This window comes from Bacillus sp. JZ39, from assembly GCF_053903145.1.
The window spans coordinates 1079934-1195276 of record NZ_CP096389.1 but is presented as its reverse complement, the minus strand read 5'-3'; the positions used below and the strand labels follow the sequence as shown (position 1 = coordinate 1195276).

General features: G+C 45.1%; 114 protein-coding genes, 3 pseudogenes, 1 riboswitch and 1 other annotated feature (2 of these 119 cut by a window edge). Of the genes and pseudogenes, 53 read left to right on the top strand and 64 right to left on the bottom strand.

Translation table 11 applies throughout. The features are described from left to right. The 5 genes from oppF to oppA form a co-directional block, all read right to left on the bottom strand. A protein-coding gene (oppF, locus tag M1D65_RS06180; RefSeq protein ID WP_003239287.1) for an oligopeptide ABC transporter ATP-binding protein OppF crosses the window boundary here: on the bottom strand, window positions 1-303 show its 5' portion. It extends 615 nt beyond the left edge of the window; 303 of the gene's 918 nt are visible here — the first part of the coding sequence; its start codon is at window positions 301-303; its stop codon lies off the left edge, out of view. 1 nt (window position 304) lies between these two features. Beyond that, on the bottom strand, window positions 305-1381 hold the full coding sequence (oppD, locus tag M1D65_RS06175; protein WP_014906294.1) for an oligopeptide ABC transporter ATP-binding protein OppD: 1077 nt from the start codon (window positions 1379-1381) through the stop codon (window positions 305-307). 4 nt (window positions 1382-1385) lie between these two features. Beyond that, complete coding sequence (oppC, locus tag M1D65_RS06170; RefSeq protein ID WP_003232954.1) at window positions 1386-2303, bottom strand: oligopeptide ABC transporter permease OppC; 918 nt, start codon at window positions 2301-2303, stop codon at window positions 1386-1388. A 3-nt stretch (window positions 2304-2306) separates the two neighbouring features. Further along, window positions 2307-3242: an oligopeptide ABC transporter permease OppB gene (gene oppB / locus M1D65_RS06165; protein ID WP_003245554.1), complete on the bottom strand. Its 936-nt coding sequence runs from the start codon at window positions 3240-3242 to the stop codon at window positions 2307-2309. 107 nt (window positions 3243-3349) lie between these two features. Further along, on the bottom strand, window positions 3350-4987 hold the full coding sequence (gene oppA / locus M1D65_RS06160; protein WP_015252360.1) for an oligopeptide ABC transporter substrate-binding protein OppA: 1638 nt from the start codon (window positions 4985-4987) through the stop codon (window positions 3350-3352). Window positions 4988-5457: 470 nt separating this feature from the next. Then, window positions 5458-5672 (top strand) — a binding site (T-box leader). A 58-nt stretch (window positions 5673-5730) separates the two neighbouring features. On the opposite strand from oppA, the gene trpS reads away from it, so the two are divergent. Further along, entirely contained in the window at window positions 5731-6723 is a 993-nt protein-coding gene (trpS, locus tag M1D65_RS06155; protein ID WP_032725758.1) for a tryptophan--tRNA ligase, read from the top strand. A 33-nt stretch (window positions 6724-6756) separates the two neighbouring features. Here the strand turns inward: trpS and M1D65_RS06150 are convergent, their stop codons facing one another. The 9 genes from M1D65_RS06150 to fabH form a co-directional block, all read right to left on the bottom strand. Then, window positions 6757-7509: a YjbA family protein gene (locus tag M1D65_RS06150; RefSeq protein WP_003239298.1), complete on the bottom strand. Its 753-nt coding sequence runs from the start codon at window positions 7507-7509 to the stop codon at window positions 6757-6759. Window positions 7510-7714: 205 nt separating this feature from the next. Beyond that, a complete protein-coding gene (gene appC / locus M1D65_RS06145) occupies window positions 7715-8626 on the bottom strand; it encodes an oligopeptide ABC transporter permease AppC (RefSeq protein ID WP_003232961.1) in 912 nt (303 codons plus the stop codon). Window positions 8627-8642: 16 nt separating this feature from the next. Continuing rightward, a complete protein-coding gene (locus M1D65_RS06140) occupies window positions 8643-9593 on the bottom strand; it encodes an ABC transporter permease (RefSeq protein ID WP_032725395.1) in 951 nt (316 codons plus the stop codon). Window positions 9594-9667: 74 nt separating this feature from the next. After that, complete coding sequence (locus M1D65_RS06135) at window positions 9668-11299, bottom strand: peptide-binding protein (RefSeq protein ID WP_032725394.1); 1632 nt, start codon at window positions 11297-11299, stop codon at window positions 9668-9670. Between the two features lie 87 nt (window positions 11300-11386). Further along, window positions 11387-12376, bottom strand: coding sequence for an oligopeptide ABC transporter ATP-binding protein AppF (appF, locus tag M1D65_RS06130; RefSeq protein ID WP_041056494.1), 990 nt, complete (start codon window positions 12374-12376; stop codon window positions 11387-11389). Next, window positions 12373-13359, bottom strand: a complete 987-nt coding sequence (gene appD / locus M1D65_RS06125; protein WP_186453417.1) for an oligopeptide ABC transporter ATP-binding protein AppD — start codon at window positions 13357-13359, stop codon at window positions 12373-12375. Before appD ends, appF begins: the two co-directional genes overlap by 4 nt. A gap of 191 nt (window positions 13360-13550) precedes the next feature. After that, complete coding sequence (locus M1D65_RS06120; RefSeq protein WP_049140720.1) at window positions 13551-14336, bottom strand: DUF2268 domain-containing protein; 786 nt, start codon at window positions 14334-14336, stop codon at window positions 13551-13553. A gap of 75 nt (window positions 14337-14411) precedes the next feature. Continuing rightward, complete coding sequence (fabF, locus tag M1D65_RS06115; protein WP_003244890.1) at window positions 14412-15653, bottom strand: beta-ketoacyl-ACP synthase II; 1242 nt, start codon at window positions 15651-15653, stop codon at window positions 14412-14414. A gap of 22 nt (window positions 15654-15675) precedes the next feature. Further along, complete coding sequence (gene fabH, locus M1D65_RS06110) at window positions 15676-16614, bottom strand: beta-ketoacyl-ACP synthase III (protein ID WP_003232971.1); 939 nt, start codon at window positions 16612-16614, stop codon at window positions 15676-15678. Between the two features lie 164 nt (window positions 16615-16778). Here fabH and yjzB point away from each other — a divergent pair, with 164 nt between their 5' ends. Next, the gene (yjzB, locus tag M1D65_RS06105; RefSeq protein ID WP_015383342.1) at window positions 16779-17015 is read left to right on the top strand and encodes a spore coat protein YjzB; all 237 of its coding nucleotides are present in this window, start codon (window positions 16779-16781) and stop codon (window positions 17013-17015) included. A 29-nt stretch (window positions 17016-17044) separates the two neighbouring features. Here yjzB and comZ read toward each other — a convergent pair whose 3' ends face one another. From comZ to M1D65_RS06085, 4 genes are all read right to left on the bottom strand, one after another. Further along, window positions 17045-17236, bottom strand: coding sequence for a ComG operon transcriptional repressor ComZ (comZ, locus tag M1D65_RS06100; protein WP_003224559.1), 192 nt, complete (start codon window positions 17234-17236; stop codon window positions 17045-17047). Window positions 17237-17250: 14 nt separating this feature from the next. Next, entirely contained in the window at window positions 17251-18204 is a 954-nt protein-coding gene (gene med, locus M1D65_RS06095; RefSeq protein WP_014476425.1) for a transcriptional regulator Med, read from the bottom strand. Window positions 18205-18294: 90 nt separating this feature from the next. Further along, complete coding sequence (locus tag M1D65_RS06090) at window positions 18295-18852, bottom strand: hypothetical protein (protein ID WP_029317608.1); 558 nt, start codon at window positions 18850-18852, stop codon at window positions 18295-18297. Between the two features lie 81 nt (window positions 18853-18933). Beyond that, the gene (locus M1D65_RS06085) at window positions 18934-19668 is read right to left on the bottom strand and encodes a hypothetical protein (RefSeq protein ID WP_049140719.1); all 735 of its coding nucleotides are present in this window, start codon (window positions 19666-19668) and stop codon (window positions 18934-18936) included. 249 nt (window positions 19669-19917) lie between these two features. On the opposite strand from M1D65_RS06085, the gene M1D65_RS06080 reads away from it, so the two are divergent. Beyond that, the gene (locus tag M1D65_RS06080) at window positions 19918-20103 is read left to right on the top strand and encodes a YjzD family protein (RefSeq protein WP_003245236.1); all 186 of its coding nucleotides are present in this window, start codon (window positions 19918-19920) and stop codon (window positions 20101-20103) included. Window positions 20104-20148: 45 nt separating this feature from the next. On the opposite strand, the gene M1D65_RS06075 is transcribed toward M1D65_RS06080, so the two are convergent. The 13 genes from M1D65_RS06075 to M1D65_RS06015 all read right to left on the bottom strand — a co-directional run bounded on the left by M1D65_RS06075 (window position 20149) and on the right by M1D65_RS06015 (window position 33411). Next, window positions 20149-20328, bottom strand: a complete 180-nt coding sequence (locus M1D65_RS06075; protein WP_003245356.1) for a YjzC family protein — start codon at window positions 20326-20328, stop codon at window positions 20149-20151. A gap of 85 nt (window positions 20329-20413) precedes the next feature. Then, window positions 20414-21373 carry an ornithine carbamoyltransferase gene (argF, locus tag M1D65_RS06070; protein ID WP_134982186.1) on the bottom strand — a complete coding sequence of 320 codons (960 nt, stop codon included), beginning with the start codon at window positions 21371-21373 and terminating at the stop codon, window positions 20414-20416. Then, window positions 21361-24453: a carbamoyl phosphate synthase large subunit gene (locus M1D65_RS06065; protein ID WP_072173826.1), complete on the bottom strand. Its 3093-nt coding sequence runs from the start codon at window positions 24451-24453 to the stop codon at window positions 21361-21363. Before M1D65_RS06065 ends, argF begins: the two co-directional genes overlap by 13 nt. Next, window positions 24446-25507, bottom strand: a complete 1062-nt coding sequence (locus M1D65_RS06060; protein WP_014476419.1) for a carbamoyl phosphate synthase small subunit — start codon at window positions 25505-25507, stop codon at window positions 24446-24448. Before M1D65_RS06060 ends, M1D65_RS06065 begins: the two co-directional genes overlap by 8 nt. A 70-nt stretch (window positions 25508-25577) precedes the next feature. Beyond that, window positions 25578-26735 carry an acetylornithine transaminase gene (locus M1D65_RS06055; RefSeq protein WP_064671232.1) on the bottom strand — a complete coding sequence of 386 codons (1158 nt, stop codon included), beginning with the start codon at window positions 26733-26735 and terminating at the stop codon, window positions 25578-25580. After that, entirely contained in the window at window positions 26732-27508 is a 777-nt protein-coding gene (gene argB, locus M1D65_RS06050) for an acetylglutamate kinase (RefSeq protein WP_014476417.1), read from the bottom strand. The genes M1D65_RS06055 and argB overlap by 4 nt, the downstream gene beginning before the upstream one ends. Before the next feature lie 14 nt (window positions 27509-27522). After that, complete coding sequence (argJ, locus tag M1D65_RS06045; RefSeq protein WP_449237290.1) at window positions 27523-28743, bottom strand: bifunctional ornithine acetyltransferase/N-acetylglutamate synthase; 1221 nt, start codon at window positions 28741-28743, stop codon at window positions 27523-27525. 19 nt (window positions 28744-28762) lie between these two features. Next, window positions 28763-29800: an N-acetyl-gamma-glutamyl-phosphate reductase gene (gene argC, locus M1D65_RS06040; RefSeq protein ID WP_029317601.1), complete on the bottom strand. Its 1038-nt coding sequence runs from the start codon at window positions 29798-29800 to the stop codon at window positions 28763-28765. Between the two features lie 205 nt (window positions 29801-30005). Beyond that, window positions 30006-30500: an MFS transporter gene (locus tag M1D65_RS06035; protein ID WP_010886476.1), complete on the bottom strand. Its 495-nt coding sequence runs from the start codon at window positions 30498-30500 to the stop codon at window positions 30006-30008. A gap of 44 nt (window positions 30501-30544) precedes the next feature. Then, window positions 30545-31975: an FAD-binding oxidoreductase gene (locus tag M1D65_RS06030; RefSeq protein ID WP_456270271.1), complete on the bottom strand. Its 1431-nt coding sequence runs from the start codon at window positions 31973-31975 to the stop codon at window positions 30545-30547. 61 nt (window positions 31976-32036) lie between these two features. Then, on the bottom strand, window positions 32037-32207 hold the full coding sequence (locus M1D65_RS06025) for a YqaE/Pmp3 family membrane protein (protein ID WP_003232996.1): 171 nt from the start codon (window positions 32205-32207) through the stop codon (window positions 32037-32039). Window positions 32208-32271: 64 nt separating this feature from the next. Beyond that, complete coding sequence (locus tag M1D65_RS06020; protein WP_014479422.1) at window positions 32272-32580, bottom strand: metal-sulfur cluster assembly factor; 309 nt, start codon at window positions 32578-32580, stop codon at window positions 32272-32274. A 63-nt stretch (window positions 32581-32643) separates the two neighbouring features. After that, on the bottom strand, window positions 32644-33411 hold the full coding sequence (locus M1D65_RS06015) for a prolyl oligopeptidase family serine peptidase (RefSeq protein WP_003233006.1): 768 nt from the start codon (window positions 33409-33411) through the stop codon (window positions 32644-32646). A 120-nt stretch (window positions 33412-33531) separates the two neighbouring features. On the opposite strand from M1D65_RS06015, the gene yitU reads away from it, so the two are divergent. From yitU to M1D65_RS06000, 3 genes are all read left to right on the top strand, one after another. Further along, window positions 33532-34344 (top strand): 5-amino-6-(5-phospho-D-ribitylamino)uracil phosphatase YitU, encoded by an 813-nt coding sequence (yitU, locus tag M1D65_RS06010; RefSeq protein WP_021479570.1) that lies wholly within the window; start codon window positions 33532-33534, stop codon window positions 34342-34344. A 103-nt stretch (window positions 34345-34447) separates the two neighbouring features. Beyond that, the gene (locus M1D65_RS06005; protein ID WP_003245103.1) at window positions 34448-34600 is read left to right on the top strand and encodes a hypothetical protein; all 153 of its coding nucleotides are present in this window, start codon (window positions 34448-34450) and stop codon (window positions 34598-34600) included. Beyond that, complete coding sequence (locus M1D65_RS06000; protein ID WP_003245613.1) at window positions 34601-34798, top strand: DUF3813 domain-containing protein; 198 nt, start codon at window positions 34601-34603, stop codon at window positions 34796-34798. It abuts the gene before it with no gap. 30 nt (window positions 34799-34828) lie between these two features. Here the strand turns inward: M1D65_RS06000 and M1D65_RS05995 are convergent, their stop codons facing one another. Both M1D65_RS05995 and M1D65_RS05990 read right to left on the bottom strand, forming a co-directional pair. Further along, the gene (locus tag M1D65_RS05995) at window positions 34829-35284 is read right to left on the bottom strand and encodes a BsuPI-related putative proteinase inhibitor (protein ID WP_069322520.1); all 456 of its coding nucleotides are present in this window, start codon (window positions 35282-35284) and stop codon (window positions 34829-34831) included. A gap of 18 nt (window positions 35285-35302) precedes the next feature. Continuing rightward, window positions 35303-36145: a YitT family protein gene (locus M1D65_RS05990; protein ID WP_003245017.1), complete on the bottom strand. Its 843-nt coding sequence runs from the start codon at window positions 36143-36145 to the stop codon at window positions 35303-35305. 137 nt (window positions 36146-36282) lie between these two features. Here M1D65_RS05990 and M1D65_RS05985 point away from each other — a divergent pair, with 137 nt between their 5' ends. Continuing rightward, entirely contained in the window at window positions 36283-37134 is an 852-nt protein-coding gene (locus M1D65_RS05985; protein ID WP_456270811.1) for a DegV family protein, read from the top strand. Between the two features lie 46 nt (window positions 37135-37180). Here the strand turns inward: M1D65_RS05985 and nprB are convergent, their stop codons facing one another. The 4 genes from nprB to M1D65_RS05965 form a co-directional block, all read right to left on the bottom strand. After that, window positions 37181-38797 carry a neutral protease NprB gene (nprB, locus tag M1D65_RS05980; RefSeq protein WP_326154079.1) on the bottom strand — a complete coding sequence of 539 codons (1617 nt, stop codon included), beginning with the start codon at window positions 38795-38797 and terminating at the stop codon, window positions 37181-37183. Between the two features lie 135 nt (window positions 38798-38932). Further along, window positions 38933-39226 (bottom strand): DUF3784 domain-containing protein, encoded by a 294-nt coding sequence (locus M1D65_RS05975; RefSeq protein ID WP_003233021.1) that lies wholly within the window; start codon window positions 39224-39226, stop codon window positions 38933-38935. A gap of 19 nt (window positions 39227-39245) precedes the next feature. After that, window positions 39246-39833: an HAAS signaling domain-containing protein gene (locus tag M1D65_RS05970; protein ID WP_038829206.1), complete on the bottom strand. Its 588-nt coding sequence runs from the start codon at window positions 39831-39833 to the stop codon at window positions 39246-39248. Beyond that, window positions 39830-40177, bottom strand: a complete 348-nt coding sequence (locus M1D65_RS05965) for a PadR family transcriptional regulator (protein ID WP_003245674.1) — start codon at window positions 40175-40177, stop codon at window positions 39830-39832. Before M1D65_RS05965 ends, M1D65_RS05970 begins: the two co-directional genes overlap by 4 nt. Window positions 40178-40354: 177 nt before the next feature. Here M1D65_RS05965 and M1D65_RS05960 point away from each other — a divergent pair, with 177 nt between their 5' ends. The 3 genes from M1D65_RS05960 to M1D65_RS05950 are packed head-to-tail and all read left to right on the top strand — an operon-like array spanning window position 40355 to window position 42386. Further along, window positions 40355-40891 carry an SdpA family antimicrobial peptide system protein gene (locus tag M1D65_RS05960; RefSeq protein ID WP_003245405.1) on the top strand — a complete coding sequence of 179 codons (537 nt, stop codon included), beginning with the start codon at window positions 40355-40357 and terminating at the stop codon, window positions 40889-40891. Next, complete coding sequence (locus tag M1D65_RS05955) at window positions 40876-41805, top strand: sporulation-delaying protein SdpB family protein (protein WP_326154080.1); 930 nt, start codon at window positions 40876-40878, stop codon at window positions 41803-41805. Before M1D65_RS05960 ends, M1D65_RS05955 begins: the two co-directional genes overlap by 16 nt. Continuing rightward, on the top strand, window positions 41802-42386 hold the full coding sequence (locus tag M1D65_RS05950) for a sporulation delaying protein family toxin (RefSeq protein ID WP_003244950.1): 585 nt from the start codon (window positions 41802-41804) through the stop codon (window positions 42384-42386). Before M1D65_RS05955 ends, M1D65_RS05950 begins: the two co-directional genes overlap by 4 nt. A 52-nt stretch (window positions 42387-42438) precedes the next feature. Here M1D65_RS05950 and M1D65_RS05945 read toward each other — a convergent pair whose 3' ends face one another. Then, window positions 42439-43335, bottom strand: a complete 897-nt coding sequence (locus M1D65_RS05945; RefSeq protein ID WP_326154083.1) for a CvfB family protein — start codon at window positions 43333-43335, stop codon at window positions 42439-42441. Between the two features lie 98 nt (window positions 43336-43433). Between M1D65_RS05945 and M1D65_RS05940 the strand changes: the two genes are divergently transcribed. From M1D65_RS05940 to M1D65_RS05910, 7 genes are all read left to right on the top strand, one after another. Beyond that, a complete protein-coding gene (locus M1D65_RS05940; protein ID WP_015715659.1) occupies window positions 43434-43925 on the top strand; it encodes a YajQ family cyclic di-GMP-binding protein in 492 nt (163 codons plus the stop codon). A 106-nt stretch (window positions 43926-44031) separates the two neighbouring features. After that, a riboswitch (SAM riboswitch) is annotated at window positions 44032-44149 on the top strand. A gap of 89 nt (window positions 44150-44238) precedes the next feature. Continuing rightward, window positions 44239-46077, top strand: coding sequence for a bifunctional homocysteine S-methyltransferase/methylenetetrahydrofolate reductase (locus M1D65_RS05935; protein ID WP_029317597.1), 1839 nt, complete (start codon window positions 44239-44241; stop codon window positions 46075-46077). 90 nt (window positions 46078-46167) lie between these two features. Further along, entirely contained in the window at window positions 46168-46617 is a 450-nt protein-coding gene (locus M1D65_RS05930) for a GNAT family N-acetyltransferase (RefSeq protein ID WP_041850997.1), read from the top strand. A 4-nt stretch (window positions 46618-46621) separates the two neighbouring features. Then, the gene (locus tag M1D65_RS05925; RefSeq protein WP_069964097.1) at window positions 46622-47470 is read left to right on the top strand and encodes a GNAT family N-acetyltransferase; all 849 of its coding nucleotides are present in this window, start codon (window positions 46622-46624) and stop codon (window positions 47468-47470) included. A gap of 111 nt (window positions 47471-47581) precedes the next feature. Beyond that, the gene (locus M1D65_RS05920) at window positions 47582-48850 is read left to right on the top strand and encodes an MFS transporter (protein WP_273797408.1); all 1269 of its coding nucleotides are present in this window, start codon (window positions 47582-47584) and stop codon (window positions 48848-48850) included. Between the two features lie 8 nt (window positions 48851-48858). After that, window positions 48859-49974: a mandelate racemase/muconate lactonizing enzyme family protein gene (locus M1D65_RS05915; protein WP_003245056.1), complete on the top strand. Its 1116-nt coding sequence runs from the start codon at window positions 48859-48861 to the stop codon at window positions 49972-49974. 95 nt (window positions 49975-50069) lie between these two features. Next, window positions 50070-50699, top strand: a complete 630-nt coding sequence (locus M1D65_RS05910; RefSeq protein ID WP_009966972.1) for a YitT family protein — start codon at window positions 50070-50072, stop codon at window positions 50697-50699. 44 nt (window positions 50700-50743) lie between these two features. Here the strand turns inward: M1D65_RS05910 and M1D65_RS05905 are convergent, their stop codons facing one another. Continuing rightward, window positions 50744-51502 (bottom strand): phosphosulfolactate synthase, encoded by a 759-nt coding sequence (locus tag M1D65_RS05905; RefSeq protein WP_021479581.1) that lies wholly within the window; start codon window positions 51500-51502, stop codon window positions 50744-50746. After that, the gene (locus M1D65_RS05900; RefSeq protein ID WP_456270810.1) at window positions 51499-52185 is read right to left on the bottom strand and encodes a 2-phosphosulfolactate phosphatase; all 687 of its coding nucleotides are present in this window, start codon (window positions 52183-52185) and stop codon (window positions 51499-51501) included. Before M1D65_RS05900 ends, M1D65_RS05905 begins: the two co-directional genes overlap by 4 nt. A gap of 186 nt (window positions 52186-52371) precedes the next feature. On the opposite strand from M1D65_RS05900, the gene M1D65_RS05895 reads away from it, so the two are divergent. The 3 genes from M1D65_RS05895 (at window position 52372) to cysC (ending at window position 54960) form a co-directional block, all read left to right on the top strand. Then, a complete protein-coding gene (locus tag M1D65_RS05895) occupies window positions 52372-53082 on the top strand; it encodes a phosphoadenylyl-sulfate reductase (RefSeq protein WP_124048294.1) in 711 nt (236 codons plus the stop codon). Between the two features lie 112 nt (window positions 53083-53194). Continuing rightward, window positions 53195-54364 (top strand): sulfate adenylyltransferase, encoded by a 1170-nt coding sequence (gene sat / locus M1D65_RS05890; protein WP_456270809.1) that lies wholly within the window; start codon window positions 53195-53197, stop codon window positions 54362-54364. After that, on the top strand, window positions 54361-54960 hold the full coding sequence (gene cysC / locus M1D65_RS05885; RefSeq protein WP_003245829.1) for an adenylyl-sulfate kinase: 600 nt from the start codon (window positions 54361-54363) through the stop codon (window positions 54958-54960). The genes sat and cysC overlap by 4 nt, the downstream gene beginning before the upstream one ends. A 27-nt stretch (window positions 54961-54987) precedes the next feature. Here cysC and M1D65_RS05880 read toward each other — a convergent pair whose 3' ends face one another. After that, on the bottom strand, window positions 54988-55794 hold the full coding sequence (locus M1D65_RS05880) for an alpha/beta fold hydrolase (RefSeq protein ID WP_064671221.1): 807 nt from the start codon (window positions 55792-55794) through the stop codon (window positions 54988-54990). A 205-nt stretch (window positions 55795-55999) separates the two neighbouring features. Between M1D65_RS05880 and M1D65_RS05875 the strand changes: the two genes are divergently transcribed. After that, window positions 56000-56638, top strand: coding sequence for a pentapeptide repeat-containing protein (locus M1D65_RS05875; RefSeq protein WP_456270808.1), 639 nt, complete (start codon window positions 56000-56002; stop codon window positions 56636-56638). Between the two features lie 7 nt (window positions 56639-56645). On the opposite strand, the gene M1D65_RS05870 is transcribed toward M1D65_RS05875, so the two are convergent. Further along, the gene (locus M1D65_RS05870) at window positions 56646-58100 is read right to left on the bottom strand and encodes an aminotransferase-like domain-containing protein (protein WP_125121299.1); all 1455 of its coding nucleotides are present in this window, start codon (window positions 58098-58100) and stop codon (window positions 56646-56648) included. Between the two features lie 66 nt (window positions 58101-58166). On the opposite strand from M1D65_RS05870, the pseudogene M1D65_RS05865 reads away from it, so the two are divergent. Both M1D65_RS05865 and M1D65_RS05860 read left to right on the top strand, forming a co-directional pair. Further along, window positions 58167-58828 (top strand): annotated as a pseudogene (locus tag M1D65_RS05865) (LysE family transporter). Window positions 58829-58877: 49 nt separating this feature from the next. Beyond that, window positions 58878-59387 carry a DinB family protein gene (locus M1D65_RS05860; RefSeq protein ID WP_124073119.1) on the top strand — a complete coding sequence of 170 codons (510 nt, stop codon included), beginning with the start codon at window positions 58878-58880 and terminating at the stop codon, window positions 59385-59387. Window positions 59388-59438: 51 nt separating this feature from the next. On the opposite strand, the gene iolX is transcribed toward M1D65_RS05860, so the two are convergent. The 3 genes from iolX to M1D65_RS05845 form a co-directional block, all read right to left on the bottom strand. Further along, a complete protein-coding gene (gene iolX / locus M1D65_RS05855; RefSeq protein WP_153256674.1) occupies window positions 59439-60467 on the bottom strand; it encodes a scyllo-inositol 2-dehydrogenase in 1029 nt (342 codons plus the stop codon). 208 nt (window positions 60468-60675) lie between these two features. Further along, the gene (gene degA / locus M1D65_RS05850) at window positions 60676-61689 is read right to left on the bottom strand and encodes a transcriptional regulator DegA (protein ID WP_106073798.1); all 1014 of its coding nucleotides are present in this window, start codon (window positions 61687-61689) and stop codon (window positions 60676-60678) included. Between the two features lie 17 nt (window positions 61690-61706). Beyond that, window positions 61707-62570 (bottom strand): AraC family transcriptional regulator, encoded by an 864-nt coding sequence (locus M1D65_RS05845; RefSeq protein ID WP_003245539.1) that lies wholly within the window; start codon window positions 62568-62570, stop codon window positions 61707-61709. Window positions 62571-62693: 123 nt separating this feature from the next. Here M1D65_RS05845 and M1D65_RS05840 point away from each other — a divergent pair, with 123 nt between their 5' ends. Continuing rightward, window positions 62694-64061: an MATE family efflux transporter gene (locus M1D65_RS05840; protein WP_014476390.1), complete on the top strand. Its 1368-nt coding sequence runs from the start codon at window positions 62694-62696 to the stop codon at window positions 64059-64061. 29 nt (window positions 64062-64090) lie between these two features. Here the strand turns inward: M1D65_RS05840 and farP are convergent. After that, window positions 64091-64916 (bottom strand): annotated as a pseudogene (gene farP / locus M1D65_RS05835) (farnesyl diphosphate phosphatase). A 231-nt stretch (window positions 64917-65147) separates the two neighbouring features. Here farP and M1D65_RS05830 point away from each other — a divergent pair. Beyond that, on the top strand, window positions 65148-65627 hold the full coding sequence (locus tag M1D65_RS05830; RefSeq protein WP_080351446.1) for a DinB family protein: 480 nt from the start codon (window positions 65148-65150) through the stop codon (window positions 65625-65627). Between the two features lie 128 nt (window positions 65628-65755). Here M1D65_RS05830 and asnB read toward each other — a convergent pair whose 3' ends face one another. After that, window positions 65756-67600 carry an asparagine synthase (glutamine-hydrolyzing) gene (gene asnB / locus M1D65_RS05825; protein ID WP_029726288.1) on the bottom strand — a complete coding sequence of 615 codons (1845 nt, stop codon included), beginning with the start codon at window positions 67598-67600 and terminating at the stop codon, window positions 65756-65758. A gap of 145 nt (window positions 67601-67745) precedes the next feature. Here asnB and M1D65_RS05820 point away from each other — a divergent pair, with 145 nt between their 5' ends. Then, window positions 67746-68327 carry a DUF2777 domain-containing protein gene (locus M1D65_RS05820; protein ID WP_128747014.1) on the top strand — a complete coding sequence of 194 codons (582 nt, stop codon included), beginning with the start codon at window positions 67746-67748 and terminating at the stop codon, window positions 68325-68327. Window positions 68328-68357: 30 nt separating this feature from the next. Here the strand turns inward: M1D65_RS05820 and wprA are convergent, their stop codons facing one another. From wprA to M1D65_RS05805, 3 genes are all read right to left on the bottom strand, one after another. Beyond that, window positions 68358-71042 carry a S8 family peptidase gene (gene wprA, locus M1D65_RS05815; protein ID WP_213419330.1) on the bottom strand — a complete coding sequence of 895 codons (2685 nt, stop codon included), beginning with the start codon at window positions 71040-71042 and terminating at the stop codon, window positions 68358-68360. A 167-nt stretch (window positions 71043-71209) separates the two neighbouring features. After that, complete coding sequence (locus M1D65_RS05810) at window positions 71210-71566, bottom strand: YisL family protein (protein ID WP_003244937.1); 357 nt, start codon at window positions 71564-71566, stop codon at window positions 71210-71212. 115 nt (window positions 71567-71681) lie between these two features. Then, window positions 71682-72587, bottom strand: a complete 906-nt coding sequence (locus M1D65_RS05805; RefSeq protein ID WP_003245441.1) for a fumarylacetoacetate hydrolase family protein — start codon at window positions 72585-72587, stop codon at window positions 71682-71684. A gap of 154 nt (window positions 72588-72741) precedes the next feature. Here M1D65_RS05805 and M1D65_RS05800 point away from each other — a divergent pair, with 154 nt between their 5' ends. From M1D65_RS05800 to M1D65_RS05765, 8 genes are all read left to right on the top strand, one after another. Further along, a complete protein-coding gene (locus M1D65_RS05800) occupies window positions 72742-73665 on the top strand; it encodes a CotH kinase family protein (protein ID WP_029726290.1) in 924 nt (307 codons plus the stop codon). Window positions 73666-73810: 145 nt separating this feature from the next. Next, window positions 73811-73981 carry an aspartyl-phosphate phosphatase YisI gene (yisI, locus tag M1D65_RS05795; RefSeq protein WP_003233086.1) on the top strand — a complete coding sequence of 57 codons (171 nt, stop codon included), beginning with the start codon at window positions 73811-73813 and terminating at the stop codon, window positions 73979-73981. 421 nt (window positions 73982-74402) lie between these two features. Beyond that, entirely contained in the window at window positions 74403-74624 is a 222-nt protein-coding gene (locus tag M1D65_RS05790; protein WP_003233088.1) for a spore germination protein, read from the top strand. A gap of 14 nt (window positions 74625-74638) precedes the next feature. Next, window positions 74639-74872, top strand: coding sequence for a spore germination protein GerPB (gene gerPB, locus M1D65_RS05785; protein WP_003233090.1), 234 nt, complete (start codon window positions 74639-74641; stop codon window positions 74870-74872). Between the two features lie 23 nt (window positions 74873-74895). Further along, window positions 74896-75513: a spore germination protein GerPC gene (gerPC, locus tag M1D65_RS05780; protein ID WP_014476381.1), complete on the top strand. Its 618-nt coding sequence runs from the start codon at window positions 74896-74898 to the stop codon at window positions 75511-75513. Further along, window positions 75510-75686 carry a spore germination protein GerPD gene (gerPD, locus tag M1D65_RS05775; RefSeq protein ID WP_014476380.1) on the top strand — a complete coding sequence of 59 codons (177 nt, stop codon included), beginning with the start codon at window positions 75510-75512 and terminating at the stop codon, window positions 75684-75686. The genes gerPC and gerPD overlap by 4 nt, the downstream gene beginning before the upstream one ends. Next, on the top strand, window positions 75686-76087 hold the full coding sequence (locus tag M1D65_RS05770; protein ID WP_049140698.1) for a spore germination protein GerPE: 402 nt from the start codon (window positions 75686-75688) through the stop codon (window positions 76085-76087). Before gerPD ends, M1D65_RS05770 begins: the two co-directional genes overlap by 1 nt. Window positions 76088-76118: 31 nt before the next feature. Next, window positions 76119-76337 carry a spore germination protein gene (locus M1D65_RS05765; protein WP_003233096.1) on the top strand — a complete coding sequence of 73 codons (219 nt, stop codon included), beginning with the start codon at window positions 76119-76121 and terminating at the stop codon, window positions 76335-76337. A 36-nt stretch (window positions 76338-76373) separates the two neighbouring features. On the opposite strand, the gene hlpB is transcribed toward M1D65_RS05765, so the two are convergent. From hlpB to addB, 5 genes are all read right to left on the bottom strand, one after another. Next, window positions 76374-76676: an HNH nuclease-like protein HlpB gene (gene hlpB / locus M1D65_RS05760; protein ID WP_015252406.1), complete on the bottom strand. Its 303-nt coding sequence runs from the start codon at window positions 76674-76676 to the stop codon at window positions 76374-76376. Window positions 76677-76689: 13 nt separating this feature from the next. Next, window positions 76690-80082: an exonuclease subunit SbcC gene (gene sbcC, locus M1D65_RS05755; protein WP_456270807.1), complete on the bottom strand. Its 3393-nt coding sequence runs from the start codon at window positions 80080-80082 to the stop codon at window positions 76690-76692. Beyond that, a complete protein-coding gene (gene sbcD, locus M1D65_RS05750) occupies window positions 80079-81254 on the bottom strand; it encodes an exonuclease subunit SbcD (protein WP_072175670.1) in 1176 nt (391 codons plus the stop codon). The genes sbcC and sbcD overlap by 4 nt, the downstream gene beginning before the upstream one ends. A 71-nt stretch (window positions 81255-81325) precedes the next feature. Then, a complete protein-coding gene (gene addA / locus M1D65_RS05745; RefSeq protein WP_124073113.1) occupies window positions 81326-85024 on the bottom strand; it encodes a helicase-exonuclease AddAB subunit AddA in 3699 nt (1232 codons plus the stop codon). Then, window positions 85011-88511 carry a helicase-exonuclease AddAB subunit AddB gene (addB, locus tag M1D65_RS05740; protein ID WP_249849643.1) on the bottom strand — a complete coding sequence of 1167 codons (3501 nt, stop codon included), beginning with the start codon at window positions 88509-88511 and terminating at the stop codon, window positions 85011-85013. Before addB ends, addA begins: the two co-directional genes overlap by 14 nt. Before the next feature lie 183 nt (window positions 88512-88694). Between addB and M1D65_RS05735 the strand changes: the two genes are divergently transcribed. Together M1D65_RS05735 and M1D65_RS05730 are read left to right on the top strand one after the other, a co-directional pair. After that, entirely contained in the window at window positions 88695-89132 is a 438-nt protein-coding gene (locus M1D65_RS05735; protein WP_249849642.1) for a ferritin family protein, read from the top strand. A gap of 117 nt (window positions 89133-89249) precedes the next feature. Next, window positions 89250-89576, top strand: a complete 327-nt coding sequence (locus M1D65_RS05730; RefSeq protein ID WP_033880479.1) for a four-helix bundle copper-binding protein — start codon at window positions 89250-89252, stop codon at window positions 89574-89576. Between the two features lie 29 nt (window positions 89577-89605). On the opposite strand, the gene M1D65_RS05725 is transcribed toward M1D65_RS05730, so the two are convergent. Further along, window positions 89606-91333, bottom strand: coding sequence for an ABC transporter substrate-binding protein (locus M1D65_RS05725; protein WP_456270806.1), 1728 nt, complete (start codon window positions 91331-91333; stop codon window positions 89606-89608). Between the two features lie 113 nt (window positions 91334-91446). On the opposite strand from M1D65_RS05725, the gene M1D65_RS05720 reads away from it, so the two are divergent. Further along, window positions 91447-92652, top strand: a complete 1206-nt coding sequence (locus M1D65_RS05720) for an MDR family MFS transporter (protein WP_101501968.1) — start codon at window positions 91447-91449, stop codon at window positions 92650-92652. A gap of 106 nt (window positions 92653-92758) precedes the next feature. Further along, the gene (locus M1D65_RS05715; protein WP_101501967.1) at window positions 92759-93913 is read left to right on the top strand and encodes an AbrB family transcriptional regulator; all 1155 of its coding nucleotides are present in this window, start codon (window positions 92759-92761) and stop codon (window positions 93911-93913) included. A gap of 212 nt (window positions 93914-94125) precedes the next feature. Here the strand turns inward: M1D65_RS05715 and ntdR are convergent, their stop codons facing one another. Further along, window positions 94126-95115: an NTD biosynthesis operon transcriptional regulator NtdR gene (gene ntdR / locus M1D65_RS05710; protein WP_014479382.1), complete on the bottom strand. Its 990-nt coding sequence runs from the start codon at window positions 95113-95115 to the stop codon at window positions 94126-94128. Between the two features lie 103 nt (window positions 95116-95218). Between ntdR and ntdA the strand changes: the two genes are divergently transcribed. The 4 genes from ntdA (at window position 95219) to glcP (ending at window position 99707) form a co-directional block, all read left to right on the top strand. Then, the gene (gene ntdA / locus M1D65_RS05705; RefSeq protein WP_163117573.1) at window positions 95219-96544 is read left to right on the top strand and encodes a 3-dehydro-glucose-6-phosphate--glutamate transaminase; all 1326 of its coding nucleotides are present in this window, start codon (window positions 95219-95221) and stop codon (window positions 96542-96544) included. After that, complete coding sequence (gene ntdB / locus M1D65_RS05700; RefSeq protein ID WP_017696578.1) at window positions 96516-97364, top strand: kanosamine-6-phosphate phosphatase; 849 nt, start codon at window positions 96516-96518, stop codon at window positions 97362-97364. Before ntdA ends, ntdB begins: the two co-directional genes overlap by 29 nt. A gap of 13 nt (window positions 97365-97377) precedes the next feature. Beyond that, the gene (gene ntdC / locus M1D65_RS05695; RefSeq protein ID WP_456270805.1) at window positions 97378-98430 is read left to right on the top strand and encodes a glucose-6-phosphate 3-dehydrogenase NdtC; all 1053 of its coding nucleotides are present in this window, start codon (window positions 97378-97380) and stop codon (window positions 98428-98430) included. Between the two features lie 71 nt (window positions 98431-98501). Continuing rightward, window positions 98502-99707, top strand: a complete 1206-nt coding sequence (gene glcP, locus M1D65_RS05690; protein WP_131227289.1) for a glucose/mannose transporter GlcP — start codon at window positions 98502-98504, stop codon at window positions 99705-99707. Between the two features lie 156 nt (window positions 99708-99863). Here the strand turns inward: glcP and M1D65_RS05685 are convergent, their stop codons facing one another. The 4 genes from M1D65_RS05685 to M1D65_RS05670 all read right to left on the bottom strand — a co-directional run bounded on the left by M1D65_RS05685 (window position 99864) and on the right by M1D65_RS05670 (window position 103278). Then, window positions 99864-100391 (bottom strand): MarR family transcriptional regulator, encoded by a 528-nt coding sequence (locus M1D65_RS05685; protein ID WP_003245853.1) that lies wholly within the window; start codon window positions 100389-100391, stop codon window positions 99864-99866. A 76-nt stretch (window positions 100392-100467) separates the two neighbouring features. Next, a complete protein-coding gene (locus M1D65_RS05680) occupies window positions 100468-101967 on the bottom strand; it encodes a monooxygenase (RefSeq protein WP_456270804.1) in 1500 nt (499 codons plus the stop codon). A 179-nt stretch (window positions 101968-102146) separates the two neighbouring features. Then, window positions 102147-102653 (bottom strand): signal peptidase I, encoded by a 507-nt coding sequence (gene lepB, locus M1D65_RS05675; RefSeq protein WP_003233128.1) that lies wholly within the window; start codon window positions 102651-102653, stop codon window positions 102147-102149. Between the two features lies 1 nt (window position 102654). Further along, on the bottom strand, window positions 102655-103278 hold the full coding sequence (locus M1D65_RS05670) for a TVP38/TMEM64 family protein (RefSeq protein ID WP_010886465.1): 624 nt from the start codon (window positions 103276-103278) through the stop codon (window positions 102655-102657). 151 nt (window positions 103279-103429) lie between these two features. On the opposite strand from M1D65_RS05670, the gene M1D65_RS05665 reads away from it, so the two are divergent. The 3 genes from M1D65_RS05665 (at window position 103430) to M1D65_RS05655 (ending at window position 105666) form a co-directional block, all read left to right on the top strand. Next, entirely contained in the window at window positions 103430-103801 is a 372-nt protein-coding gene (locus M1D65_RS05665; protein ID WP_064671203.1) for a hypothetical protein, read from the top strand. Between the two features lie 198 nt (window positions 103802-103999). Continuing rightward, window positions 104000-104200 carry a DUF3311 domain-containing protein gene (locus M1D65_RS05660; RefSeq protein WP_064671202.1) on the top strand — a complete coding sequence of 67 codons (201 nt, stop codon included), beginning with the start codon at window positions 104000-104002 and terminating at the stop codon, window positions 104198-104200. Next, a complete protein-coding gene (locus M1D65_RS05655) occupies window positions 104197-105666 on the top strand; it encodes a sodium:solute symporter family protein (protein ID WP_249852619.1) in 1470 nt (489 codons plus the stop codon). Before M1D65_RS05660 ends, M1D65_RS05655 begins: the two co-directional genes overlap by 4 nt. Before the next feature lie 43 nt (window positions 105667-105709). On the opposite strand, the gene M1D65_RS05650 is transcribed toward M1D65_RS05655, so the two are convergent. Further along, window positions 105710-105979 carry an excalibur calcium-binding domain-containing protein gene (locus M1D65_RS05650; RefSeq protein ID WP_038829151.1) on the bottom strand — a complete coding sequence of 90 codons (270 nt, stop codon included), beginning with the start codon at window positions 105977-105979 and terminating at the stop codon, window positions 105710-105712. 216 nt (window positions 105980-106195) lie between these two features. Between M1D65_RS05650 and M1D65_RS05645 the strand changes: the two genes are divergently transcribed. Beyond that, window positions 106196-107095, top strand: coding sequence for an SDR family oxidoreductase (locus M1D65_RS05645; protein ID WP_041851019.1), 900 nt, complete (start codon window positions 106196-106198; stop codon window positions 107093-107095). Between the two features lie 46 nt (window positions 107096-107141). On the opposite strand, the gene comK is transcribed toward M1D65_RS05645, so the two are convergent. Then, window positions 107142-107720 (bottom strand): competence transcription factor ComK, encoded by a 579-nt coding sequence (gene comK, locus M1D65_RS05640; RefSeq protein ID WP_029317573.1) that lies wholly within the window; start codon window positions 107718-107720, stop codon window positions 107142-107144. A gap of 292 nt (window positions 107721-108012) precedes the next feature. On the opposite strand from comK, the gene M1D65_RS05635 reads away from it, so the two are divergent. Then, a complete protein-coding gene (locus M1D65_RS05635) occupies window positions 108013-108246 on the top strand; it encodes an IDEAL domain-containing protein (RefSeq protein WP_003233142.1) in 234 nt (77 codons plus the stop codon). Between the two features lie 27 nt (window positions 108247-108273). On the opposite strand, the gene M1D65_RS05630 is transcribed toward M1D65_RS05635, so the two are convergent. Further along, on the bottom strand, window positions 108274-109131 hold the full coding sequence (locus M1D65_RS05630) for an SDR family oxidoreductase (protein ID WP_021479616.1): 858 nt from the start codon (window positions 109129-109131) through the stop codon (window positions 108274-108276). 111 nt (window positions 109132-109242) lie between these two features. Between M1D65_RS05630 and M1D65_RS05625 the strand changes: the two genes are divergently transcribed. The 6 genes and pseudogenes from M1D65_RS05625 to M1D65_RS05600 all read left to right on the top strand — a co-directional run. Further along, on the top strand, window positions 109243-110772 hold the full coding sequence (locus tag M1D65_RS05625) for an FAD-dependent oxidoreductase (protein ID WP_064671201.1): 1530 nt from the start codon (window positions 109243-109245) through the stop codon (window positions 110770-110772). A gap of 54 nt (window positions 110773-110826) precedes the next feature. Next, window positions 110827-111405 (top strand): annotated as a pseudogene (locus tag M1D65_RS05620) (protoglobin domain-containing protein); the annotation flags it as partial. Between the two features lie 288 nt (window positions 111406-111693). Continuing rightward, complete coding sequence (locus tag M1D65_RS05615; protein ID WP_326255844.1) at window positions 111694-112209, top strand: methyl-accepting chemotaxis protein; 516 nt, start codon at window positions 111694-111696, stop codon at window positions 112207-112209. A gap of 134 nt (window positions 112210-112343) precedes the next feature. Continuing rightward, window positions 112344-112904: a biotin transporter BioY gene (locus tag M1D65_RS05610; protein WP_003233151.1), complete on the top strand. Its 561-nt coding sequence runs from the start codon at window positions 112344-112346 to the stop codon at window positions 112902-112904. Between the two features lie 6 nt (window positions 112905-112910). Continuing rightward, the gene (locus M1D65_RS05605; protein ID WP_064671200.1) at window positions 112911-114350 is read left to right on the top strand and encodes an acyl-CoA synthetase; all 1440 of its coding nucleotides are present in this window, start codon (window positions 112911-112913) and stop codon (window positions 114348-114350) included. Next, window positions 114347-115343, top strand: the 5' portion of a protein-coding gene (locus M1D65_RS05600) for an acetyl-CoA C-acyltransferase (protein WP_064671199.1). 98 nt of this gene lie beyond the right edge of the window; 997 of the gene's 1095 nt are visible here — the first part of the coding sequence; its start codon is at window positions 114347-114349; the stop codon falls past the right edge of the window. The genes M1D65_RS05605 and M1D65_RS05600 overlap by 4 nt, the downstream gene beginning before the upstream one ends.

Sequence of the window (115343 nt, the reverse complement as noted above, 5' to 3'; positions counted from 1 at the left end):
ATTCAGGGATGCATATGGGTCTTGGAAAATCATCTGCATTTTGCGGTTGAATTCCAGCAGCTTTTTCCGCGATTTTTTCCCGTGCACATTTTCACCGTTAAACAGCACCTCACCATCGGTTGCTTCGTACAGCCTGATAATGCTTCGGCCTGTTGTCGATTTACCGCAGCCAGATTCACCAACCAGCCCTAATGTTTCACCTTTATAGATATCAAATGATAAATCATCTACAGCCTTAACCGTTCCCCTCGGCGTGACAAAGTGCTGTTTTAAATGTTTGATTTCTAATAGTTTTTCAGTCAATTTATTCACCTTCTCTCACTAAGACAGGTTTTTCAAACGTGTTTGCCAGTTTACGCATTTTCGCTTTTACCGCTTCAGGCGGCTCTACCTTTGGCGCGTCAGGATGAAGCAGCCACGATTTGACATAATGAGTATCGGATACCTTAAACATTGGCGGCTCCTGTTCAAAATCGATTTTCATCGCGTAAGAGCTCCGCAGGGCAAAAGCATCTCCTTTTGGCGGGTTTGTCAAATCAGGCGGCGTGCCCGGAATGGCAGTCAGCTCTTCCTCTCCTGAACTTTCCAGTGTCGGCATGGATGCAAGAAGCCCCCAAGTGTACGGATGTCTCGGATCGTAGAAGATTTCGTCTACCGTACCGGTTTCTACAATCTGTCCCGCGTACATGACAGCGACCCGGTCAGCAACGTTAGCCACAACACCAAGATCGTGTGTGATAAAGATGATGGACGTGTCAATTTTCTTTTGCAAATCCTTCATTAATTCCAAAATTTGCGCTTGAATCGTTACATCAAGAGCAGTTGTCGGCTCATCGGCGATCAGAAGCTTCGGATTCGCTGCAAGCGCCATGGCAATGACAACCCGCTGCCTCATCCCGCCTGAAAATTCGTGCGGAAATTGGTTCACCCGCTTTTCCGGCATTGGGATACCGACTAATTCCAGCAGTTCAACCGCGCGTTTTTTAGCCGCTTCCTTTGAGATCTTTTCGTGTTTAAAAAGCACTTCCGTAATTTGTTTACCGACCTTCATCGTTGGATTTAAAGAGGTCATCGGATCTTGGAATATCATGCCGATCTCTTTTCCCCGGACATTTTGCATTTCTTTTTCGGACAGCGGCACCAGATCCTTTCCTTCAAACAGGATCTCACCGCGTTTGAAATAACCCGGAGGCATTGGAATCAGCTTCATAATCGCTTGAGAGGTTACACTTTTTCCGGAACCTGATTCTCCAACAATGGCCAGCGTCTCCCCTTTATCCAGATGGAAATTCACTCCGCGGATCGCCTGGACCTCTCCGCCATATGTTTTAAATGAAATTGCTAAATCTTTTACTTCTAATAGGCGTGTCACCCGTATCACTCCCTTATTTACGTAACTTAGGATCCAATGCGTCTCTTAATCCGTCGCCGACAACGTTGAAACCAAACATTGTAATGCAGATAAATCCGGCAGGGAAGAATAAACGCCACGGATAATAGGTCAATGCAGGCAATCCGTCAGAAGCCATCGTTCCCCAGCTTGCCAGCGGAGCCGGAACACCAAGTCCCAAATAGCTTAAAAAGGCTTCTGTGAAAATTGCAGTAGGAACTGTCAGTGTCATCGTGACCAAAATAGAACCCATTGCGTTTGGCACGATATGTTTAAACAGAAGACGGGATGTTTTTGCACCCAGTGTCTGTGAAGCAAGCACATACTCCTGATTCTTCAGCTGCAGCACTTGTCCGCGCACGATTCTGGCCATATTAATCCAGCCTGTAATCGTCATGGCAATAATAATCGTAAATAGACCTTTCGGAAGAACAACCATCAGTAAGATAACCATTAATAATGAAGGAACTGCCCAAAGGATATCAGCGATACGCATCATGATTTCGTCCGTTCTGCCTCCGCGGAAGCCTGAAATGCTCCCCCAAATGACACCGATCAGCAAATCAAGAACAGCGGCTGCAACACCGATAAAGATTGAGATTCGCGCCCCTACCCATGTACGGACGAAAATGTCCCGTCCAAGATCATCTGTTCCGAACCAGTGATCTTTTGAAGGCGGCTTATCCGCATTTAAGAGATTAGTAGTTGAATAATCATACCTTGAGAACATCGGCGCAAAAATTGCCATAAGGATAATAAGTACGATAATGATAAGCCCGACCATTGCAAGCTTATTGCTGCGGAAGCGAAGCATCGCATCTTTCCAGAGGGAAAGGCTCTTTTTACTTATTTTTTCTGCATCGCCGGCATTCGCTGCGGCTGGTTCAAACATGTTTTTTGGAATGTTCTGCATGGCCTAGGCTCCTTTCTTTGCTTTGGAAAGCTTGATTCTTGGATCAATAATGCCGTATAACACATCTACGATTAATACACACAATAGCAGGATGACACTGAAGAACACCGTTACACCCATAATGACCGTATAATCACGGTTTGTAATACTGTTGACGAAGTGTGCACCAAGCCCCGGAATCCCAAAAATGGTTTCAATAATGAAGCTCCCCGTTAAGACCTGTGCGGCCATCGGGCCCATATATGTAACAACCGGCAAAAGCGCGTTTCGAATGGCGTGCCGCACTGTAACCGCTGGGCGGGACAGCCCTTTCGCTTTCGCTGTGCGGATATAATCACTGTTTAACACTTCGATCATGCTTGAACGGGAAAGTCTGGCAATAAACGCCATCGGCATGGAAGCAAGTGCGATTGAAGGCAAAAAGGTGTATGCCCAGGAATCCCACCCCGCGACCGGAAACAGCCCAAGCTTCATGGAGAACACATATTGCAGAACAGCCGCCATGATAAAGCTCGGAACCGAAATACCAAATATTGTTAAAATCGCGACGGTATAATCCTGCCACTTATTATGGTAAAGGGCTGCAATGACCCCAAACAATACACCTAACGCTAAAGCGAGGAGAATAGCTTCTGCTCCAAGAGTAAATGAAACGGGGAAACCTGAACTGATCAGGTCGTTAACACTCTGACCTTTATATTTAAATGACGGTCCGAAATCCCACATTGCAACTGATTTCAAATAACTGACATATTGTACAAACAGCGGCTTGTCCAAGCCATAATGCGCATTTAAATTTGCTTCAATTTCAGGCGGAAGCTTTTTCTCACCTGAAAATGGCCCGCCCGGTGCTGCTTGCATTAAGAAGAATGTCACAGTTACAATCACAAATAGTGTGATAATCATATAGACTAAGCGTCTTCCGATATATTTTAGCAAGGGGGAACACCTCCATGGTTTTTACATTTTTATACTCCATCAGTAAGAAAGGTATATGGGGCTTTTCTCCCCATATACCTTGAGGTCTTTTATTTTCAGACGTAGCCTTATTTAAAATATGCGTTTCTGAAATAAACCTCACCAGTACCTGGCATGATAACACCTTTTAGGTTTTCATCCTGTACCCAAGTATCAGTATAGAAATAGATTGGGGCAACCGGCATTTCATCAATGAAAATACCTTCTGCTTTTTTCAGCAGCTCTGCACGTTTTGTTTTATCTGTTTCAGTTTGTGACTGATTCAGAAGCTTTTTGAATTCCGGATTTTCCCAGCCTGTATCGTTATTTCCTCCGTTTTTGTCACGGAACAATTCAAGGAAGTTGATGGGATCATTGAAGTCGCCGAGCCAGCCCATACGGCCGATTTGATAATCTTGGCTGTGGAGCTTATCAATATAGACATTCCACTCTGAGTTATCAAGCTCAACATCAACGCCTAAATTTTTCTTCCACATTTCTTGTACTGCTTGAGCGATTTTCGCGTGTGCGTCATCAGTGTTGTAAGACAATTTGATTTTTGGCAAATCAGATGCCTTGCTTAAGCCCATTTCTTTTAGGCCTTTATCAAGGTATTCTTTTGCTGTTTTGACATCATTGTCTTTGAAGTAGCCTTCTTTGTTATCCTCAAATCCCTTCATTGTAGGCGGCACTGCAGCCATTGCCGGAATTTGCTCTCCTTGCGTAACGTTTTTAACAATCGACTGACGGTCAAGCGAATATGTTAAAGCTTTACGGATATTTACGTTGTCTAATGGCTTAGCTTCAGTGTTGAATTTGTACCAATACACACCTGCAATCGGCTCAACATGTAAAGAACCGTCTTTTTTCAGGGTCGGCAGGGATTCTGTCGGAAGCTGTCCGAGCGGCATACCGGCCCAATCAAGTTCGCCAGCTTGGAATTTTTTTAGTTCCGTATTGTTATTGTTGATCATAACCATATCGATTTTCTTCAGTTTGACTTTGTCTTTATCCCAATACTGGTCATTTTTTTCGAGAGTAATAGAACCGCTGTGTTTCCATGCCGTCATTTTGAACGGCCCGTTTGATACATAATCATCTCCGGCATTTGTATTCCACTTTTTATTTTTCTCTGCAATTTTCTTATTGATCGGCATATACGTATAGAACGCAGTTAATTCAGTGAAATATGGAGTCGGGTTATTTAATTCAACCTTCAGCGTTTTGTCATTCACAGCTTTTACTGCCACATCGTCTAGGCTGCCTTTGCCGGTATTCGCCGCTTCAGCACCTTTTATGTAGTAGAGCTGGTAAGCGTATTGTGATTCGTTATTAGGGTCAAGCGCCCATTTCCAAGCATATTCAAAATCTTGTGCAGTTACAGGGTCTCCATTAGACCATTTCACACCATCACGAATGGTAAATGTATATGTCTTTCCGTCCTTGCTCGTTTCAATTTTAGAAGCCATGCCTTCTTCAGGCTCACCATCTGCATTGATACGTGTCAATCCTTCAAAAGTCTGACGGATAACACCGCCTGATACTGAATCATTTGCCAATCCCGGATGTAAGGAGAACGGCTCAGTTTTAATATTAATGTTAAGTGTCGTCTTTCCTTTACTGTCCTTTTTCCCTTCACCGTTTGATCCGCTGCCGCCAAAGCCGCACGCGCTCAGCACGAGAGTGAAAATGAGCATCAACGTGACAATCGACCAACGTTTTTTCATATTCGCAAACCCCCTAATAATAATTTTCAGCTCCTTACGGCTAAATCCTCAGAAATATCAGACAAATGAACCTGAGTTTCCACAACTTTTATTCTGTTCCGTCTTTTCTGATTATTTTTGTAAAAAAGCTGTAACAATAGAGTGAACAAGTTCATTATAATGAAACAAATAATTTATTGCAATATTATTTTATCAATTTAAAATATTTAAACTTCGTTAGTTTTTCTTCCATGAACATAATATCCTTCTACCATTTAAAGCATAAATTGATTAAAAACTTTTTCATGTGTTTTCTGCCCATATTGCTTTTTACATATAATATCTGTCTGTTTTTACGCTGATAGCAGTTATCATTTAAGGATTTTACGGCACCCGTGTTATTTATATTATTACAATTTTACTGGAAAAAAGAATGTTTTTTCATGATGACAATTGGTTATAATTGATTTATAATGAAGCAATCAAAAGAAAAGCTTGCTATGAAAAAGAGTAGTACACATTTCACCTGTTTGAAGAGAGTCTGCGGTGCTGGGAGCAGATAACGGGCAATGTGGAATGGACTTTGGAGCAGCTGACCGAACTGGAAAAAAGTAGGCTCAGCCGGAGCAGTCTCCGTTACAAACGTCAGAGTGATTTCATTTTAATGGAATAATCAGGGTGGTACCACGGTTCATTCGTCCCTTTTTTACAGGGGAAGAATGAGCCTTTTTTATTATGTTTTAAGAAATGAGGTTGATGTTTTCATGAAACAAACGATTTTTTCAGGCATTCAGCCAAGCGGCTCAGTGACGCTCGGCAACTATATCGGTGCAATGAAGCAGTTTGTCGAACTGCAGCATGATTATAACAGCTATTTTTGCATCGTCGATCAGCATGCGATAACTGTTCCTCAAGACCGGCTTGAGCTTAGAAAGAATATCCGCAATCTCGCAGCGCTTTACTTAGCTGTCGGACTTGATCCAGAAAAAGCAACATTGTTTATTCAATCAGAGGTCCCCGCGCATGCGCAGGCCGGATGGATGATGCAGTGTGTCGCATATATCGGCGAGCTTGAGCGGATGACTCAATTTAAGGACAAATCCAAAGGCAATGAAGCTGTCGTCTCCGGCCTGTTAACATATCCGCCGCTGATGGCCGCTGATATTCTGCTGTACGGAACGGATCTTGTGCCTGTCGGTGAGGATCAAAAGCAGCACCTTGAGCTGACGCGGAATCTCGCAGAACGCTTCAACAAAAAATACAACGACATCTTCACGATTCCGGAAGTGAAAATTCCAAAAGTCGGTGCACGCATCATGTCTCTGAATGATCCGCTGAAGAAGATGAGCAAATCTGATCCGAACCAGAAAGCTTATATTACCCTGCTGGATGAGCCGAAGCAGCTTGAAAAGAAAATCAAAAGCGCTGTAACGGATTCTGAAGGCATTGTTAAATTTGATAAGGAAAACAAACCGGGCGTTTCCAACCTTCTTACAATTTATTCAATCCTCGGCAATACGACCATTGAAGAGCTTGAAGCAAAGTACAAAGGAAAAGGCTACGGCGAGTTTAAAGGTGATTTGGCAGAAGTCGTGGTGAACGCATTAAAACCGATCCAGGACCGCTATTATGAGCTGATAGAATCTGAAGAATTAGACCGGATTCTTGATGAAGGCGCGGAACGAGCGAACCGGACAGCAAACAAAATGCTGAAAAAAATGGAGAATGCCATGGGTCTTGGAAGAAAAAGACGCTAATCAAAAAACCGCTCTTTGCATAGAGCGGTTTTTTTAGTTGACCTTTGATTCGTTTTCCATTTCCCAAAGCTTTTCGAAAAAAGGCTGTCCTTTTATTAGGTTTTCGCAAAAAGCTAGGTGCTTGTCCGACCAGCCTTCAATTGTTTCGTTATACAGCATGTCCCAAATCTCTTCAAAGCTCATCCTTTTGATTTGTTCATACATATGCGGATTCCACTCTGTGTACCAGTAGCCAATTTCCGCTCGGTTTTTCAGCCCTTTTAATTGGTCAAGCGCCATAAACATCAGCTGCTTAATTTGCCGTTCTTTTCTTGTAAGTCCTCTGACATGTTCTGGTGCTAATGATAAGATGTGATATTCCTTGGAGGATTCCAGCTTCTTTGGCTCAAATTCATATGTTTCAGGCTCTACATCTTTTACCATTTCATAAACGAGCTGCTCCTGTCTTGGGATCAGACGGCTTTTTCTGACAGGGATCGTGTAGCCGATCGTGTCGACAGCTAAAATGCCGATTCCGTCTGTTACGACAAAACAATACTCAAGCTTTGTCCGCTCATGATTTTTCCGAATGTACGATTTCTGATGTACGTCTTCAAGCAAACCTTTCGGAAGCTCTGACAAATCGTTTTCTATGTAATGAAACAGTACTGACGGCACCCTTAACAGCGGCACCTGATCCAAAAGCTCAACCGTATCTTCCTTGCGCCATTCGTGAAAGTGGCATACATTGTACCCATTTTCTTCCCCTTCAAACCAATTGACCCACACATCATGAAGAAATAACATCTCTAACCCCTCACTTTTATAAAAACTGTTGTCCACAGTATAGGCAAGGGATAGAGAAATTATTCCAAAGAGATTGAGGAAATCTGGAATCACTGGTTTTATGCAAGAATCACAAAAAGCAGATCTCTTTGTATATTTTCTGACAAAAGGAGACCTGCTTTTTTTCTGATTTGGTGATATTTTATAACAGATATGATATTCATTTTTATTTAATATTTTTCGGGTCAAGCGCATCCCGCAGGCCATCACCGACAAAGTTGAAGCATAAAACGGTCATTAAAATAAATAGCCCGGGAAATAACGGGTACCACCATGCTTGAATCATTACTGTGAAATTCTGTGCGTCTTGAAGCATGTTCCCCCAGCTAGCGATTGGCGGCTGGATTCCAAAGCCTAAGTAGCTTAGCGCCGATTCAGCTAGAATAACAGACCCTACTTTCAGCGTAGCTGACACAATAATCGGTCCTAACGCATTGGGGAGGATATGAGAAAAAATAATTTTGTGCGTTTTTGTTCCAATTGTTTTAGCAGCAAGAACATATTCCCTTGAACGGAGCGACAAGAATTCTCCCCTTACTAATCGTGCTGTTGTGGTCCATCCTGTGAGACAGAAAATTAAAATCAGTTTGTCCACACCCGGCTTGAAAATGGTGACCAGCGTGATCAACAAGAAAATATCAGGAATGGATAACACAATGTCAACTACACGCATAATGACAGCATCCACTATTCCTCTGAAATATCCGGCTAATGCTCCTAAAACCGTTCCGATCAAAATCGAACCGACTACGGACGCAAATCCAACCAATAAAGAGACACGCGCTCCATATAGGATCCGGCTGAAAATATCACGTCCAAATTTATCCGTTCCCATCAGATGTTCAAGGCCCGGCGCCTTATATTTATCAAGCAGGCTTTGCTGCTCTTGGGGATAAGGTGCAATTAAAGGGGCGAAAACAGCCGACATAATAATGATAAAAAGAATAACGGCACCTAAAATGGCCAGTTTGTTTTTCGAGAATTTTTCCCAGAAAATCTTTGTCATTGTTTCTGGCTTTTTCGAAATATTTTCTTTCAGCCTGATCTCCGGCGAGGGAGTTGTTTGCAGCTCTGACATCTCTGTTTCCCTCCTTTTAATATTCGATCCGCGGATCAACAATCGCGTAAAGGATGTCTGCAATGAGGTTTCCGACAACGACAAGAACCGCCGAGATCACAGTCATTGCCATGATAACCGGATAATCGCGCTGGAATGCTGAATCGACAAACAGCTTTCCTAATCCCGGCCAAGTGAAAATCTGCTCTACGACAACCGCTCCGCCAATAAAGGAAGGAATCATTAAGCCGAAAATCGTAATAACAGGCAATAGTGCATTCCGCAAGCCGTGCTTAAATAATACTCGATTCTCTTTGAAACCTTTTGACCTGGCAGTCCGGATATAATCTTGATTTAAAACATCAAGCATATTGGATCTTGTATATCTCGTTAAGCCTGCCATATCAGCTGTCGCCAGCACAAAAGCGGGTAAAAGCAAATGATGAATCCGGTCTACTATACTGAAATCTGAGTTCAGGGTGGCGACTCCCCCGGTTGGAAACCAGCCGAGATTCACGGCAAACACCATGATTAAAATCAAACCGAACCAAAAATTCGGGATTGCCAAACCGATAAATGAAGTAAATGTAATGCCGTAGTCCAGCTTCGAATAAGGTTTTTTTGCAGAAATTACCCCGAATGGGATGGAAATGATCAGCGCCAAAATTGTTGACACCAGCATCAAGAGGAGTGTGTTGGGCAGCCGTGCTAAAATCAGTTCTGAAACAGGCGTCCCTTTTCTGATGATGGATGTGCCGAAATCACCTTGAATCATATTGCCTAGCCATTTTAAATATTGAACATACTCAGGGTCATTGAGACCGTACTTTTCAATAAACTGAGCCCTGTCTGCCTGGCTGATCGTAGGATCCATCATAAGTGTCATCGGGTCCCCTGGAGCGGCTTTCATAATAATGAAAGACAAAATTGTAATTCCCAAAAGAATAGGAATCGAAGATAACGTTCTTCGAATAATATATGTAACCATATTCTTGTCCCCTTCGTTGTTCTTTTTCAAATTCAAAGGGGAAGGAAACTCACTCCCTCCCCTGCAAGGGAAAATTATTGGGCAAGCCACCATTTTTCAATTTGGTACAACTCGCGTTTTGGATGATACACATAACCCTCTAAGTTAGCCGGCATCGCCATATGGTTGTTCGGATAGTAAAGGAAGGTATACGGCTGATCTTCAGCAAGTTTTTGGTAAATCTTTTCGTAAGCTTTTGAGTATTCGTTGCGGTCACTGATTGATTTTGCATCTTTGAGAAGCTTATCAACTTCAGGGTTTTTGTACCACATGTTATTTAAGCCTTTTTCAGACTGGCTAGAATGGAAGATATCGTAATGGTCTGGGAACGTTGATAAACTCCATCCTAAAACCATTGCGTCATAGTCCCAATTAGGTGGATTTGTCTGTTCTACTAATGCACTCCACTCAACGATTTGCGGCGTTACCTTAATCCCGACTTTCTTCAATTGTTCTTGAACAACAACTGCAATGTCTTCACGAACTTTATTTCCTTGATTCGTTTTCAGTGTAAACTCGAATTTTTTACCGTCTTTATCGAGGATGCCGTCACCGTCAGTATCTTCCCAGCCGGCTTCTTTCAGCATCTTCTTAGCTTTTTTGACGTTGTATTCAAATTTAGGAACCTCTATATCTTTCGGATAGTTCCATGAAACCGGACTTTCAGGGATATAAGCGACCTTCCCGTCCCCATCTAATACGGTTTGCACCATTGTTTCACGGTCTAAAGCTGTCGTAAGCGCCTGGCGCACTTTTTTGTCTTTAAACAGCTCATTTTTCTCATTCCAGCCGATATACGTATAGCTTAACGCTAAATCTGTTACGACTTTGACATTATTAAACGATTCAGCTGTCTTATAGTCAGTTGACGGCACGTTAAAGAAATCAATATCTCCGGCCTGAAGCTGGGCAACTGCTGCATTGGCGTCAGGAATGATTTTATACGTGACACTGTCTAAATACGGACGGCCGTCATAGTAATCATCATTGGCAACAAGCTTCACGTATTGTCCGTCTTTCCATTCTTTAAATTTGAAAGGCCCTGAGCCGATTGGATTTTTTCTATTAAATTCGTTATCTTCAAGCTCTGCAACCGGTACATCTTTTAAAATGTGCTCAGGCAGAATCCCGTAGCTGTCTAACGTATTGTTATAGAAGTTAGGGTCTTTGTATTTCAGCGTAAATAAAACCTCATAATCGCCCTTTTTCTCTACTGATTTCAGCATTTCAAAGTTAGAGCCGCGCTCTCCTTTGTAATCCTTATTAAGCGGAATGCTGTACGTAAAGACGACATCATCGGCAGTAAGCTCTTCTCCGTCATGGAACTTAACGCCTTTTTTGATTTTTACGTCATATTTCAATCCGCCATCCAGCTCTTTCACACTTTCCGCCAGTGACATTTTGACATTTAAGTTTTCATCGGTTTTCGTTAAAAAGCTGTAAATCATTTGTTCAATATCTGTACTTGATTCATCTGTTGAATATAATGAGTTGAAAAGTGTTGGCGCTCCGATTGAACCAACAACCAAATCCCCGCCTTGCTGCGGTTTGCCTGCTGATTTTTTCGCGCTGCTGTTGCTTGATTTTGATCCCGAGCAGGCTGATAAAAAGATGGCCAGAACCATCAATACACTTAGCATCATCAGTGCGGTTTTCCGTCTTTTCATTAGATATTCCCCCTCTTGAAATGTTCGTTCTTCTCAGCTGTTGTTTATGTAGTGTGCATACCCCCTCTCAAAGCTGTGCGGGCAACATTAGCTATAAAGGTGACAAGCCACAAAGTGGCTGGGAGCAGCTTCTTTAAATTCTGGTATTTGTTCCTTGCATATCGATTTTGCAACAGGACATCTTGTGTGGAATACGCAGCCTTTTGGCGGGTTGGCCGGACTAGGCAGTTCTCCCTTCAGGACAATGCGTTCACGTTTGACAGATCCTCTTTTTCTTGTAACCGGAACGGAGGATAAAAGCGCTTGGGTATATGGGTGAAGCGGGTTGTCATAAAGCTCATGCTTGCCGGTCAGTTCCATCATTTTGCCAAGATACATTACTCCGACTCTGTCGCTGATATGGCGTACGACACTCAGATCATGAGAGATAAATAGATACGTAAGATTAAATTCTTCCTGTAATTCCTCCATCAAGTTAATCACTTGGGCCTGAATGGATACATCAAGTGCGGAAACCGGCTCATCTGCAATGATCAGCTCTGGATTCAAAGTGAGTGCTCTGGCAATGCCGATCCGCTGGCGCTGGCCGCCGGAAAATTCATGGGGATAACGGCTGGCAAACGACGGGTGAAGCCCTACTCTTGCAAGCAGCTCTTCAACTTTTTCGTTTCGTTCACGCATGGTATACATGTTGTGCGTATTAAACGGCTCCTTTATGATGGAACGCAGGGTCTTTCTCGGGTTTAACGAAGCAAATGGATCTTGGAAAACCATTTGAATATTTTTGCGGACACTCTTCCGCAGCTTCTCCTCTGAGAGATTGGAAATATCCTGCCCTTTAAAAAGAATTTGGCCCTCTGTCGGTTTGTACAGTCTGATCATCGTTCTGCCGGCAGTCGATTTTCCGCAGCCCGACTCTCCAACGATTCCGAGTGTTTCTCCTTTTTTTAACGAAAATGAAACACCATCCACCGCTTTTACATCACCGACTTTTCTTTGAAAAAGGCCTGACCGGATCGGAAAGTATTTTTTTACGTCACGAAGCTCTAAGATTGTTTCTTGATTAGCTGCTGTCATGATTGTTCGGCACCCTCTTCCTCATATAAAAAGCATCTCACCGTTCTTCCGCTTTTGTGTGTCAAAAGCGAAGGCTGATTTGTCCAGCACTTATCCATAGCTTTCGGGCACCTTGGGGCAAAACGGCATCCCGGCGGCAGATTATCCGGTGTAGGCACACTGCCTTTAATCGCATTTAATTTATCAATCTCTCCATCTATAACAGGAATTGACGTAAGCAGGCCTTCTGTATACGGATGAAGCGGTTCTAAAAATAAGTCATCAACGGTAGCGTTTTCTACGACTTGTCCGCAGTACATGACAATTACTCTATCGGCAGCCTCAGACACGACACCTAAGTCGTGTGTGATCAGAAGAATCGATGTATTGAACTTCTGACAGAGATCTTTCATGAGCTCCAGCACTTGGGCTTGTATTGTCACGTCCAGCGCTGTCGTTGGTTCATCAGCAATGAGCAGTTTAGGATTACAGCTCAGTGCGATGGCAATCATCACCCTCTGTCTCATACCGCCGGACAGCCGATGCGGGTACTCTTTCATAATTTGCTCCGCCCGGGAAAAACCGACCATCTGCAAGAGTTCAACAGCTCGTTGACGGGCTTCTTTTTTATTCATGTTTTTATGGTAAATCAGCACTTCGGTAATTTGTTCTCCGATTGTTAACACCGGATTAAGGGAGGTCATTGGTTCCTGAAAGATCATGGATACTTCGTTACCGCGGATTTTGCAATAATCGTTTTCAGTGAATGAGGTGAGGTCTTTGTCTTCGAGTTTAATAGAGCCGTCCATGATTTTTCCGCCTGAGCTTTGGACGAGGCCCATAATTGATAAAGAAGTAATGCTTTTTCCGGAGCCCGATTCACCTACAAGCGCGACGGTTTCGCCTTTGCTGATGTGAAAATCGACTCCGTCAACCGCAGGGATCGGCTCCTTTTTCCTGAAAAAATAAGTCTTTAAATTATTCACTTCTAAAAGTGTGCTCATGCTAGCTCCCCTTTCCCCCCTCTTGTTGTCAAACGTTTTCAAGAGAAAGCAATCCCTTTATTCAGAAATAATAAATAATATTGAATTATCGAAAAATTTTATAGTTGTATATTATTACAATCATTTTGCAAAATCAAGAATTTTTTAGGATAAATGTAATATTATTAATGAAATTCCATTATTTTATCCTTTTAAAGCATTGCATCCAAAAAGGTCTCAGCAGGAATGGACAGCCCGTCTGCGGCGCTTGCCTTGCTGGCGGTTAAATATTTTTTTACAATATTGAATCCAACTGCGTATCCAAGCATTTTTGGCTGATATCCTTTGCCGAATAACAGCTGGGGAAATAATCGATTATCCCGTTTGATATCCCGATGGGGCGCAATCTTTTTTTCATATAAAGCCTGAAGCTGCTCCGGTGTATACCAAGTCGTCCATTCAGCCGTTTGACTTCGGCCGAACCTCTCATAAACAGCATATTCCGCCAGCCCTTCCATGATGATTGTATCAAGTAATGTGACATCCTTTTCCTCTTTTGTCAGATGACCTAACCGGCAAACGTGATGATACTCATGCGTCATAAGGGCAGATACTGACCCAAAATCTAAATCTGACGAAAGAAAAAGGAACATTTTGTCTTGAAAGGCGAGTCCTGATTTTGATCCGAACTCTAAACGGATTCTCCTGTTTCGTTCATCAACCGGCAGCGTGACAATTGGTACATCAGGACCTTGCCATTTGTTTTTGAGGTACTGTTCTTCCTTTTGGATATGTCCGTAAAAACCTTTTTCCTTCAGCTTAGAAACAGTCTGAATACCCTCTTTTATGTTTTTAAACATCCCATGATGCTGAAGGTGTCCCAGAATGCCCTTCCAGTTCTTTTTCTCCGCACCTGAAAAAAGCGGGATAATGTAATGCGCCAAATCATCTATTGAATCAGCCTTCCTGAGCCAGCTATATGTTTGTTCTACACTCATGTGATCGCCTCCTCTTTTAATCCTATGCACACAAAAAAAACCGGCTACCCTTTAAGGGCAGCCGGTTTGGCTTGATTATGATTGATATTTCTTAAAGATTAATGTTGCGTTGTGTCCGCCGAATCCTAATGAGTTACTGAGAACATAATTAAGTTCCTGTCTGCGGGCTTCATCAGGCACATAATCCAAATCACATTCTTCGTCAGGTGTTTGAATATTGATTGTCGGCGGAATCACGCCTTCTTTAATGGCCAGGATAGAGAAAATGGCTTCAATACCGCCGGCTGCTCCTAAGAGGTGGCCTGTCATCGATTTTGTAGAGCTTACCGCAAGTTTATGCGCATGCTCGCCAAAAACAGTCTTAATCGCCATTGTTTCGTATTTGTCGTTGTAATACGTGCTTGTTCCGTGAGCATTGATGTAATCAATTTCCTCAGGTGCAATGCCTGCATCTTTAATGGCTTCTTGCATCGCTCTCGCTCCGCCTTCACCGTCTTGGGCCGGCGCTGTGATATGATAAGCGTCTCCGGTTGATCCGTAGCCGACAATTTCTCCGTAAATTTTAGCGCCGCGGGCCAGGGCATGCTCAAGTTCTTCAAGAACGATAATCCCTGCACCTTCCCCCATGACAAAGCCATCACGGTTTTTATCAAACGGGCGGCTCGCTGTTTTCGGATCTGGATTAGTAGACAGCGCTTTGTTGGCACTAAAGCCGGCGAATGACATTCTTGTCAGCGGCGCTTCTGTTCCGCCTGTGACCATCACGTCTGCATCGCCGCGCTGAATAACCTTAAACGCGTCACCGATGGAGTTCGTTCCTGTAGCACATGCTGTAACCGTACAAGAGTTCACCCCTTTTGCTCCTAATGCAATAGAAATCTGGCCTGTCGCCATGTCAGGAATCATCATTGGCACGAAAAACGGGCTTACCCGTCTTGGGCCTTTTGTTAAGAAGATTTCAAATTGAGACTCTAGTGTTTCAAGTCCGCCGATACCGGAGCCTACCCAAACACCGACTCTCGGTGCGATCTCATCGGTAATGTTAAGATCTGCATCTTCAACCGCCATTTTCGCAGCCACAACCGCATATTGTGTAAAGCGGTCCATTTTTCTGGCTTCTTTTTTATCCATATAATCTTCAACATTAAAATCTTTTAATTCAGCGGCAACTTTTGCCGGATATTCTTCAGCGTCAACACGAGTGATCGGACCGATTCCAGACACACCGTTGATTGCGTTATTCCAACTTGTATCGACGTCGTTGCCAAGTGGAGATAATGCTCCAAGTCCTGTAACAACTACTCTTTTTTTAGTCATCTTGTGTGCACCTCACCTTTTTTTATCGGCCCCAGCGGATTGCAATGGCGCCCCATGTTAGTCCTCCGCCGAACCCTACCATAACGACCACATCGCCGTCTTTGATTTTACCGGCTTCCAATTCTTCTACAAGAGAGATCGGAATCGATGCGGCAGAAGTATTTCCATATTTATGAACGGTTTTAGACATCTTTTCGACAGGAAGCTCTAAACGCTCGCGAGCAGCTTCCATGATGCGGATGTTCGCCTGATGCGGAATCAAAAAGTCGACATCCTCTTTTGAAAGTCCGGCTTTTTCAATGACATTTACGCATGATTCTCCCATTTGGCGGACTGCAAATTTGAAAACTTCTCGTCCATTCATGATTGTATGTCGTTTTTCATTCAGATACAAGTGCTGACCGCCTGTGCCGTCGGCTCCTAGTTCAAATGAAAGGATTCCTCTGTCATCACTGACTGGCCCGACTACCGCAGCGCCTGCTCCGTCTCCAAACAGAACGGCTGTATTGCGGTCTTCCCAGTCGGTAATGCTTGAGAGCTTCTCTACACCGACAACTAGAACATGCTTGTAGGTTCCGGATTCAATAAATTGTTTACCGGTTACAACCCCGTACATGAAGCCCGCACAAGCCGCGCTGATATCCATAGCACACGCTTTCTTCGCGCCGAGCTGTTCTTGAATCATACAAGAGACCGTAGGAAATGACTGATCAGGTGTAACAGTTGCAACTAAGATCATATCCAGATCCTCAGCAGCCACTTCAGCTTGTTCCAGCGCATTTTTCGCTGCTGCAACAGCCATATGTGATGAAAACACATCATCTGCTGCGATTCTTCTTTCTTCTATTCCTGTTCTTGTACGAATCCACTCGTCAGAAGTTTCAACCATTTTTTCAAGATCATGATTTGTTAAAACCTTCTCAGGAATGTAACGTCCAACACCAAGTATTCCAGCTTTCATAAGGGAAGACTCCTTTATATCTTAAATTTAGAAGATCAATCAGGTTGTGATCAATTATTAGTATCAGGTACTAATTCTATCCTATTTTTTTTCACATGGCAATATATTCGTCTAAACTATCAGTTCATCTTACTCATAGAGTATGGTATATGGAAAGGAGGCGTATGCAGTTGGATGTGTTTTCAAGAATGATGTTCGGCGATGCAGCAAAACCAACAGAAGAGAAGGAGGAACAGCAAGAGGAGGTTTCTCAGGTTTCTCAGACAAACGACGAAGAGACGATTAATTACATGCATATTATGGACCAAATCGGTTCAATTATGAACTCTCTTGATCAAATCAAGCCCGCTTTAAAGGAGCTTGCGCCCATGCTCTCCGCTATTAAAAAGAAAATCATGTGAAAAGCCACTTTCAAAAAAGTGGCTTCTTCTTATTCTGTTTCAGATTTAGCGTCAGACTTGCCAAGCTCATAAGCTTCCGCCATTACCGTTGTAAATAGATTCATAAACGGCTGGATGGCCTCCATTGAGAGCTCAATGCCTGATTTCTCAAGCTGTTCTTTCGCTTCAGGGAGATATTTCATGGCAATTTGCAAGAATTCAAGTGATTTTTCGTGCTGCATGTGACGTCACTCCATTACTCGTTTTTTGGCAGCTCGCCTGTTTTGTTGTATGTTTTGATCAGCTTGGCGATTCTTTGCTGAAAGTCTTTGTCGACGAGCGGGCTGAATGTTCCCATCTCAACGACTCCCGTATTCAGGTCGTAGTAATGATCGCCGCCCTCAAGGGTGCCTTTATTAAATTGTTCAGCAATGATTTCATAGGCCTTGTCCACATTTTGCACCGTGCTGGTTAATACGGTATTCTCGCCCAGATCCGATTGATCTGTGACGTAGCCAATGGCATAAAGACCGTCTTTTTTGATTTGCTGAATAACAGGAACATTATACCCGTCTCCGGCGGGATACACAACATCCGCGCCTTCGTTCTTCATTTTCTGATAAAGCTTTACTGCTGTTGTATCATCATCCCAATGATCCGTATATTTCGTATTTACCTCTATATCCGGATTTTCATACTTGGCCCCTTTGATAAAACCGTCAACCTCAGGCTGCCACGTAAAGGAAGCAATTACACCGACCTGATTCGTTTTCGACATATGGGCAGCAGTCATTCCTCCAAAAAAGCCCATTGCTTCCCCGCTAAAATGGACACTCGTTACATTATCAGCTTTCGCTTTCGCATTGGAAATGACGAATTCCATATCTGGATAATCTTCGCCGACCAAGTTAAACACCTCAGCATATTCACTCCCATGGCCGTAGAGCAGATTGACACCCCTCTTATGAAAATCCTCAATCGCATTTATGATATCTTCTTCTGTTTTAACGCCTTCTTTATAATAGACGTCCACATTGTATTTGGATTGTATATTCAGTAATCCTTTATACCCTTTTGTGCCCCATACGAGGTCATTAATCGTATCAGGAAAGAGCATGCCGACCTTCTCAATTTTTCCTTTGAACGGAGTTTGTCCACATCCACTCAATAAAAGGAGGACAGAAAAGATCATGACAAGCCTTGTGATCAAGTCATGTTCAACTCCTTTTGACAAGCTATAACATGTATTATTTTTATACGTTTATTGTATCTAGAAAACTCGAAACATGGAAGGTTTTTCTTAATATTTGTCGAAAATTGATGAAAATTGTCTTTTCCACTCGATAATTTTTGTTTTTGCTTCTTCTTTTGAGGTTTTTTCTGTGACTTGCAATTCAAAAAGCTGATCTTTGCTATGACGGCTTGGTTCTAACAGGAATCTCAGCAACTCGTCAGCCACGTCGTTTGTGTAATAGCCTTTTTCCTCTGTTTCTTCTTTCCATGGCCCATACATTTTCGGCAGGATCACGGTTTTTTCCGAGCCTGTTTTTTCACGTTTTTCCCATTCTTTTCGGTCTTCTTCATATACTAAAATATAAGGAGAATCACATTGGTCTAAAGGCAAAAAACTTCCGAACTGGATACAAATTGTATCATAATTTTGGTCTCCAATGTGTTCAAGCTGGCGAAAGAGTTCATTTCTCCCAAGCCACATGAGTCTTTCTTCTAAGTACATTTGTCTCATTTTATCTTCTGTTTCCGCCAGAACAACGTCAACATGTATGCCTTCATCCATCATTCGCTCACATAATGAAAGGCCGAAAAATTCGTCCGCACCTACAATCAGCGTTGATTCCATTGCATCTGCCGCCCTTCCGGTTTTTCATTTCCCAAAACAAAACAGCCTCCGCAAAAGAGAAGGCTGCTGTCATTATATTCTCTATAATTCTTTTTCATGACTATGAAAGAATTTGCAAATTGATGCATAAATTCTGCTTGGATGCTCAAATAAATGAAATGTCATGTCGACCGGTGAGCCTTGCTTTTGCTGTTTTTCCTTGAAAACTTCCGCATGTACACTGTAGGGATATGGAGCTCCGGTCATACGCTGCCATATATGAACCGGTACGCCGCTCGGGTAGCTTTGAATTGTTTTATAACGAAGCGCTTCCGCTTCTTTTTCAGAAATTCCGTAGCTTTTCGATACTTCTTTCAAAAATTGCTTATAGAAAAATTTATTTTCTTTTTCCGATTCATAATGTGCCTGAAGATCGAGACAAGGATTCAACATTGCGGCTGAGCGGATATGATCCGGGGAAAAACGAAGCAGTTCATCGGCCACGAGAGCACCCATGCCTTCTGCTAAAATATGAATCTTCGGATTGAGGATTTCCTGCTTCAGCACAGAATGTATCAGCTGTTTGGCATAGGTGACTGCTTTTTCCGCCCCCCAATGCCTTCCGAACAGATTGCTGTTAAAAAGAGTGTATCCTTCATTGATCAACATGCTCAGAAGCTGATTTCTGCCATAATGCTGCTGCCAAAAGCTTGAATCATGTCCGACAAAGTGGGTTCTGTCTCCCAAGATAAAGATACCGAAGCCGTTCGGGCGATAGGGCAGATGAATGACATTATGCTCCGTTCCCAGTTGAAAGTATCTTTCCGTTATTCCCATCGCTTGCCCGCCTCCTTTCACACTTCATCTCACGCTATCTTATGTAAATAGAAAAGAAACGAATAAGGTAAAGTCCTAGCCTTTTACATTTTTGGCTATTATAATGATTGACGTTTTTATATTTTACCATTAAAGTGTGACGAATCAGACTCTTTTGTCACCTCACTTTCTGCTAAAATTGGATTCCCCCTTCGCTTTTTGTATGGTATGATAACTTTTAGAATAGAATGAGAAGGACGAGGTGGAAACGTGCGATATATTATTGCCTTTATTTGGACGTTCCTTTTATCACATATGGCATGCTACTTGGTTGCAAGCATGAACAGCGTTACGTATAATTTCAAAACATCATCTGTCATTGCTGTTGTACTGTATGTCTTAATCATGGTTTTAGCAGAAATCATGCCTATGAACAAAAATGCAAGCCAGCATTAAAAAGCAAAAAACCCAAAACATTTATTGTTTTGGGTTTTTTAGTGGTCACGGCTTTCTTTTGTAGGTCCACAGCCGGTTGTGGTTTGATGTTTCGGGAAACATTTCCCCTGCTGACAGATGGACCTTTTGAGGGTTTTTAACCATGCTCCCTGTCTCGCCGATTTCTACGTAGACACCGTTATTAGGCGCTTTCTGTCCGGGCCGGAATTGGTGCTGCTGTCCCACTGTTTTTCCTCCTTTTCCTTTTTGCTGTAGTATGCGCCTAAGCGGCTGTGAATATGTTGCCATCAAAAAAACTGCTGAGTTTGGCTCAGCAGTTTTTTGATGATTCCCCTTTGTATAAAATGGCCTTCAGCAGTGCTTTTTGCACATGAAGACGGTTTTCCGCCTGCTGGAACACTGCAGAGTTCGGCCCGTCAATAATCTCCGCAGTCACTTCTTCCTCACGATGCGCAGGGAGACAATGTAAAAATGTATAGTCAGGCTTGGCATGGCTGACAAGCGCCGCATTCACCTGATAAGGCGCAAAGACAGCAAGACGTTCTTGCTCTTCCGCTTCCTGCCCCATGCTTGTAAACACATCAGAATAAATCACGTCTGCGTCTTTTACAGCTTCAATCGGATCATCTGTCAGCGTGATAGAAGAGCCGGATTGAAGTGCATATGTTTTTGCCGCTTCAGCTGCTTCATCTAACACTTCATATCCCTTTGGCGAAGCGATCGAGATATCACAGCCCATTTTCGCGCAACCGATCATCAAGGAGTGCGCCACGTTATTTCCGTCACCGATGTATGAGACTTTTACGCCTTTAAGCTTCCCTTTTATCTCCTTAATCGTCAAGAGATCCGCCAACGCCTGGCATGGGTGGTATTTATCGGTAAGTCCATTGATCACCGGAATGTCAGCTTCTTTGGCAAGTTCCTCCACCTTTTCATGTTCAAAGGTCCGGATCATGATGGCATCCACATAGCCTGACAGCACTTTTGCCGTATCAGCGACAGTCTCACCGCGCCCCAGCTGCAGATCTTTCTGGCTTAGAAAGAGGGCGTTCCCGCCAAGCTGCGCCATGCCCGCTTCAAAAGAAACACGTGTCCGCGTTGATGATTTTTCAAAAATCATCGCCAAGGTTTTGCCATGGAATATAGGCTGAATTTTGTTTTGTTTCAGCTCACCGGCCTCTGCGAGCAAGGCGCTTATATCCTCTTCACTAAGGTCCTTTAACGTTAATAAATCTTTTCCGTATAAACTGGTTTGCGTCACTGTGTGCATGATGCCACTTCCTTTTTATAGAGGTCTTTGAGAGATACAGGCTGCGGATGGCCTGAACCGCTTTGTAAAAACGCCCGCACAGTTTCTTCTTCTGTAAAGACGGGGATGCCGTGCGTCATGGCTTCCAAACGTTCTTTGCGTGCTTCTTCAGAACCGCTCAGATTAATGTGGAGCGATTTTCCTTCCTGTTCCATCCATGAGGCAAATGTTCCTTCATGTATTGTAAAACCTGCGTTTTCTGCTAACTCCTTCACATCTTCCGGAACGTTTTGCAAATAAATGCTGCCTTTTTGACTCCAGACTCTTGTATAGATTTTTTTCAAGGCACTGTTAGCATCATATGCGACACACATGCCTTCTCCCGTTGATTTCATTTCCGGCCCAAGCTTGACATCCACATCTTGGATCGCATGAGAAGAAAAAACAGGGAACTTCACGGCAACTCCATGATGATTTTGAACTGCCGGATTTAGATCTTTTAAGGACGCTCCCGCCAGCAGTCGTGTGGCGAGCGGAATCATCGGAACGCCCATTACTTTGCTGACGACAGGAACCGTGCGGCTCGCTCTCGGATTCACTTCAAGAACGAGTATGTTTCCATTGTCGATCACAAATTGAATGTTCATGATGCCTTTAAATGAAAGTTTCCGGGCAATTTTTTGTGCCGCATCTTTCATGCCCTGCTGCAGCCCGCTCGTGATGGACGGTCCCGGAAGAATGGCAAAGCTGTCCCCCGAATGGACACCCGCCCGTTCAATATGCTCGGTATATGTCGGGATAAAGACATCCTCGCCGTCGGAAATCATATCAATTTCGACTTCCTTTCCAGACACATACTGATCAATCAAAATCGGGTATGGCATGCTGTCCTCATCATTCAGCAGCTGAGAAAGCTGGGCTTGCGAGTCAACAATGATCATGCCCATTCCGCCGATAACATAAGATGGGCGGATTAACACCGGATAGCCGATCTCACTCGCTTTTGAAGCGGCTTCTTCTTTTGTATAGGCAATTTCTCCTTTTGCATGCTTCAATCCCAGCTCATCAAGAAGCTGATAGAATTGATCCCGATCCTCTAACACATCGAGCGTTTCAAACGAAGTGCCGAGAAGGGTAATGCCGGCTTTTTCGAGTGCTTCAGCAGCATTGATTGCAGTTTGGCCGCCGAATTGCACGATTGCAAAATCAATATTCTCCTGCTCCGCCACGTTTACAATATGCTCCGTTGTCATCGGTTCAAAATACAGGCGATCCGCAATTTCATAATCGGTGCTGACCGTTTCCGGGTTATTGTTAATCATGATGGTTTCGAACCCAAGCTCTTGCAGTGTCAGCACACCGTGAACAGCACTGTAATCAAATTCAACGCCTTGGCCGATCCGAATCGGGCCTGATCCGATAATGAGCGCGCGTTTTTTCTCTTTGCGGCTGATGTCTCCATCGGTCTCTCCGAAATATGTGGAGTAAAAATAGTTTGTTTTCGCATCAAACTCTGCCGCGCATGTATCTACGATTTTAAAGGAAGGCGTAATGCCCATCTCCTTGCGAAGCGCGCGCACCTCTTCTTCTGTTTTGCCGATCAGCGAGGCAATGGTTGTGTCTGAGAATCCCTTTTCCTTTGCTTTCTTCAATAATTCAAAAGAGAGATCGCTCCCTGCTTCCATCAGGCGGTTTTCCAATTTGATGATGTTGTCAAAGGTATGAAGGAAAAACGGATCAATTTTTGTTTTTTCATGAATGTCATCAATCGAGACGCTGCGGCTCAACAGCTCCATGACAACGAAAAATCTGCGGTCATCCGGAGTGATTGCCAAATCCCATAGCGTATCAATTGAGAAGCCGCTGAGCTCTGGAAGGTGTGTCCCGATATTTTTTAATTCAAGCGACGCGGCTGCCTTTTGTATTGCCGCTTCTAAATTCCGTTCAATCGCCATCACTTCACCGGTGGCTTTCATTTTTGTGCCAAGCTTGCGGTCTGCATTTTTGAATTTATCAAACGGCCAGCGCGGAAATTTGACGATCACATAGTCCAGTGCCGGTTCAAAGCTTGCGTAAGTCGACCCTGTGAGCGGATTTTTCAGCTCGTCAAGGGTGTATCCGACTGCCAGTTTCGCAGCCATCTTCGCAATCGGATAACCGGTCGCTTTAGATGCGAGAGCCGATGACCGGCTTACACGCGGATTCACTTCAATGACGTAATATTGCTTGCTGAATGGATCAAGCGCGAATTGAATGTTGCAGCCGCCTACAACATCAAGTGCTGAGATGATCGTCAGACTTGCTGTCCGCAGCATTTGATAGTCTTCGTCTGTCAATGTTTGTGACGGCGCCACAACGATAGAGTCACCTGTATGCACGCCGACCGGATCGATATTTTCCATATTGCAGACGGTAATGCATGTGTTATTGCTGTCACGCATGACTTCATATTCAATTTCTTTAAAACCGGCAATGCTTTTTTCGACAAGGCATTGATTGATCGGGCTTGCTAATAGCGCCTGTTTAATCATAGCTGTAAAGGCTTCTTTATCAGGGGCGATTCCTCCGCCCTTTCCGCCTAATGTGTAAGCCGGTCTGATAATAACAGGAAAACCGATGGATTCCGCAAAATGGAGGGCATCAGCCTCGTTATCAACAATTTCACTCTCCGGCACGGGCTGTTTTAATTCATTCATTAACGAACGGAATTTTTCCCGGTCCTCTCCTTTTTGTATCGTTTCAACGGATGTGCCGAGGAGTTTGACGCCGTGCTCTTTTAAAACACCCGTTTCGTCAAGCTCCACCGCTAAATTCAACGCGGTCTGACCGCCTAAATTGGCAAGAAGCCCATCAGGCCGTTCTTTCTTAATGATGGCTGTCAGGCTTTCTGCTGTCAGAGGCTCAAAATAAATTTCATCAGCGAAGGCTTCATCAGTCATAATTGTCGCCGGATTGCTGTTGACGAGAATGACCCGGTAGCCCTCCTCCTTCAGCGCGATGCACCCTTGAGTGCCTGAATAATCAAATTCTGCCGCCTGCCCGATGATGATCGGGCCTGAGCCGATTACTAATATGCTTGAAATACTGGTGTCTTTAGGCATGCGCGATTTCTCTCCTTGCTGGTATCACATTCTTTAGATAATCATCAAAAATCCATTCGCTTTCCGCAGGTCCGGGATGGGCTTCCGGGTGGAATTGAACACTCATGACAGGCAGTTTTTTATGGGCAAGCCCTTCAACTGACGTATCATTGACATGATGAAACCTGATGGTGAGCTCTTCTTCATTAATCGACTGTTCATCAACCACATAGCTGTGGTTTTGGCTTGTCATAAAGACCCGTTTCGTCTTACGGTCGATGACCGGATGATTAGCTCCCCTATGCCCGAATGGCAGCTTAAAAGTATTCCCTCCAAACGCGAGCGCGATCAGCTGATGTCCGAGACAAATGCCTAGAGTCGGAAAGCGGCTGATGATGCTTTTGATCTTTCCTAAATATGGATGGATTGCTTTCGGATCTCCAGGTCCGTTCGATAGCACAATGCCATCGGGTTTGATGTTGTATACGGCCTCCATTTGCTGGTATGGCACCACGGTAACCTTGCAGCCTCGTTTGACAAGTGATGATGCGATTGACTTTTTATAGCCAAAATCAATGAGAGCGATATGTTTATTCCCGTCGCCAAATGTGCTGATTTCCTGGGCGGAAGCCTGCTCTGCCACATTCTCTGGTTGAAGGGCAATCTCAGCTCCTTCTTTAGAGGCTGTGACTGTCGCACCCATCGTCCCGTTTGCCCGGATTTTCTTCACGACAGCCCTCGTATCAACATGGGTTAACAGCGGAATGTTCCATTTCTGTAGATACTCCTTGAGGCTGTATACCGCTTCATAATGAGAAAAGTGATCACACGCCTCATAGACAACCGCGGCTTTTACTTGCGGTTTCTTGCTTTCAAAATCCTTTTCATTTATGCCGTAGTTGCCAATCAGCGGGTAGGTAAATACAATAATCTGTCCCTTATATGATGGATCTGTCAGCACTTCCTGGTAGCCTGTCATTCCTGTGAAAAAAACAGCTTCTCCCGTGCAGTTTTCATGACCGTCCAGCTCGCCGCTGAACGATGTCCCATCTTCTAACACTAAATAACCTTCCATCTAACAGCCCACCTCTTGATGAATAATTAATTATAAAAATGAATTTTTATGCCTTTGTATCGAAAAAAAATCACTGGTTTACAGCGGAATGATGAGCGATTGCCTGTTTCAGCTTGCTGACAGCTTCTGCTATTTCATCCTTAGTCACGGTGAGCGGCGGCAGCAGCCGAATCACGTTCGGGCCGGCCGGCAATACAAGCAAGCCTAATGTCTGCAATTCAGCAATAATGTCAGCAACCGGGCCATCACACTCAATTCCAAGCATTAATCCTTTACCGCGGATTTGTTTAACAAAAGGGCTCTTTAGCTCTGCCTCAAGCTGTTCTTTTAAAAACGCCCCTTTGTCAGCAGTCTCTTGCAGAAAGTCAGGCTGGAATACAATTTGCAATGTGGCATTCACAGCAGCCATCGCCAGCATGTTTCCTCCGAAAGTCGTTCCGTGAGAACCAGGGGTAAACGCTTCTCCAAGCTGTTTTTTTCCGATGACAGCGCCGACCGGAAAGCCGTTTCCCAATCCTTTGGCGACTGTGATGATATCCGGTGAGAGTCCGAAGTGCTCATATGCGAAGCCTTTTCCCGTCCGTCCGATGCCGGTCTGGATTTCATCAATGATAAGAAGGACTTGCTTTTCCTTGCAAAACGACTGTACGGCTGATAAAAATTCAGCACTCGCCGGATTGACTCCTCCTTCTCCCTGCACTGTTTCAAGCATCACCGCGGCAATATCGCCTTCCTCCCCAAGAGCTTTAAAAGCAGAAGGATCATTGTATGGCAGGTAGTGAAAGCCTTCAAGCATCGGGCCGAAGCCTGTTTTGATTTTATCCTGTCCGGTCGCAGCCATCCCTGCATACGTGCGGCCATGGAACGACTGAAGAAAAGTGATGATTTTTGTTTTTCCAGTTGCTTTTCTGGCAAGCTTTATCGCACCTTCATTCGCCTCCGCGCCGCTGTTGCAGAAAAAGACAAGATCTCCCGCACTATGCGTTGCCAGCTTCTGCGCCGCTTGCTCTTGGAGACTGTTTTGAAACAGGTTGGATACGTGCCATACGCTGTCAAGCTGTTTTTTGACTGCCTCTGTCACCGCTTCATGGCAGTGTCCTAGATTTGATACCGCAATCCCCTGAATGAAATCAAGGTACGTTTTGCCGTTTTGATCCTCAACGTACGTTCCCTTTGCTTTTTTGATGTCAATATCCCAACGGCCGTAGGTTTGAAACAAGCTGCTCATGAAACAGCCTCCTTTGCTTTGACGATTTTTGTCCCTTGAAAGGTTTGTTCTGCGAAGAATGATCCTTTTCCGTTTACGATCATGACTTCAGACACCTGATCTGATAAAGCTGACAAGGCTGAATTGACCTTCGGGATCATCCCTCCTGTGATCACTTCCTGCTTGATCAGCATCTGAATCTCCTTAGGGGTCAGGACGTCCAGACGCTGCTTTTCCTTCATGATTCCATCGACATCCGTTACGAACATCAGCTTATCGGCTTCAAGCGCTCCGGCGACTGCTGAAGCAGCCAGATCAGCATTTACATTCAGCGTTTTGCAGTCGCTTGTCATAGACAGCGGCGCAATAACGGGGATGATGCCATTTTCCATCAGCGCGTTCACCATGGACGCATCGACTTTTTTGATTTCTCCCACTTCTCCGTATGTTTCCGGATCTAGATAATCAGCCTCCAAAAGACCTCCATCCTTACCAGAAATGCCTGCGGCTCGCAGTCCGTGTTTGGCAAGCTCAGCAACGAAAAATTTATTGACAGAACCGGATAAAACCATTTCCGCCACTTCCAGCACCGGCTTCGTTGTTTTCCTCTGTCCGCCCGAAAACTCTGTCTTGATATTTAACCGTTTCAGCATATTCGTGATTTCCGGTCCCCCGCCATGTACGATCGCCAGCTTCCAGCCTGACGCCATCAGCTCTTTCAGATTTTGAAAAAATTCCTCCGACAGCTCACGGATGACGCTTCCCCCGCATTTAAAAACGATTGTTTTCTTCATTTCGCTCCCCTTTATTACGTGCGATAGCTCGCGTTAATTTTGATATAGTCATAGGTCAGGTCACAGCCCCACGCTCTCCCGTTTCCGTCCCCTTCATCCATCTTGATGACAATGGTGATTTCATCTCCTTCAAGGTATTCCTTGGCGAGAGATTCAGAGAATGGCTGAGGCTCGTTATTCTTAAACAGGCATTGGCCGCCAAGATAAACCTCTACTTCTTCTGCCGTCACTTGAGCTGCGGAGTGTCCAATGGCTCCGATGATCCGCCCCCAGTTGGCATCTGTTCCGTATACTGCCGTTTTCACGAGACTTGAGCCGACAATCTTTTTGGCAATGACGTTTGCATCAAGATTGTTTTTCGCTCCCTGTACTTGCGCTTCAATTAGTTTTGTCGCGCCTTCTCCGTCTCTGGCAATCTCTTTAGCCAGATCCTCACAAGTGAGCAAGAGCGCTTTTTTAAAGACCGGCCAGTCTGGATGGTCTTCTGTCAGGCACTCGTTTTCGGCGCAGCCATTCGCCATAACTAATACCATGTCGTTCGTGGATGTTTCTCCGTCAACTGTGATTTGGTTAAATGAAACGTCAGTGATTTCCCGAAGCGCCTTTTGCAGCGCTTTTTCTTCGATTGCCGCGTCAGTTGTCACAAATCCCAGCATCGTGGCCATGTTCGGGTGTATCATCCCTGAGCCTTTGGCCGCTCCGCCGATCGTGACTGTTTTGCCGCCGATTGCCAGCTCATAGCACGTCTGCTTGATCACCGTATCAGTTGTTAAAATCGCTTCCTCAAAATCGCCTGATCCCGCAGGTGTTTCTTTCAGCAGCTCGATCCCCGCGCGGATTTTTTCCATGTCTAAATGCTCGCCGATGACGCCCGTTGATGAAACAGCAACAAGCTCCGGCTCAATGCCAAGCTGTGAAGCAAAGCTCTCCCGCATTGTGTATGCGTCCTTTAGGCCCTGTTCTCCCGTGCAGGCATTGGCAATGGCACTGTTGACGATAACGGCTTTCAGTGTCGGTCCGTGCTTTAAGCTGTCTTGTGTCACTTTGATCGGAGCAGCCTGAAAGTGGCTTTGGGTATAAACTGCTGCGCTCACAGCCGGTGTCTCGCTGATAATGACGCCGAGGTCTTTTTTCGAGTAGCGCAGCCCGCAATGCACACCCTTTGCCTGAAACCCTTTTGGCGAGGATACATCACCTGTTACTTTTACAATTTGATCTTCACTTAACTGAATCATGGTTCGATTCTCTCCCGTTCTATGGATAAATTGGCGTGATGGTGAGTCCAGTTTCTTCATTCCAGCCATTCATCAAATTAAAGTTTTGCACTGCCTGACCGGCGGCACCCTTCATTAAATTATCGATTACCGAGACGATCGTGACTCTGTTCGTTCTCTCATCGAGGGTCACGGCGATATCACAGAAATTGCTGCCGTACACTTCTTTCGTTTGCGGGTACTGACCTTTTGGCCTCACTCTCACAAAATATGAATCTTGGTAAAATTCCGAATATAAATCATGCAGGTCATCTGCGGATAGGTCACAGGTTAATCTGGTATACATCGTCGCCATGATGCCCCTTGTCATCGGAACCAAGTGAGCCGAAAATGTAATGGGCCCGAGGCCTGGCTGCCATTCATTCAGCGCCTGCTCAATTTCCGGCGTGTGCTGATGTTCATTGACTTTATAAATTTTAAAATTGTCGTTCAGCTCAGAAAAATGGGTTCCCATGGATGCTTTTCTTCCCGCTCCGGAAACACCGGTCTTCGCGTCAACGATAACAAAAGATTCATCGAGCAGTTTCTTTTGAGCCAATGGTGCGAGGCCAAGCAAAACAGCTGTTGGAAAACAGCCTGGATTGGCAATGAGTTTCGCCTGTTGAATTTGCTGTTGATTCAGTTCTGCCAGACCGTATACCGCCTCTTGAATCACCGCCTTCGGTGCCGCTGTACGTTTATACCATTTTTCATATTCAGCCGGTTCTTGTATCCTCAGATCACCTGACAGATCAATAACCGGAATTCCCGCATCTGCCAGCTTTGGAGTCAATTCACTTGAAACTCCGGGCGGCGCAGCGAGAAACATGATATCTATTTCGTGTTTGATCGTATTCATATCAATCGGCTTCAGCTGCTGATCCGCTAAGCCGGTAAGATGAGGATAACCCTCGCTATAGACATTCCCTTCTCCGCTGGATGAATAAAGTATGCATTCCTCTGCATGAGGATGATGCGAGAGAATCCTGACAAGTTCGGTGCCTCCATATCCTGTAGCACCTACAATTCCTATTTTCAAAACAAGTTCACCCTCTTGGTCTTTGTGAAATTATTTAACATTATAACATGAATAAAAATTAATTCAATCGTATATTTAATATTTTTATTCATTTATAAATTTTCTGTTCAATGGAAATTCCGCTCAAAAAAATCAGCACGACTCCAGCACAAAAACGTTGATGTGGTGCCACATTTCAGCCGCATAAAAAAACAGGCTGACCGCGTCAGCCTGTTTTCATCATCATCAATCCACTCAAAAAATATAGAATAGAGCTTGCATAAAAAATCATTTGCACTGTGAAAAAGTCAGCGAGAAAGCCCCCAAGCATAATGGCTGCTGCTGAAAAGACAGCTGTCCAAAAATGGTAATTCCCAATCTTCTTTCCACGCTCTCCGCTGTCTGTAAAATTAGCGATCAGCACTTTTTCTCCATGCTTTTGCATCGCTCCAAAGAGCCCTAACAGCACTTGGACGATATACACTTGAACGACGCTTCCGATATGCGGGACATATAAAAGCAGAACAGCCATCCCCCACGAGTTCAGAAGCAGAAAATAACGGCTGTCAAACCTTTCAGACAGCCGTCCGAGTAGCGGGTAAATGAGCGCTCCGCTCAACCCGAACAATCCGTAGGAAAAACCGAACTGTGTGTAGCTTGAGCCGATATTTTTCACAAACAGAATATAAAACGGAAAGATTAAGCTGCTGGCGAAAAACACGCTGCTTTGTGATAATGTCAGCCATTTTAATTTGTTTTTCCCCATTATTTATACCTCTGATAAAAGTAATTCATAAAGCGCTCATCCGGGTCATAGGTTCGTTTTTTCTGAAAAAACGCTTCACTTTCCGGATATGCCTGTCTCATTTGCGCTTTTGTCTGGTAGGTCATATAAGGCAGATAATAGCTGCCGCCGTGCTTGATGGCAACGTCTGTCATGCGCCTGATGATTCGGGCAGTATCTGCCTGGTCTTCTTTTGAAAAGCCCTCGTTTATTAATAGCACGAGCGAAAACATATCGTCCTTCGCATAGGAAAGGTCGGCCTTTTCATTTTTCTGCACGTAGCGGATCGTAATGTTCAGCAGGTTCAGATCTTCGTCCGACAGCGTTTGTCTCAGATCATCAATATAGGACCCATACTCCTTCACGGGCACAAAGTATTCTTGCAAAACATCTGTGTTGTCATTGTTTTCATACTCAAGAAACTTTGATTCGGACCGCATGACGTTATTGCGTGAAATCTCTGTGCCGTTTTGGCTCAGGAAATAGGATTGCTGTGTGTCCCACAGCCAATTCCTGCCCCATTCATACCGTCTTGACAAACCGAGTGCAAACTTTGTGGCTCCCGTATACTCATCTTCTTTGAGATCGCTGTATGATGGCAGTTGATTCTGATGATCAGCCAATACGTAATTTGTGACATACATGTCTTTCAGAAATCCTTTTTTCGCTGTTGAAATTCGCGCAAGATGCATTCGGACATCTGGATTTCCTTTTACATGCTTTGAAAAATAGTCTGAGTATGTGCTGTAATTCATTTTTTCTGTCTTCATGACATACAGCTCATCATCTGTCAGCTCAAGCGTTACATCAAGAATCACGCCAAAAAGGCCGTACCCTCCGATGACCGCCGTAAACAAATCATCTTTTGGAGTGACAGTGATAATCGTCCCGTCAGCTTTTAAAAGCCGAAATGATTTGACTGTATCAATCAGCGAGCCGTAGCGAATATCACGTCCGTGTGCATTTGCGCTGAGAGATCCGCCGATTGTAAAAATGTTTTGTGACTGCATGACTTTTACCGCGAGTCCGTATGGATTCACGTATTTCTGGATATCATTCCACGTTGCACCGCTTTGCACCCTGATGGTTTTCTTCTCTTGATCGAGTGACAGGATTTTGTTGTAGCCCCTCATGTCGAGAACGATGCCGTCCTCATAATATGTATGGCCGCCCATGGAGTGCTGGGCCCCGGCGATTGAAATTTTTATGTTTTTTCGATTTGCCTCTTTGACTGTGTCAATGAGCGTTTCCTCTTCCTGCCCTTTCACTGTCTGCTTTATTTTTACAGGCATCAGGCGGCTGACATCCGTCATCTCGCTTGTGTCTGTTTTTTGCTCTGGGTTCACAGAGTACGCAAACAGTGCCGCATACGCGCCAGTACAAAGCGCGAATGCAAGCAATTTCTTTTTCATAGTGCTCTCCCTGCTGTTTTTTATGACTATTATACCATGACTGCGTCCTCATTTTTCCAAATTATCTTCTTGCCCGTTTTTCGGCACGGCGGTCGGCGACGATAAAGCAGGCGTGAATCGCGCCCGGCAGCCAAAAGATACAGGTCAATATGAGATTCAGCAAGGCCTGAAACGGTTTTCCCGAAAACAAAACAGCAAGCGGCGGGCATAAAACTGCCAGCAGGTACATCATTTCCTTTCACTCCTTTCAGCTGTAAAAAAGGACAGCCTCACATATCAGGCTGTCCTCTTTTGTTTTATTGAATGCCAAGCGCAATTTTTGCGTATCTGGACATTTTATCCCTAGTCCAAGGCGGATTCCATACAATGTGAACCTCTGTGTCTTTCACCTCAGGAAGGTCCGCTAATGCTTTTTTCACCTCATCCACGATAATCGGCGCTAAAGGGCATCCCATTGATGTCAGTGTCATCGTCACGTGCGTTAAGCCGTCTTCATCCATGTCAACGTCGTATACCAAACCAAGGTTCACGATATCAACGCCAAGCTCAGGATCGACAACCTGTTCCAGGGCGCCCATGATGTTTTCTTTTAATGCTTCTTCCACGTTCCCTCACTCCTTTTTTCTACAGTATAACGTAAATTCAGCTCTTGTTAATAACTTCGTGCTTTATAAGTACGTTTCAAACCATTCAATCGTTTTTAACACAGCTGCCCGCGGGACTTTATGGTCAGCGTTTTCATCTCCGATAAATTGCAGGCGTTCCGGCTGCTCGCTGTAATGGGATTTGATCGTGTCATAAAATTTCCGGGTCGGCGCGTAAGGCACGACCTTATCTTTTGCACCATGCCAAAATAAAAGCGGGCGCTGTTGCAGTTTCTCCGGCTGAAGGCTGAGATCCCGCAATTCGAGACGTTTCATCAGCTGCTGTACCTTCTCTTCCGGCACATCGATTTCAATGCCCTGAGATTGAATATGGTCAATCTGCTGCTGAAACAGCTCCACGTAATTGGGGCTTCCCATCAGGCTGACGCCGGCTTTTATCCAATCATACGCAGTCAAAGCGCCAAGCGTTGTGATGCCGCCCATTGACGTGCCTGCGAGACCGATGCGGCCGCCGTCTATCAGGCCCTCTTTTTCAAAATGGTTTTTAAGTACGCCGATCTCTTCAATCTCGTTTAGGACGATATCCCAAAAATGCCCCGCCAGCTCTTCGACAGCCATTTCTTCTCCCCGTTCCCCATGGTGCAAAGCCTCCGGCAGAACGGCTCTAAAACCCTTCTCCGCAAGCAGATAAGCAATATGAAGGTTGTGTTCCTTCGCGCTTGTAAAACCATGGATAAAGATCACAAGAGGAACAGCGCGGTGCCTGTTCTCTTCCTTTACAATATGTAAAAACGGAATACCGGAAACGGTTTGATTCTCAATTTGTATCACAATGTGCCCCTCCTTAGGATAACCATAATCATAAGTGTAACATGTAGACAATAAAGATGGTAAAAAGCTACACTGTAAGTAAGGCAAAACAAGCAAAATCTAAGGTTAAAGGAGCTTTTCATGGAGACAAAACCCTATTTAATCGCATTAGATTTAGATGGAACATTATTAAAGGATGATAAAACCATATCTGAAAACACCCTTCAGACGATACAGCGCCTAAAAGATGACGGGCATCATGTCTGCATCTCAACAGGCCGTCCGTATCGTTCAAGTTCCATGTACTACCAGCAGATGGAGCTGACAACGCCAATTGTCAATTTTAACGGAGCATTTGTCCATCATCCGCAAGACGACAGCTGGGGACGGTATCATACGTCGCTGCCGCTTGATGTTGTCAAACAGCTCGTGGATATCAGCGAGAGCTACAACGTACATAACGTGCTTGCTGAAGTCATTGATGACGTATACTTTCATTACCATGATGAGCACCTGATTGATGCCTTTAACATGAACACAACAAATGTAACGGTCGGAGACTTGCGGGAAAATCTCGGTGAAGATGTGACGTCCGTACTCATACATGCAAAGGAAGAGGATGTGCCGGCAATACGCTCATATTTATCGGATGTGCATGCCGAGGTGATCGACCATAGAAGATGGGCCGCTCCGTGGCATGTCATTGAAATTATCAAAAGCGGCATGAATAAAGCGGTCGGCCTGCAGAAAATCAGCGATTATTACGGCGTGCCTAGGGAGCGGATCATTGCTTTTGGAGATGAGGATAACGATTTGGAAATGCTTGAATTTGCAGGCTGCGGCGTTGCAATGGGAAATGGAATTGACGCGGTCAAGCAGATTGCCAACCGAACTACGGCCACAAATGAAGAGGACGGCGTGGCAAGGTTTTTGAAAGAATATTTCTCACTTTAAAGAAGGTCCGTATTAATTTTTCCCACTCATAAACCTTACTTTACCCCACCATACTATTGAAGACGACTCATCTCGTCAAAGTATGGAAGGGGGCAGTCTCAAAATGGGTAAACGAAGCAAATCCAGAAGGTTTATTCAGCAGGGTAAAGACTCCATCGGGCTACACGCCGCAAGATTTCCATATCGGTCTACTTTAGAAGAAGCTCACCAGCATGCCGCGGCACGAGACTCGGCTGAAAGGCAGTATGAATATTAAATGAGAAATGAACTATTTCAGCAGGCAAAATCATTTGTTCAACAGGCGGTCATGGTGACAAACGGCTTTGAGGAAGGCGATCAGGAGCAAGCGATTCTGAGAGCCAAAAATGCTGTATCTTCTGCGTATGCCAATTCGACAGATGCGGAACGTCAACAGTTGCATCAATTTCAAAATCAGCTGGACAAACTGCAATAAAAAAAGGCTATGGCGACTCGCCATAGCCTCTTATTTGACTTCAAACTGCTGAACAGCCTGAACCTGCTTGAGATTTTCCGCCCTGCCCTTAAATGTCACCTTGACCTCATAGGTTCCGGGCTCAGGGACTTCCTTCCACACATCAGAGAAATCATATGTTTCTCCAGATTCAAGCGTCAGGTTTTGAAAAGCCTGCGTAAACATTTTGTCTTTCGAATAACGGTATCTTTCTTTGTGCTCAGAATCATACACGACAAGTTCAAATTTTTGCCCTGTGCTGAATTGAAACTCGACAGCACGTTCGCTTTGGTTCTTCAGCGACATGTTAAACTTGATTTGTTCAGGCTCCTGAATTGCGTCAATAGATAAAACAACCTCTTGATTCTCCATTCCGCCTGATACCTCCTTATCGGGTTCTGTCTGCTCATCTTTCCCGCAGCCTATCAAAAGCAGCACGGGGAGAAGCATCACAAGCAGCCGTTTCACGACTTCCACCTGCTTTCGTCAGTCTTTTCTAAAGAAACCAAAAATCCCTGTCGTTTGAACGATGTTCGTAAATGCTTTCGGATCAACTTCTTTGACGATCTTTTCTAAATCGTACAGTTCATACCTCGTGATGACGATAATCATCATTTCTTTCTGTTCGTTCGTAAAAGCTCCTTTTGCCGGAACAGTTGTGATGCCGCGCACCATTTTTCCGTAAATGGCTTCCTTGATTTCGTCCGCTTTTTTCGTCACAATCATTGCCGTAAGCTTCATGTGGCGAGTGTGAATGGCGTCGATCACCCTCGTTGTCACATATAGTGTAACCAGGGTATATAATGCTTTCTCCCAACCTTGCAATAATCCTGCCGTCAAGATGATAATCCCGTTCAGAATGAAGAAATACGTGCCGACGGGTTTATCCTTCCACTTTGCAAGTACCATGGCGACGATATCAAGCCCGCCTGTCGAAGCTCCGTATTTTAATGTTAAGCCGATACCGACTGCGGAAATGACGCCGCCGAACACCGCGTTCAGCAAAATGTCATGTGACAGGCTTGTTTCCGGCAGGATCCCCATAAACAGAGTAGTGAGTGCGACACTTAAAATGCTGTACACTGTAAACGATTTGCCGACCTTCAGCCATCCTAAAATACCGACCGGAATGTTTAAGAGGAACAAGAGCGTTCCCGTCGATATGTAAAAGGGGGCATATTGATCAACGACGCTTGATAAAAGCTGGGCAACACCTGTAAATCCGCTGGCATATACATCTGCAGGTATCAAAAATAAGTTCAGCCCGGCAGCATTGAGTAAAGCGCCGATGATGACGATGAGTAATTTTTTTGTTTGATCTAGTACCATGGCATGTTCCTCCGCTCTTTCTTCTTTATTATGTTTTCCCTTAAAACAAATATTTGAACACGATTTTGGCAAATTAATATGATATAGTTGGCTTAACTCTCATGATAACGAGCGATAACGGAAAGAAGGGAAGCAATATGACAGTTCATCTCATCGCTGACAGCGCTACTGATTTGCCTCGTTCTTATTTTGAAGAAAAAGGCATTGGCTTTATTCCGCTCAGGGTTTCTCTCGGCGATAAAGAATTCGAAGATGCAGTCACAATTCATGCGGATCAAATATTTGAAGCGATGCAAAATGGAGAAACGCCTAAGACGTCCCAAGCCTCACCGCAAACGATTAAAAATGTGTTTTTGCAATATGCCGAAACAGGTGATCCCGCTCTTTACATTGCCTTTTCCTCAGGTCTCTCCGGCACGTATCAGACAGCTGTAATGATCGCCAATGAAGTGAAGGAGGAATTCTCCGATTTCGATTTGCGGGTCATTGATTCCAAATGCGCTTCATTAGGATACGGTCTGGCTGTCCGGCATGCTGCCGATCTCTGTATCAACGGGAATACAATACAAGAAATTGAAACGTCTGTAAAGAACTTTTGCAGCCAGCTTGAACACATTTTTACCGTTGATGATTTAACATATCTCGCGAGGGGCGGCCGGATATCCAAAACGTCCGCTTTTGTCGGCGGCCTGTTGAATATTAAACCGCTGCTTCAGATGGAGGACGGCAAGCTTGTGCCTCTGGAAAAAATCCGCGGACAGAAGAAACTTTTCAAACGGATCATCGAGCTTATGAAAGAGCGCGGGGATGATTGGAGCGATCAAACCGTCGGGATCAGCTATGCCGCGAACAAAGAAAAAGCCACGGACATGAAACACCTGATTGAGGAAGCGTTCAAGCCGAAAGAAATCATTATGCATCCAATCAGTTCAGCAATCGGCTCGCATGCCGGCCCAGGTACATTGGCGATATTCTTTTTAAGAAAATGAGCAAACAAAAACAGTCAGACTCTGTGTCCTGACTGTTTTTGTTTGCTTATAGAATTCCGACAGCCTCATACGCCTTTTCGACTGAAGCTGATTGCTTCGAGCCTTCACCGTATAAATCATTGGCAGCTTCAATCGCCGCTTGCTTCATCATGCTGAAATCTGTAGATGCCGTTACATAATATGTTAAAGCCCGATAGTAAATTTGTTCACTTGCTTCACGCCCAATCCCTTCAACCTGTACACCGTGGTGCACGCCTCCTTCTGCAAGAAGATAAGCTGCTTTATTGTGAATGGACGAATTGATATGGACTCCGCCATAATCCTCTGTTCCTGTGTAGCGGTTCGAGTAATGATCTGGATTTCCCTCCTTAGATGGGTCCTCCAATGACCGCAATGAATCTCCTGCAATACCAGGAGTATAGACATCTTCGCCGATCTCCCAATCATCACGGTCAGCCATCGCGCCCATAATGTCAGAAATGGACTCATTTAATGCACCGGGTTCTCCTTGATATAAAAGACCGGCGGAATACTGTGTGACTGCGTGTGTGATTTCATGCGCGACAATGTCGAGCGATCCAGACAGCGGCTTAAATTTCGAACCGTCTCCATCCCCGTATACCATCTGGACACCGTTCCACGCAGCATTGTTCCATTGTTTGCCGACATGCACGGTAGACGTAATTCTTGCTCCGTTTCGATTAAAAGAATCACGGCCAAATGTCTTGCTGTAATAATCGTAAACGGCTTGCGCATTTGCGTGTGCGTCTACAGCCGCAGGTTCATTAAATACGGACGTGCCGCTGACTATTTCTTTGCCCGTATACCCGATCAGTTGAGACAAAAGCGTAAACAAGGTTTCGTTCAGGTTCTTCGCGTCAAATGTATTGATCCCTTTTCCCCTTGTTTCGTCAGCCAAATAAAAGCGCCCATTTTGTTCTGTGACGTCAAAGCTTTTTTCATCACCTGATACGCCGATTCCTGTACCTGCCGCTTCATGAATGGCATTAAAGGACTCAATGACCTTTCCGTTTTTGGCATCGATGAAATAATGCCAATAGCCAGGATCAGGTTCAGATGTCGAGAGTCTCACAAGGTAGGCGAGATCATATTCACCGTCGTGTGGATAGATATATAATTCGCCTTTTGGTTCCCCATCAAGATATTCGATTTTTCCAATGGAAGCCTCGAGCTCACGCCTTGCTGTATGTATTGCTTTTTTCTCGGAAATAGACGGTGTGATGGAGACGTCCTTGATTTGCGGATGCACCTTTCCAAAGAAACTTTTCACTTGTTTGTTTTCCTTCATCGCGACCGCTTGTTCAAAGCCGTAAATCGGAATTCCTTTGTAAACCTCCGTTAATTTAAAAAACGTTTGTTTTGTTTTTGGATCCTTTATGGTTTTCGAAATGCGAAAATGACTGTTCGCATTCCCTTTGAGCTTAAACTGCGTTTGATGCTTGTCAAGATAGGAAAATAGCGATTCTTTCTGGATTGTGTTTTGTACCGGCTTCTGCGATGACTTTTCGATGATGTATGAAGGGGTTTGATACGTATGGTCGTATTTGATGCTTTGATCAGCTGAGGCATGTGTTACAAAAACCATTTGGGCCGCCGTACATAAGCCGGCCAGTAATAGAGATGTCTTGGTCAGGTTGCGCAAAACACCACATCCTTCCTATTTTGGAATCTACCATTTTTCTTCATCCTATCAAAAATACAAAAACTTGTATGTGGTGCTTCGTTCTTATTTTCCCAAAAAAGAAGGGCGGAGATACTTCGCTCTGCCCTTCTTTTTCTACTCTACTAATTTTTTATTGACATAAATAATAACCCCTGCTCCATATGCCAGTATAAGCGGAGGTATGAGCTGCTCCTGACCTTGAAATGAGATAAAACTATTCAGCAAAATGAACAAACCGGAATTCAAGAAAAAGTAGCCTGCTATTCTGGCCAGCCGGTCTTTATCCCGTATACGCGCCTCGTTAAACCCAGCCAGCATCCAGGTTTGTTTTTTGATTCCGACAAAATAGGCAACCACAAAGAATAAAAGCGCGATGACAATTAATAGATAATTGATGCTGATTTCCATCTTACAGCCTCCTACAAGATTACTTGATGTTAAGAAAAAGAAAAAAAGCGGCGCAGCTTACTGCAATCAGCAGCAGGACGACAAGCGCATTGAGGAACGGGCTCAAAAGAAGCAGCACTGCTAAAAACAGCAGATAAACCGCACCGACTCGCGAAATCGTAACAATCTCCTTTTGAGAGCGCATTTTGTTTTTTCTGACACCTGCAAACATCATCAATTTTTTCCGCTTCCATACATATCCGGCGAGCACCATTAAATAAACAGCCAGCGGCAGATGTCTGAAGTCGGACGGCAGCAGCGGCAGGGCGATAATCGTGACAATGAGAAGGACCGAAAGCCAGCTTTTGCCCAATAAAGACCTCCTCCTTTTCGTCTCTCCCCCATCACCCATCATCAATTCGGCAAGCTCCTTCGGATGAGAAAATTCAGATTCAACAGCTTTCTGCAGTTCCTCTTCACTAAGGCCGGCTTTGATTCTGTCTTGAACGAAAGCGGTGATATGCCCCTTTAATTCGTCGATAGCGTTTTCTCTCTCTACATCAGGCATATTCGCCAGCTCTGCATTTAGTTCCTCCATGTATCGGTCAATGATAAGCTGTCCATTCATAGCAAATCCCCCGATAAAGACAGTAAGGCTTGATGGGTTTCCAGGTATTTCTCCAGCCGTTCTTTTAACATTTCTTCTCCTTTTTGTGTCATTTTGTAATACTTTCTTTTCGGGCCGTCCAGTGAATCTTCCCAAAAAAATTCGATCCATCCCTTCTCGGTCATACGTTTCAAAATCGGATAAATCGCTCCCTCTGAAATAGCCAGCGCCGAGGTGGTTTTTAAGGATGATGTCAGCTCATAACCGTACATCGGTTTAGAACGCAGAAGGGATAGGATGGCCAGCTCGAAAATCCCTTTTCGAAATTGAACAATCCAGCGGTCATTAACTTGATTCGTTTTCATGGTTTAAATATATCGAAAAAACCACTATATATCAATCACATATAGCAGTGTAAAATGTCCTGTTTTTCCTTTTAACAAAAATGGAATTTCTCATACTTCTTAACCTTTTTATTACATAAATGTTTTTATATTATGAAAAGTGTAAAAACGATTCTTCAGGTTAAAAGGAGCAGTCGAATGCAGAAATCGATATCATTTTTTGTCATTTTTTCAATCCTTTGGGGTTCGCTATTTCTGTTTTCTATTATTGGCAGCTTAGGGACAACCCCGATCCCGCTGACAAAGGACTCCAAATTTCTCATGTCCAGCATCCTCCCTCAGGGCTGGGGCTTTTTTAGCAAAAATCCGCGTGATACTGCAATCGGCTTATATGAGGCTGAAAATGCCAGCGCCAAGGTCAGATGGCCCAATATGAGGGCTGACAACCTATTCGGCCTTTATCGGTATGGGCGGTCACAAGGCGTTGAAATGGGCGTGATCTACAGCCAAGTCGGCAAGGAACAGTGGACAGCATGTAAAGAAAAGGACCTCGGCGCATGCAAAAGCAAAGCCAAAACCGTGCAATTAAAAACACCCGCTCCCCGCCCGCTGCTTTGTGGCAGCTACTATTTGACGAAAGAGGATATTGTTCCTTGGAGCTATTCTAAATACACCCCTTCGTCTTATCAGGTAAAAAGCATAGTCAAGGTTGTGATTTCATGCTCGAAAACATAAAACAGACCATCACCAGATGGGACGAAAGAAACCCGTGGACAAATGTATACGGCCTCGCGCGAAGCATCATTGCGCTATCCAGCCTGCTGACGCTGCTCATCAATCACCCGAGCCTCATTATGAAGCCAGCCAGCGGTATCAGCAGCTATCCAGCTTGTAAAATGAATCTCAGTCTCTTTTGCCTTGGTGAAAATAACTATATGATGTTAAATCTTTTCAGATGGGTCTGCATTGCCATTCTGGTGCTTGTTGTCATTGGCTGGCGCCCCAGAATCACCGGGGTTCTGCATTGGTATGTCAGTTACAGCCTGCAGTCATCGCTGATCGTCATCGACGGAGGCGAGCAGGCAGCAGCCGTCATAACCTTTTTATTGCTTCCCATCACGCTGACCGATCCGAGAAAATCGCATTGGAGTACGAGACCTATAGAGGGCAAAAGAACACTTAGAAAAATAACAGCTTTTATTTCTTATTTTGTGATCAGAATCCAAGTGGCGGTGCTTTATTTTCACTCTACCGTCGCTAAGCTGTCTCAGCAGGAATGGGTGGACGGAACGGCCGTCTATTATTTTGCCCAGGAAAAAACCATTGGCTTCAACGGCTTTTTTCAGGCGTTAACGAAGCCAATTGTAACAAGTCCGTTCGTGGTGATTCCGACATGGGGGACGCTGCTGGTTCAAATTGTCATCTTCGCGGCGCTGTTTGCGCCGAAGAAGCATTGGAGATTGATTTTGATCATCGCTGTTTTTATGCATGAGATTTTTGCAGTCATGCTGGGCCTCATCAGTTTTTCCATTATCATGGCCGGCATTTTGATATTGTATCTCACTCCTATCGATTCCACGATTCAATTTACATATATTCGCAGACTGTTGTGGAATAAAAAACACAAGAAGGGAGAGGTTTCAGTTTGAAGAAGGCGTTTCTAGTATTTTTGTCGGTTGTATTGGTGACGACTGTGTTTTTGGTGAAGCAGCAAGAAAGTGTGGCACAGGCAAAGCAGCTTGAGTATTCAGGTGAGGAAATTTTTAAAGGCTTTGTGTTTGCCCAAGGGGAAGTTGGCAAACAGCTTCCAGAGGTCTTTAATAAAGCGATGACAGACAAACTCAACACAAAACAGGCAAAGGCTTTTGCCAATCAGGTTGTCGCTGATATTAAAAAAGAGGATGCTGACTTTTTTGATAACCTGAAGAAAGCTGTTTACAGCAAAGATGCATTGAAAGTGGATGAACTGCTGAAAAAAGCAGGTCAAATCGTTGAAGAAAAAGTAGAAGCTGCAAAGGAAATCGCCGCTTCCAAGGATGATACATCCAGAGTTCAGGCCGAGCTTGTCAACACTGTTGATACCGCTAACTATTTCTATTATGTTTCTTATGTTGCTGCAGCAGGTGCCCTGATTCTGATCATTCTCGCCATTGATATTACGCCGATTGCGATTTCAGACAATGTGGATCGCGAAATGGCAATCAGAACGCTGGTTGATGAATTAAACTAGACATAAAAAAACGGCTCGCTCCGCAGTCTGCTGCAGGCGAGCCGTTTTCATGCTATTTTTTCTCGTATGTCCATCCATTTTCCTGATACACTTTTCCGTTTTTCATCAAATGGCCCAGCGCGCGTTTAAAGGCGGCTTTGCTCATATTAAAACGTTCTCTGATATCATCAGGCTGGCTTTTGTCACTGTACGGCATGGCACCGTTTCTCGTTCTCATATACGTTAGAATGCACTCAGCATCAACTGACATTGCATCCTGTTTTCTTGGAAGCAGCGACAAGTTGACTGAACCGTCTTCTTTCACTTGAATCACCCGGCCTGTGACTCTTGAACCGAGTCTTGGCTCCTCTTTTCTTTCTGACGGGTGAATAAAACAGCGGATACCGTCATCCGTGATCACGAATGAACCCGATGCGATCAGCCTGTACACCGTACCTGTCAGCTCTTTATTCATCAGATCTTCTGAAGCGTCGGTAAACAGTTCGCTGATGATATCTTCCGGCGCTGGTTTCGCAAACATGCGCCCCCGGTTCGTCACCTTCAGCATACAGTAAAGTTTGTCCCCTTTTTGCGGCCAGACATCTTCGTACGGCGGCAAATGCTCAGTTGCGACTAGTGCGTCCTTCGATAAACCGACATCAACGAAAACGCCCATATCTTCCACTTTATCCACCACTTCAACCCAGCCATATTCATCCGCGCTGATGACCGGAATTTTCATCGTGGCCGCAAGCCTTTCCTGCTGGTCTACGTATATAAAGACTTCTACTTCGTCTCTGTCCTCGATATCCTCAGTCATTTCACTGTTATGTAAGAGAACCGTATCTTCCCCATCGGTTAAAAAGTAACCGAAGTCGGTTTGGTGATCTATACTCAAGGTTAATTGCTGCCCTGGTCTCATGCTATCGTCCTTCCTGTTCCGCTTATTCTCTGCGGATTTTGTTAACATTTTTTCCAATCATCACAAATTGATTCTTTGTTCTATTGGAAGTTTCTCTTTATTCTACTATAATCAACACATAAGTTAAATGTTATGGAGGTTTTCATATGGCAAAAGAAAGCTCATTTGATATTGTATCCAAGGTAGAATTGCCTGAAGTGCAAAACGCAATCCAAATCGCACTGAAGGAAATCAGTACCCGATATGACTTTAAAGGCAGCAAAAGCGACATTTCTTTAGATAAAGAGGAGCTGGTCCTCGTTTCTGATGACGACTTCAAATTAAGCCAGCTGAAAGATGTGCTCGTCAGCAAATTGATTAAACGAAACGTACCGACAAAAAACATTGAGTACGGCAAGGTTGAAAACGCGTCAGGCGGAACGGTACGCCAGCGTGCAAAGCTTGTTCAAGGCATTGACAAGGACAACGCAAAAAAAATCAATACGATCATCAAAAACTCCGGACTGAAAGTAAAGTCTCAGGTGCAGGATGATCAAGTGCGTGTCACCGGAAAAAACAAAGATGACCTGCAGCAGATTATCTCAGCTGTGCGGGGAGCAGACCTGCCAATTGACGTTCAATTTATAAATTTCAGATAAATTTTCTGATTCCTATTGATTATTGTCTTTATTTTCGGTAAATTTGGAGAAAGGGAAAAACGCCAGGTATCTTTTGGCACTTCCTGACACGAAAATTTCATATCCGTTCTTATCAAGAGAAGCAGAGGGACTGGCCCGACGAAGCTTCAGCAACCGGTGTAATGGCGATCAGCCATGACCAAGGTGCTAAATCCAGCAAGCTCGAACAGCTTGGAAGATAAGAAGAGACAAAATCACTGACAAAGTCTTCTTCTTAAGAGGACTTTTTTTATTTCTCTTTTTTCCTTGCTGACGTGAATAAAGGAGGCAGACAATGGGACTTTTAGAAGATTTGCAAAGACAGGTGTTAATCGGTGACGGCGCCATGGGGACACTCCTCTACTCCTATGGCATTGACAGGTGTTTTGAGGAGCTCAATATTTCAAAGCCGGAGGAAATTCAGCGCATACATAAAGCGTATGTTGAAGCGGGAGCCAACATTATTCAAACGAATACGTACGGGGCCAACTATATTAAATTATCCAGACACGGTCTTGAGGATGACATCAAAAAAATGAATCAGGAGGCCGTAAAGATTGCGCGGGCTTCAGCAGGCGATGCATACGTGCTTGGAACGATGGGCGGCATACGGACATTTAATAAAAACGCGTACAGTCTTGACGAAATTAAGCGCAGCTTCCGCGAGCAGTTGTATCTGCTGCTGCATGAAGAGCCGGATGGCTTGCTGTTAGAAACATATTATGATTTGGAAGAAGCCCGTGAAGTGCTGAAAATCGCGCGCAAAGAGACTGATCTTCCGATTATGCTCAATGTCTCCATGCACGAGCAAGGCGTATTGCAGGACGGAACGCCGCTTTCTGACGCATTGCGCTCGATTGCGGATCTCGGAGCTGATATCGTCGGCATTAACTGCCGCCTCGGCCCTTATCACATGATTGAAGCGCTCAGCGAAGTGCCGATTTTTGATGACGTATTCTTATCCGTTTATCCGAACAGCAGTCTCCCTTCGCTTGAAGAGGGACGGCTCGTCTATGAAACAGACGACACGTATTTTCAAAACAGCGCGTCAGAATTCCGTAAGCAAGGCGCGCGGATTATCGGCGGCTGCTGCGGCACAACGCCGAATCACATTAGGGCGATGGCGGAAGCAGTTGGCGGGCTGGCTCCGATTACGGAAAAAGAAGTCAAAACCCGGGCCAAAGAATTCATTTCTGTTCATCACGAGCGAACCGAGCCCGGCCTGGATGAGATCGCAGCGAAAAAACGCTCTATTATCGTAGAGCTGGATCCGCCGAAAAAACTGAGCTTTGACAAATTTCTGTCCGCTGCTGCCGAATTAAAAGAAGCGGGAATCGATGCCCTGACACTCGCTGACAATTCTCTGGCGACCCCGCGGATCAGCAATGTTGCCTGCGGCGCTCTCATCAAGCAACAGCTCGATATGCGTTCCCTTGTCCATATTACGTGCCGTGACCGTAACATTATCGGCTTACAGTCACATTTAATGGGCCTTGATACGTTAGGGCTGAATGACGTGCTTGCGATTACAGGTGACCCTTCTAAAATCGGGGATTTTCCTGGTGCGACGTCTGTATATGATTTAACATCTTTTGATTTAATCAGGCTGATCAAACAATTCAATGAAGGTCTGTCTCTGTCTGGAAAACCGCTCGGCAAGAAAACGAATTTCTCAGTTGCCGCCGCATTTAATCCTAACGTCCGCCATCTGGATAAAGCGGTAAAACGGCTTGAGAAAAAAATAGATTGCGGCGCAGATTATTTTGTTTCTCAGCCTGTCTATTCCGAGCAGCAGCTTGTCGATATCCATAACGAAACAAAACATCTGAAGACGCCGATCTATATCGGCATCATGCCGCTGACAAGCAGCCGGAATGCCGAATTCATCCATAATGAAATTCCCGGCATTAAGCTGTCTGATACGATTCGCGAAAAAATGGCCCATGCCGGTGAAGATAAAGAAAAGCAAAAGGCGGAAGGCCTTGCAATTGCACGCTCCCTGCTGGATACGGCATGCGAGCTGTTTAACGGCATCTACTTGATAACGCCTTTCCTCAGATCTGACTTAACCGCCGAGCTCACTTCCTATATTCAGCAAAAAGATGAGCAGCGCCAAAATATCTTTTTGCATTAATCCCTTAAAAGACTGTCTGATCCAATCGGGCGGTCTTTTTCAACGGGATTCGTGTTACGATATAGAAAAACAGTCATGAGGAGGAACATTATGCTCGAAGTCAAAACCATTTCCGCGGAAGATACATATGAAATCCGGCACCGCATTCTGCGTCCCCATCAATCCATTGAACAATGCAAATATGAAGAGGATCATGCAAAAGGCTCCTTTCATCTCGGCGCGTTTTTTGAAGGAAAGCTGATCAGCATCGCTTCTTTTTCCCCGCAAAATCAGCCATTAATAACAGAATCCCCAGCATATCGGCTGAGAGGCATGGCAACGCTTGAAGGATATCGCGATCAAAAAGGCGGGAGCACGCTGATCAAACACGCGGAAGAGAAACTGGCAAAGAACGGCGTTCAGGCAGTCTGGTGCAATGCCAGAAGCCATGTGAAAGGCTACTATTCAAAGCTTGGGTGGGAAGTACTCGGCGAACCGTTTGAGATTCCCGGCATAGGCACTCATATTGTCATGTACAAAACACTAGGAACAAGCAGGTGATCTTATGGATTTAGTGGATGAGCTGATTGAGCTTCATGAAGAACATGTTTCCGGCTTATTACGGCTTTGCAGGCAAGCCGGGTGGCCGGATTACGGCGAACAAGAGCTGGCACTGCTTGTCCAGCAAGGACGCTTTTTCGGCTATCAAAATGTCAGCGGTGATATTATTTCCTGCATCGGCTTGTTTTTGTTTGGCCGGCTTGCTTCTATCGGCCTCGTGATCGTGGACAAAGAATATCAACGGCTCGGTCTCGGCCGGCGTATGGTAAACGCCTGTATCCCCCAAGCGGGTGAAAACACCGCCATCAGGCTTTGCGCCACAAAAGAAGGTTTGCCGCTTTATGAAAAAGCAGGTTTTCATACGGCAGGTTCAGTGCGAAAGTACAGCTGTCACAGTTTTCAACCTTATACAAAAAAGCTTGATGCTGAACTGACATCCTTTAGAGAACAAGACTTTCACGACTTAACCGCGGCGGATCTGGAAGCCTTTGGCGGAGATCGATCAAATCTTTTGCAGCAGCTTATTTCTGCTTCATGCGAATGTATCATCGCCAGAAATCATGACGGACAGCTAATTGGCTACGGACTTTCTGTACAGACACCGGCCAATTTGAAATTCGGCCCTATCATCGCTCCATCATCAGATGTTGCAGCACAAATAATTAACAGGCTGGCGGCCGGCAAACAAGGGCCGATGCGAATCGATATACCGAGTGAACACACGTCTCTGCATGACAGCCTGATAGAAATGGGATTTCGTAAAGATGATGAACCTCCGCTTTTGTTTTATCAGAAAAAAGCGCCTATTCAAAATGGACACTTATATGCTTTGATTTCACAGGCTCTCGGTTAACCCTCTTTTTTCCCGAACAGGTATCTTCTGTTCGGTTTTTTGCTGTCTGATCGCTGAATAAACGAAGCCATCAGGGACATTCTAAGCAGAAGAAAAGGAGTGTGCTCTGAGATGGAATCATCAAAACAAAATAACGGAATGACGGTTGTAGCAATCGGTTCAATCCCTTTAATATTAACCCTAGGAAACTCGATGCTTATTCCGATTTTGCCAAAAATGAAATCTGAACTTCATTTATCACAATTTCAAGTCAGTCTCGTGATCACAGTATTTTCCTTGATTGCAGCTTTTGCGATTCCGATTGTCGGTTATCTCGCAGACCGATTCTCAAGGAAAGTCATCATTATTCCCTGCTTAATTTTGTATGGTGCCGGCGGTTTGTTAGCCGGGTTTGCGGCAGGTTTTTTTGACAATGCCTACCCTTGGGTCATGGCAGGACGAGCGTTACAGGGAATCGGGGCAGCCGGAACCGGCCCAATTGCCATGGCACTGACGGGAGATCTGTTTAAAGGCGCCCAGGAGAGCAAGGTGCTCGGCCTTGTTGAAGCTTCAAACGGCATGGGGAAAGTGCTATCGCCGATCATTGGCTCGCTGATCGCCCTGCTTGTCTGGTATGGCGCGTTTTTTGCCTTTCCTGTGTTTTGTATCATTTCGATCGTACTGACTTGGATTTTTATTAAAGAAAAGAAAAAGGAAAAAGAACCGCCACCAATCGGAAAATATGCAAAAGGGCTGTTAAGTGTCTTTAAACATGAAGGCAGATGGCTGTTTACCGCTTATTTAGCAGGTGCGACCTGTTTGTTTACTTTATTCGGCATCCTGTTTTATCTCTCAGATGTTCTTGAAAAAACATACGACACCGACGGCGTGAAGAAAGGCTTGATTTTAGCGATCCCGCTTTTGGTTATGTGTGTGACGTCCTATACAACAGGAAGCAAAATCGGGCAAAAGCAATCGTTAATGAAAAAGCTGATCGTACTTGGATTGGCGTTCATGACCGTATCCTACGCGGCACTGTCATTCATTGAAAATCTTGTCCTTTTTATCAGTGTTCTTGTACTGAGCAGTATAGGCTCAGGTCTTGTCCTTCCTTGTGTGAACAGTTTTATTACCGGGGCTGTCGGCAAAGAAAGACGGGGATTTGTCACCTCGCTGTACGGCTCTGTACGTTTCTTAGGGGTAGCGATCGGTCCTCCGATTTTCGGCCGCCTGATGCAATGGTCCAGACCCGGCATGTTTTTAAGCATCGCGGGATTGACTCTCGTTGTCGGGATTCTTGTGATGATGCTCATCCATGTGAAGCAAAACAATGAAGAAACAAAAGCAAAAGAAGACCCTAAAATGGCTGGCAATCGGCTCCAGCCCGCTGAGGAAAGGTAGCACCCAGTTTGAAAATTGTACGGATTGAAACCTTTCCGCTATTTCACCGATTAGAAAAGCCATACGGAGATGCCAATGGGTTTAAACGATATCGGACTTGTTATCTCATCAGGATTATCACCGAAAGCGGGATAGACGGCTGGGGAGAATGCGTTGATTGGCTCCCTGCTCTCCATGTCGGTTTTACGAAGCGGATCATCCCATTTCTATTAGGAAAACAGGCCGGCAGCCGCCTGTCATTAGTGCGCACGATTCAAAAATGGCACCAGCGGGCGGCCTCCGCTGTAAGCATGGCGCTGACAGAGATTGCAGCCAAAGCTGCGGATTGTTCGGTTTGCGAATTATGGGGCGGACGATACAGAGAGGAGATTCCTGTGTACGCGTCTTTTCAATCGTACTCAGACTCCCCGCAATGGATCAGCCGCTCAGTCTCCAATGTTGAAGCCCAGTTGAAAAAAGGGTTTGAGCAAATCAAAGTCAAAATTGGCGGGACTTCATTCAAGGAGGATGTCCGGCACATCAATGCGCTGCAGCATACAGCAGGCAGCTCCATTACGATGATTCTGGACGCAAACCAAAGCTACGATGCCGCTGCGGCTTTTAAATGGGAGCGTTATTTCTCCGAATGGACGAACATTGGCTGGCTTGAGGAGCCTTTGCCCTTTGATCAGCCGCAGGATTACGCTATGCTTCGAAGCCGTTTGTCTGTTCCTGTTGCCGGCGGAGAAAACATGAAAGGCCCGGCGCAATATGTGCCTCTCCTTTCACAGCGCTGTTTGGATATCATTCAGCCCGATGTCATGCATGTCAACGGAATTGATGAGTTTCGGGACTGCCTCCAGCTCGCGCGTTATTTCGGCGTCAGAGCATCCGCCCATGCATATGACGGATCGCTCTCACGGCTCTATGCTTTATTTGCACAAGCCTGTCTGCCCCCATGGTCTAAAATGAAGAACGATCACATTGAACCGATCGAGTGGGACGTCATGGAGAATCCTTTTACCGATCTCGTCAGCCTGCAGCCTTCAAAAGGAATGGTCCACATCCCGAAAGGAAAAGGCATTGGAACAGAGATCAATATGGAGATCGTCAATCGCTACAAGTGGGATGGCTCAGCATATTAAGCTGGGCCATTTCTTTATTTTGAGACATAAATAATGGACAGCCTCATAAAATGAAAACAGCGGACAAGTCTTTTCATAAAGGAGCAAATGACTTAATGGCTGAACTGCTGATGAAAGCAAAACTTACGTTTATGATTGTCGTAGGCGGCGTACTACAGGGACTCGGCATGTCCTTGTTTTTATTTCCGCATGATATTCCAACAGGCGGTGCAGCAGGTATTGCGGTGCTATTGCATTATCTGTTTCAAATCCCCCACGGATTTTCAGTGTGGGCTGTGAATGTATCAATGCTTTTTACCGCTTTAAAATGGCTGGAGATGAGAACATTCACCGGCACCCTCGCTTCTATCACCGTCACCTCTGTCTCGGTATTGATCTTTGATGCGGTTTTTCCGGATATCACATCTAATCTGTGGCTTGATCTGGCAAGCGGCGCAGTGTTATTGGGACTCGGCATCGGACTTTTATACAAATATAAAATTTCAAACGGAGGGTTCGGAGCACTTGCTCTGATGATTTCTATCTACCGCGGCGGGAATCCCGGAACGATCCTGCTCATCATGAATTGCATCATTTTTATGGTCACCGCGTCTATTATTGACTGGGGCATCGTCATTCAAGCCCTCATATGCCAAGTGATATCGACAAGAGTCATCGACTTCATCTACAACATCCGTCTGACCTCACTTCCCTATCTCACGCCTATGTACCGCCATAAAAAATAATAGGCAGAGGCTCTCTTCACGACGAGAGCCCCGCAGCCGCTATTTTACAGAAAAAAGGTATCGGATCTTAGCCCTAAACGCAGCGTTTCCAACGCGATGGCATCATGAAATGGAATATTGGCCAGATTCACATTCGGCCCGATTTTTTGAATAAACCCTTGCTGAAGCGTTTTGTTAGGCGCTTCAAAAATCAGCCTGTTGATATCAATATCCGAGGAAATGATGTCGTCAACAATTTGAAATCTGACATCGCCGCTGCTGGAACAGATCCCTCCCGTTCCGCTTTCTCTGGCTTCTGTAATCACTTTTTCTGCGCCCGCTTCCATATCCTCAACGATATATTCAAGCCATTCCTCAGAGCTTTGCCGGCTTGCTAATTCCGCATCCTTGCTGCCCACCTCACTGAGCACAAGAAATTCATCAGAAAAATCGGCAATGAAAGCCGCTTTCTCTTTATTTGTCATCGGGAGCGTACCGTTTGAAATCTCAATATATTCACAGCCGAAATAGGTGCAATACCGATGAAATTCATTCACTTTTTTCTGGCTTACGTACTTTTCGAACAGTGTGCCGCCAAAGAAAAATGTAATGTCATGTTCTTTCAGTGTGCTGATTTTTTCTTCAAGATCTTTCGTAAGTAATGATGTGCCCCAGCCGAATTTCACAAAATCAATATAGTCGGACGCTCCGGCTATGACATCTTTAAAAAATTGCAAGGGATAGCCGTTATCAATTAAAATGGACTGCCCGGTTTCTCTCGGCTTATTTGTTCTCACTGGCAATTCTAGTGAAAAATCATTCATATTATGACCCTCTCTATCGTTGGAACTTCTCCACCTTGTTTCACTTTCATCACAAAATCGCCCGTCAGTTCTTTTGTACAGTAAACGATGTCTTCCGAATCAAACAATGGCTGGCGGCTGTCAAAAAACTTCTCCGCAACAGAAGAGCGTTTTATTCTTTGAATCGCCTCCTCAGCCGTTACCGCATTTGTCCCTTCAATGATGCCTTTGATATACTCCGCACACGCCATATCGTCATCACCTGATGGGTGGGAAGCCACAATGTTCACGACACAATCGTTTGCGGCGAGCTTTTTCACATGCTCTGCCGTTGTTTTGGCATTGGAAAATCCAGTTACGAACAGATGCTTTGCGTTCAGCGCCCCCAATGCTGCTGTGACGCCGTTTGTTGTTTTCTGGATTAGGCGCTTATCCGCCATATCCTGCCCAGCCATGCGTTTTGGAGAATTATCTAAATCAAATCCGCTGATACCGACCCCCTTTTCCTCTCCCGTCAAAACATAATCCGGATAGGTGTCTTTCAGCGCAAAGGCTTCATCAGCTGTCCGGACCAACAAAATCTCTTTCGCCCCGCCGATAAACGCATAATGGGCGACCGTAAAAGCTCTGATGACATCAATGACGATGTTAATGTCCGCCGGGGCAAGCGAATGATGATGCCCCTGATAAATGGCAATCGGCATACTACCTCTCCTTGGACATAAAACCATTTTGCTAAAAAGCATATTCAGCCGGGCTCTTAATGGTTCCGCACCTCATTTTAGGCGGGCGCGGCACGTAAAAACCCTGAACCTTTATGCAAAAAATGAATAGTCTGCCTATAACTCGATCAATAGATAAAAAAAGCAGATGCAAACGGGGGGAAAACGTTGAACGAAACCATCACATATGACACATGGAACGACATGCTGTCCAAACAGATAACGGATCAATTGATCGATGAGCTCGATGTGTTGAAGTGGGCTTACCGAACGTACGGAGAAAAGATTGTGTACGCATGCAGCTTTGGCGCAGAAGGAATGGTGCTTCTAGACTTAATATCAAAAGTCAACAAAAACGCACACATCATCTTTTTGGATACCGGGCTTCATTTTCAGGAAACATATGAGCTGATCGAGACCGTCAAAGAGCGATATCCGGGATTTGCAATCCAGATGCTCGAACCCGAGCTGAGCTTAACAGAACAGGAGACGAAGTACGGCGGAGAGCTGTGGAAGCATAACCCGAACCTCTGCTGCCAATTGCGGAAAATTGAACCGCTCAATAAGCACCTGTCCGGCATGACAGCTTGGATTTCAGGACTGCGCCGGGAGCAGTCGCCAACGAGAAAGCATATTCAATACGTAAACCTGGACCAGAAGTTTAAGCTCATCAAAATTTGCCCGCTCATCCACTGGACATGGGATGACGTTTGGACGTACATCCGCCTGCACAATTTGCCTTATAACAAACTGCACGATCAACATTATCCGAGCATAGGCTGTGAAATGTGTACATTGCCTTCCCCGGACCCGAACGATGAGAGGGCTGGAAGATGGGCCGGACGGGAGAAAACAGAATGCGGCCTGCATCAGGAATAGCGGATGGCAGGTTCTTGATGTGAGAATCGAAATGATGTTGAGACGCTGATGTCAAACTTTCATTAACCGCAGAAAAGAAAACAAGGAAACGTATAATTGGAGGTTGAACACGTTGAATGGAAACGAACCCCATGGAGGGGTATTAATCAACCGCTGTGATCCCGCATGCCATTTTGAAGGGTGCGCGTGCCAAGCAGAGCTGGATCAGCTTGCACTGAGTGATCTGGAGCTTATCGCGATCGGCGGATACAGCCCGTTAACAGGTTTTTTGGGAGAAAAAGATTATCATCGTGTTGTGAAGGAAATGAGGCTGGCAAACGGCTTGCCGTGGAGCCTGCCGATTACGCTGCCTGTCGGAGAAAAAACAGCAAAACAGCTGTCTGCCGGAGATCACGTCAAGCTTGTGAAAGACGGTGTTACCTACGGCATGATCACAGTCACCGATATATACCAGCCTGATAAAACACAAGAATCACTGTCTGTTTTTAAAACAAACGATCCTGCCCACCCAGGCGTAAAAAAATTGCTGGCGCGCCCGGATTACTATATCGGAGGGCCTATCACGGTCAGCCGCCTGCCTGACAAATCTTTCGAACAGTTTTATGCAACGCCCGCAGAAACAAGAGCGGCCTTTCAAAAACTCGGCTGGAAGACGATTGTCGGCTTTCAAACCAGGAACCCTGTTCACAGAGCGCATGAATACATCCAAAAAACAGCATTAGAAACGGTCGACGGTCTGCTGCTTCACCCGCTTGTCGGAGAAACAAAGTCAGACGATATCCCAAGCGATATCAGAATGGAGAGCTACCAGGCTTTGCTTAATCACTATTATCCAAAGGATCGTGTCATGTTATCGGTTTTCCCTGCCGCCATGCGTTATGCAGGTCCGCGGGAAGCGATTTTCCATGCGCTCGTCCGAAAAAATTACGGCTGCACCCATTTTATTGTAGGCCGTGATCACGCGGGTGTCGGCAGCTACTATGGAACATACGACGCCCAAAATATTTTTCAATCATTCACAGAGGAAGAGCTGGGCATCAAGCCGATGTTTTTTGAGCACAGCTTTTATTGCCGAAAATGCGGAAACATGGGCACCTCCAAAACATGTCCGCACAGCTCAAGAGACCACATCCACTTATCAGGCACAAAAGTGAGAGAGCTTCTCCGCCAAGGCAAAAAGCCGCCTAAAGAATTCAGCCGGCCTGAGGTCGCAGCCGTGCTGATCAAGGGACTTCACCAACAGCCTGTTGCCATCAAACAAAACAGCGGGGAATTGCAATGACACACAATCCGAACATCATTTGGCATCCCGCTGCCATCTCAAAGTCTGACAGACAGTCCTTAAACGGACACAAAAGCTGCGTCCTTTGGTTTACAGGTTTGTCCGGCTCCGGAAAATCGGTGCTGGCCAATGCAGTCGATGAAAAGCTTTACCGCAAGGGCATTCAGAGCTACGTACTTGACGGTGATAATATCCGCCACGGCTTAAACAAAGACCTTGGATTTCAGACTGGTGACAGGATTGAAAACATCCGCCGGATCGGGGAAGTGGCGAAGCTGTTTGTCGACAGCGGGCAAATGATTTTAACGGCTTTTATTTCTCCATTCAGAGAGGATCGGGACATGGTTAGAGCGCTCTTTCCTAAAGGTGAGTTCTTCGAAATTTATGTGAAGTGCCCGCTGCATGTTTGTGAACAGCGCGATCCAAAAGGGCTTTATAAAAAAGCGCGAAACGGAGAGATCAAACATTTCACCGGGATCGATTCTCCGTATGAAGCGCCGCTTTCACCCGATTTCATCATTGAGTCAGACCAGACCTCTATTTCCGATGGAGCTGATCTCATCATTAACGCACTGCAAAACAGAGGAATTATATAAAAAACCCGATCAATGTCGGGTTTTTTCTTATGAGTTGGAGAACTGCGCAATTAAACTGTTGATCTTCTCTTTTTCCTCATAAAATGCTCCGTGCCCGCTGTTTGCAAACGGAACCAATTCCGACTGTTTGATGCCGCGCTTCAACTCTTTCGCAAAATCAAACGGCGCAATTTTATCCTTTCTCCCGTGCAGGATCAGCGTCGGCACCTTGATTGCAGCAAGTTCCTTTCTGAGATCTTCATCTCTTAATGCGATTCCCGAGTGGATCGTCCCGTAGGAGGAAGCCTCCAGCATCAGATTGAGAAACCACTGCCTAAGCTCTGGAGACACTTTTTTCTCAAAAAACTGTTTCCCTAAATCAGCCAGTGTTTTGGGCCGATCAGCTTTGAACAATTCAATCATATCGTCAATATCCTGCTTCCTCATCCCGTACGGATAACCCGGGCGTTTTGTAAACGCGGGGGCCGCTGCAGACAGTAAAATCAGCTTATCAATATCGGCTCCTTCATGCCGTGCCATATAACGGAGTGCAATGGCGCCGCCCATTGAAAAACCGGCGAGAATCGCATTCTCAAGCTGCAGCGTATAAATGACTGCTTTCACATCATCGGCCATCGTGTCATAATCGTAGCCTTCCCAAGGGCGGTCAGATTGCCCATATCCCCGCAAATCAACGCCGATAAAACGAAATCCCCTTTTCGGAAGCTCATTCATTTGATATTCAAACATCTTATGATTCAACGGCCACCCGTGCAAAAAGATGATCGGCCTTCCATGTCCGATATCCTCTACAAACAGTGTCACATGCTCCTCGGTTTTGATGTAATGCCCCATTCCGCATTCCTCCTGTTCCCTTTGGCTTTTTCGGCCTGTAAACGCCTTGACGTATAGGAATCTTTCCATTTATGCTTACAAAACAAGCGGGCTGCTGTACCAAGAAAAGGCTCTTCACGATTTACTATATGTATCAATTTCCTTAACGATCTATTAAATTGAACCCGGAAGCCTCTGTTTTTCGGGCAGCAAAGGATGTCATCACATGAATAAAATCGCAATTCAAAAACCAAACATACCAGAAAACCTGCAAACCGCAGATTTTCATGATGCCGTGACGCAGGATGATGTAATCAGCATGCATTTGTTTGAAGATTGTACCATCTGCGGCGAAGATATCGAAAGACTCTGTGTTGAAAAAACGGTATTCAGAAATGTCGTCTTTATCGATGTGTCTTTTCGGCATATTGAACTGACCGATGTGATCTTTGAAAAGTGCGATTTATCAAACGCCGATTTCAGCGGGGCTGTCATTCACAGAACTTCAGTTAAGCAGTCAAAAATGGTTGGAATGAATGTGGCGGAAGCAACGCTGCGGAATGTTTCATTCGAGGAATGCCACGGACATTTCAGCTCATTTTCGTATTCAAATATGAAACAAGTTCGATTTGATCACTGTGCTCTTATGCAAAGTGAATGCAGCGATACGGTGCTCCAGCAGACACACTTTGACGGATGCGAATTGGAAGGCGCCAGCTTTACCGGCACGTCCCTTCAAAACATGGACATCAGCACGTGCCGTTTTGAACAGCTTCATGTCTCCCTCGACAAATTGAAAGGCTGCAAAATCGCACCTGAGCATGCGATTGCCTTCGTCAGGGCACTGGGAGCTGTCATCGTATAACCAAAGCTTAGGACATCATCAGGCGGCGTGCTGTTTCAGCTGCCGCTTTAATGCCAGTTTCCAAATCTCCAAGAGATGCATAGGAATATGACAGCCTGATGCTGTTTCGGTCTTCACCGTCATAAATGTAGCCGGGATTCACAAGCACCTGCCGTTTCAGCAATCCATAAAAGAAACGGCTGACAGGCAGGTTTTTGTGAAATGTCACCCAAATATAAAAGCCGCCTGCGGGAATCCGCCACGTGGCAATGTCCCCGGCATACCGCTCGAGAAAATGAACGGCGGCGTCTCTCCTTTCTTTAAGCTTCCTGCGTACCCAAGTCAGATGCTCTTCATAATACCCCTGTGACAGCCACTCGGCAGCCGCCCACTGGGACAGGCCGCTTGATCCGTAGTCTGTCTGCATTTTAATGTCCGCCAACCTTTCAATAACCGGCTCCGGACCGGCAAGCCAGCCGATTCGCAGACCGGGGCTAACCGTTTTTGAAAACGTGCCCAGATACAGAATATTGCCCTCATGATCCATTGCTTTCAACGGCTGCGGAGGTTTTTCTTCAAACCATAAATCACCGTACGCATCATCCTCAATGATGGGCATCTGCTCTTTTTTTGACAGGCTGATGATCTCTTTCCTTCGCTGCTCTGACATGACTGTGCCTGTCGGATTATGAAACGACGGAATCGTGTAAAGCAGCTGTCCTCCATATTGTTTTCGATTAGAAGAAACAAGCCCCGCTTTGACCCCTTCATCATCCATCGGCAAGCCGCGAAGCCGCATCCCAGCTGATTGAAATACATGCAAGGATTGAAGGTAGGACGGCTTCTCCGTCAAAATGACAGAATCTCGTTTTAAAAGTCCAATTGAGATGAGCTGAAGTGCCTGAAGTGCACCGGACACAATTAAAATTGCAGCCGGTGACACATGGATCTTCTTTCCTTTTAAATGGTCGGCCACTGCCTCCCGCAGTTTACGGTTTCCTTTCGGCTGCTCATATCCTAAAGACAGGACGCCCGGATTGATTTGCTGAAACATCCGTCCAATTGTGTCAGCAGGCACAAGATCCGGTGAAAGTTCTCCAGTCCCTAATCTGATGATATCCGCTCTTGGTTCGTTCTGATTAATAGCTTGAATGATGGAAGAATTGGCGCGATGAATGCCCGAACGGACGTAATCGCTCCAATCAAGCGGAGGCTCAGCCGCCAGCACGCTCCAAGTACTGTTTACAACCTTCGTACCGCCGCCTCTTCTTCCCTCTAACAAGCCTTGAGACGTGAGTTCATCTATGGCTGCTGTGACTGTGCTGCGGTTGACTTGAAACATGCCGGCCAGCGTTCTCTGTGAGGGGATTTTCGTCCCTACAGCCCACTCTCCGTGAAGAATCTTGTCTTTCATATATTGTTCGATCTGCCGATGCAGCGGAACATCCGACTTTCGGCTTGGCTGCCATTGCGACAAGGTCATGCCCCCCTTTTTTACACATTATACATTTGGCTGGTTCCTAACCCAACCAAATGGCTGGAGACTTTAGTGACAATCTCTCTTATGATTGAAAAAAATGTGAAGGGAGCTTTTTCAGCATGAATGCAATCATTCACGGAATTGTGCTCGCGTTTGGCTTAATTTTGCCGCTGGGAGTGCAGAATGTGTTTATTTTTCAGCAAGGCGCGTGGCAAAAGCATATTTGGCGGGCTCTCCCAGCTGTCATCAGTGCTTCAGTCTGCGATACCATGTTAATCGTATTAGCCGTTGCGGGCATGTCTGTCATTGTGCAGGAGCTGCCTGTGTTTGAGACAGTCATGATGGCCGGCGGATTTTTATTTTTGCTCTATATGGGCTGGGTGACTTGGAACAGCCGTCCGAACACAAGCCAAAATGAGAAACATACGTTCACACCAAAAAAGCAAGTTGCATTTGCGGCCGCTGTTTCTCTTTTAAACCCGCATGCCATTCTGGACACGATCGGCGTCATCGGCACGAGCTCTCTTCAATATTCGGGGCTTGAGAAATGGCTCTTTATGGCCGCCTGCATCGCTGTGTCTTGGATTTGGTTTATCAGCCTTGCAATAGCGGGCCGGTTGTTTCAGACGATAGATACGAGCGGCAGGCTAATGGTGATCGTAAACAAATGCTCTGCAGCGGTAATGTGGGCAGCGGCAGGATATTTTGGGATGTCACTCTTTTACAATTGAAGGAGAAACGAATGAAAACAACGAATTTCTTAGAAAAGGAGGCATGCTGATGACTGATGCAAAACAGTTTTATGACTATCATTCATGGGCAAACAAGAAAATATTTAACCATATCGAAAACCTGCCGGAGGGAACTGCCTATCAAGAAGTAAAGAGCGTATTTCCTTCTGTCAGCGACGTGCTGCTTCATATGTGCAGGGCTGACTACATTTGGCTGAATGTTCTTTCGGGAGTGGCCTACCAAGAGATTATAGACAGCGCAGGCAAATTAGAGTCCGCGCAAGGTAATATGGCAGCGATTAAACAGCACGCTGCCGAGCTGGAGTCACAGTATCATGATTTCTTCAGCCGCCAGACGGACTTAGAACAGACCTTCACAATGCAGCATCCGAAACTAGGTACACTGGAATCAACCTATGCAGACACCATCCTGCATGTCGTCAATCACGGCACTTACCACAGAGGGAACGTAACCGCCATGCTGAGACAGCTGGGCCATTCAGGCGTACCTACTGATTATATGTACTATTTATATGAGAAAAGAGAAAGCAAGGGCTAAAATGTCCTTGCTTTTTTTTGCGGAAAGCCTCAAATGCAACCATATTAGCTTTTACATACCTGTATAAGCGCGCTTCACATCTAGCTGTACCGGCCTGCCGCTTCGAAAGGAATTGGTTGCGGCGATACCCACTTCTAAATTGATCGTCGCATCAATATCAGTCACAATCGGTGTTTTTCCATTCCGAACACACTCGGCGAAATGCTGAAGCTCCAAGCAGTAGGCTTCATGAAAACGAGTTTGAAAGTCTGGAATGATATCAAAACTGCTCCCTTTAGCCGATAGGATGGTCACATGTTGATTTCTCAATGTCCCTATGAAAATACTGCCCTCTGTCCCGATCACCTCCGCCCGGATGTCATGTCCGTATGGAGAGGTTCTGCTTGCCTCGACGTCCCCCGCTGCGCCGGAGTCAAATTCAATATACGTCAGCGCCTGATCCACATCACCATACTGCTCCATAAACGGATTGTTCAGAATCCTGCCGTGTCCTGAAACAGAAGTGATTTCCGCCCCTAGCAAATAACGGGCAATATCATAGTCATGGATGGAACAGTCAATAAAAATTCCACCGCTGTGTTTGATAAATTCTGCGGGAGGCGCGCCTTGGTCGCGCGTAAAGCCTTTATAATAGATAGGTTTGCCGATTTCACCCGCGTCAATCCGCCGCTTGGCATCTGCGTATGCGGGATCGAATCGTCTCATAAAGCCGACTTGGCAAATGACACCTGTCTCCTTCACTTTTTCAGACACTGCTCTAGATTCCTCAAGGCTTAATGTCAGCGGTTTTTCAACGAAGATCTGTTTGCCGTTCTCAGCTGCTTTGATGATCATATCACCATGTGTGCTTGTCGGCGTTACGATAATGACAGCGTCAATGCCGGGATCTTCTAACACTTCATACGGGTCCTCTGACCATTTTTCAATACCGAGTTCTCTGGCAACCTGCTCCGCTCTCCCTTTTAACGGATCACCTACACTAACCAGCTTTGCCCCCGGCACACTGGTGACGAGATTTTTCGCATGATAATAACCGAGCCTTCCTAATCCCAATACTGCACATCTTACTTGATGTTCCACGTCCCATCCTCTCCTTTATCTCATTTCAGACTCGCTTTGAGAAAGCGCTTTCTCTTAACAACTAAAAAAACAGCGGTTCTATCCGCTCTGCCATTTTGCGCAAGCGCTTTCTCAAAAGATGGTTTCATTTTACACTGCCATTGGTTTACACGCAATATGTTTTTTTTGCTTCAACTGTCATAATGAAAAAACCCGCTCATTAGCGGGCTCATGTGTTGAGCGGTGATGTAGAATGTCTGACTACAAGCTCAGGCGGGAGCACTATTTTTTGTTTCGCCTTTCGTTTTCCCTCTATTGCTTCTGCCAGCAGTTCGATGACGCTCCGCCCCATCTCTTTTATCGGCTGGGCTATGGTTGTCAGGGGCGGAGCCGCCATTTCTGCGAGTATCGTATTATCAAAACCAATGATAGAAAGATCATCCGGCACTTTTATGCTTCTTATTCTCGCAGCTTGTATGGCGGCACAAGCCAATACGTCGTTGAAGGCAAAAATAGCAGTCGGAGCGTTTCTGTCGAGCAATTTTCCCGCTTCTTCCTTGCCGCTTTCCAAGGAAAACCGCGTCTGGATGATAAGTGATTCATCAATGGGCACGCCCGCTTCCTCCATCGCCTGACGGAAGCCTTTGATTCTATTTTTTTCGCCTGTCGTTGACCCGTCTCCGATAATGCAGGCGATGTTCGTGTGGCCGAGTGACAGAAGATGCTTGGCAGCCTCATATCCGCCACGAACGTCATCTATCACAACAATATCCATCGGAAGAAGCGGCTTATCCTGAGAAATCATGGCAATCGGAATTTGTTCACTGGCGATTTCCTCCAAAGCAGACATACTGTCATGGCTTTCAATCCCTGTTGCAAAAATAATGCCATCCACCTTTTTCTGTTTCAGCACAGAAAAATACTTTGTTTCTTTTTTCGGATCGTAATCGGTGCTGCAAATCAACATTTGAAAACCGAGCTCATCCGCTCTTTCCTCAATGCTTTTGGCCAGTTCGCCGTAAAACGGATTTGAAATATCAGGCGCCACGAGAGCAATCATATTCGTTCGTTTTCCCGTTAACGCCGCGGCGTGGACATTGGGCGTGTATGCCATTTCATTCATGACATTCATGACCTTCTGCCGTGTTTTATCGCTGATTCTCCCCGTATTGTTTATTACACGGGACACAGTTGTGATCGAGACACCCGCCGCCTTTGCCACATCGTAAATTGTTGTTTTCATGTTCATCCCTCGTCTGGTTATTGAACTTTCCGGCTGACAATTTTCCGGTATTCAATTGGTGAAATGCCTTCTATCTGCTTAAAGAGTTTTGAAAAGTATGTCGGATCTTCCATTCCGACCGTTTCCGCAATAACGCCCATTTTATCATTTGTAGAGGATAAAAGACGCTTCGCTTCCGTCATTCTCACCCGGTTCGTGTATTGTGCCGGAGTTACGCCGAGCACCTGTTGCATGCAGCGGCTCACATAATCCTGATGATAGTGAAGGGCGAGCGACAGATCCTTGATTGTCGTCTTTTCCTTATAGTGCTCCTGTAAGTACCGGGCCGCCTCCCAGGCTACCCGCTCTTTCGCAGACGGTATTTGGAACGCTTCTTTTTGAAGATGCAGCATCAGCTCCTCAAATAAAATTTGCTTTCTGAGCGGCAAATCAGAGTTTTCCGCGGAGTAATCGATCAGCTTTTCAAACTGCTGCGCCATAAACTGCGGGCGCTGCACCTTGCCTTTTCTCGGCAAGGCCAATCCGTAGCGGGCCGGCTCTTCGAAGCTCCCTTTTTCCTGCTGAAGCTCAGACCAGTTGCTGCCTCCCTTTGCCGTAAATTCATATCGATGTTCATCGAAGTGAAGCCAATAGTAGGAGGTTGCTTCATCACTGCCCTTCGTCCCGTAGTGTTCAAGACCGGGAGAAAGCAAGATGTACTCGCCGCCTTCAACAGAAAACGATGTTTCATTTTCCGTTATATATAACGTTCCCTGTTTGACATATATCAGATCAAACACGGAGAATACACGTTTCACATGGGTTTCTCCTTTTTTAAAAACTCCTTCCCCAGCTGCGATAAATACCGGAAAAGGCGGGACTGTAAACAGGATGCGAGGCATTTGAATCATCCTCCTTTTTAAGTCGGATTTTTACAAGAAGTATCGTTTCTATCCCTTTTTATTATAAGGAAATGGAGGTACACTTTAAAACGTTGATTTTATTTACGAAAGGGGTTAGACACTATGAAACAAGCTGTCTTCAAATCAACTGCTTTGAAAAAACCCGCTGACAAAACGTTCTCATTATTTTCGCTTACTTGGCCGATCTTTATTGAGGTCTCATTATATATGTTTATGGGTAATGCCGATACACTGATGCTCAGCCAATACTCGGATAACAGCGTGGCAGCAGTCGGCGTCAGCAACCAGATTTTAAATTTAATTATCGTGATGTTCAGCTTTATCGCAACAGGAACGACCGTTATCATTTCACAATTTCTAGGCTCACGGCAAAAGAAAGAAGCCATGGAAGTCGCTTATGTGTCAATCGGCGCCAACTTCTTCATCAGCCTGGCCATCAGCGCCGTCGTCTTTTTCGCGGCTGTCCCTCTGCTTCATATGATGGGATTATCAAACGCACTGATGCCTGATGCGAAAGTCTTTTTACAAGTTGTCGGAGGTCTGTCCTTTATTCAGGCTTTAATCATGACATTCAGCGCGATCTTAAAAAGCTACGGCTACACAAAAGATACAATGTTTGTCACTATCGGCATGAACATTTTAAACATTGCCGGAAACTTTGTTGTGATTTTCGGTTTGTTCGGCTTTCCTGTCCTCGGCGTTGCCGGTGTGGCCATGTCCACATCTATCGCCCGCGTCATCGGATTAATCGCGATGATTGTGATTGTCAACAAACGCATCCAGCTGAAGATGTCGCTGAAAAAAGTCTTTCATATGCATAAAGAGCATTTGCGCAAGCTGCTGAAAATCGGCATTCCTTCTGCGGGAGAGCAGCTTTCATACAACCTGTCGCAAATGATAGTCACGTATTTTATCGCCATCATGGGCGCGCAGGCGTTGACAACAAAAGTGTATACGCAAAATATTACGATGTTTATTTTGCTGTTCGGCACTGCGATCAGCCAGGGTACACAAATCTTAATCGGCCGTTATATCGGCGGCAAACAATTTGATGCCGCTTATGAGCGCTGCATGAAGAGCTTATATTGGGCACTCGGAATTGCTGCGGCTACCTCTGTTTTGATGACAATCTTTTCAAAAGACCTGATCGGACTCTTCACACAAAGCCCTGACATTATAGCAACTGCAAGCCTATTGATTGCCATGACCATTATTCTTGAACCAGGCCGCTCGTTTAATGTCATTATCATTAACTCTCTGCGGGCTGCGGGGGATGCGAAATTCCCGGTTTACATGGCAATGATTTCAATGTGGGGCATTGGCCTCCCGCTTGCTTATCTTTTCGGCATCCACCTCGGTTTCGGTCTTGCCGGCATTTGGATTTCTTTTATCGCGGATGAATGGGTCCGGGGAATCTTAATGTACAGAAGATGGCGCTCACGTATCTGGATACAAAAAGGTATGGCGTAACACCCGGCTCAATCAAGGCCGGGTGTTTTTTAGATATCAGACAGAATCTGCTTCACTTCGGTCTCTGTAAGAGCGAAGTGATGTTGAAATACATCGTGCTGCTTTGCCCGGATTTTTTCTAAAACAGCCCGGTGCAAATGAAGAGCGGCTTTCACCGTTTTTTGAGAATACTGCGGAAATAGCGGCAAGGCATCCTGACACTCTTCAAGGTAGGCTTCTGCTTCAAAAGCGATATACTCCCACGTCATTGTGAACGCTTTATTTACGGTGCCTTTTTGGAGATCAGCCTCTGTATAGCCGAATTGCTGCATTACCTGACGGGGAATGCGGTTTTTTTGCTGATCTGTGCCAAGATCACTTAAGAAGCGAACCAGCTGTATGGCCAAGCCTAGAGAGACGGCTGCTTGTTTGAGCAGATCTTGTTTTCGGCGTGTCAGTATCGGCAGCAGCATCAATCCGGCAGAACCGCCCGTCCGATATGCGTACATGAGCAGTTCATCAAGGTCATCATACGGCTTGGCGTCTTCTTTTTGTGCGGCAATAAACTCCCGAAAAGGTTCGCTTTCCAATGTAAAGGTCCGATACGCATGATCAAAAGCCTTCCATAGATGTTGATTACCGTTATTTGTCCTTTGGTAAACATGATCAGCTTTAGCTTCAAATGCGGGCAATACCTTTTCGTCTGCACTGGCCACCGTGTGGCAAAACGACAATACTGCCCAAGAGGCTTGTCTTTGCTTTAGCGGGAGATATGATAATGCTTTGAAACAGGCTGGCGCGTATTCGCCAACAATCTGTCCGCATTGCTGGTAAGCTTCTTTTATCTCTTTCATTTTTCTCACTCCTATGTATCACTGCTTCTTCAAGTCTAGTATGTTTTTTCCTAATTGTATATGAAGAAAATGCCGATTCTTACTTTGTAAAAGTAACAAGACGTACAGCATCATCGACGAGATATACATTATTATTTTTAATGCCATACAACAGGTAGAATGTAAACATTTCTCAATCATCACTTCAATAATAGAGGAATCACGGAAAAAAGGGCTAATTGTTATGATACATGATAGTATTGGAGTGAGTTCAGTGATAAAATTTTTTGAATATAACTGGCAGGTTAGAGATCAATGGTTTACTTGGTGTCATCAACTAACCACTGAAGAATTACTTAAAAACCGTCTTGGCGGAGTAGAGAATATTTTATATACCCTTTTTCATATTATTGATGTGGAATATAGTTGGATTCGTGCTATCCAAGGAAAAGAAGATATCGCTGTTCAGTTCGCTGATTATCAAACACTCAATAAAGTGAAATCTCTCTCAAATACATTCCGAACTGAAATAATTGATGTTTTACAAACACATTCAGATCAAATAAAAGATGAACTTGTAAGCGTTCCTTGGGAGACAGGTGTTTTATATACGCGAGATGAAATATTACACCATATCATCGCTCACGAAATTCACCATATTGGTCAACTTTCTGTATGGGCTAGGGAATTAAAGTTAAGCCCGGTATCAGCTGGTTTTATCGGCAGAACATTAAAACCTATTCATTCTTATTGAAGGAATGCGGGGGCAATTCGATAGTGCGTTGTACAAAAAAGGATAGATAGAGCATATATTTCCCTGCTCATCTATCCTTCTTATTTAAATCTATACATCTCTGGATTTTAATCACATTTGCATTGAACCTACCTCTCGTCAATATCAATGCGATACGCTTCAAACCATGTATGAATTTGAGCAAGATGGGCGATTAGCTGAGGCCCCTTCATGAGCTGCCCGAACCACGGCACCTTGAAGGAGGAGCCTTCCGTTTCTAAAAGCTGATCTAATTGTTTTCTGTCCAGCAAGGTATGGAGCACGGAGTCCTTTTGGCTTCTGATCGTTTTCAGCCATTCGCTGACGCCTTTTGTATATTCCGGATGATGGGTTTTCGGATACGGGCTTTTTTTGCGATACAGAATGTCATCAGGCAAAATACCTTCAAGCGCTTTGCGTAAAATGCCTTTTTCCCGATTATCATGCATTTTCATTTCCCACGGAATATTCCAAACATATTCCACAAGCCGGTGATCGGCGAACGGCACCCGCACTTCCAGGCTCGCCCCCATGCTCATGCGATCCTTCCGATCCAAAAGGTTCGTCATAAACCAAAGCATATTTAAATAGAACAGCTGTCTTCTTGCTTTATCCACACCCGTTTCACCATCTAATAATGGCGTTTCTGCCAAGGTTTCTTCATATTTGGCATTTACGTATTCTTTCAGATTCAATTTTTTCTGCCATGAGTCAGAAAGCAGCTTGATCCGCTCCTCCGTTGATCTCATCCATGGAAAGCCAGACTCAACATCTGCCGTATGGAACCACGGGTACCCGCCGAAAATCTCATCCGCGCACTCTCCCGATAGGCTGACGACAAAGTCCTTTTTGATTTCCCGGCAAAACCACAGCAGGGATGAGTCGACATCCGCCATTCCCGGCAAGTCTTTGACCAGTACAGCTTCCTCCAAATGATCAACGAGATCTTTTTGGCTGATGACGCATTTGTGGTGCGTTGTGCCGAAAGCCTCTGTCATTTTTTCAATCCATGGTCCGTCATCATTCGGCTGAAAAGCGCTTGCTTGAAAAAATTTATCGTTCTCTTCGTAATCAATCGAATAAGTATGAAGCGGTGCTTTTCCTTCCTTTTCAAAATGGCCCGCCGCAATCGCTGTAATTGCGCTTGAGTCCAGACCGCCTGATAGGAATGTGCAAACAGGCACATCCGACACAAGCTGCCGCGTCACCGCGTCCTGAAATAACGATCTGACATTGGCAACCGTGTCATCAAAACTGTCCGTATGTTTTTCGCTTTCAACATTCCAATAACGCCAAATATTAAGTCCGTCTTTGGAAAATGTCAGCGCGTGAGCCGGGCGGATTTCTTTTATGCCTTTAAATATGCCAGTGCCCGGGGTTCTGGACGGTCCAAGACCGAAAATTTCAGAAAGTCCCGTTCTGTCCACTCGCGCTTTTATATCAGGGTGCGCGAGGATTGCTTTGATTTCCGACCCGAAGAGAAATGAAGAGCCTTCCTTCGTGTAAAAAAACGGCTTTACGCCGAGACGGTCTCTCGCGGCAAACAGCAGATTACGCTTTTCATCCCACACAGCGAAAGCGAATATGCCATTGAGATGGTCGACACAGTCTTCCTGCCATTCGATGTAGCTGTGCAGAAGCACCTCGGTATCTGACGTACGTTCGAATTGATGGCCCCGCGCCCGCAATTCTTTGCGCAAATCTTCCGTGTTATAAAGCTCGCCATTGTAAATAATGGTGTACGTATCCCCTTTATAGGTACACGCCATCGGCTGGCGTCCGCCTTCAATATCAACAACCGCAAGTCTTTTATGTCCGAATAAAACATGGTGCTCCCCCCAAACGTTTGAATCATCAGGCCCTCGTTTGGAAAGAGTGTCTGTCATTCTGTCCATCGTTTGTTTTTCCTGGACGAGCTGCTTTTTAAAATCGACCCAACCCGTAATTCCACACATGTGATATCAGCTCCAATCCCGTTTCTGTCGTAACAATTTCGTTTCTTTCAGCACCTTAGTAAGTTTATGCATCTATAGGCAGATAGTTGATTTGTCCATAAAAGAGTTGTATGGGACAGGCTTGAATTGGAAAGAAAAGAGAGGAATGAAGAAAAAGGAGACAGCATGGATGAAACGGAAACAATTGATATATACAGAGGAACGAAAATGGGAATACGGCACCATCCTCATCGAAGACGGCATCTGTTTAATCGAAAACGGAGAAGGTGATATACTTTTGGCGGACACTCTCCAACACAGCCCAATCTGGGTCCATCATAAAGGAAAGTGGGAGCAAGCCGGCTTCCAGGATCAATTGGTTCTGGCATGCGGTGAAGAAAACATCTCCCTTTCCGGGGGAGAACGCATCCGCTATGAGAAATCAGTCAAGCGGCCGCTCATGGCGCTTTTGGATTCGCTTGACGACGAAACCTTTCTCGCATTTCTGCAGCACTTGCACAGCTTCGGCTTATCGGTATTCGATTGCGTCTTTTCTTATAATAAAGGAGTCTTTTCGAATACTTCGGCGGGGCAGGGTGTGTCCTTTTATCACTTTTCAAATGACACCGCACAATGCGCGATGCAGCATCACTACAGCAGCGAAGGGACAGGAGACCGTTTTGAATGGACGGCTTCAAACGGAAAGCGATCCATTATGTATTCAGCAGTCCAACGGGGGCGCAAATAAAAAAGCGGTGCATCGAGCACCGCTTTTTGGTTACTTTTCAACAACAACTTTTGCTTCCTTGCTTTCTTTTTTATCTGTATCCGCAGCCGTGACGTACAGCACCGTTCCGGCTTTTTGTTTTTTGATTTTCACCGAAAACGTTCCTTTTGCGTCAGCTTTGGCAGAAGCAATGACTTTCTTTGATTTGTTTTTCACTCTGATCATCGCTTTGCTGTTTGCCTTCCCTTTTACTGCCGTATCCTTCGTTTTCACCGCGTTTACTTTCGGTGTGCCGGAAGGTTTTCCTTTGACGACGACAACTTTATACGATGTTTTCGCATCGCCTTTTGTTGCTTTCACATACAGTACTTGATCCTGTTTTTGAGGCGCGATATTAACCTTGAACGCATTGTCTTTTCCGGCTTTGGCGCTGCCGAGTTTCTTTTTGCCGTTCATCACCTCGATAAGTGTGCCTTCCTTCGCGTTTCCTCTGACAGCTGTTTGAGTGCTTTCCAGCTTGTTGACCTTAAGCTGTAAATCAGCTGCGCTGACAGCCTTCATGACGTTCAGCCGCCCGTAGCCTGAATGCCAGTCTACACCAGGTGTCTTCGGAATTTCAATCGGATCGCCATAATCGTCATACAACTCTTCTTCTCCGCCATCGACACTTTCAAAGGAAATATCATCTGCCGTCTTTTTCAACATATCCTCAACTTCTGTTCTTTTCAGCTTAGGATTTTGAGCAAACAGCAATCCTGCAGCAGCGGCAGCATACGGCGTCGCCATAGACGTTCCGCTCATGTACGTGACATTTCCGTTCGGCACTAAGCTCGGGATATCAGACCCTGGAGCAGAGATGTCCAGACCTTTTCCATAGTTAGAGAAATCAGCGGTCATATCCATGCGGTTCGTTGCGCCGACTGACATCACATATTTAGAAGATGCAGGATAAGATAAGGCATTTTCTCCATCATTCCCGCTGGCTGCGGCAATCAAGACATTTTTGTCAGCTGCGTACTTCAAAGCAAATTCAAGCACGCGGCTGTAGCCTCCGCCTAAACTTAAATTAATCACCTTTGCTCCTTTGTCAGCAGCATATTTGATGCCGAGAGCAATTTGTTCAGTATCTCCGGAACCTGCGGAATCAAGCACTTTTACAGGGATGATTTTTGCTTTGGCATTCAATCCAGTCATTGAATAGCCGTTATCGCTTTGGGCCGCAATAATGCCTGCGACATGCGTCCCATGCCCCTGATCATCCATTGCATTGTTATTCCGTCCGACAAAATTGTGTCCGAGATCTGTTCTTACTTTTCCTTTTAAATCGGCAAGCGTGCTGTCAACGCCTGTGTCTACTACTGCAATGAGTGTATCGTTAAGCTTGCGTTTGGACAGCAATGTGTTGGCAGGCTCATATTTCACATCCGCATTTTTGACACCGCCGTTTTCACCGTTGTTTTTAAGCGGCCATTGATAAGGGTACTGAATGTCGTTTGCCAGGCTTTTGTATTCCTGCACGGGTTCCGCAAACTCTACATTGGACATCTTGGATAGTGTCGCAGCAGCGCTTTTGACCCTTTTGGCGCTTGCCGTATATGCGCCGTTCTGTTTCTCGTCTTTCGGAAGTTCAAATGAATACAGATTGTCAAACAGTTTCTTTGCCTTTTTCACATTGGATATGTCTTTTTTCGATTGCGCGCTTGCAGAAAAGCCCTTCATTTCATTATGTACGGATGAGAGGCTTTTATTGTCCTTCACCTTGAAAATAACCTTTGTTGTCTGAACTTCACTTTTTGCTGCAATATTGTTTTCTGTTAAAATGGCTCCGGCTGTTTTGCCTTGCAGCTGCTTCATATTTAGTCGGTCCGCTTGTTTCTTTATCTCCTCTTTAAGGAATGACGGGACTGATTGTAAAGCTTTATCATATAGCCGGTTGATTGCTTTTTGATCCTTTTCAGTGACCTTATACGAAGATGATGCTCCGTTTTCTGACACATCGTCAAATAACGGCTTTAATGTCACAAGATCCTGATAGATTTCATTTCTTGCTGTTTTATTGAGTGCGAGTTTTGCAACGATAAACGGTGCTGCTTTGTAATAAAGACTTGTCAGTTCTTTGCCTTCTGCTGTTTGGCTCAGCTGCTCATCACGAATCGCTCTCAACTTATCCAGGATGCCTTTTCCTGATTTCTTCTGATCGACACTCATTTCAACCGGACAAGCTTCTTCCTCTTCTAAATCTGACGGCTGTTTTTTGGTGCCTTTATACCCAATCGTATACTTGGCTTCTGCAGCTGCTTCTGCCGTTCCGTCGTCCTCTGGCTCTTCTTCTCCGAGGTATTCAACTTTTACATAGTAAGGGCCGCTCCACGCGTATGGAAAGATGACTTCGCTTTTTCCATCCTCCGCTGTGAAAGAACGGTACATCTCAAACGTCTCATCTTTAAGCGCTTTTTCCTTACTTGGATATACAGATACATTCAGTACTGAATCACTCTTTACGGTCAGTGCCATATGTGAGTTTTTCTGAATATCCGTTGCTCCCGGGGTCACTTTGTACCATTTCACCTGTTCCGGCTCCTTCATGGCGCCTGTCTGCTCTTTGCCGTTTTCCAGAGCAGCCGCCTGATCGATCGCGCCGGCCGCTGCAGCTTTGGTTCCCGGAGAAAAAAGGCTGAAAATCAGTGCAAAAATAAGCACTGCCGCCACAACCGAGCTGAATTTTCTGCGTTTCATGTTATCCCTCCTGCAAAATAATGAATCTCCTTGAAGGTATCATAATTTCATAGGACGAGATACCGCTTACAGGGAATTTTAAGGTTATTTTAAATGATTTGGAATATGAGGGGATAAATATAAAAAAACCCAACTCTATCAAAGAGCCGGGTTCATAGGTTTTTCTATTAAAACAATTGAAAACCAATTGGCAAATGCAGACCGAGCAGCACTGTCAACAAAAGGACAATGACGAAGCCGACCCACAGGCCTCCTGTTGATTTTTCTTTTTTCTTGCGGATGAGGAGCATTTCCATCAGGCCGATGGTGATAATGCCCAGAATCATTTTGCCGGCGTATTCTCCGTTCCAGTTGGCGAAACGGACAAACAGCTCAGCTCCTGTCAAAATAATAAGGATATAGAATAACCGCAGAATCATATGAGTGATTTTTGCGCCCTTCGCACTTCCTGACGAATACAGCGAGTAGCTGACGAAAAGCAGAATCAGCGCTACCACCCATGTCGTAATATGTAGGTGTGTCATACATGTTCCCCCTATCAGATAAATTACCCCACTTATAGTACCATGAACTTGTCCTCTGCCACAAAGATGATTATCAGAAAAAACGGGCGGGTCCGGGTCCGCCCTCCAGTTTTATTCAGCCAATTTGGTTTGACAGCGTTCCGATCGGATCAATTGTAATATCAATTTTGTCACCTGACCGCAAGAATTTTGGAGGCGTAAACCCCTTGCCGACACCAGACGGCGTACCGGTGGCAATAATGTCGCCCGCTTCAAGCGTCATCCCCTTTGAGAGGGTTTCAATTAATTCCGGAATGGAAAAGATCATATCGCTTGCCGAACCGGATTGGCGCAGCTCGCCGTTGACTCTTGTTTCAACCTTGAGGCGCTCTGGCTCCTGAATAGATGATTTATGTACAAGCACGGGCCCCATCGGACATGTCGTATCCAAGCTTTTTCCGATAAAAAACTGCTTATGCCTTTTTTGCAGATCACGCGCCGTGATATCATTCACAATCGTATATCCGAAAACATGGTCATATGCATCTTCTTTTGAAATGCGAGTCCCGCTTTTTCCGATCACGACAGCAAGTTCTCCCTCATAATCAAGCTGAGAGGTAACCTCTTCATGGCTCTTTACGATATCACCATGCCCCGTAACCGTTACCGGCGATTTTGTAAATACCATCGGATGCTCCGGAATATCAGCCTCGCTCCCCATTTCAATCGCGTGATCCCGGTAGTTTTTGCCGATGCAGATGATATTTTTTGATGGCTTCGGAATGGGTGCATGGAGCTTCACCTCAGATAATGAATACATAAATGATCCCAGCTCATCATTCGGTTTCTTTGCCCACTCGGCCAGCTGCCTTGCATGCGCAACGAATTTATCCCCTTCTGCGATACATTCAATCAGCGATCCCGGAATCGTCTCAAGTTCAAACAGTTTTTTTTCAGCCTTCTGCAAATCCATAATTTTCTCATCGTCAATGATCAGGCCGACAAACATTCGGTTGTAAAGTTCCCCTGTCGCAAATTTCATGTTATTCCTCCATCATCTTTTAAATCAGAATGCTCCTTCATGTATTCTCTGTCGAATGCTGAAATCCCTTTTTCTCAATTCCGTTTTCATTTCGTTTCAGGACGGGCTTGCTCTACATATCATACAAATGTCGTTTTGAGAAGGAGGAAAGAATATGGAGCGCGTGCATTTATTTTTTCATCGGGAGCAGCTGAAAAGGAAAGGTACAGCCAAGGGGCTTTTCGTAACAGATCGATCTGTTTCTCCCATTCTTCTCACACAGCGTGACAGAGCGGAAAAGGCATCCTATGAAATCAGCTGGGAAAAGTCTCTGCTTGGTGAAAGGACACTTTTTTTGAATGCAGAACAGGATGATCCGTCCCTGATGCGGCGCAGACTCGCCTATTGTTTTTTTGACCAGATCGGCGTACCTGCTCCCGTTGCCTCGTACAGCTTTCTGACCATCAATGGCCAGCCTGAAGGCATTTATTTGAACATCAAGAACCATCAGCCAGCCGGTAAAAGGAGTTACGGAGTGAAGACGGCCGATCCAAGGGTTCCATTGTCCCTTTTTAACAATGATTTCTCGGCATTCTTACATGAATTTTTCATACTGATCCGCACAGCCGGAGATGACGAATTGGCTGAAAGGATTAAATTGTATCTGGATGTCAAGCTGTTTTTTTTGTGGCTGATCGGCAACGCCTGCACCAATCAAGGCTTTTACTACACATTTTGTTTAAACGAATCCGGTCGGCTTTACGTTTCCCCGATGGAGACAAGATCGCTTGCCGTACAAGAATGGTATGAAGAAGACCCGCTTCTGACAAAAGGAAAGACGCTTTCGTCAAGGCTTCTATCCATTCCCGCCTTCAGGTCGCAATATCACACCTTAATGAAAAACGTGCTGAAGCGGTCGTTTACTATTGAACGATTATCTCCTCTCATCAACGAATGGCACCTTGACATTTGTCAAAGTGCTGCTGATGATCCTTTTATCAAAAAAAGCCCCTTTCAGATCGAAAAGGAGCAGACAAACATACTTAGAGAAATTGAGGAACGGCAGGACTTTTTGCAAGCACACTTAGCAAGACTTTAGTCCTTTCTCCATTAAAAAAGGCCGCAGCAAAAATTGTCGCTTTTTTAGTCAAATTGACGAAAGGCAACCTTTTGAGCCAAAATAGGTTATACTAACGATATCCTGTATTTATATCAAAATAAAATCTAGAATTGGAGATAGCGTAATGAACAGTAAAATTGAAGAAATGAGGATCACACTAATTGAAACCGCACAAAAATACGGCATGAATTCAAAAGAAACGATTCAATGCAGCCAAGAGCTGGATATCCTGCTGAATACCCGGATTAAAGAAGAAATGATTTTTGGGAGATATCTTGAAAACTCCCGTATGTAAATCATTTTCTATAACAATTAGAATACACCACATGTAACTCCGATTTTTGCTCAGCACTTCTGAGATATACCTCAGGGCGAGAATGTGCCCGCCCAAAAATCGAATACCGCAGCACGACATACTCCAAAAAGCATTCTACACGCAAAAACACCAAAGAAATAAACAAAAATCACCATAGGCGGATAGCGGCATCCTTCGCCGCATTTCCGCTCAATTTATACCCAACATCCTCTTTTACCATGTTTAAACATAACGGCCCAAAAAATAAAACGTTTTCATCAAAAGCCGATATATCCCCTTTAAATTTCTCTCACACATATGTGCGTTTGTCATAAGCTATCGTGAATAGCCCAATTGAAATCAGAATTGTCATTTCACTTTACCTGTCTTTTTTCAATTTTTCAACAAAGGATGTGCTCGTATGCCGGCCATTGTCGGAGCGTTTAAAATTAATGCGATTGGTACGAGCGGAGTCGTTCACATCGGGGACTGCATTACGATTTCTCCTCAGGCTCAGGTCAGAACGTTTGCCGGTGCTGGCAGCTTTAATACCGGCGACAGCCTCAAGGTAATGAATTATCAAAACGCGACGAATGTGTATGACAATGATGCGGTTGATCAGCCGATCGTGGCCAATGCGTAAAAGGAGTGAGGCTCATGAACTTCTATATTAATCAAACCATTCAAATCAACTATCTCCGGCTGGAATCAATCAGCAACTCCTCCATTCTGCAAATCGGGAGCGCCGGATCAATCAAGTCTCTGTCAAATTTGTATAATACAGGGAGTTATGTAGAACCGGCACCAGAAGTTTCTGGCTCAGGGCAACCGCTCCAGCTGCAGGAGCCCGACACAGGTTCATTGGTCCCGCTCCAGCCTCCTGGCCGTTAATCATATGAAAGAGGTGAAAGAACATGTATGATCAATCTGTTTCCTCTTACCTGCAAAACTTGAATTCCTTCGTTCAGCAGCAGGCGATTCACATTCAGCAGCTCGAACGTCAGCTGAAAGAGATTCAAACTGAAATGAATACGATGAAACAGCGGCCGGCCACTACCATTGAGCGTGTGGAGTATAAATTTGATCAGCTGAAAATTGAAAGGCTCGACGGGACTTTGAATATCGGCTTAAATCCGACTGACCCGAACAGCGTCCAAAACTTTGAAGTCAGCCAGTCGACACCGCAAATCGGGATGATGCAGCAGGAAGAGAGCGCTCAGCTCATGCAGCAGATCCGCCAGAATGTCGACATGTACTTAACCGAAGAAATCCCAGATATTTTGGAACAGCTTGAAAACCAATATGACAGCAGACTTGACGATACAAACAGACATCATGTTATTGAAGACATCAGAAAACAAATGGACAGCCGGATTCACTATTATATGTCCCATATCAAAAAAGAAGAAAATACACCGCCTGCACAATATGCAGAACATATCGCTGAGCATGTGAAGCGTGATGTCATCCGCGCTGTAGAACACTTTCTGGAGCATATTCCATCAGAAATGAAAGGAGATGAGCAAGCATGATCTTTACAGTCATCAACCGCAGCTTGGAAGTCGGGGACATCCGGATGAACGGTGTGTCCAGTTCCTCCGTTTTCCACATCGGAGACACTGAATCCATCTACCTGTCTTCTATTTTTGATACACCGCCTGAATCTCTTATCATCGGGCCGTTTGCTCCGATTGCGCCAGAATAATGCTTAAACGCATATCACGCATCAGACTAGTTAAGTGTAATTCCCTCGGGATCGCAAGTGTGTTTCAAGTTGGCGACACAAATGAAATCGATATGAGTGTAAAAGTATTTGCTGTTCAGCGTTCTCGGTCCACGTTTTACCATAATGAAGGCTCATTTAACAAAAAGGAGTACCAAATCTTTCAGCAGCAGGCAGTGAAGCCGATTCCCGAAACAGGTGTACAAAGCGCATTTTGCCACGAGGTGCCGGCTATTTATGTTCGCAGCATCAAAATTCAAGGGGTGTCCGCCTCTTCTGTTTTACATGCTGGTTCAGCTTCGCTTATCCGCGGTGATGCGAGAATCAAACATATCAGACAGATTCAGTCTCCGCGCTCACAATCGCCCGCCAAGAACATATAATAAACAGAGACTTCGATAAAGGGTGTCGTTTATGCCAGCAATTGTCGGGCCTATAGCTATCAATTCCATATCGGGCGGAGTCGTAAACTTTGGTGATTCCTTTTACCTTTCTCCGAAAAGCTCTTCAAAATCTGCGCTCGGTTCGGGAGCAGGAAACACGGGAGATTTCCTTCTATTAAATAATGCAGTCAACGCGACAAATTATATAGACCCCGATGTCAACGATCAGGATATGGTTGGAAACGGATAAAAGCAGCCGCTCTGCAAAGAGAGGGCTGCTTTTTAGTCATTTTTTCTTTTTTCGTTCATTTGATTTCTTTGTTTTGATCAGCTTCTCAGGCGGCTGTTTTCTGATCCATTTGACAAACCGGGCAAGCTCTGGATCGCTTCTGAGTTCAGCCATTCCATTTAAACGTACAGCGAGCTCTTGATTGGTATATAAGGCATGAATCTGTTTATGACAAGGAATACAGAGCATCGCTGTCGGCAAAAACGTTCCGCCTTCCTCTTTCGGTGTGAGATGATGCTCTGTCAGCTGGACATTGCTCCGGCCGCACAGCTCACATATTCCGGCAGTCTGCTTTGCCATATCCGCTCCTCCCTTACATCAACTCAAGTGATACCCGCGTACCGCGGCCGCTCGGTTCAGCCGGATGGACGATCAGCTTTTTCGGAAGCCGTGCACGCAGTTCCTGTACATGGCTGATGACACCGACAGCCAGATTGTCTGACTGAAGTTTTTCTAAAGCCGTTACAACCGTATCAAGCAGATCTTGATCCAGTGTGCCGAAGCCTTCGTCTAAGAAAAAGAACTGAAGCGGGTATTCCCCCCGAAGCTGAATCTGCGCAGACAGCGCAAGAGCAAGTGAAAGCGAGGTGAGGAAGGTCTCTCCTCCAGACAAACTGGAAACCGGGCGTCGTACGCCTCCATTCGCGTCATCCCGCATCACGAAGCCGCCTTCTGAATCTACTTCGATGGCATAGCGCTGTCTTGTCAGCATACTGAGTCTTGCTGAGGCGTCCCTCGCAACGCTTTCAAGCTGCTCCTCAGCTAAAAATTCGACGAAGGTATTGCCTTTAAACACAGCTTGCAGCTTGTCCAGCCTGTCGATATGCGTCTGCCATTTTTTCAGTTCAGCTTCAATTTCATTAAACCGTTTATGATGGTCGCGAATGACAGCCAGTGCTTTTGCAGCCGCGCCTTTTTCCTCTATAGCAGCGCCAAATGCGTCCTCAGCTTCTTGTAATGCTGCAACGGTTTCGTTCCATTCGCTCTCTGATAATGCTCTGCCGGCAAGTATCTCTGCTACTCGTTTTAAGTTTGCAGCATTTTGCTTCAGTTTATCCATAAACTGGTCTATGCCGGTTTTCATCTTTTCAAGTTCATCAGCTGGGATGAGACTTTGTTCAACCTCCTCAGTCCGGGTAATGGAGGTGTTTTTTGTATGCTCAAGCCAAGCAGCTTTTGCTTTTTCCAATCTGCCCTTCGCCTCTTGAAGAGTGAGCTCGCTTGCAGAAGCGCGGCTTTTCGCCTGGTTGAGCTTCATTTGGGCGCTTTGCAGTTCTTCATATAAAGATTGTTCTTTTTCCTTTAACAGCTTTAGATCCTGCTGGACAGAGCGGAGTTTGATTTGAATCGAATCTCCTTTTGCATAATCTCCGAGTTCGTGCTCATAATCAGCTATCACGCTCTTGATGCGTTCAGCCGCATAATGAAGCTCCAGCTTTTCTCGTTCAAGCCGGTGTCCCGATTCCCGCAGTTTTTCCTTTTGTGCTTCATGCTCAGCAAGAAACGCAATACTCTTCTCAATTCGTTTTTCACATTCTTCTGCAGCCCGGTCCTTTTCTTCAATAGCTTGCTGCCATTTTTCTGCTTCGTCCACAGATTGATTCTGAAATGCTTCTTTAAACATGTTCAGACTGCTGTCCATTGAGGATTGGAGCTCAGTGATAATGCTTTCAATACGGTCAGCCTCTCTTTTTTCAAAACCGATTTTTTCATTAAGCTGCTCGGCCTTTTTTAAAGATTCCTGATAGGCGCCGATCATTTGTGCCATTCGTGTCTTAACAGAAAGAATGTCCTGCTTGATTCGTTTCCATTCGAATTTGGCAGTTTCAAATGCTTCATACACCGGCTGATGTTCAAAGGAAGCTGCCGCTTCAAGGTTCTGTGCTTGAATTGTCTGCAAAAACGGACACTGTTCAATAAAGCGCGCGGACTGTTCTTCAAGCGTAATTTTGGCTGAAAGAATCTCCTGGCTGAGAGCTGCAGCTTCCGTCAATAACACATCTGTCCGTTTGATGTCCTCTTCAAGATGGCTGTCGGCTTCATACGTTTCATGTACTGAGGCAGATGGATCATGATCGGTTGAACCGCAAACCGGACAAGGCTTTCCGGCAGTCAGCTTTTGGGCTAACTCTTTTGTCAGCAGTGCCACCCTTGCTTTTTCACGCTGTAAGTGAAGCGCGTGTTGTCTTTTTCTAGCCTGGTCAGTCATATGTGTTAATGACCGTTCCGTTTCGCACACCAAATGGTACACAGTTTGTACAGCCTCATATGCCTGAATGATGTTGTTTTCTTCCGCTTCCGTCTTTTGAACGAGTGTATTCTTCTCTTCATTCATCTTCTGCAGCACGAGGTTCAATTCTTCACTTCGTTTTTTCTCTTTTTTGATTTGCTCCTCGGTTTGTCTGATGCGCAATGCCATTTCTGCGGCCTGATGGCAGCTTTTTCGCTCATTGGATGTCACCTGCAGGGATTTGAGCTGCTGTTTCAATTCTGTCTGTCTGTTTTGCCCTCGTGTCAGGCGGTCTGTTACCGTCTCCAATTCATTCATGACAGATTGAAGAGCCTCTTCTTTCTGCTGGAGTTCAGTCTTTTTGCGCTCTTCCTCTTGCTTGGCCTCACTCAGTTTGATTTCGATTTCCTGCAAGCGTGAAAGCTGTTCCTGCTCAGTTAAAAGCTCAGGCTCTTTCTCGCTTTTATGCTGGCGCCACGCTTCATACTCGTCATGTTTTTGCTGAAAGAAAGCTGTCCGGTCTGCTAAATCCTTTTGGGCTAGCGTTTGTTCCTTTTCAGCTTGTTCCTCATGCTGGATCGCTTCTGCGTACCGGTCCGCATAGGGCTTAAGAGCTGCTGCTGTTTCTGCTTCCAGCAGGCGTTTTTGCATGCTGTCTATATGCGGCTGTTCTTCTGCGAGACGTTTTTCCTCTTCTTCATAAGCGGATTTTTCCTTTTGGACATTCCATATCTCCTGATGCTCTGTAAACCGCTCCTTCGCCTGATCACGGTTCTTCCTCATCGCTTCCAGCCGGGCTTCAGCTTGTTCGAGAGCCTTTTCAGCCTGCTCCACTGCCTCTGAGCTCGCCTCACCGAGACCGGACTGTTCAGCAAGCATTTCATTTTTTCTCGCATTGGCTTCCTGCGCCTGCCGTCTCAGCTTTTTCACAAGCCTGTCTCCATATTGCTCCAAATTAAATAAACGCTGAAGCATATGCCTGCGCTCTGCCCCTTTTAAAGACAGAAATTCAGCAAATTTCCCTTGGGGCAGCACCACCGCTCTCGTAAAATCGTCGATCGTCAGCCCTAAGAGCTCCTCAACTCTTTTATTCACTTCGCTGGCTTTATCAGCCAGCACCGTATGCTCATCCTTGATTTCGATGAAGCGGCAAAGTGCCGTTTTTACCTTCATTTCATCCGTTCTCTTAAACACACGCTCGACTTTGTATGAGATTTGGTGATTCGTCTGAAGCGCAAAGGTAAAGGAAACAGACAGCGTATCTTCCGCCTGGTTTAAGATACCGTGCGTATTATTCGCCGCCCGTTCCACCTTTCCGTATAAAGCAAGCGTCATTGCGTCGAGAATAGAGGATTTACCGCTTCCTGTCGGGCCGAAAATGCCGAAAACACCAGCACCGGAAAGGCCTTCAAAATCTATCGTCTGCTCCTCTCTAAAGCTGTGGAGCCCCTTAATGCTTAAGGCGATCGGCTTCATTTCGCATCCTCCTCTTCAACGCCTGATGCAAGCTCTAAAAACAGCTTCACCATTTCTTCATCCGGCACCGCACCGCCAGTTTGTTTTTCATAAAATTTCTTAAAGCGGTCCTCGATTGAGACATGTTTAACCTCGATCCGTTCCCGGTCTTTGTTCTGTTCTTCAAAAACCGGCCTGATATGGATAAAGCCCGGGTGCGCCTTCCGCAGCCTGTGAATCTCTTCAAGTGACAACTGGTCCGCGACACGGATTTCCAAGTCAATCCAAGCATTCTGATCTCTGCCTTCATCCAGCCAGCTGTACACCTCACTTAATCCATTTGCCGCTTTCCACTTCACAAGTGGCTTGCCGCTTGATAATAACACCTCTTGCCAAGTGGCCTCTTCCCCAGGCTTTGCGTCCACAATCGTCACTGATTTAGCGTAGCCCGCTTCAGAAAAGCTGTAGGCGAGCGGAGATCCTGAATAACGCGCAAGCGTCCGCGCCCGCTTGATCGTTTGCGGTCGATGCAAATGGCCGAGCGCAACGTAAGCAGCATCTGCCGGCAGGCTTTCAGCAGCCACCGTGTATGCACCGCCGACTTCAATCGGCCGCTCTGAATCGGTTTGGTTTCCGCCTGCCACATAAATATGGCTGGCGGCAATCTTCACTGCATCGTTCCGGAACCGGCTTGTCATATGCTCAAACGCCTGCCTGATTTTCACATCATAGTGATCACGGAGCAGCTTTTCATCAAACGTATCGGATAGCACTTCATTTAACCGCGCTTCAGATGGGTACGCCAGTGCTCCAACCGCCAAAAGCTCTCCTGCTGAAGGCACTTCAATATGAATCGGCTCTGTTGTCGGATAACCGATTAAATGAATGCCGTTTTCATGTGTCAGCGGTGAAGCGGCGGACAAACGGTCAGGATTATCGTGGTTTCCGGCAATGACAACGATCGGGCGCTTTCCTCTGTCGCTAAGCGCAGACAGGCTTTCATAAAACAGCTGCTCGGCTAAAGCTGGCGGGTTTACGGTGTCAAATGCATCCCCCGCCATTACAATGGCATCGATCTGCTCATCCTTTACAATCGTATTCAGTTCATCCAGCACATCGGCCTGTTCACTCAGCCTGCTTCTTCCTTCAAGCGTTTTTCCAAGATGCCAGTCAGCCGTATGTAAAATCCGCAAATACTTTCACCTCTCTTTTATATAGAAAACGAGACCCGCTCCGCCTGAAATTCCGGAGCTTATGGATCTCGCTATAATGTCAGAATGTGCCCTCCGTCAAAGAAATAAAGCGCACATCCCTTTACCTTTGTTTTTGCAATTTGCTCCACTGCCTTCGTGTACAGCTGAATTTGCGTTTCATATCGTTTCTTCAAGATCGGGGCCGCTCCTTCAAATCCATGCTGGAATTTGCCCTCAATCCGGTCCGACTTATAATCCAATAGATATAATCCGTCCTCAGTTTCATAGAGACAGTCAATGATACCCTGCACTAAAAGCGGCTCATCTGCCTCCTGTGCATCAGGATAGATCTCCTTGGCCGGAAGCGCTAAGCTGAATGGTATTTCCCGGTCCTTCCACTTAGCACCGATCAGCTGTCCGCCGATTTCTGTATGGAAAAATTGCACGATTTCTTCTATATCAATAGCGTCTTTTTGTTCTTCAGAGAGAAGCTCTTTTTCATAAAGCCTGTGAACCGTCTGCTCAGCTTCTTCTATCGACGGCACATGTGACAGCGGGATATGCTGCATAACCGTATGCATGGCAGTCCCTTTCTCTGCCGCTGTCAGGCCTTTTTTCATCATAAAAGCGGGACGTCTGTACAGAATGCTTCCATCAGCCGGTTTTACAGGGGCCCTGCCGCTGTATTCATCCTCGTACTCTCTTTTTCTTTTGATCTCAGAAACCGATTGCTTTGTCCGAATTTGCGTCACCTCGTGATGCGGGTATGTCCAGCTCAGCTGCTCGCGGGCTTTTTCATCAAACGCAAACGAGCCAGGAACTGGTTCACCTCGGCGGATCGCTTCTAGGCGCTCGCTTTTTTCTTCCATTCTTTCTTCCAGATCATCATCAAGCAAATCATAGGAATGGATCATTTGAACGGCAAAACGAGCCGGGTGGCCTGAGATGTCAGCGTGTGCTGGCACACCAGCCAAATCCCCCAAGTCTCTGTGCCTGGCAAGAGCCGGGCCGATGAAATCTAGATACGTTTTCGCCTGATAGCGGTCAAATTCCGGCAGAAGCCAATCAGTTTGGGACGCGGATGCCTGCCATTTTGCAAGCTGTTTCTGATGATCCTTACATGAGCCAATCAGAAACAGCTTTTCCTTCGCTCTCGTTAATGCAACATAGAGCACACGCAATTCCTCTGACAGCAGCTCCCTGCGCATTTTTTTCTTCATCGCAATGAGCGGAAGTGTCGGATAGCTGATGCGTAATTGCGGATGAATATACTTCGTGCCAAATCCGAGCTCCTTATCCAGCAGGTACGATTTATTTAAATCCATCATGTTGAAATTCCGGCCGAGACCTGCTGCAAACACGACTGGAAATTCGAGCCCTTTGCTGCTGTGGATCGTCATTAAGCGGACAACATCCTCCTGCTCGCTGAGCGCTCTCGCCGTACCAAGATCATCGCCCCGCTCCTGCATGCGTTCGATAAACCGCAGGAAACGGAACAAGCCGCGAAATGCCGTTGATTCATATTGACGCGCCCTGTCATAAAGAACACGCAAATTGGCCTGGCGCTGTTTTCCGCCCGGCATGCCGCCGACATAATCCATATATTTGGTGTCGCGGTACACTTCCCAAATCAGCTCAGATACTGAGTGGTTTTTCGAAAACGCGCGCCATTTTTGCAGATGTCCGTAAAACGTATTTAGCTTTTGATAAAGCTCATCGTTCCGGTCACCAGCAGCCAGGTAGTCTTTCATCGCCTCATAGTACGGCGCTTTTTTATTTTCAAGCCGGATCAAAGACAGCTCGTTTTCATCTGCTCCGACAATCGGTGAGCGCAGCACAGAGGCAAGCGGTATATCCTGATACGGATTATCAATCACCTTCAGCACAGAAAGCGCGACGGCGACTTCGACCGCTTCAAAATAGCCTGACGTTAAATTGGCGTAAACCGGTATGCCCTGTGCTCTCAGCTCCTCCATGATTTGCGGAGCCCACGGCATCGAACGGAGCAAAATCACGATATCTCGGTATTGAATATTGCGATGTGTTTTCTTTTTTCCGTCATACACCTTAAACGGCGATGAAATCAGCTTGCGAATTTCCTTAGCGATGGCTTTTGCCTCAAACTGCACCGTTTCAAGCTCTTCTGCTTCCTCGCTTGCATCCGTATCTTCTGCGTTGTCGATCAGCAGCAGCTCTGTTTCCGTCTCGTCATTGTCCGGATACGCTGCACCAAGCTTCAGCTCAGCCTGCTCGTCATAATCGACCTCACCGATTTTGCCGCCCATCAGCTGTTTAAATAAAAAGTTTGTGCTGTCTAAAATATCAGCCCGGCTTCGGAAATTTTTATTTAAATCGATTTTCCGCCCCGTGCCTTCTCCGCTCTCTGTAAACCGTTTGTATTTAGAGAGGAAAAGAAGCGGCTCCGCAAGCCTGAATCGATAAATCGACTGTTTGACATCTCCTACCATAAACAGGTTACCAGTCTCCTCCGGACCGCTTGTGACGAGCTGCAGAATCGATTCCTGCACGAGGTTGGTATCCTGATATTCGTCAACGAGCACCTCATGAAACTGTTCCTGATAAAACCTCGCAGCCTCGCTCGGCTCACGTTCACCTTTGTCATTCTCAGCTGTCAAAATCGCTAAACAGTAATGCTCCAAATCAGAAAAATCGATGATTGATTTTTCCTGTTTCGCAGCTTCGAATCGTTTTCCATAGCTGATGACAAGCTGTACGAGCGTTTCAATGACAGGCTTCATCTCGGCTAGGCTTTTCAAGTGCTGTTCAGGACTTCGCGTGAAGTAGTCGTTTTTGAGCTTTTCAAGCAGTTTTTTTGCACCGTTTCTCAAATCTGTCGCCTCATCAAGGAGCGCTGGATCGAACTCATCCCCTTTTACTGCTTTGGCACGCTTAAAAGAGACGGCGGGCACCCGCTTATATAGTTCACTGAAATCGTCCTGATGCTGAATCAGTTCATCAATCTGCGCAAGATCATCAAGAAAATTGTCAGCACGCGGCGCCGGGCCGCCCGGCGCTTTCGTCAGCTCAAGCGCGCGCAAGAGCTTTTCCTTCGCCCCGTTAAGCACCATTGCAATATCTTCTTTGACATATTGATAAAACGGCAGCTCCTCGATGGCGCTCTTTTCTGATACATCATACAAATGAACAAAGCTTTCCAGCCACGCCTCGGGGTTGGGATGGGATCGGGAATACTCGTACACCTGTTTAACGAGAAATTGCAGATCCAGATCGTGCCGGTCTGTCGTATAGCGGTCAACAAGCTCAAAAAATGCCTTTTCACCCTTTGCATATTCGTCTTCAAACAGCTCGTCAAGCACTTCATCACCGAGCAGCTCGCCTTCCGTCTGATCAGCTATCCTAAAGCCCGGATCAAGATCGATCAAGTAGTAATATTTCTTCAGCACTTGCAGGCAAAAGGAATGAAGCGTCGAAATGCTGGCCCGGTTTAAAAGAGACAGCTGGCGTCTGATATGCAGCGAGCCGGGGCGCTGTACAAGCTCTTTTTCCAAGGCTTCTGCGATTCGGTGCTTCATCTCTGCCGCTGAGGCGTTTGTAAATGTCACAACGAGAAGACGGTCTACATCTATTGGGTTTTCCTCCGCGGTGATTTTCCGAATCATTCGTTCAACGAGCACAGCGGTTTTACCAGAGCCCGCAGCCGCTGCCACAAGAATATCCTGGCCGGTTGAAACAATGGCATTCCATTGGTCATCTGTCCATGTGCTGTCTGCCGGTTTAGGAATGTTCATTGCCATCCGCCTCCTTTTTTATCCACTCAAGTATTGTCTTGTCCTTTTCAGCCTTTAATGGGCGATACTCGTTATCTTCCAGTGATTCATCAAATTGGCATACTGATTTGAACGCACAGTATGTGCACGGCGTCTTGTTCTTCATTTTGTACGGCTCAATGGATACGCGCCCGTCGGTGATTTGTTCGCCAGCTTCCTGGAAGGTGCGGCGCACATGCTTTGTCAAAAGATCAAATTCCTTTTCACCGACTGCTGCCGAGTCTGATCTAAGAGATCCGTCTTTTTTCAAGCCGGCGTTTATGATATTTGAACGTCCCTCTTGAAGGGTTGTATCCATGAGGCGAACCACTTCCTGATCACCGAGGAGCAAGCCCTTCATTTTAAATTTCTTAAAGATCTCCTGTTCAATCTCGTCAAGCCCAAGCGGGAGATTAGATTGAATCATCGGGTCATGAATATGGAAATACAGCACTCCGGCAGGCGTCGCCCTCATCCCGAGCCAGTCAGCTGAATGTGTAATCGATAAATCAAGGTACGTCAGCATTTGCAGTGCCAATCCGTAATATACTTCCGCTAAGTCAAGGCCTTTGTCGCTTGATTTATAATCGACAATCCTGAGGAGCAGGCCTTTTGAGCTTTCAGCCTTATCAACACGGTCAATTCGCCCGACGAGTTCCATCGTACAGCCGTTTTTCAGTTGAAAGGTCAGCGGCGGAAGCGGCCCTTTTCCTCCAAAGCCCAGTTCAAGCCCGATCGGTACGAATCCGCTCGCTTTCGCATGCTCGCTTAAAATGCCGGATACACGTGTCACAATTTTTTGCAGTTTTTCCTTCACATAATAATGCCGGTTTGAGCTGAGCAGAATTTCCTTTTGCAGTTTCGGTGCCAGCCGCTCTACCGCATCATAGGAAAACAGCTCGCATTGCTCTTTCGTTAAATCGCGCCAATCCAGCTTTTGCTCACGCAGCCTGTCAGAAATCAGCTTTAAGCTGGAATGAAACAGCTGGCCGATATCCGGTGCTTCAAGCTTGAAAAATTGCCGTTCCTTCAAATGCAGCCCGTGTGACGCAAAATGGGAAAACGGGCATGCGTTAAAGGTTTCCATTCTCGATACACTGCCCTGAATGCGTTCACCATAGAGCTGTCTCGACACGCTGCGTTCAAGCTGCTTCACTTCATTCCGGAAAAACAGGCTTGAGAACAGCTTTTTCGACTGCAGCCTGTCCGGCTCACTCATCAGCACATTGTACGTGCTCCACCAGACGTCGCTGATGTCGTATTCCCGGGTCCATAACCTGAGCTGGCTCGCGGTAAAGGACTGTGCCACGCTTTTATTCACGACATACATCAGCTGTTCCTCATCGCTGACCTGTTCAGGTTCATTTGTTAACAGGCGCTCCTTATGATGCGGAAACAGTTCTTCCAGCCGCTTAACGATCATCGACGGCAAAAGCGTTTTTCCTTCCGCATCAGCAATCGGATACGATACGTAAAGCCGGTCAGACGGACTTGAAAACGCCATGTAGATGAGGAAATGCTCATCAAGCAAACGCTCCCGTCCGCCTGAGGATAGCTCAACCCCAATCGTTTTCAGCCATTCCCGGTCATCATCCGACAGGACCCCGTTTTCATCAGGGCGTGCCGGCAGAACGCCGTCGTTTGCCCCGAGCACAAAGGTGCAGGAGGTGCCATACATTCTGGACAAATCCATATTGCCGACAAACACCTGGTCAAGCGCAGGCGGAATTAGAGAAAATGTAAGCGACTCCGCGCCGGCTTCTATCATTTGCTGAAACAAATCAAGAGAAATCTCATCATCTCCCATCATTTCAACAAACTCCTCAAGCAGCTGAATGACTGCGTCCCACGCCTGCTGATGCTGCTGCGCTTCAATGATTCTGCCGCCATCCTCAGCACGCTGCCTTTCCTGATCCAGCTTCAGCGGCACATCCGTCTCTTCTAAATAACGATAGAGCGCCTCCGCCTTCTCTTGAACCGTCTTCGCTTTTTTCATGCGTTTTTGAAGCTGAAAAAGCGGCGGAACAATCCAATCGCGGGTGTCATTCAACATGTTTTCCATTTCGATTTCCTGATCAGTCTGCGCAAAATCATCATCCAATGACACAAAACGCCTGTATTGGAAACGATCGCCCTTTGTCCAGCGGTCGCCTTTAATACCATAGGCGATACAGTAATTTTCGAGCTGATCGACCTGTTCTCTCACTTTGGCCTTCGGTTCATTGAGCGGGAATAGCAGTTCGGTTTTCACGCAGCGAAACACCGCTTCATAACGCCAATTCCCTTTCAGAACATCAAGGCTTGACCGGATAAATTCAATTAACGGATGGTTCAGCATAGATGCTTTTCCGTCAATGAAATAAGGAATCTCGTAATCTGCGAAAACTTCCTTCACCATATCCTTGTAGTCTTCCGGCTGGCGCGCAAGAATGGCTACATCCTTATAGCGATATCCCTTCTCTCTGACTAGGGCGTGAATTTCCCGGGCAATGCCTTCCAGCTCAGCCCGTCTGTTTGCGGCCTGCATCACAGTAAGGGCTTCTTGTTTTTCTGCGTATGGAACGGCCGGACGCGCTTCATACTGTGCCTCTAGATGCGCCAATTCCGGCGTCTTTGTATGCCGCTCAGTCCCGCTCAGCTCTTTATACGTAATGTCCAAATTCAGTTCCTTCGCCTTCTGATGCAGGCGGTAATAGGTTTTCCCCGTCATTCTGAACAATTCCAGTTCATGCGGCTCCCGCTCATATGACGGCTTGTCCGCTGTGAGCGAAAACGTGATATGCTCCGCATGAACCATAAGCTGCTCCAACACCCTGAATTCCTGCGGTGTAAACTGATAAAAGCCATCCACATAGATATGGGCGCCTTTTATATCTTCCGCAAGCGGGATATGCTCTGCCAGCAATGTCAAATAATCCTCAGAGTGAAGATATTGGTCTGCGAGGCTTTTTTCCATTTGCTGATACAGAATTGATAAGTCATGGAGCTTTTCAGATAAAACTCGTTCTCCGCGATACTCGGAAGCTGTTCCGCTTTCCGCCATCCGGCGGATATCCTCCGGTTCCAGACAATAGCGCTTAAACTCTGTCAGCATCCGCTCAACCTGTGCGGTAAACCCGCTTTTGTCACTCGCTTTTTGATAGACTTTGAACTCCTGTTTATGCTCCTCAATGAGCTTCCGCAGGAGCATTTGTACGCCGGTGCTCGTCAGAAACGGCCTGCTCATTCCTCCCGTATGCTGGAGGATGCGCCAGGCCAATCGTGAAAAACTGAATACTTGAGCGCGTATCATCCCGCCCATATCTGGCGTTTTAGCAAGCTCGTATTCCATTAAAAACGTCATTTGATCCGGGACTAGAAAAATGATCGGCTTCCCGAATGGAGCCCGGCGCAATTCATCCTGAATGCTGTCGATGATCAGCTTCGTTTTTCCACTCCCGGACCTGCCTACTAAAAACTCTGCTCCCAAATTAGAAGACCCCTCTCTTTTTATCTCTATATATTTTATCGAATGTTGACGAAAATGACCAATCTGATCTATTGGTAAAAACGGCCTTTTCACATATAAAAAGCTGATTATCTCCGCACATCTCTCCCTGCCCAACATATACTTTTACAGAAGCCCAATTCCTAAGAATGGAGTTGAATCCCCTTGCATTACAGCTACTATCCCTATCCGGTGCCATACAGGGAAGATCCTGGTTTGATTCGGAATTTGCAGAAGGCCATCAACGGAGAATTCAGTGCCATTCAATGCTACCGCAAGCTCGCCGAACTCGCCCACAGCGATGAAGTCAGAAAACAGATTGAAGAAACCAGGCGTGACGAGATTCGCCACCTCCGTGAATTTTCCACACTGTATGGTTCAATTACCGGCAAACACATCATGCCGAAACAAACGGAAGAATGCCCAGACAATTTCACAAGAGGACTGGACGCCGCTTTTAAAGATGAACAAGAAACCGTCGACTTTTACTTGCGTGCGGCCGAGGAAACGTCAAACCTAAAAGCGAAAGGCGTCTTTACGCGCGCAGCACGTGATGAACAAAATCACGCTGTCTGGTTCCTATACTATCTGATGGAACGTTAGATATACCCGTTCAGGGTATATGTACATATCCCCTTAGCTAAAAACACACTCCCCTGTTTTTTTCAAATGCAGCCGGGAAACATAAAACCATATACTGCCATACAGGGGGAATCAACCATGGAGCAATATTCTGAAGCTTGTATTGAGGCTTGCATCGATTGTATGAAGGCTTGCAATCATTGTTTCACTAAATGCTTGCAAGAAAGCGTGCAGCATCATCTCAGCGGCTGCATCCGGCTTGACAGGGAATGCGCGGATATTTGCGCGCTGGCGGTCAAAGCCATGCAAACGGACAGCCCGTTTATGAAAGAAATTTGTGCACTTTGCGCCGATATTTGTGAAGCATGCGGCACTGAATGCGGAAAGCACGATCATGATCATTGCCAAGCATGTGCGAAAGCCTGCTTCACCTGTGCTGAACAATGCCGCAGCATGGCAGCGTAAAAAAGAGGGTTCAAAAAAGAACCCTCTTTTTATTTGGACAGCCATACGGAGTACAAATCAATCCATCCCTCTTCATCAAGCACCAGGCCTTTTACATTTTTACTTGATGTCACCTGGAGCACATTTTGATACAGCGGGATCGCGTTCAGCTCCTGTATCATCTGCCGGTCAATGTCACGCAGGATGTTGATTCTCGAACAGCGGTCAGGCATGGAAAACATCCGCTCTATCATTCCTGAGCAAATCTGTGTCAGCTTTTCAGATAGATGCTGATACAAGAAACTGTTCTCCGACAGCAGCAAATGCAGAAAACCAAACTCGCTGTCTTGATAAAACGTCGCACTGTCATGAATGATATCCGCCATCTGCACGGTTTCCGGCCGTCGCAGATCAGCAGCATCACAGAATTGAAGTGTAAGCCTGATACCGTGCTGGGCGCAAATATTTTGAATCCATTCGGCGTCCTCACGATGATCCGTTTCCGAAAAGGTATAAAGCACGATTGTTTCGCCCTCGTAACCGCTTTTCTTCAACAATTCAGATGGCGAAACGCCCTCCCACTCAAAAGAACTCGGATGCAAAAAGGACGTAACCGGGATTATTCGGTGCCCTCCCGCTTCACGAACGAGCCGTTCAGAGGAAATTAGCAGCCGGAGCGCTTTTCTAAAGCTTCGGTGCTGAAGAGGCCCCTTCTTTTTCAGATTGAGCGACAAATACTGAACATGCCGCTCATCAAAAACAGTTTGCTGCTCAGGACATGTTTGTTTTTCTTGAATGGTAAAACCGTTCATCTCTCCGGCTTGCTCAGAAAACACAAACTCAACGCGATCCAAATAGGGGCGTCCCTTGAAGTAGCGCTCATTGGCTTCAAGCACAAGCATCCCGCTGTGTTGCTGATTCACCTGAAAAGGCCCTGTTCCATTTTTCCCGCCGCCCTGTTCTGCCGGCAGTATGGACAGCCGTTCATCACAAAGAGCATACGGCAAAAGCGCATTCGGCTTATCGAGTATGAGTTCCACACAATAAGGGCCTTTTTCTAAGACTTGTTTCACTCCGTGCAGAAGCCATTTATACGGGTTGTCAGCCAGTTCCAAAAAGCGCTTAAATGTAAACGCAACGTCCCGCGATGTCAGCGGCTGTCCATTATGAAATGTCACACCTTTTCGAAGAAAAAATCTCCATTGTTTTTTTCCGACCTCTTCCCATCCATGAACCAAATGAGGCTTCGGCTCCTGCATATCCGAATCAAACGTGAAGAGTGTATCAAATATCTGTTTGACGAAATGGCCCTCAGACCGCAAAAATATTTGGCATGGATCCAAACTGCTGACAGATTCAGGCGTGATGAACAGCCGCAGGACATCCTTCGCCCCATTCTCGCCTGTCTCCGACACAAATCCGAATACCTCTGAAAGCCACATGTTATATTCGTTTTGAAGCCCTGGAAACGCGGACTGATACTGCTGAAGCAGCTCCTTTGCCTTTTTAAGCTTTCCTGACATGGTATATTCCTTGGCAGTTTGAAGAAGCAGTTCCTCAGGCCTCCGAAGAAACGCAATTTTAGATTTACGGCCGCGCCCCGCCCCGCTTTCCCGGATAATCCAATTGCTGTTCTCCAGCTTATGTAAAATGAGCTTTGCATTTCTTTCTGTACAAAATAAACAGTCGGCAATCTCAGTGAGCGTCATTTCGTTCATTTGTCCATACTCGGCGCAGCCTGTTTTTACAAGCGCCACGTAGTGCTCTATCAGCTTCAATCCCCGCACCTCCCGACAAAAGGGGAACTTTTATTTCTTCTTTTCTTCACTTTTTGGGCCGCCGCCCCTTCTATACACTACTACTATATCAAACAGCGAAAGGCGGCGATCACATGTTGACCAGTTTTCACTCTATAAAATCAAGATATACCGCTCCCGTTCGGCTCCGCTTTTTCGGCGAATTGCTGACAAGCCTGACAGGTGCAATGATGGGACCTTTTATGGTGCTGTATCTGCATGAACAATTAAACGGCAGTATCATGATGCCAATGCTGATCATCAGCCTTCAGCCATTTGCTGATATTTTCCTGACGCTCACTGCAGGAAAGGCGGCGGACCGGATTGGGCGGCGCACAGCGATTTTGACCGCATTGCTTCTTCAATCAGCGGCAATGACAGGGTTTGTATTTGCTGAGCATGCGTATGTTTTCGCTATTCTCTATGTCATGAATGGCATCGGAAGATCGTTGTACATTCCCGCTTCCCGCGCCCAAATCGCTGAAAGCACGCCGGAAAGCAGACGTTCGGAAGTGTTTGCGGTCATCAATGCGATCTATTCAGCGGGTCTGACGGCAGGACCGCTAGTGGGGATGCTGCTGTACAATCATAACCCCGTGTGGATATTCGCATTAGATGCTGCAGCATTGTTTATCTACTTTCTGATCGCTGCACTGAAACTGCCTGAGACAAAGCCGCTACACCCAGCTGTTACCCCGAAAATGTCCGCGAGCTTTACGATATACAGGCCTGTCCTGCTTCTTTTGCTGCTTTCTCTCCCCATAAGCATGTTATATGCACAAACAGAAACAACATACAGGCTCTTCAGCAAAAACATGTTTTCTGATTATCTGTCAATACTGACGATCTACTCGGCGGCAAAAGCTTTATTCAGCTTTGTTCTCCAAGTTCCTCTTGTCAAAGGGACAGAAAAGCTTTCAATGAAAACAATCCTTTTCATTACTTATATTTGCTACTCCCTTACGGCTGCCGGTTTTGCATGCTCAACCTCCCTGACAATGCTTTTAGTGACGGCAGCGGTGATGACGGTTGGCGAAAGCATCGGGCTAACCCACATCCAGACCTTCATATCGAAATTGGCGCCGCCTCATTTGCTGGGCCGGTTTTATGCTGTCTATGGTCTGCATTGGGATATATCCCGCTCAATCGGACCGCTGGCAGGCGGGCTGATCCTGACATCATTTGGCGGAGAAGTGATTTTTTACGCTCTTGCCGTGTGTCTGCTGACAGCGGGTTTATCTCTGACTTACACAATAGAAAAGCTCGAACACAAGGTCATAAGAAAAGTGAATCGCTTATAGAAAATAATTCATAATTTCTTTATCAACAAAAATATACTATAGTAATAAATACATTCACTACGTGAACAATTGGAGTGTTACGTGAAAAAGGAAGAAGGGTTTTACATTGAAGAAAGACGAAAATCTCCTCAAAGATCTATGGTTTATCGCAATCAGTGCAGCCGGGGGGTTTATTCTTTCATTAACCGGAATATCAATTGGATGGATGATCGGAACACTGATTGTCGCCTGCTGCCTCGCCATGATACGGCCGGCATGGCTGATGATGGCACCAGACCAAAAAGGAATTAACCGACGATGGCTCGCCCTCGGGCAGATGATCCTCGGCATCGAATTGGGCCAAAAGCTGAATTTATCCGTTCTCTCTGTTCTCAAAGACCATTGGTTTTCAGTCGGCGTTATGCTGATATTGTCTATCCTGCTGGCCATGCTGTCAGGATATGTGCTTTGGCGTTTCAGCAAAACGGATATGATGACTAGCTTTGTCGGCACCGCTCCCGGCGGGCTTTCCGCCATGCCGAGCATCGCACAGGAAGTAGGCGCCAACACCGCTATAGTCAGCCTCGTTCAAATGATGCGTGTGCTGCTCGTGGTGCTTTCCATTCCGTTTTTAGTCATTCTGATCTATACAAAACAAGATCATACCGCAAGTGCCGCAGCAGAGACGATTTCTTCTGCAACGACAGATTTTAGGCTCGCTCCCGTTTTATGGACCGTCATTCTTATTCTCGCTGCCTGGGGAGCCTGCAAAGCTGCGAAATTTTTAAAATTTCCAGCTCCATGGCTGCTCGGCAGCATGCTCGGTGTAGCAATTGTACATCTTGGCGGAGCTGCGGTGACAGGGCACGACATGACGGCATGGTGGCCATCACAAGCTAACCATGTATCACAAGTATTTCTCGGGGCAACGATCGGCTCTAAGATGTACAAAAGCATGTTTGCCGGCGTCACCCGTATTATCATCGTCGGGTTTGTCTCGTCCGTCGGTTTAATCGCAGCAATGTTTTTGAGCGCCGTGATCGTTTCCGAGCTGACAGGAATTTCGCTCATCACTTCTGTTCTGGCCTTTGCGCCCGGCGGGATTGCAGAGATGGCGACGACGTCAGTTACCTTACATGCTGATTCCACCTTTGTAGTTGCGGTTCAGGTCATTCGCGTCATTCTGGTTATTGCCCTGCTGCCGCCGTTTTATCGCCTGCTTCACCATCTTCATGGTGAAAAAAAAGACAAAAAGAGCTCAATCAGCGGCAGTAGTGCCTAGTTGAAAAAAGGGTTCAAGAACTTTTAATTCGCAAACCATCGAGATGAGGAAATATAAGCGGATTTTCGTTGTTAATGGATCAGGTTTGAAGTGAATGCTGCCAGAGGGTGAAATGAAAGAAATAATTGACGACTTACGATTGAAAAAGAGGTTAAAATGAATAACCTCTTTTTCTTATATAAAGATATAAAATGATAAAGGGAAATCTATCGTTACGTTGATTCTCTTATAATAAGCTTTGTTGGCAGTTTAATAATTCTTCTGTTTAAAGTGGCATTACCCGAAATGGACTCGATGATTTTCAACACAGCCTGTTGACCTAATTCTATTACGGGGATATCAATTGTTGTTATGGTCGGAGTAACGACTTGGCAGATCAATTGGTTGTCAAAACCAATTACAGCTAAGTCTTCTGGAACTTTAAAGCCATTTTTCATCGCCTGTTTAATAATCCCTGCGGCGACTTGATCATTTCCTGTAAATATTGCTGAGGGTCTGTCCTTTAGATCCTTTATCTTATGAAAAACACGAAAGCCATCCTCGATATTAAACATTTCGCCGAATATCCATTCGCTTCTATGATGTAAATCGTAATCTTGTAAAGCTTTCAAATAACCCTCTTTCCTCTGACATTGAGCTTCGCTATATGGAGTATCAAAACAAAACCCAATTTTTTTATGCCCTCTTTCAATTAAATGTACTACCCCCATGTATGTAGCTTCAAATTCATCATACCCAATTATCGTGATGTCCGCTGAGTGATGATATTCATTACATAATAAGATAGGACCATACTTTAAGAAAGGGGATATCTGATCCCATTCATTTTCTAAAGTTCCAAGAATAATACCATCCACTTCTTTATGCTTCAATAACTCTAACAATTCTAGCTCTGTCTGTTTGTCATAAAAGGTCTGAAATACAATTACCTTGTAATTCTTAAACAGTGCTTCATGAGAGACCCCTTTTATTAATTGAGCAAAAAATGGATGGTCGATACTCGGAACCGATAAAGCTATCGTTTGTGTCTTATTTCTCCTAAAATTCCGAGCTAAATAATTGGGAGTGTAGTCAAGTTCGTTAATTGCCTTTAAGATCATATCTCTTTTTTCTTTCGACACATAAGGATGATTATTCAATACTCTTGACACTGTGGTTTTAGACACGTTGCATAATTTTGCTATTTCATCAATTGTAGGCATATTTTCCCTTCCTTAAAAAAGTTGTTGACATGTTACCGATTTCAGAAATTAGGATAAATTTGTAATAAATTTTTAGATTATAAAATCATTGGAGGTACTGTTCATGCAAAAACAGGTTAAGATTTCAGGTAAAAGCAAAGAAAACATGTCACTATTAAAACACTTAAAAGGTGACGTACAAGGAAAAGAACTTGTTATTGAAGACAGTATTGTAAACGAGCGGTGGAAACAAGTATTAAAAGAAAAGATAGATATTGAACATGATCTTTTCAACTATCAAAAAAATCGTGAAATCAGTAAAGTCCCTTTTTTGCCTGTAGACAGATTAATAACCAATGATGAAGTGGAAGATATCTTAAATACATTAACTGAAGTTTTGCCAACTGGAAAATTTACGAGTGGTCCCTATTTAGAGCAATTCGAAAAAGTTTTATCTACATATTTACATAAAAGGTATGTAATTGCAACCAGCAGTGGAACCGATGCTATTATGATAGGTTTATTGGCTTTAGGGTTAAAACCAGGGGATGAAGTTATCATGCCGGCTAATAGCTTTTCAGCTACTGAAAATGCTGTGTTAGCTTTGGGAGGCGTTCCTATCTATGTAGATATTAACCCACAAACATTCTGCATCGATCCTGACAAAATTGAAGAAGCAATAACTCCTTATACAAAGTTTATTCTACCTGTGCATTTATACGGAAAACATTCAGACATGCAGCATATCCGTCAAATCGCAAATCGTTATAAATTGAAAGTAATTGAAGATGCCTGCCAAGGAATTGGACTGACAGACTTAGGAAAGTATGCAGACATCACTACATTAAGTTTTAATCCCTATAAGAATTTGGGTGTATGTGGCAAGGCTGGGGCAATAGCAACTGATAATGAAGAACTCGCTAAAAAATGCATTCAATTTAGTTATCATGGTTTTGAAGTAAATGTAAAAAATAAGAAAGTCATCAATTTTGGATTTAATTCAAAAATGGACAATTTACAGGCAGCAATTGGTTTAGAGAGAATGAAGTACCTTTCATTAAACAACTTCAAAAGACTGTTCTTGGCGGATAGATACATTACCCAATTAGCAGAGTTGCAGAATAAAGGCTTTATTGAATTACCAGAATTAAGTGAAGATCATGTATGGCATCTGTTTCCTATTAAGGTAAGAACAGAAGATAGGGCAGATATCATGACTAAATTAAATGAAGATTTTGGTGTTCAAACAGATGTATATTATCCAATACTGTCTCATATGCAAAAAACTCCTTTAGTACAGGACAAGTATGCAGGACTCCCATTGGTTCATACGGAAAAGGCTCATAGTCAGGTACTGCATTTGCCTTTATATCCGTCATTTACTTTAGAAGAACAAGACAGAGTAATGGAGGGACTGTTTCATGTTATTAAGCAAGAAATCGGAGTATAAAACGTTATCCACGGTTGAACATCCTCAGTATATTGTTTTTTGTGATTTTGATGAAACGTATTTTCCGCATACAATCGACGAACAAAAACAACAAGACATTTATGAACTCGAAGACTATCTAGAACAAAAAAGTAAAGATGGGGAACTAATAATCGGATGGGTTACTGGGAGCAGTATAGAATCTATTATCGATAAAATGGGACGAGGAAAATTTAGATATTTTCCGCATTTTATAGCTAGTGATCTTGGAACTGAAATTACGTACTTTTCAGAGCATAACTTCGGTCAGCAAGATAACAAGTGGAACAGTCGCATAAATGAAGGGTTTAGTAAAGAAAAGGTTGAAAAACTTGTGAAACAGCTGCATGAAAATCATAACATTCTTTTGAATCCTCAAACTCAATTAGGAAAGTCACGGTATAAGCATAACTTCTACTATCAGGAACAAGATGAAATAAACGACAAGAAAAACCTATTAGCAATTGAAAAAATCTGCGAAGAATACGGCGTTTCAGTAAATATAAATCGGTGTAATCCCTTAGCAGGCGATCCAGAAGACAGCTATGATGTAGATTTTATCCCCATAGGGACAGGAAAGAATGAAATTGTAACGTTTATGTTAGAGAAATACAACCTAAATACCGAAAGAGCTATCGCATTTGGGGATAGTGGAAATGATGTTCGTATGTTACAGACAGTAGGGAATGGATATCTGCTAAAAAATGCAACACAGGAAGCCAAAAACTTGCACCACCTTATAACTGATAGTGAGTACTCAAAAGGAATTACTAATACCTTAAAAAAATTAATTGGATCATGAGGAGGAAATAAAAATGAAGAAGATAGGCATCATAGGTGCAGGTGGTATTGCAAGAGCGCATGCAACTGCTTTATCTACAATAAAAAATGCAGAGTTAGTAGGGGTATATGACATAAATCAACAAAACGCGGAAAGCTTTGTGAAAACTTTCGGCGGGAAGTCATTTGAAAACGTAGATGAACTAATTGATGCCTCAGAAGGTTTAATTGTAGCATCACCAAACTTTTGCCATAAAGAACATGCTTTGCAAGCATTAGGAAAACATAAGCATGTTTTGTGTGAAAAGCCTATGGCTATTTCTCTTGAAGAAGCAGGCATAATGAAAGATACTGCTGAAAGGTTGAGCGTAAGAGCCAGTATGGGATTTAATTATAGATATTTATCTTACGTAAATATCTTAAAAAGCTTAATTATCAATAATGAACTAGGTAACATCCTGTCCATAAAAGTACACTTCAAGAAAAATAGTGCACTTAGACGTAAGAAGTTTACTTGGAGAGATGACGCTAATAGTAAGAAAACCAGCGGGTCATTGGGGGATCTGGGTATTCACCTTATTGACATGGTATGGTATTTGTTCGAGAGTGATTTCATCACAGAATCAGTAAGGGCAAAGATGAACACAAATGTAAAAACAAAAGAGGATAAACAGGTACTTGTAGATGACTATGCAGAAATTTATGGCCAGCTGAAGAACAAGGTATTTGTAAATATCATCACATCAAAATGTTCTGTACCTGAAGACTGTGGTTTTAGCATTGAGGTAGTTGGACACAAAAAAGAGTTTAAATACCACACAAGTAATCCTCACGTTTACAAACTCATAGATGGCTTGAACGTGGTAGACTGCCCAGTACCGCAAAGCCTATTAAACGATCCGCCAAACGAGTTTTATGGATGGGCTGATTCTTTTAGAAGCGAGTTAATCAATTGGATTGCATCAACTCAGAATGATTGGGTTGAGATCCCTTCTTTTAGTGATGGTTTTAGATCTCAGGAAGTATTAGAAATGTTCTTTGAGAAAGACAGCAACTCTCAACCAATGTCTGTTTCAGCAGTCAACTAGTATTTCAAAGAGAGAAGTTACTAAAAAAGCAGGAATTTACTTTCCTGCTTTTTCATATAGGGGTGTAATGAATGTTAAGAGGGACATATTTATTCGGATATGCTTTCTTTTTTACAGTAGGTATTATCCATATATCAACAGGGAGTTTGACACCATTTCTATTAGAGGCTTTTAACAAGACAACAGATGATATTTCGGTCATAATCTTCTTTCAGTTTACCGGATTTCTAAGCGGAGTATTAATCGCACCGTTAATGATTAAGAAATACAGTCATTTTAGGACACTTACTTTAGCTTTGACAATAATGCTTGTAGCGTTAAGTATCTTTTTTCTAACTAAGGATTGGTATTATATTGTTGTAATGGCTTTTCTCTTAGGATATGGGGCAGGCACATTAGAAACGACAGTTGGTTCATTTGTTATTGCTAATTTCGAAAGTAATGCAGAAAAAATGAGTAAGCTGGAAGTTCTCTTTGGATTAGGCGCTTTATCTTTCCCATTATTAATTAATTCCTTCATAGATATCAATAACTGGTTTTTACCGTATTACTGTATATTCACCTTTTTATTCGTCCTATTCGTAGGGTGGTTAATTTTCTTGTCCAAGAACCGAAAGTACGCTAAGAATGCTAACCAACAAGTGACCTTTCCAGACGGAGGAGCATTTCAATACTTTATAGGAGATAGAAAAAAATCAAAGCAATTAGGCTTTTTTGTATTTTTTGCTTTCCTATATGCTGGAATCGAAACAAATTTTGCCAACTTTTTACCTTCAATCATGATAAACCAAGACAATGAACAAATTAGTCTTATAAGTGTCTCCTTTTTCTGGGTAGGGATCATCATAGGAAGAATATTGATTGGTTTCGTAAGTAGAAGGCTTGATTTTTCCAAATACCTTCTTTTTAGCTGTAGTTGTTTAATTGTTTTGTTAATTGCCTTCTCTTATATAAGTAACCCAATACTTCAATTGGGTGGTACATTTTTGATTGGCCTAAGTATAGCGGGGATATTTCCCATTGCTTTAACACTAGCATCAATCATTATTCAGAAGTACGTTGACGAAGTTACAAGTTTATTTATTGCCTCGGCAAGTTTCGGAGGAGCGATCATCTCTTTCTTAATTGGATGGAGTTTAAATCAGGATACGATCTTATTAACCATGGGAATATTTACAACTATGGCGGTCATTCTAGTAGGTATTTCTGTAAAGATTAGGAGAACTAAAACAGAAGACCCTATTTCCCTTGAAAACAAAGCATCAAAAACACAGTAAAAAACGTATAAAATAAAGATACTAATAGACATATCGTATAAGCAGTGCAAATTCCTGAACATCTTGAATTTCATTCTTCAAGAGGAAATCTGATTTACGTTACAGCCTTGAAAAAGATAGAAAAAAGCGAAAAACACGCACCGCAGTGCGTGTTTTTTATTTAAAAATGCTAGGAAGCCCCCCTTCAATTTCTTCTGACGACGGATACCATTTTGTCACCAGATCCCGAAACAGCCGTTCCGCAAAAAGAATCTCTTCCTCGGTATAGCGGTCAAAAAATGACAGAAAACGCTGTTCAGCCTTCTGATGATAATATTTGTGCAAACTGTGCAGCTTTTTTCCAGCAGGCGTCAATCGGAAGTAGACCTCCTTTTTATTATCGCTAAGCTGTGTTCTGTGAAGGAAGCCTGCGCCGAGCAATTTTGTGCTGATGCGTGATACAGTCGCTTTTGTCGTATTCATTTTTTCTGCTATCGACGTGACATTAATTGGTTCATTGTCCCCGACACAGGATAGAACATGAATTTCTGTCATCGTCAATTGAGATTTACTCCCGTGCTCTACATCCAGCTTCCTCAATTCGTCAGATAAAAAGGCTTTAATAAGCCCCTCCCATTTCTCCTGTTGATGAATGAGCTCCGCATACAATTCAAAAAGATTGCGTTTCGTATGATCTGTGTTCATCGGGTTTTCCATCCTTTTTCATTCGATTGTTTCTTCTATCATACCGTTTTGTTACAGATGAAACAATCGAATTGAATTATACTCGGCTGGTGACGGAAAACCAGCGGCTGATCCCTTTTTGAATCACCTCGGAACAATCGGGCGCTGATGCATCCACCGCCCAGGCTACATGTCCATCGGGACGAATCAATATGGTATGCACATCCCGCAACTTTTCATTCGGTTCTGCAAGCGAGGCGGTTACCATACGTAAGCCTTTCACTTCGATATGATCATCAGCTTCCTGCCTCAATGACAGCAAAACGAATGTCCCGTTTTGGAGAAAGCTGTACAGCCGTTCCGAATTGCCGTCGGAAAGAATCAGCTTCATGTCAGGGAGCCTTGCCCCGTTCAAACGATTCGGCGGCATGGTACGATCAGCTTCATATCTGACATCGAGTGCAGAAATTTGCCCTGCTACATATCGATTCACATCAGGGAAGGCCAGCAGCTCCGACATCATGCTTCGCAAATGGAGGCCTGCTTGAGTGAAATCGATCAGCTTTGTCTGTGCCTCCGTGTTTCTGAGGAGCCCTTCAGCTGCCGGGTGCCGCTCGTCATGGTAGCTGTCCAAAAGCCATGAAGGCGCAGAGCCTTTGATGGCCGCCGCCAGTTTCCACCCAAGGTTCATTGCATCCTGAAGGCCGACATTCAGCCCTTGCCCGCCCGCTGGAAAATGAATATGCGCGGCATCACCCGCAAGAAAGATTCTGCCGTCCCGATACCGTTTCGCTTGGCGCGCGGCGTTCCCGAACCGCGACATCCACGAAGGATCGCTTAAACCAAAGTCAGTTCCGCAAATTCGCAGGAGGTCAGCTTTCAGCTCTTCCTCAGTCACAGGCACATCTTTCGGCGTTTGCGTGCGATAAGGACTGATCACAACGACACGGTATCGGTCTGGAGATAACGGAACAATCATAACACCGCCCTCTTTTGTGCAAAGGGACAGCTCGCCTGACGGCGGCGGAGAAAGGAGCGCCACATCCCCAAGCGCAGCGGTGACAGTGCTGTCTGTTCCCGGAAACTCAATTTTTGCCTGTTTCCGGACGGTACTCCCGGCGCCATCTGCCCCAACGGCAAACTTGCTTGTGATCGTCCGTACACTGCCGTCCCGATCCTTAAAAATCGTTTGGACCGCTTCCCCGTTTTGCGTAACCGACAGCGCCTCTGCACCCCGAAACACCTCTGTTCCCAGCCTTCGTGCATGATCTTCAAGCAGCTTTTCTGTTTTGGACTGCGGGAGCAAAAGCGTGTAAGGACAGCTCGTATCCAAGCCTGAAAAATCCAGACGGGTATCCAGCATTGAAAAATGTCCGGAAGGTATCTTGCTTCCCTTGGATACGAACCGCTCTAAAATCCCTCTCATCTCAAGGAGCTCCAGCGTTCGGGGATGCAGCGTCAACGCCTTGGAATGCGGAACAGGTTTTTCAAGCCGTTCAATCACACATGTTCCCACTCCGGCCATCGCAAGCTCAGAAGCCAGCATAAATCCAACCGGTCCTCCTCCTATAATCACTGCTTCATATTTCATCATCATTCACCACTCCTTTTGTTTCATGAAAAACGAACAAAAACCAATAAAAACGGCCCTCCAATCAAAAAATATATAAATTTTGTTGCACAGGTAACAATTTTGATTATAGCTCCTTGCAAATTTTTCTTCAACACATTTTTCCAAACGGCATACAAAAAGACGCCTCTTCCATTAGCGTCTTTTTATTCGGCATCAGAAATCACACCGACAATATTTTTTTCTCTTATCGGACCAAAATGCCGGCTGTCGAAGCTGTATATGCGATTATCTCCAACGACAAAATATTTTCCTTTCGGCACCTTGCTTGTTCCCGTCACATCTTTCAAAGAAAAATCACCCGTTACATGGCTGCCAGCAGAAACAGATTTCAAATGCTTCAAAAATGGCTCAGCAACCTGCTTTCCGTTCACATACAGCTGATCATCTTTATATTTGATCGTTTCACCGGGCAAGCCGATTACCCGTTTAATCAGCACTTTATGATCAGGGCCTTTAAAAAGGACGATGTCAAAACGATGGATGGTTTTAAATCGATGCGAAAATTTATTGACCAACAATTCGTTTCCTTCCTGGAAGGTCGGGTTCATACTGACGCCTTCTACCTTGTAATCAATAAAGACAGCATTTTTAACCTGAATGGCGAGAACAACGGACACTACACCGGCAAGAAACCAAAACCGTTTTTTCATGTTACTGTCTCCCTCCATCATGCTCACGCTGACTGGCTCTTACATGCAGATACCGCTCCACCTTTTTGCCGACATACCATAAGACAGTGATCACCAATACGGCGATGACCGTTCGAATCGGCTGTGTAATCAGCGCGTGCAGATCATATCCGATGAAGCTGATCATAAAAATCATGACAAGCTTCCCCGAGGCTGCCGCCAAAATAAACGGCCGCGTTCCGATCCTTGACAAACCAGCAACCACATTCACCGCGGCTGACGGTGTAAATGGAAAACAAAGCAGAAGAAACATGGGACCGAAGCCGTGCCTTTCCACCCATAACATCAGCTTTCTTACAGACGGATGACTGCGGATAAATCCAAGCAATTTTCTCTGTCCGTATTGACGGACAATCAAAAATACGAGAATGGAACCAGCAGTTGATCCCGCCCAAGACAGGATGAATCCTTCCCACAAGCCAAACGAGTTCGTATTCGCCACCACAAACACGATCAGCGGCAAAAACGGGAGAAATGCTTCAATTAAAGGCAGCAGCACAGCTATGAGCGGACCGAAAGCCCTATAGCTTTGAAATAATTCAGTTAAATGTTCTTGTGTCAAATAGGATAAAAAATGCTCCAACATTTATACTCCTTACCGGGTTTGTCTATCCTTATTCTACACATTATCAGCAGAAAACTAAAAAGTTTTGGTGATTTTTTCTGTCTTGAAACATTTCACCAGCCGATATAGAATACAAATAGAACAAACGTTCCCTTAGAAAGAAGGAGTCAATATGCCAAATCTGCAGGAGGAAATATACGATTTAATTGAACGGGCTCTCTTTTTGCCCATGGCCATTACGATTTTTAACCGTGATCTCGCCGGAATTGAAGAAAGCACATTAAAATTGAAGCATCCTTATAAACAGCTTATCGGCGAATCATTAAAAATAGCACAAAAGGATTTGATGGAGGTCAGAAAAGAACTGAGGAAAAGAAAAATTGCAATCCGCGAGACGGAACGCGATGAGGCCTTTACGCTCTATACATTTGTCATCGACGGTTATGAAGAAAACCATCGCTATTTTAATCCGCGAATCCGTGAGCAGGTCAGCGAATTATTAACATACTATCTATTTGCCCCGGACAGACTCCGAGCCTTTTGAATCATACTGCCCGTTCCCTCTTCGGGCGATTCAGAGCATTAATTTCAGACAATTCACACTATACAAACAAAATAAATTTATTTATAATTCGAACCACAGCCTTTCACCCTAAAAAGTGACATGCGCTGCCATATCTGCGACATCATTTTCAGTACGCTTAGGCTTGTACACCCCAATCCTAAATAGAAGGAGGATTCTATGAAACTGATTCACGTTCTTGCCGCTTTGCCCTTTATCGGAATCTTACTCGGCATCCCTTTTGCAAATAAGGTGACCCCCTATGTGTTCGGCATGCCGTTTATTCTTGCCTATATTGTGATGTGGGCTCTTTTGACCTCTGCGCTGATGGCGATTGTGTATGTCCTCGACAAGGAAAATAAAAAGGAGGAAGCAAAATGAATGCAGCTCTCATCATCATTTTCGGTGTCCTGCTCTTGAGTATTTTTCTCGGTATACGCGCCCAAAAAGGAAAAGACATGAACCTGGAGCAGTGGACGGTTGGAGGGCGCGGCTTCGGAACTGTGTTCGTCTTCCTTTTGATGGCAGGCGAAATTTATACTACTTTTACGTTTCTCGGCGGCAGCGGCTGGGCCTACGGAAAGGGCGGTCCAGCCTTTTATATCATCGCCTACGGATGTCTGGCCTACATCCTTTCTTACTGGCTTCTTCCGGCAGTTTGGACGTACGCGAAACAGCATAAACTGATGTCGCAGTCTGATTTTTTTACAAAAAAATACAACAGTCCGCTGCTTGGCATTCTCGTTTCACTGGTCGGCATCGCCGCACTCATTCCCTATCTTGTGCTGCAGCTGAAAGGCCTCGGGCTGATTGTATCGGAAACCTCGTACGGCAAAATCCCCCCGACCGCCGCCATCTGGATCGGCGCTATATCCATCACGGTTTATGTTATGGTTTCCGGCATTCACGGGTCTGCCTGGATATCGGTTGTGAAAGACATCATGATTCTGGTTGTCGTTTTGTTTTTAGGTGTGTATTTGCCAATTCATTACTACGGCGGATTTCAAGACATGTTTCAGCAGATTGAAACGGCAAAGCCTGGCTTTCTTACGCTCCCCGAATCGGGACAAAGTGCGGCATGGTTCAGTTCAACCGTACTCTTGACAGCGCTCGGGTTTTACATGTGGCCTCACACGTTTTCCGCTTCGTATTCAGCCGAAAACCCAAAAGTCTTTCGTAAAAACGCCATCATCATGCCTTTGTACCAGCTGGTCCTGCTCTTCGTCCTTTTCGTCGGCTTCGCGGCTATCCTGCAAGTTCCAGATCTGAAAGGCGCAGACGGGGATCTATCGCTTTTGAGACTGTCTCTGCAAGCATTTGACCCTTGGTTTGTCGGAATTATCGGTGCTGCCGGACTGCTGACAGCACTTGTGCCAGGGTCTATGATCTTAATGTCCGCCTCCACGCTGTTTGCAAAAAATGTGTACAAGGTAATTGCGCCCCGCACGACAGAACAACAGGTATCGGCTCTTGCTAAGTTTTTAGTGCCGGTGATTGCGTTGATTTCGGTGTATTTTACCTTCAAAGGCGGGAATACCATCGTTACGTTGCTTTTGATGGGCTACAGCCTTGTCACACAGCTATTCCCCGCCCTTTTGTTCAGCCTGTTCAAGCATAATATGGTGACAAAGCAAGGAGCCTTCGCCGGCATTATTGCAGGTGTCGGAGCAGTTACTTATATTACAATGACGGAAACGACGATCGGCACTTTATTTCCGGCGCTGCCGCAAGCCGCAAAAGACTTGAATGTAGGCATCGTTGCCCTGCTTTTGAATATCTCGGTCATGATGGCAGTCAGCCTTATGACAAGGAAGGCGAAAAGCGCTGCGGCCGATCAGGCGGCTTAAGCAATAGAAAAAGCAATCTGGACACCAGATTGCTTTTTCTTATTTACCGTTCACAGGCGATAAGATCTTTATCGCGGTCTTTCTTTTTATTGGCATCGTAAAGCGCCTTAGAAACGTAAGGCTTGTACTTTGTTTTTCCGCCTTTGTTTTTCGCCTTCGAAGTGCGAGCCACTCCGCCTTTGTATACTTTGTTTAACTCCTTGCAGTTCTTATAGACCTTCACCTTTGTTTTGGCTTCCGCCACATGGTCAGCTCCGTATGAAAAACCGAAAACGAGACCGAGTGACAGCAAAACCGCGGCCGCTTTTTTCATGACGATTCACTCCCCCAACACCCAATATTTAGTTGATTTATAGCTCGAATTTATCATAATTCATATAGTCTTATTTGACAAGATAAATATGGAAGAAGTCTTTGTTTTTTCTTGTTTTCTTTTTCCTTCACTATTCAAACTGCCAAAACATGTTTTTCTGCTTATGCTCAGGGGTACACATACGAATGTACACCAAACAGAAAAGGAGCGTTGATGATGTCTGATTCAAATCTTACGAATCCTATAAAAGCATTTTTTCATGATGAATTTCCTGAACAATATCAAGAGCCGCCAGGCCTGCAAAAGAACATGAAGCCTGTCCCTGATTGCGGAGAAAAAAGCTACAAAGGATCAGGTAAACTAACGGGTCGAAAAGCGCTTGTCACGGGCGGCGATTCCGGTATCGGCCGCGCTGCCGCGATTGCTTACGCCAGAGAAGGTGCCGATGTGGCCATTAACTACTTGCCCGAGGAACAGCCAGATGCTGAAGAGGTAAAAGAGCTGATTGAAGCAGAAGGCCGAAAAGCAGTGCTGATCCCCGGAGATTTGAGCGACGAATCCTTTTGCCAAGATCTAGTCAAACAGTCGCATCACAAACTCGGCGGACTTGATGTGCTAGCGCTCGTTGCAGGCAAACAGCAAGCGGTCGAAAACATCGAAGATCTGCCTACTGAACAAATCTATAAAACATTTGAAGTGAACGTCTTTTCCCTTTACTGGGTTGTAAAAGCGGCGCTTCCGTATTTGCCGGAGGGAGCTTCAATTATCACAACTACCTCAGTTGAAGGCTATAATCCAAGCCCGATGTTGTTAGATTACGCAGCAACAAAAAACGCCATTATCGGCTTTACCGTTGGACTGGGAAAACAGCTTGCTTCCAAAGGCATCAGAGTAAATTCAGTTGCACCCGGACCAATTTGGACACCGCTGCAAATTTCCGGCGGACAGCCGACGGAAAACATCCCGAAATTCGGACAAGGCACGCCGCCAGCTCCATTAAATCGCGCTGGTCAGCCAGTGGAATTGGCCGATGTTTATGTATTTCTAGCTTCAGAGAATTCAAGCTATGTGACATCTCAGGTATATGGCATCACCGGAGGAATTCCGACGGCATAGCTTTATGAAAGGAGCTGCCCTGTTCGGTCAGCTCCTTCCTATTTTTCTAATACCGTTCTCCGAGCTCACGCAAAATAAAATCATAAATCATCTTCGTCCGCTCTTCTTTCGGGTACAGCATAAATTCCTGTCTTTTCGGCACGCGGTGGTCGATTCTGTCTTGGAATTTGGTTCTGAGCCACGCTGTTCGGTATACCTGGTTCTCGAACGAATTATAAGAGATCGGCAGCTCCATCGTTTTCCCATTCGAAAACGTCACTTCCGTATCGTCGAATTCAGTCGCTTTGAATTCTTTTACATGCACATGGGAAATCCAGCCGCATTGGGGTCTTGTCGAAGAAAGTGTAGGGAATAAAAAGATTTGGTTCGAAGGGTCCACCATGATCGGCGGCTTGTGTGAAATTTTTGTCACTTCATAAGTTCCTGCTTTTCTTCCCGCATAGCTTGATCCAAAAAATCGGCAGCTTCTGTCGACAATTTGCAGCGGCTTCATGTTGACATAAAACACGCAATCTTTTTCAATAATTCTGGAACAGATTTTGCCGTCTATTTCTTCTGGCAGCACGGCAATTGTTGCGCCGTTCACTTCATACGATTCTAAAGGTGCGTCTGTTTTCTGACTCATATTATGGCCTCCATCCTTTTTCTGCAAAATTTATACTAATAATCTATCATCTGTTTTTGTAAAACGACAGGTTTTTTTAACATTTAAGATAAAATCATCTTTTAATGATATTTACTGGCACTAAATGACTAGTAATAAACCGATTTTACTTTCATAAGATTTGCCGGTTTACGGCATTTTGCAGGATATGTCGATAGATTGCCAAGTATTAGTTGTCTAAAAATTATAAAAATTTATTGATTTTTTCGACCGTTATCCATATACTATAAAAAAGGCATTGGGGGGATTCTTTATGAAAGAGAAAAAATCGTACACTGAGCTCATGAAGTCCCGCAACACGCAAAAAACAAAAGAATTCGATGTCACAATGACGGATATTTACATTCAAATGGTGCTCGATGAATCCTTGTATAACCGTCGGCTTGCCATGCTGACGGACCAAATTAACAAAGCCTTGGACGAAAAAGATAAAGATGCGTTTCTTACGCTCTCTAAAGAATATGCAGCGCTCAAGCAGAGCGAATAAGCCAATCCTTCAAGGATTGGCTTTTTATTATCCGTTCACAATTGTTCCGCCATTGACGTGAATCGTCTGCCCTGTGACGTATGTGGAATCGTCGCTGGCAAGGTATAGATAGCTTGGCGCCACTTCGACCGGCTGTCCCGGGCGTTCCATCGGCACGTCTGAACCAAACACTTCCACGTCTTTTGCGGCAAAGCTGGCCGGGATAAGCGGTGTCCAAATGGGACCCGGTGCCACTGCATTGACCCGTATGCCCTGCTGAACAAGCGACTGGGAAAGGGACCTTGTAAACGTAACGATCGCGCCTTTTGTCGCTGAATAATCGATCAGCGTTTTATTGCCTTTATAGGCGGTAATTGAAGCGGTATTAATAATAGAGCTCCCTTTTTTTAAATGAGGCAGCACTGCCTTTGTTAAGTAAAACATGGAAAAAATGTTTGTTTGGAAGGTTCTCATCAGCTGGTGGCTGGTGATTTTTTCAATGCTTGGCTGGACATGCTGCTCAGCTGCATTGTTAACCAATATATCAATGGATGGAAACACTTGGCTTGCCTGCCCGACCACATCATTGCAAAACGCTTCATCCCCGACATCTCCTGCAATCAGCAGGCATTTTACCCCTTCCTTTTCTACATACTGCTTTGTTTCCTCGGCGTCCTGATGTTCATTCAAATACACAATGACCACATTAGCCCCTTCTTTTGCGAATAACACCGAGACAGCGCGTCCAATCCCGCTGTCTCCTCCAGTAATAATAGCGGTTTTGCCCTCTAATTTTTTCGCTTTCTTCGGCTTATCAAAAACCGGACGCGGGTCCATCAGATATTCAAAACCAGGCTGCTGGTTCTGGTGCTGAGGCGGTAATGTTTTCTTTTTTTGATTCGCCAATGAAATCACTCCTTTTCAACCTTATTATGTTATGAACAATGCCTGCTTCCTATGTATGAAAAGATAGAATATGGAAAAATTAAGAATAAATCTGATTGGAGGTATAACGGCTTGGCTAATCAACATTTTGCAAAGGAAGCACCTGAAACATACTGGAAAACATCAACTGACCTGCCTTCTTTTCCTGCGCTTCAAGAGGACACTGAATGTGACGTCACCATTATCGGAGGCGGGATTACGGGAATCACAACGGCATATGAACTTACGAAGAGAGGCTTCCGTGTCGTTTTGATTGAAGCAAATCAGGTTCTTAACGGAACCACTGCGCATACAACTGCTAAAGTTACCGCACAGCATGACATGATATACGACGAATTTATCCGCCATTTCGGATTAAACCATGCGAGGCTTTATTATGAAGCAAACCAAAACGCAATTGATTACATAAAAGGCATTGTGGATGAACATCAAATTGATTGTGAATGGATCGAGCAAGACGCATATCTTTATACGGCAAATGAAAAAAATGTTCAAAAAATCCGCACCGAGCATGAGGCATACACAAAGCTGGGAATTGAAAGAGACCTTATCAAGGATCTTCCAATTCCCTTAGGTTCTAAGCTGGCGCTTGTCATGAAGAATCAAGCTCAATTTCATCCGCTTCAATACTTAAAAGCGCTTCTGGAGCAAATTGTTCAAAAAGGCGGCCGAATTTATGAAGAGACCGTTGCGCTTGATATCAAAAAAGGCGAAAGGCCCGAAGTGGTAACAAAAAGCCGGCACGCCATTAAGAGCCGCTTTATCATATGCTGTTCCCACTTCCCTTTTTATGACGGAGGCGGATTATATGCTGCGAGAATGTACTCCGACAGATCTTATGTCCTTGCCATCAAGCCGAAGATCGAGTATCCCGAGGGCATGTATTTGAGTATCGATCAGCCGTCAGTGGCGCTCCGCTATACGGTTGTAAACGGTGAAAAGCTGATTCTCTTCAGCGGAGTAAGCCATAAAACAGGCCAGGGAAAAGCCATGTCTACACATTATGAAACACTGAGACAACTGGCCGAAAGCTCCATCGGCATCGAAAGCATTCCATATTATTGGTCCACACAAGATCTAGTGACGATCGACAAAATCCCGTTTATCGGGCCGATGTCGGAAAATGAGGACAATATTCTAGTAGCGACCGGGTTCAAAAAATGGGGCATGACGTCCTCAGCAGTCGCAGCCACTCTATTGTCAGACCTTGTAGAGAAAAAAGACAATCCATACGAAAGCATTTTCACTCCGTCCCGTTTCCATCTGAATCCCGGGTTGCAGAAAGTGATTTCCTACAATGCCGATGTCGCCAAGCATTTGATTAAAGGAAAGCTTGAAAAGCCTGATGTCCAATTTGAAGACATTTCGCCAGGAGAAGGGAAAGCCGTCACCATAAACGGCAGGCGAGCGGGAGCATTTCGGGATGAGACAGGCTGCCTCCATCTCGTTGATACGACTTGTACCCATTTAGGCTGCGAGGTCGAGTGGAACGACAGTGAGCATACGTGGGATTGTCCGTGCCACGGGTCACGCTTTAAGCCATCTGGCGAAGTTGTAGAGGGTCCGGCCATTAAACCATTAAAACAAATAGATCTCGATTAAACCGTTCATTTTAATGAACGGTTTTTCAAATATTTTTCATCTGCAGCTTCATTCATGTTTCCCTTGGCCGATAAAAAAGAAAAAGGCTTAAAAAGCCAAAAAGTAAAAATTATATTTTTCCCAAGGGGGATCATTGTATTGTTATTTAAAAAAGACAGAAAACAAGAAACAGCTTACTTTTCAGATTCAAACGGACAGCAAAAAAACCGCATTCAGCTCACAAACAAACATGCAGATGTCAAAAAACAGCTCAAAATGGTCAGGTTGGGAGATGCTGAGCTTTACGTGTTAGAGCAGCTTCAGCCACTCATTCAAGAAAATATCGTAAATATCGTTGATGCGTTTTATAAAAACCTTGACCATGAAAGCTCATTGATGGATATCATTAATGATCACAGCTCAGTTGACCGCTTAAAACAAACGTTAAAACAACATATTCAGGAAATGTTTGCAGGCGTTATCGATGATGAATTCATTGAAAAGCGTAACCGAATCGCCTCCATCCATTTAAGAATCGGCCTTTTGCCAAAATGGTATATGGGTGCGTTTCAAGAGCTTCTTTTGTCAATGATTGACATTTATGAAGCGTCCATTTCAAATCAGCAAGAACTGCTAAAAGCCATTAAAGCAACAACAAAAATCTTGAACTTAGAACAGCAGCTTGTCCTTGAAGCGTTTCAAAGCGAGTACAACCAAACCCGTGATGAACAAGAAGAAAAGAAAAACCTTCTTCATCAGAAAATTCAAGAAACCTCTGGATCGATTGCCAATCTGTTTTCAGAAACAAGCAGATCAGTTCAAGAGCTTGTGGACAAATCTGAAGGCATTTCTCAAGCATCCAAAGCCGGCACTGTAACATCCAGCACTGTTGAAGAAAAGTCGATCGGCGGAAAAAAAGAGCTAGAAGTCCAGCAAAAACAGATGAACAAAATTGACACAAGCCTTGTCCAAATCGAAAAAGAAATGGTCAAGCTGGATGAAATCGCGCAGCAAATTGAAAAAATCTTCGGCATCGTCACAGGCATAGCTGAACAAACAAACCTTCTCTCGCTCAATGCATCTATTGAATCCGCCCGCGCCGGAGAACACGGCAAAGGCTTTGCTGTCGTGGCAAATGAAGTGCGGAAGCTTTCTGAGGATACGAAAAAAACCGTCTCTACTGTTTCTGAGCTTGTGAACAATACGAATACACAAATCAACATTGTATCCAAGCATATCAAAGACGTGAATGAGCTAGTCAGCGAAAGTAAAGAAAAAATGACGCAAATTAACCGCTTATTCGATGAAATCGTCCACAGCATGAAAATCAGCAAAGAGCAATCAGGCAAAATCGACGTCGATCTGCAAGCCTTTCTTGGAGGGCTTCAGGAAGTCAGCCGCGCCGTTTCCCATGTGGCCGCTTCCGTTGATTCGCTTGTCATCCTGACAGAAGAATAACCATCAAAAACCGGTCTGCCATACGGCCGGTTTTTTTGCGTTCATTATGTAAACTTAAATTAAAAATCAGTTGACATAATAATTACCTGCATTTATTGTATAACCATATTTGATTACTGTTTGGAGGATTTCACATGCTGAAATTAATCGACATGATGCATATTGCGATTTTCACCGCGCTGATGGCAGTGCTCGGCTTTATGCCCCCTCTCTTCTTATCCTTTACACCCGTTCCGATTACATTGCAAACACTTGGTGTCATGTTGGCAGGCAGCATTCTCAGGCCAAAGTCTGCTTTCTTAAGCCAGCTTGTCTTTTTGCTGCTCGTCGCCTTCGGAGCGCCGCTGTTGCCCGGCGGACGAGGCGGTTTTGGTGTGTTTTTCGGACCGAGCGCAGGCTTTTTGATTGCTTATCCCCTCGCTTCATGGCTGATCAGTTTAGCCGCTAACAGGCTGCGGAAGGTGACAGTATTGCGTCTCTTTTTCACTCATATCGTATTCGGCATCATCTTTATTTATCTGCTTGGTATACCGGTACAAGCTTTTATCATGCATATTGATTTGTCACAGGCCGCCTTCATGAGCCTTGCATATGTGCCTGGTGATTTGATAAAAGCGGCTGTATCTGCATTTCTGGCGATAAAAATCACTCAAGCCTTGTCTCTTTCTGATACGATGTTTACAAAAGGAGGATGACACTACATGACAATTACTCATACCTATTCATCTACTGCCGAAACATCGCCCGGCCGTGTAGCGATCCAGACTGATTCGGAGCAAATCACGTACCATGATTGGGATCGGCTTGTCTCTCAAACCGCAAATTGGCTGCGGTCACAGCCGAGCATGCCGAATCGTGTGGCGATCCTGCTCCCAAATAGTCTGGCGTTTTTACATCTGTTTGCCGGAGCCGCAGCGGCTGGATGCACAGCCATTCCCATCGACACACGCTGGAGCCCGGCTGAATGTAAGGAGCGGCTGTCCATAAGCAATGCGGATCTTGTGGTTACTTTAGCCTTTTTCAAAAACAAACTGACAGATAGCCAGACACCTGTTGTTTTGCTGGATAACTGTATGGCAGATATTTCTGAAGCAACCGCTGATCCCTTGCCTACCATTGATCCGGAGCACCCTTTTTATATGGGATTTACGTCGGGCTCGACAGGAAAACCGAAGGCCTTTACGCGATCTCACCGCTCATGGATAGAGAGCTTTACCTGTACAGAAACAGATTTTTCGATTTCATCAAATGACACGGTATTGATTCCCGGGACGTTAATGTCCTCTCACTTCTTATACGGGGCAGTCAGCACTTTGTTTCTTGGAGGAACCGTTTGTTTGCTGAAAAAGTTTTCTCCTGCCAAAGCGAAGGAATGGCTGTGCCGTGAATCCATCAGTGTTCTCTATACCGTACCGACGATGACAGACGCCCTCGCAAGGATTGAGGGTTTTCCCGACAGTCCCGTCAAAATCATTTCATCCGGCGCAGACTGGCCGGCAGAATCCAAGGAGAAGCTTGCCGCTGCATGGCCTCATCTCAAGCTGTACGATTTTTACGGCACATCAGAGCTTAGTTTTGTGACGTTTTCTTCACCGGAAGACAGCAAACGGAAGCCGCATTCAGCGGGCCGCCCTTTTCATAATGTCCGGATCGAAATCCTCAACGCTGGAGGAGAACGCTGCCAGCCAGGAGAAATCGGAAAAATATTTGTCAAAAGCCCGATGAGGTTTTCCGGCTATGTGAACGGCAGCACACCAGATGAATGGATGACAGTAGATGATATGGGCTACGTTGATGAAGAGGGCTTTCTATACATATCAGGAAGAGAAAACGGGATGATCGTGTACGGAGGATTAAATATTTTCCCAGAAGAAATTGAACGTGTGCTTCTCGCCTGCCCAGAGGTTGAAAGCGCGGCTGTCGTTGGCATTCCCGACGAGTATTGGGGAGAAATCGCTGTAGCTGTCATTCTTGGAAACGCTAATGCCAGAACACTTAAAGCCTGGTGTAAACAGAAATTAGCCTCCTATAAAATTCCGAAAAAATGGGTGTTTGCAGACAGCTTGCCGGAAACGAGCAGCGGAAAAATTGCCCGTTCCAGAGTGAAAAAATGGCTGGAAGAGAGTATACAGTATAAATGAATGCGGTTATTGTTGATGCAAAACGAACGATCTTTGGAAATCAAAACGGACTGCTGAAGCCCTTCCTGCCGGAGGATTTGGCGGCTCCCATCATCCGCTGTCTCAGCCGAAAGCTAGAGGATCAAGTTGACGAGGTCATTCTCGGAAACGCTACTGGCAGAGGCGGCAACCTGGCCAGACTGTCAGCCCTTCAAGCCGGACTGCCTTTATCGGTTCCCGGAATGACAATTGACAGACAGTGCGGCTCAGGCCTTGAAGCTGTGCGCTATGCCTGCAGCCTTATTCAAGCGGGAGCCGGCACGATGTATATCGCGGGCGGCTCAGAAAGCAGCAGCCAATCCCCTTTTTCAGAACGGGCCCGCTTTTCTCCAGATGCGATTGGCGATCCAGACATGGGCATTGCAGCAGAATATACGGCTGCACGCTATTCCATCAGCAGAAGCATGCAGGATGAGTACGCGCTTCTCAGCCATCAACGCAGCAGGAACGCGCATGAGGAAGGATTTTACCGTGAAGAAGTTGTTGCTCTCGGGGAATTGGAGACGGACGAAGCATTTTTGAAAACGCGGCCAATAGAAGCGATTATTCCCCGTGCAAAGCCGGTTTTCGACACCAGCTCCGGAACAGTCACAGCAGCCAACAGCAGTGGCATAGCAGACGGAGCAGCGGCTCTTTTGGTAATGGAAGAAGAAAAAGCGGCAGCCCTGGGACTTAAGCCTGTTCTCCGGTTTATCGGCAGCGCTGTCAGCGGGATTCACCCCAACTATCCGCCCGCGGCACCGGTTGATGCGATCCGTAATCTCTTACATACACACGATGTAACACCTGAGGATATCGGTTTATTTGAAATCAATGAAGCCTTTGCCGTCAAAATTTGTGTCTGCTCGCAAGAACTCGGCATTCCCTTTTCAAAAATCAATGTGCGCGGCGGCGCATTAGCTCTTGGCCATCCGTACGGTGCATCAGGTGCAGCTCTGGTAACCAGATTGTTTT

Bases quoted from the DNA above. Each gene is read 5' to 3' on its own strand.
- M1D65_RS05610 (WP_003233151.1), top strand. From the start codon at position 112,344: ATGCTGAAATTAATCGACATGATGCATATTGCGATTTTCACCGCGCTG.
- ntdB (WP_017696578.1), top strand. From the start codon at position 96,516: ATGTTATTAAGCAAGAAATCGGAGTATAAAACGTTATCCACGGTTGAA.
- glcP (WP_131227289.1), top strand. From the start codon at position 98,502: ATGTTAAGAGGGACATATTTATTCGGATATGCTTTCTTTTTTACAGTA.
- yjzB (WP_015383342.1), top strand. From the start codon at position 16,779: ATGCAGTTGGATGTGTTTTCAAGAATGATGTTCGGCGATGCAGCAAAA.
- M1D65_RS05635 (WP_003233142.1), top strand. From the start codon at position 108,013: ATGAAAGAGAAAAAATCGTACACTGAGCTCATGAAGTCCCGCAACACG.
- M1D65_RS05730 (WP_033880479.1), top strand. From the start codon at position 89,250: ATGGAGCAATATTCTGAAGCTTGTATTGAGGCTTGCATCGATTGTATG.
- M1D65_RS05945 (WP_326154083.1), bottom strand. From the start codon at position 43,335: ATGTTAACAAAATCCGCAGAGAATAAGCGGAACAGGAAGGACGATAGC.
- addA (WP_124073113.1), bottom strand. From the start codon at position 85,024: ATGAACATTCCTAAACCGGCAGACAGCACATGGACAGATGACCAATGG.
- argJ (WP_449237290.1), bottom strand. From the start codon at position 28,743: ATGATTCAGTTAAGTGAAGATCAAATTGTAAAAGTAACAGGTGATGTA.
- M1D65_RS05645 (WP_041851019.1), top strand. From the start codon at position 106,196: ATGTCTGATTCAAATCTTACGAATCCTATAAAAGCATTTTTTCATGAT.
- gerPC (WP_014476381.1), top strand. From the start codon at position 74,896: ATGTATGATCAATCTGTTTCCTCTTACCTGCAAAACTTGAATTCCTTC.
- M1D65_RS05655 (WP_249852619.1), top strand. From the start codon at position 104,197: ATGAATGCAGCTCTCATCATCATTTTCGGTGTCCTGCTCTTGAGTATT.
- M1D65_RS05840 (WP_014476390.1), top strand. From the start codon at position 62,694: ATGAAACAAGCTGTCTTCAAATCAACTGCTTTGAAAAAACCCGCTGAC.
- M1D65_RS05930 (WP_041850997.1), top strand. From the start codon at position 46,168: ATGCTCGAAGTCAAAACCATTTCCGCGGAAGATACATATGAAATCCGG.
- M1D65_RS05875 (WP_456270808.1), top strand. From the start codon at position 56,000: ATGAATAAAATCGCAATTCAAAAACCAAACATACCAGAAAACCTGCAA.
- degA (WP_106073798.1), bottom strand. From the start codon at position 61,689: ATGAAAACAACAATTTACGATGTGGCAAAGGCGGCGGGTGTCTCGATC.
- comZ (WP_003224559.1), bottom strand. From the start codon at position 17,236: ATGCAGCACGAAAAATCACTTGAATTCTTGCAAATTGCCATGAAATAT.
- M1D65_RS06085 (WP_049140719.1), bottom strand. From the start codon at position 19,668: ATGGGAATAACGGAAAGATACTTTCAACTGGGAACGGAGCATAATGTC.
- M1D65_RS05615 (WP_326255844.1), top strand. From the start codon at position 111,694: ATGAACAAAATTGACACAAGCCTTGTCCAAATCGAAAAAGAAATGGTC.
- appD (WP_186453417.1), bottom strand. From the start codon at position 13,359: ATGAGCACACTTTTAGAAGTGAATAATTTAAAGACTTATTTTTTCAGG.
- M1D65_RS05650 (WP_038829151.1), bottom strand. From the start codon at position 105,979: ATGAAAAAAGCGGCCGCGGTTTTGCTGTCACTCGGTCTCGTTTTCGGT.
- wprA (WP_213419330.1), bottom strand. From the start codon at position 71,042: ATGAAACGCAGAAAATTCAGCTCGGTTGTGGCGGCAGTGCTTATTTTT.
- fabF (WP_003244890.1), bottom strand. From the start codon at position 15,653: ATGACTAAAAAAAGAGTAGTTGTTACAGGACTTGGAGCATTATCTCCA.
- M1D65_RS05965 (WP_003245674.1), bottom strand. From the start codon at position 40,177: ATGAAAACGAATCAAGTTAATGACCGCTGGATTGTTCAATTTCGAAAA.
- ntdR (WP_014479382.1), bottom strand. From the start codon at position 95,115: ATGCCTACAATTGATGAAATAGCAAAATTATGCAACGTGTCTAAAACC.
- M1D65_RS05955 (WP_326154080.1), top strand. From the start codon at position 40,876: ATGCTCGAAAACATAAAACAGACCATCACCAGATGGGACGAAAGAAAC.
- M1D65_RS06065 (WP_072173826.1), bottom strand. From the start codon at position 24,453: ATGCCTAAAGACACCAGTATTTCAAGCATATTAGTAATCGGCTCAGGC.
- ntdA (WP_163117573.1), top strand. From the start codon at position 95,219: ATGCAAAAACAGGTTAAGATTTCAGGTAAAAGCAAAGAAAACATGTCA.
- M1D65_RS05685 (WP_003245853.1), bottom strand. From the start codon at position 100,391: ATGAACACAGATCATACGAAACGCAATCTTTTTGAATTGTATGCGGAG.
- oppA (WP_015252360.1), bottom strand. From the start codon at position 4,987: ATGAAAAAACGTTGGTCGATTGTCACGTTGATGCTCATTTTCACTCTC.
- M1D65_RS05880 (WP_064671221.1), bottom strand. From the start codon at position 55,794: ATGGGGCATTACATCAAAACCGAGGAGCATGTGACACTGTTTGTAGAG.
- M1D65_RS05870 (WP_125121299.1), bottom strand. From the start codon at position 58,100: ATGACCTTGTCGCAATGGCAGCCAAGCCGAAAGTCGGATGTTCCGCTG.
- appF (WP_041056494.1), bottom strand. From the start codon at position 12,376: ATGACAGCAGCTAATCAAGAAACAATCTTAGAGCTTCGTGACGTAAAA.
- M1D65_RS06090 (WP_029317608.1), bottom strand. From the start codon at position 18,852: ATGGAATCAACGCTGATTGTAGGTGCGGACGAATTTTTCGGCCTTTCA.
- gerPD (WP_014476380.1), top strand. From the start codon at position 75,510: ATGATCTTTACAGTCATCAACCGCAGCTTGGAAGTCGGGGACATCCGG.
- M1D65_RS05905 (WP_021479581.1), bottom strand. From the start codon at position 51,502: ATGAATGATTTTTCACTAGAATTGCCAGTGAGAACAAATAAGCCGAGA.
- M1D65_RS06140 (WP_032725395.1), bottom strand. From the start codon at position 9,593: ATGGTTACATATATTATTCGAAGAACGTTATCTTCGATTCCTATTCTT.
- asnB (WP_029726288.1), bottom strand. From the start codon at position 67,600: ATGTGTGGAATTACGGGTTGGGTCGATTTTAAAAAGCAGCTCGTCCAG.
- M1D65_RS06025 (WP_003232996.1), bottom strand. From the start codon at position 32,207: ATGATGTACCTGCTGGCAGTTTTATGCCCGCCGCTTGCTGTTTTGTTT.
- M1D65_RS05900 (WP_456270810.1), bottom strand. From the start codon at position 52,185: ATGCCGATTGCCATTTATCAGGGGCATCATCATTCGCTTGCCCCGGCG.
- comK (WP_029317573.1), bottom strand. From the start codon at position 107,720: ATGAGTCAGAAAACAGACGCACCTTTAGAATCGTATGAAGTGAACGGC.
- M1D65_RS05860 (WP_124073119.1), top strand. From the start codon at position 58,878: ATGACTGATGCAAAACAGTTTTATGACTATCATTCATGGGCAAACAAG.
- oppC (WP_003232954.1), bottom strand. From the start codon at position 2,303: ATGCAGAACATTCCAAAAAACATGTTTGAACCAGCCGCAGCGAATGCC.
- M1D65_RS05940 (WP_015715659.1), top strand. From the start codon at position 43,434: ATGGCAAAAGAAAGCTCATTTGATATTGTATCCAAGGTAGAATTGCCT.
- M1D65_RS05665 (WP_064671203.1), top strand. From the start codon at position 103,430: ATGCCAAATCTGCAGGAGGAAATATACGATTTAATTGAACGGGCTCTC.
- argB (WP_014476417.1), bottom strand. From the start codon at position 27,508: ATGAAGAAAACAATCGTTTTTAAATGCGGGGGAAGCGTCATCCGTGAG.
- fabH (WP_003232971.1), bottom strand. From the start codon at position 16,614: ATGAAAGCTGGAATACTTGGTGTTGGACGTTACATTCCTGAGAAGGTT.
- M1D65_RS06005 (WP_003245103.1), top strand. From the start codon at position 34,448: ATGGGTAAACGAAGCAAATCCAGAAGGTTTATTCAGCAGGGTAAAGAC.
- M1D65_RS06135 (WP_032725394.1), bottom strand. From the start codon at position 11,299: ATGAAAAGACGGAAAACCGCACTGATGATGCTAAGTGTATTGATGGTT.
- M1D65_RS06055 (WP_064671232.1), bottom strand. From the start codon at position 26,735: ATGAGCAGCTTGTTTCAAACCTACGGCCGTTGGGATATTGACATCAAA.
- lepB (WP_003233128.1), bottom strand. From the start codon at position 102,653: ATGAAAAAACGGTTTTGGTTTCTTGCCGGTGTAGTGTCCGTTGTTCTC.
- M1D65_RS06120 (WP_049140720.1), bottom strand. From the start codon at position 14,336: ATGAGTGTAGAACAAACATATAGCTGGCTCAGGAAGGCTGATTCAATA.
- M1D65_RS05790 (WP_003233088.1), top strand. From the start codon at position 74,403: ATGCCGGCCATTGTCGGAGCGTTTAAAATTAATGCGATTGGTACGAGC.
- cysC (WP_003245829.1), top strand. From the start codon at position 54,361: ATGACACACAATCCGAACATCATTTGGCATCCCGCTGCCATCTCAAAG.
- M1D65_RS05990 (WP_003245017.1), bottom strand. From the start codon at position 36,145: ATGGTACTAGATCAAACAAAAAAATTACTCATCGTCATCATCGGCGCT.
- hlpB (WP_015252406.1), bottom strand. From the start codon at position 76,676: ATGGCAAAGCAGACTGCCGGAATATGTGAGCTGTGCGGCCGGAGCAAT.
- yisI (WP_003233086.1), top strand. From the start codon at position 73,811: ATGAACAGTAAAATTGAAGAAATGAGGATCACACTAATTGAAACCGCA.
- M1D65_RS05820 (WP_128747014.1), top strand. From the start codon at position 67,746: ATGAAGAAAAAGGAGACAGCATGGATGAAACGGAAACAATTGATATAT.
- M1D65_RS05805 (WP_003245441.1), bottom strand. From the start codon at position 72,587: ATGAAATTTGCGACAGGGGAACTTTACAACCGAATGTTTGTCGGCCTG.
- yitU (WP_021479570.1), top strand. From the start codon at position 33,532: ATGGAGACAAAACCCTATTTAATCGCATTAGATTTAGATGGAACATTA.
- M1D65_RS05985 (WP_456270811.1), top strand. From the start codon at position 36,283: ATGACAGTTCATCTCATCGCTGACAGCGCTACTGATTTGCCTCGTTCT.
- M1D65_RS05810 (WP_003244937.1), bottom strand. From the start codon at position 71,566: ATGACACACCTACATATTACGACATGGGTGGTAGCGCTGATTCTGCTT.
- M1D65_RS05920 (WP_273797408.1), top strand. From the start codon at position 47,582: ATGGAATCATCAAAACAAAATAACGGAATGACGGTTGTAGCAATCGGT.
- M1D65_RS06030 (WP_456270271.1), bottom strand. From the start codon at position 31,975: ATGAAAAAGAAATTGCTTGCATTCGCGCTTTGTACTGGCGCGTATGCG.
- appC (WP_003232961.1), bottom strand. From the start codon at position 8,626: ATGTCAGAGCTGCAAACAACTCCCTCGCCGGAGATCAGGCTGAAAGAA.
- M1D65_RS05765 (WP_003233096.1), top strand. From the start codon at position 76,119: ATGCCAGCAATTGTCGGGCCTATAGCTATCAATTCCATATCGGGCGGA.
- M1D65_RS05960 (WP_003245405.1), top strand. From the start codon at position 40,355: ATGCAGAAATCGATATCATTTTTTGTCATTTTTTCAATCCTTTGGGGT.
- sbcC (WP_456270807.1), bottom strand. From the start codon at position 80,082: ATGAAGCCGATCGCCTTAAGCATTAAGGGGCTCCACAGCTTTAGAGAG.
- M1D65_RS05800 (WP_029726290.1), top strand. From the start codon at position 72,742: ATGGAGCGCGTGCATTTATTTTTTCATCGGGAGCAGCTGAAAAGGAAA.
- trpS (WP_032725758.1), top strand. From the start codon at position 5,731: ATGAAACAAACGATTTTTTCAGGCATTCAGCCAAGCGGCTCAGTGACG.
- M1D65_RS06000 (WP_003245613.1), top strand. From the start codon at position 34,601: ATGAGAAATGAACTATTTCAGCAGGCAAAATCATTTGTTCAACAGGCG.
- M1D65_RS05660 (WP_064671202.1), top strand. From the start codon at position 104,000: ATGAAACTGATTCACGTTCTTGCCGCTTTGCCCTTTATCGGAATCTTA.
- M1D65_RS05680 (WP_456270804.1), bottom strand. From the start codon at position 101,967: ATGATGATGAAATATGAAGCAGTGATTATAGGAGGAGGACCGGTTGGA.
- M1D65_RS05975 (WP_003233021.1), bottom strand. From the start codon at position 39,226: ATGGAAATCAGCATCAATTATCTATTAATTGTCATCGCGCTTTTATTC.
- M1D65_RS05605 (WP_064671200.1), top strand. From the start codon at position 112,911: ATGACAATTACTCATACCTATTCATCTACTGCCGAAACATCGCCCGGC.
- M1D65_RS06150 (WP_003239298.1), bottom strand. From the start codon at position 7,509: ATGTTATTTCTTCATGATGTGTGGGTCAATTGGTTTGAAGGGGAAGAA.
- argF (WP_134982186.1), bottom strand. From the start codon at position 21,373: ATGCACACAGTGACGCAAACCAGTTTATACGGAAAAGATTTATTAACG.
- M1D65_RS05770 (WP_049140698.1), top strand. From the start codon at position 75,686: ATGCTTAAACGCATATCACGCATCAGACTAGTTAAGTGTAATTCCCTC.
- M1D65_RS05970 (WP_038829206.1), bottom strand. From the start codon at position 39,833: ATGAATGGACAGCTTATCATTGACCGATACATGGAGGAACTAAATGCA.
- M1D65_RS05910 (WP_009966972.1), top strand. From the start codon at position 50,070: ATGGCTGAACTGCTGATGAAAGCAAAACTTACGTTTATGATTGTCGTA.
- M1D65_RS05670 (WP_010886465.1), bottom strand. From the start codon at position 103,278: ATGTTGGAGCATTTTTTATCCTATTTGACACAAGAACATTTAACTGAA.
- M1D65_RS05925 (WP_069964097.1), top strand. From the start codon at position 46,622: ATGGATTTAGTGGATGAGCTGATTGAGCTTCATGAAGAACATGTTTCC.
- M1D65_RS05845 (WP_003245539.1), bottom strand. From the start codon at position 62,570: ATGCCTCGCATCCTGTTTACAGTCCCGCCTTTTCCGGTATTTATCGCA.
- gerPB (WP_003233090.1), top strand. From the start codon at position 74,639: ATGAACTTCTATATTAATCAAACCATTCAAATCAACTATCTCCGGCTG.
- M1D65_RS06060 (WP_014476419.1), bottom strand. From the start codon at position 25,507: ATGGAAGGTTATTTAGTGTTAGAAGATGGGACATCGTTCAGCGGCGAG.
- ntdC (WP_456270805.1), top strand. From the start codon at position 97,378: ATGAAGAAGATAGGCATCATAGGTGCAGGTGGTATTGCAAGAGCGCAT.
- M1D65_RS05720 (WP_101501968.1), top strand. From the start codon at position 91,447: ATGTTGACCAGTTTTCACTCTATAAAATCAAGATATACCGCTCCCGTT.
- M1D65_RS05935 (WP_029317597.1), top strand. From the start codon at position 44,239: ATGGGACTTTTAGAAGATTTGCAAAGACAGGTGTTAATCGGTGACGGC.